Source organism: Micromonospora sp. WMMD730 (genome assembly GCF_049178955.1).
GTDB lineage: Bacteria > Actinomycetota > Actinomycetes > Mycobacteriales > Micromonosporaceae > Micromonospora > Micromonospora wenchangensis.
The window spans coordinates 5,038,337-5,153,679 of sequence record NZ_JBMHML010000002.1; the positions used below are offsets into that span (position 1 = coordinate 5,038,337).

A 115,343-nucleotide genomic window follows, 5' to 3' on the forward strand; every position below is an offset into this window, starting at 1 on the left:
CGACCGATGACCGAGACGGCCGCGGCCGGGGTGGTCGGCCGGATGCGAGCCTCCAGGTCGGTGCCGGCCGGGCCGCCGGGCCCACGACCGGGGACCGCTGGCGCGTGACCTGCGGCCGGTGGCCCGGCCACGGCCGGGGGCGGCGACGGCGGGGCTGGTAGCTTGCGCCGATGACTCTGCGGCGTCGACGCCTGGCGGTGGCCTTCCGGCTGGCGATCGTGATCGGTGTGCTGGCCGGGATCGTGCTCACCGCCCTGGGCCCGGCCACCGTCACCGGACTGCTGCCGTACTTCACCATCCAGAGCAACCTGGCGGTCGGGCTCTTCGCCGGCTACGCCGCCTGGCAGGCCGCGCGACGTCGACCCGAACCGCCGTCGGCGCTCAAGGGCGCGGTGACCCTCTACGTCACCATCACCGGCGTGGTCTACCACCTGGTGCTGGCGAACCCGGCCAGCCCGTTCGCGATGACCCAGCCCGACCGGGCGCTCGGCGAGGCGGTGGGCAACCAACTCCTGCACACCGTCGTTCCGCTGCTCGCCGTCGCCGACTGGACGCTGTTCGACCCGCGCGGCCGGCTACGCCCCCGGTACGCCCTCTGGTGGCTGGCGTTCCCGCTGGCATACCTGGGGTTCGCCCTGGTACGTGGGCTGATCGTGCACCGCTACCCGTACCCGTTCATCGACGCCGGGCAGCTCGGCTACGACGGCGTCGCGGTCAGCGCGGTCTTCTTCGCCGTCGCCTTCTGGCTGCTCGGCCTGCTCTTCGTGGGCGTCGACCGGGCCCTGTCCCGGTGGGTCACCCACCCGCCCGCCGACCCGGACGCCCCGGTGCAACCGGCACCGCCGGCCGGGCGGTCAGCGTAGCCGGGGACGACGCCCCGGGCGGACGGCCGACCGGTCCCGGCCGTACGCGTCGGCCCGGCCCCACCGGCCGGGCACGTCCAGCAGTTCGATCCGGCCGAAACCGTCGGGCAGGGCCGGGTTCACCAGCAGGTTGTCCCCGCAGGGCCGTAGCCCGAGGAGGGTGCCGAGCAGCATCAGCAGGGCACCCGCGGACCACGACTGCGGTCGCCCGGCCATCGGCAGCTGCACCGGGTAGCCGGTGACCGCACGGGGATACCCGGCGATCACCTCCGGCACCGAACCCCCGACCAGGTCCGCCATCGCGAAGATGCCGTCGGCGACCCGGGCGGCCTCCTCGTCGTGGTGGTACCGCCGCAACCCGGCCGCGACGAGCGCGTTGTCCGACGGCCACACGGCGCCCAGGTGCGCGCCCACCGGGTTGTACGCCAACTGCCCGTCGGCGAACGTGCGGACCCCGAAGCCGGAGAAGAGCTGCGGCCCCACCAGGTGGGCGGCGAGGGCGGCGGACCGGTCCTCGGCGACGATCCCGCTCCACAGCAGGTGCCCGAGCTGGGACGTCAACGCCACCACCGGGGTGCCGTCCGGCTCCAGTGCCGACGCGTAGTGCTCCTGGCGGGGCAACCAGAAGTCCCGGTTGAACCGTTCCTTCAGCGCGGCGGCCTGGCGCTCCAGCAGGTCGGCGTACTCGGGCTCGCCCCAGAACTCCCGGGCCAGGCGGGCTCCGCGCCGCTTCGCGTCGTAGGCGTAGCCCTGGAGTTCGCAGGTGGCCCTGGGCCCGGCGGGAGCCCGGCCGTCGGCGTCCACGATCGCGTCCGGCGAGTTGCGCCAGCCCTGGTTCACCAGCCCGTTGCGGGTGTTGCGTCGCTGGTAGCGCAGGTAGCCGTCGCCGGTCAGGTCCCCGTACCCGTCGATCCAGTCCAGCGCCATCCGGGCCGGGTGGCGCAGCTGCCGCACCAACGCGGCGTCGCCGGACCAGCGCTCGTACTCGTCGAGCAGGATCACGAACAGCGGGGTGGTGTCGGCCGCGCCGTAGTAGAGCCCGGTCGGCTGCTCGTCGAAGGCGGCCGACTCGCCGTACCGCAGTTCGCCGAGGATCTTGCCGGGTTCCTCCTCGTGCTGGTCGTCGAGCCGGCCGCCCTGGAGCAGGGCGAGCATGCGCAGCGTGTTCGGGGCCAGTTCGGGGGTGAACGGCAGGGTCATCAGGCAGGTGACCAGGGCGTCGCGGCCGTAGAGCGCCATCGCCCAGGGCAGACCCCCCACCGGCACCCGCCCCGAGTACGCCAGCGGGACGTAGCGCAGCGCGGCCAGGTCGGTCAGCGCCTGCTCGTACGTCGCCGGCAGCCGTTCCCGCTCGCTGATCAGCTGCGGCGCCCGGTCGAGCCAGTCGACCAGGTCGTGCCGCATGTCGTGGCGTACCCGCAGCCGGTGCGACTCCAGACTCTCCCGCAGGTCGTGCCCGCCCTCGCCCCGGATGGACATCCCGACGTGCAGGTCGGTGACCCACGTCCCGTGCGCCGGCACGGTGATCCGGTAGGTGAAGCCCCCCTCGTCGACGTCGGCCGGGGCGGTGCTGGAGACCGTCGCCTCCCGGGCGAACCGCTCCCGTTCGTAGCGCAGCCGCAGCACCGCCTCGGACGGGGAGGCGACCGTGGTGACCCGCCGGGGCGTCGGGCTGCGGATCTCCGAGGTGTCGGCGAAGTCCGCGCCGACCTCCATCCGCACCACGAAGTCGGCGGGCTCGGCGGCGTGGTTGAGCACGGTGAGCTGCTCGGTGAAGCTGTCGTCGATGGACCGGTGCCGGATCACCGACACGTCCGCGTCGACGTAGTGGCTGGCCGTGCCGGGGACCAGGAAGAACCGGGTCTCGAAGTAGGTCATGTCGTCGCGGGACAGGGCGTGCAGCCGCTGCCCGTCGATGGTGAGCACCCAGCGGCACAGGAAACGGGTGTCGAAGGAGAACAACCCCACCGGCGCCCTCGGGTCCACCTCCATGTCGCCGTGCGCGTCGCTGACGGCGAAGGCGTTACCGGCGATGATGTGGACCCGTTCCTCCCTCACCGGTGGCCGTCCCGTTCCCGGGCGGCCTCCCGGGGGTGCCGGGCGTCGGGCGGGCCGGGGAAGATCCGCCGCAGCATCATCAGCAGCCGCATGTTGCCCCGTATCGACAGGTCGTTACGCAGCAGCGCGGTGGCGAGGTGGGTCCGACCCGACGCCAACCGGTCGAAGACCGCCCGGTCGGCGCGGACGACCAGGTCGGCATCGTCGGCGGAGCGGGTGACCTCGACGCGTTGGTCGCGGATGGTCAGCCGCCAGTGCGCGGTGTGCCCGTCCTCGGCGGCGTCCAGGCGCAGCGTCCCGCTCGTCGTCTCCGGGAGGTCGGGCCGCCGACTCCCGTCCCACCGCTCCAGGAACTCCGCCACCGACGTCCCCACGGCTGCCCTCCCCCACGGCGTGTCACGTGCCCGGTCAGCGTGCCGGTCGAGGGGGTGAGGCCGGCTCACCCGGACCGGATGAGATCGGCGACGGGAGCGGGCGGGACCGGGCGCGGACGGTCAGGACCGCAGCAGGCCCCGCAGGTAGGCGGCCTGGCCGACGTGTTGGAGATCGTCGGCGGCGATGCTGACCAGCCGGACCCCGAGGGTCACCGGCGGGTCCCAGCTCTCGTCGACCACCCGGTCCAGGTCCGCCGGACGCAACCCGGCGAGGAACGTCCGGGTCCGCTCGGCCACCGCCCGGTGGTAGTCGACGAGCGCCTGCGCGCTGTCCGGCCGGACCGTGGCGACCTGCTCCGGGGTGTGGCCGTAGCCGGTGTCGGCCGGGTCGGCGGGCAGCCCGAACCGGGCCGCCCGGTCACCGGTGACCCACACCTGGTCGACCCCGAGCAGCTCGGCGACCTGCTGGTCCTGGATCCGGGTGAGGTGCCAGACCAGCCAGCCGACCGGGTTGGCACCCGGACCGGGCCGCCGGCACAGCTCCTCGGGGCTGAGCCCCTCCACCGCCGCGTCCACCAGGTCGGGCAGGTGGTCGTAGATTCCGGTCAGCAGGGCGTCGACGTTCACCGGGGCCTCCTCGTAGCGGCGTACCCGATCGGGATACCGCAACCGGAGCCCGACAAACCGCCGCGCCGGACGATCCGGTGGCCCGCGCGGGCGTACCCCGGGGTCAGCGCGGCGGTTCGGGGCGGGTGATGGCCCAGCTGCCGCCGTGCCGGTCGTGCAGCAGCACCTCGCGCGGCGTGCCGTTGGCGGCGCTGACCTGCGCGCCGGCCGCGCGGGCGCGGCGCAGCACCGCGTCGGCGTCGGCGGCGGTGACGGTCAGCACCGGCAGCCCGCCGGTGGCCCCGGGCGGGTCGGTCCACTCGCTGACCGTGAACCGGTGACCGTCGACGACGAGGTCGGCGGCGAGCACCCGCCCATCGGGGAGGCACTCCTGGCGGTACGGGACCGCACCGAAGACCCGGGTGTAGAACGCGATGGCGTCGGACGCGTCGGTGACCGTGAGATGCGGCACGGCTGGTGGGTGCTCGGATGTCATGACGTCGGTGCCACCTTCCCGGTCGACCGGTGACGGAACCGTCGCATGTGACGGTAGGCGGGCCGGCCGCCGCACCGGCACCCTTAACCGACCCCTGAACCGTCCCGACGGCAGGTCGTGGCCGGCGCGCCGGGACCCCGGTGGCGGAGCGTGGTGGGGGGTGGTGACGGGCCGGTCGTCGCACTAGCGTCGGCGGCACGGGGCCGCACCGTGCCCCGTACGAATCCGGAGGGGCGTGGACCGTGTCGCTGCTGGCCGCGATGTCATCGTCGGTGGACGACCGTCCGGATCTTCTCCGGGTGGGTGACGTGTGCCTGTCCCGGTCCCGGCTGCTCGCCCTGGCCACCGCCGTCGCCGACGACCTGCGCGGCCTGGACCGGGTCGCGGTCGTGACCACCCCGACGATCGAGACCGTGGTGGGGGTGGTGGGCGCGTTGCTGGCGGGTACGGCGGTGGTGCCCGTGCCGCCGGACGCCGGGCCCCGGGAGCGGGAACACATCCTGCGCGACTCGGCGGTCGGGGCCCTGCTCGCGCCGGCGGGCACGGCCCCGCAGGACGCTCCGGCGGCGGACGGGTTGCCTGTCGTCCCGGTCGACCTGCGCCGGGTGTCGGCGACCACCCATCCGGAGCCCGGACCGGAGCGGACCGCCCTGATCCTTTACACCAGCGGCACCACCGGCGCGCCCAAGGGGGCGCTGCTGTCCCGGGGGGCGATCGCCACCTGCCTGGACGGGTTGGCCGAGGCGTGGGCGTGGACGCCGGACGACCTGCTGGTGCACGGCCTGCCGCTGTTCCACGTGCACGGGCTGGTGCTCGGGGTGCTCGGCCCGTTGCGGGTCGGTGGCCGGCTGCACCACGTCGGCCGGCCGCAGCCCGAGCGGTACGCGGCGGCCGGCGGGACGCTCTACTTCGGCGTACCGACGATCTGGTCGCGGATCGCCGCCGCGCCGGCCTCCGCGCGGGCCCTGCGCGGCGCGCGGCTGCTGGTGTCGGGCAGCGCGGCGCTGCCCACGACGGTCTTCGACGACCTCACCGGGTTGACCGGGCACCGGGTCGTCGAGCGGTACGGCATGACGGAGACCCTGATCACGGTGAGCGCCCGCGCCGACGGCCCGCGCCGTCCGGGCGCGGCCGGGGTGCCGCTGCCCGGGGTACGCACCCGGATCGTCGACGAGCAGGGCCGGGACCTGCCCACCGACGGTACGGCGATGGGCGAGCTGCTGGTCACCGGCCCGACCCTGTTCGACGGCTACCTGAACCGGCCGGACGCCGACGCGGCGAGCCGTACCGCCGACGGCTGGTTCCGCACCGGGGACGTCGCCACGGTCGGCCCGGACGGTTGGCACCGCATCGTCGGCCGGGCGAGCACCGATCTGATCAAGAGCGGCGGGTACCGGATCGGGGCGGGTGAGGTGGAGGAGGCGCTGCTGGCCCACCCGGCGGTGCGCGAGGCGGCCGTGGTGGGCCTGCCGCACCCGGACCTGGGGCAGCAGGTCACCGCGTACGTGGTCGGCGACGGGGTGACCGGGCCGGAGCTGGTGGACTTCGTCGCCCGGCACCTGTCGGTGCACAAGCGGCCCCGGGAGGTCCGGCTGGTCGACGCCCTGCCCCGCAACGCGCTGGGCAAGGTGCAGAAGAAGCGCCTCGTCGAGGGGTGAGCCGTCAGACCTGCACGGGGGTCGACTGCACCCGCCGCAGCCACGAGTCGGGGCGGGGGCGGGTACGCCACTCCCGGGGGTAGCCGACGGAGACCTCCTCGAACCGCACCCCGTCGTGCCAGGTCACCCGGGGGATGTGCAGGTGCCCGTAGATCACCGCGCTGGCGTGGAAGCGGCGGTGCCAGTCGGCGGTGAGTTCGGTGCCGCACCACTGGGCGAACTCGGGGTAGCGCAGGATGTCGGTGGGCATCCGGACCAGCGGGTAGTGGTTGACCAGGATCTTCGGCACCGCCGGGTCGCTGCCGGCGAGCCGGGTCTCGGTCAGCGCCACCCGGGCCCGGCACCAGGCGTCCCGGCTCGGGTGCGGGTCGGGGTGCAGGAAGACCTCGTCGGCGCAGACCACCCCGGCGGCGTGGGCGCGGGCCAGTGCCTGTTCCTTGCTGGTGACGCCCGGCTCGCGGAACGAGTAGTCGTAGCCGACGAACAGCGGCGCGACCAGCAGGGGGCCGCCGGGCCCGGTCCAGACCGGGTAGTCGTCCTCGGGGGTGGCCACCCCCAGGTCCCGGCACTGCCGCACGATGGCCTGGTAGCGGGCCTCGCCCCGCAGCCGGACCGGATCCTGCGAGTGGGTCCACAGCTCGTGGTTGCCGGGTGCCCAGATCACCTTGGCGAACCGTTCGGCGAGCAGCGTCAGCGCCCAGGTGACGTCGGCGAAGAGTTCGGCGACGTCCCCGGCGACGATCAGCCAGTCGCCGGCCGCGCGGGGCCACAGGCTCTCCACGATCTTCCGGTTCTCCGGGTACGCCACGTGCAGGTCGCTGACGGCGTAGATGCCGGCGTTCATCGGGTGTGGTCCCCTCGTTCGTCCGGTGCGCACGGCGGGGCGCGGCTCCGGGTCGGCTGGTGCGGTCCGGCTCGGGTTCAGTGCGGTACGGCGACGACGGTCAGGGTCAGCCCGGCGTCGTGCAGGTAGCGACCGTCGAAGTCCCGACCGCGGCCGGGGACGAGGACGTGGCCGGTGAAGGTACGTCCGGCCGGGTGCAGGACGATCCGCGCCTCGTCGAAGCCGAGGAAGATCCCGGTGATCGGGAACCACGCCTTGTAGAGGGACTCCTTGGCGCTGAACAGCAGCCGGTCCCAGTGCGGCCCGGGGGCGTCGGTGGTCAGCCGGTCCACCATGGCGCGTTCCTCGGGCAGGGCGATCGCGTCGAGCACCCCGTCGGGCAGTGCCTCGTCGGGTTCGGCGTCGATGCCGATGGAGCGGACGTCCGCGCAGCGGGCGACCACGGCGGCCCGGTAGCCGGCGCAGTGGGTGAGGCTGCCGACCACACCGGACGGCCAGACGGGTGCCCCCCGGTCGCCGGTGAGCACCGGGGCGGGCGGTACGCCGAGGGCGCGCAGGGCCCGCCGGGCGCAGGTACGGGCGGTGGTGAACTCCCGCAGCCGCTTCTCGACGGCGCGGGCCACCAGCGCGGCCTCCTCGGGGTACAGCGGCTCGGTGTCGGTGTCGTCGAACGCCTCGACGGCGACGACGCCCGGTGGCGTGATCCGGTCGATCATGCGTCGGCCAACGGCCGGATGGTCCAGGTGTCGCCTGTGTGGAGGAGGGTGGTGAGTTGTTGTTCGGGGGTGTCGGTGGTGGTGTTTCGGGCGGTGGTGATTTGGTGTTGGACGAGGGTGTCGTAGGTGGGGCGTTGGGTTTGGCGGAGGACGCCGATGGGGGTGTTGCGGAGGTCGTGTTGGGGGAGGCGGGTCAGGGCGAAGGCGTAGGCGGGGTCGGTGATGGTGGTGTCGTGGATGACGATGTCTTCGGGTGGGGTGGTGGCGGTGTCGCGGATTTCGAGGCCGAAGCCGTGGGGTGGGTGTACGACGCAGTGTTGTTGGTTGTGGCCGAAGGTGATGGGTTGGCCGTGTTCGAGGCGGATCAAATAGTCGTCGCGGGTGTCGGGTTGTTTGAGTTGGTCGAAGGCGCCGTCGTTGAAGATGTTGCAGTTTTGGTAGATCTCGACGAAGGCGGTGCCGTGGTGTTCGGCGGCGGCGCGGAGGACGGTTTGGAGGTGTTTGCGGTCGGAGTCGATGGTGCGGGCGACGAAGGTGGCTTCGGCTCCGAGGGCGAGGGAGAGGGGGTTGAAGGGGGAGTCGGCGGATCCGGCGGGGGTGGATTTGGTGATTTTGCCGGTTTCGCTGGTGGGGGAGTACTGGCCTTTGGTGAGGCCGTAGATGCGGTTGTTGAACAGCAGGATCTTGAGGTTGACGTTGCGGCGTAGGGCGTGGATGAGGTGGTTGCCGCCGATGGACAGGGCGTCGCCGTCGCCGGTGACGACCCAGACGGACAGGTCGGGGCGGGTGACGGACAGTCCGGTGGCGATGGCGGGGGCGCGGCCGTGGATGGAGTGCATCCCGTAGGTGTTCATGTAGTAGGGGAAGCGGGATGAGCAGCCGATGCCGGAGATGAAGACGGTGTTGGCGCGGGGGATGTTCAACTCGGGCATGAATTGTTGGACGGCGGCGAGGATGGCGTAGTCGCCGCAGCCGGGGCACCAGCGGACTTCCTGGTCGGATTTGAAGTCTTTGGTGGTGAGTTTCACGGCGACGGGTTCAGGCATTCTTCACAACCTCTTCCAGCATCGTCTCCAGTTCGGCGGCGGTGAAGGGTAGGCCGCGGACCTGGTTGTAGGTGATCGCGTCGATCAGGTATCGGGCGCGGATGACCTGGGCGAGTTGGCCGAGGTTCATCTCGGGGATGACGACCCGGTCGTAGGCGGCGAGGATGTCGCCGAGGTTGCCGGGGAGGGGGTTGAGGTGGCGTAGGTGGGCCTGGGCGATGGGTTGGCCGCGGTGGCGCAGGGTGCGGCAGGCGGCGCCGATCGGGCCGTAGGTGGAGCCCCAGCCGAGGACGAGGGTCCGGGCGGTGCCGTCGGGGTCGTCGACGTCGAGGTCGGGCACGTCGATGGCCTCGATGCGGGCGGCGCGGGTGCGGACCATGTAGTCGTGGTTGGCCGGGTCGTAGGAGATGTCGCCGGTCTTGTCGGCTTTCTCCAGGCCACCGATGCGGTGTTCCAGGCCGGGGGTGCCCGGGACGGCCCAGGGGCGGGCCAGGGTGGCCGGGTCACGTAGGTAGGGCAGGAACGTGACGCCGTCGTCGCCGTTGGGGGCGGTGGTGAACTCGACGCGTAGGTCGGGCAGGGCGTCGACGTCGGGTAGCAGCCAGGGTTCGGAGCCGTTGGCGACGTAGTTGTCCGACAGCAGGATCACCGGGGTGCGGTAGGTCAGGGCGATACGGGCGGCTTCGAGTGCGGCGTGGAAACAGTCCGACGGTGACTTCGCGGCGATCACCGCGACGGGGGCTTCACCGTGACGGCCGTGCAACGCCATGTTCAGGTCGGCCTGTTCGGTTTTCGTGGGCAGACCCGTCGACGGGCCGGCGCGTTGCACGTCCACCACGACCAGCGGCAACTCCAGGGCCACGGCCAGGGAGATCGTCTCGGACTTCAGGGCGACACCCGGGCCGCTGGTCGTGGTCACTCCCAGGGCACCGCCGTAGGACGCGCCGAGCGCGGCGCCGACCGCGGCGATCTCGTCTTCGGCCTGCATGGTGACCACACCGAGCCGTTTGTGTTTCGACAACTCGTGCAGGATGTCCGACGCCGGGGTGATCGGATACGCGCCGAGGAACACCGGCAGACCCGACCGCACCCCCGCCGCGACCAACCCCAACGACAGGGCGGCGTTACCGGTGATGTTGCGGTAGGTGCCCGGCACCATCTTCGCGGGTTTCACCTCGTACCGCACCGAGAACGAATCGGTGGTCTCGCCGTAGTTCCAACCCGCCTTGAACGCCGCGATGTTCGCCGCGACCAGATCCGGCCGCTTGGCGAACTTCCGCTCCAGGAACCGCAACGTCGACTCGTACGGACGCGAGTACATCCACGACAACAAACCCAACGCGAACATGTTCTTCGCCCGCTCGGCGTCCTTCTTCGACACCGACAACTCCGCCAACGCCCCCACGGTCATCGACGTCAACGCCACCGGATGCACCACGAACCCATCCAGCGTGTCATCCTCCAACGGCGACACCGCATAGCCGACCTTCACCAGGTTCCGGCGGGTGAACTCGTCGGTGTTCACGATGATGTCCGCACCCCGACGCAGATCACCCAGATTCGCCTTCAACGCCGCCGGATTCATCGCCACCAACACATTCGGCGCGTCCCCCGGCGTCAGAATGTCATAATCGGCGAAATGCACCTGGAAACTCGACACCCCCGGCAAAGTTCCCGCAGGCGCCCGAATCTCCGCCGGGAAATTCGGCAACGTCGAAATATCATTACCCAACTGCGCCGTCTCCGAGGTGAACCTGTCCCCCGTCAACTGCATCCCGTCACCCGAGTCACCAGCAAACCGGATCACCACCCGGTCCAACTGACGCACCTCGGTCCTGCCGGGCGTCCCGCCGTCCGCCGCCGGCGCATCGTCGTACCGGGTGGTGGAGGTCATGGGCGATCACGTCCCTCTCTGCTGCGCGACCCGCACCACGACGGTGCGTTGCCGGCGAACGGCGGGCCGACACCCGGCCCCGGCGGTACCAGCGCAGCCATCGGCCGGCGCGGTACGGCGGCGCAGGTCCGTACCGCCGGGGTCGGCGACCCCGGCGTCAACCTGCGGGGTCGCCGACCGCATCAAGCGCCGGCGAGCGCGTGCGACCACACGCTAGGTTCCGGCCCCGGCCGTGCCAACCCTTAGCGATCCCCTACCCCCACCCGGCTGTGAACGGCCCGATGGCGGGCTCTGCGGGGCGTCCACGGGGGACGGCGCAGGGGGCGCGTGCCTCGACCCGACATGGGACACTTGTCTACATGGGCGAGCTGACCAGCGGCGCAGTGGCCGAGCCGGGGTCACCGCTGCGGCCGGGCGATCCGGAGCACGTCGGGCCCTACCGGCTGCGTCGCCTGCTCGGCTCGGGCGGCATGGGGGTGGTCTTCCTGGCCGAGGCCCCGGGCGGGGGCCGGGTGGCGGTCAAGGTCGTCCACGACGAGCTGCGCTCCCGGCCGGAGTTCCGGCGACGGTTCGCCCGCGAGGTCGCCGCCGCCGGCCGGGTGGCCGACTTCTGCACCGCCCGGGTGCTCGACGCCGACCCGCAGGGGCCGGTCCCCTACCTCGTCACCGAGTACGTGACCGGCTCGTCCCTGCACGAGCACGTGACCCGGCACGGCTCGCTCTCCGGCCCGCAGGCCGAGGCGCTCGCCGTCGGCGTCGCCGCCGGGCTCACCGCGATCCACGCCGCCGGACTGGCCCACGGCGACCTGACCCCCCGCAACGTCCTGCTGTCCCCGTTCGGCCCGAAGGTCATCGACTTCGGGTTGGCGAGCCTGATCGAGGCGCTCGACCCGACCACCGGCCCCTCGTACGGCACCCCGGGCTGGTTGGCCCCGGAACGTCTCGCCGGTTTCCCGCCGGCCCAGCCCGCCGACGTCTACGCCTGGGGCATCCTCGTCGGCTGGGCCGCCACCGGCCGGCTGCCGGTGGACCCCCGGGTGCACCCGGCCGGCCCGCCCGACCTGAGCGGGCTGCCCGCCGGCCTGGCGGCGGTGGTCGCGCGGGCGCTGCGCACCGAGCCCGGCCAGCGCCCCACCGCGCGGGAGGCGATGCTGATCCTGGTCGGCAGCGCCGACACGGCCAGCATCCGCTCGGCGGTGGAACCGGTGGCGGCCACCACCGAGCAGCTCGACGGCACCCGGTGGTACCCGGCGGTCGGCCAGCCGGCCACCCTGGTCGCCCCGACACCACCGCCGCGTCGCCCGCCGCCGTCCTGGCCGGCGGTGCTGACCGGGGTGGTGGCGGTGGTGGCCCTCGTCGTGCTGGGCGTGGTCGCGCTGCGGCAGGCCGACCAGCGGGGCGCGCCGTCGGGCGGGGCGGGCCCGTCCGCGCCGCCCGGCGTCGTCACGCCGAGCCCCACCCCGAGCCCGTCACCCACCCCGAGCCCCACCCCCGCCACCGCGACCGGGCAGGACGGGTCGTTGGAGTTCACCGTGACGGGAGTGCACTGCGGGTCGCGCGAGATCGGGTTCTGGCCGTTGACCCAGAAGGCGGACGGCGTGTTCTGCATGGTCGACGTCGACGTGGTCAACAAGGGGTCCAAGGGCACCATCGTCTGGCCGCTGAGCCAACGGCTGGTCGACGCCGACGGGCGCGGGTACACCCCCGACACCCGTTCCCTGCTCTACTATCCGGACACGCAACGGTTGACGAAGAAGATCGAGCCCGGCGCGGCGGTCAGCGGATCACTGGTCTACGACACGCCGGTCGGCACCGAGCTGCGCCAACTGGTCGTCCACGACACGCCACTGAGTGCGGGCACCACCATCGATCTGCCGTGACCGGGGAGCCGGAGGACATGGACGTCGCCAACGCCGCGGAACTCACCGGGCGGGCCCTGTCGCGGGCGCTGTACGCCACCGGACGCGGTGTGCTGCTCATCGCCAGCGCCGCCCTCAGTCTGGCCCTGCTCGTCGCCACCGTGCTCGCCACGGCGTTCATCTCGCTCGGCGTCGGGGTGCTGCTGCTGCCCCTGGTCACCCCGCTGGTCCGCCGGGTCACCGGGCTGTGCCGGGACCTCGCCGGCCGGGCCGGGGTGCCGATCGCCACGCCCTACCTCCCGGCGCCGCCCACCGAGCGGGGCGTGGTCGGCTGGGTGCAACGCTGCCGGTCCATCCTCACCGACCCGGCGACCTGGCGGGACCTGCTGTTCCTCCTGCTCAACGTGCTGGTCGGCTTCGTGCTCGGCCTGCTGCCGGTCACCCTGCTGGTCTACTCGGTGGAGGGGCTGGTGCTCTCCGCCGGGTTCTGGATGCTGATGCGGGAGTCCGGGGTGGACTTCTGGTACGGCTTCACCCCGATGGACACCTGGCCGCACGCGGTGCTCGGCGCACTGGTCAGCCTGGTGGTGTTCGCGATCTGGGTGGCCGCCGCCCCCGGGCTGGTGGCCGGGCACGCCTACTTCGCCCGGACGCTGCTGGGCCCGAGCGAACGGGCGGAGATCGCCTCCCGGATGCGGCACCTCTCCGAGACCCGCTCGGACGTGATCAACATCCAGGCCACCGAGCTGCGCCGGATCGAACGGGACCTGCACGACGGCGCGCAGGCCCGGCTCGTCGCGATCGGCATGAAGCTCGGCGCGGCCACCCGCCAGCTACGCACCAATCCGGACGTCGCGGAGACCCTGCTGGTCGACGCCCGCAACGCGACCGCCAGCGCGCTGGAGGAGTTGCGCTGCCTGATCCGGGGCATCCATCCGCCGGTGCTGGCCGAGCGGGGGCTGGAGGACGCCATCCGGGCGATCGCGTTGGAGAGCCCGATCGAGGTCGACGTCACCGCCGACGTCCCCGGCCGGCTGGCCGCCCCGGCGGAGTCCGCCGTCTACTTCGCCCTGTCCGAACTGTTGAACAACGTGGTCAAGCACTCCAACGCCGACCGGGCCAGCATCGACCTGCGGCACGAGGACGGTTCACTGCGGGCCGTCGTGATCGACAACGGTCAGGGCGGGGCCGACGCCAGCCTCGGCACCGGACTCCGGGGCATCGAGCGGCGCTGTGCTACGTTCGACGGGACGCTCGACCTCAGCAGTCCCGAAGGTGGGCCGACCGTCGCGATCCTGGAGCTGCCGTGCGCGTTGTACTCGCCGAGGACCTCTTCCTTCTGAGGCAGGGAATGGTCCAGCTCCTCGAGTCCTACGACTTCGAGATCGTCGCGGCGGTCGACAACGGACCGGCTCTGCTCGACGCCCTGGTGACCCTCCGCCCGGAGGTCGCGGTGGTCGACGTGCGACTGCCGCCCACGTTCACCGACGAGGGCCTGCAGGCTGCCCTGGAGGCGCGTCGCCGCTGCCCCGGCCTGCCGATCCTGGTGCTCTCCCAGCACGTCGAGCAGCTGTACGCCAAGGAACTGCTCGCCGACGCCAGCGGGGGGATCGGCTACCTGTTGAAGGACCGGGTGCTCAACAGCGACCAGTTCGTCGACGCCATCCGCCGGGTCGCCGACGGGGGCACCGCGATGGACCCGCAGGTGATCTCCCAACTGCTGGCCGGCAGGTCCCGTCGGGAGCCGCTGTCGACCCTCACCCCCCGCGAGCGGGAGGTGCTGAAGCTGATGGCCGAGGGATGTTCAAATACGGCCATCGCCCAGCGCCTCATCGTCAGCCAGGGTGCCGTCGCCAAGTACACCACCAGCATCTTCACCAAGCTCGACCTCACCCCGGCGGACGACAGCAACCGGCGGGTGCTGGCCGTGCTGGCGTACCTCAACGGCACCCGGGCCGACGTCGGCTGACCCGGACGCCACACGCGACGGTGCCCCCGGTCGGTCGACCGGGGGCACCGTCGTGTGTGCGGGTTGCCGTCACTCGACGGCGACGGCGGCCTCCGCCGGCCGGGAGAGCATCACCCGGCGGCCCGGCAGCACGGTGGCGGCGAAGGCGAGCACGGTCGCGCCCGCCACCACGGCCAGGTAGATCCAGATCGGTCCGGAGGGCACCGGTCGGCCCAGCACCACGATGCTGAACGGCATCAGCGTGGCGATGGAGGCGATGGTGCCGAGCACCACCCCGATGACCGCGACCATGCCCGCCTCCACGCTGAGCATCTGGAGGGCCTGCTTGCGGGTGGCGCCGATGAGCCGCTGCATGCCCAACTCCCGGCGTCGGCCGGCGGTCGCCACGATCAGGGTGTTCGCCACCGAGATCATCGTGTAGCCGGCGACCAGGGCGACGAGCAGGTAGTTGACCCAGGCCTGCGTCTTGGTCCGTTCGGCGAACGTGGTGATCGCGTCCCGTCCCTCGATCATGGTGCCCGGCTGGTTGGCGACCTTCTCCCGCAGGCTGGCCGTCAGCGCGTCCCGACTGGTGCCGGGCTCGGCGGTGACCAGGATCTGCCGGGACAGGCCGGTCGTGCTGTGCGCGGCGAGCAGGTCGGCGGGGAGCAGGATCGTCTCGAACCCCTTCTTCGCCGGGTAGAGCGCCACCACCCGCAGGTCCACCGCCGAGCGGTCACCGAGCCGCAGGGTGATCTGGTCACCGACGCCGACGTTGAGGTTCTTGCCGGCCACCTCGGGCAGCGCCACCGTGTCGCCCCGCAGGTCCCCCAGGTTGCCGTCGCTGGTGCGCACCCCGGTGATGCCGGCGGCGCTGGCCCCGCTGACCCCCTGCAACGGCCAGGGCGACTCGACGTGCGACCCGTCGTACGGCTTGTTGATCCAGCCGGCGCTGGTCACGTACGCCGACGCCTCCTCGACGCCCGGCGCGGACCGGATCGCCTCCACCGTGTCGGCGGGGAAGCCGCCGGTGGTGGAGCTGAGCACCAGGTCGGCCCGGAGGTTGTCCGAGTAGTAGCGCTCGGCGGCCTCGTTCTGGGTGGTCTGGAGGTAGAAGTTGGCCACCGCCAGCGCCACGGCCAGCATGATCGGGGTGACCGCGGAGGCCACCCGGACGGCGCGGGTGCGGACGTTGACCGTGCCGAGGTAGCCGGCGAGGCCGAAGAACGCCCGCACCGGCAGGCTGAGCACACCGGCCAGCAGCCGGGTCAACCCCGGGCTGATCAACGCGATCGAGATCGCCCAGCACATCACCGCCGGCCCGGCGGTCGCGGACGCCACCGCGCCCTGCATCACGATCGCCGTCACCAGGATCAGCGCGAACCCGGCGGCGAAGAACAGGATGGAGAACACCACCCGGGGCCAGCTCACCCACTTGCGCTGCAGGGCGGCCTCGGCGATGCCGGCGGTGGGCTTGGTCTTGGAGGGGCGACGACCGGCGACGTAGGCGGCCACCATGGCGGCGAAGATGCCGATCGCGGGCGCGGCCAGGTAGGGGATGAAACCCTGGTGGAACTGCACCACCGGCGAGATGACCCCGGCGTCGGAGACGATGTCGTAGAGCAGCGGCCCGAGGAACACCCCGGGCGCGCAGCCGAGGATCGCCGCACCGACCGCGACGACGAGCGCCTCACGGCGCACCATCGCACGGATCTGCCGGGGCGTCGCGCCGATCGAACGCAGCAGCGCGATCTCCTTCTGCCGCTGCTGCACCGACAGGCCCAGCGTGCTGGCGACCACGAAGATCGCCACGAAGACCGTCATGCCGGCGAACACCCCGGAGAGCGGGATGAGCTGCGCCTGGCCGCCGACCGCCTCGGGGAACTCCGCCGCGCCCCGGTCGTCGCCGGTGAGCACGACGAGCTTGCGGTCGGCGAGGGTCCGCTCGATCCGGTCGCGCAGCGCGTCCAGATCGGTGCCGGGCTTGGCCAGCACACCGATCGCGTCCGCGGTGCCGGTGTGCGGGTTGAGCCGCCGCTCGTCGTCGTCGGAGAAGAACAGCGCCGACTGGCTCAGCTCACCGGGCGGCGCGGCGATGCCGGTCACCTGGAAGGACGACTGGACCCCACTGACCACGACGTCGACCCGGTCGCCGACCTTGATCCGGGCCAGCTTGGCCACCGTCCGGTCCAGCACCACCTGGCCGGCCTGGGCCGGCGGCTGCCCGTCGAGCCGGTACGGCCCGAGCTGCGCCGACTCCCACCGGTGGCCCAGCGACTGCGTCCCGACGATCACGGGTGCGCCGTTGCGGACGACGGTGGCGGCGAACGACGCCTCGGCGACCGCCCGTTCGACCCCGGGCACGCCCTGGATCTTGCCGACCAGCCCCGGGTCGATCCAGTACCGCTCGGCCAGCGGCACCGACTTGATGTTCTTGGTGTCCTGCGGGTCCTTCTTGGGCACACCGTAGGTCTGCTTGCCGCTCACCACCACGTCGGCCGCCGCCAGCCGCTGCGGCGGGACGGCCATCCGGATGCCGGTCTCCATCAGCCCGCCACAGGCGACGATCAGCGCCACCCCGAAGAAGACCGCGATGAACGTCGCGATGAAGGCGAGCTTGCGGTAGCGCAGGGTGCGCCACGCGAGGTACGTCATCAGAAGCCACCCCTGCCGGTGGCCTGCGGCGCGCGGTTCTGCTGCCATGCGGTCAGGTGGGTCATCCGCTCGGCCACCACGTCGGCGGTCGGCGCCTCCAGCTCACCGATGAACTGCCCGTCGGCGAGGAACAGCACCCGGTGCGCGGCGGCGGCGGCGACCGGGTCGTGGGTCACCATGATGATGGTCTGGCCGCCGCTGGAGACCGTCTCGCGGAGCAGTTGCAGCACCTCGATGGTGGTCTGGGTGTCCAGCGCGCCGGTCGGCTCGTCGGCGAAGATGACCGCCGGTCGCATGATCAGCGCCCGCGCGATCGCGACCCGCTGCTGCTGACCGCCGGACAGCTCGCTCGGCAGGTGCTTGCGCCGCTCGGCCAGGCCCACCCGGCCCAGCACCTCCACCACGGAGTGCCGGTCGGGCCGGCGGCCGGACAGCCGGAACGGCAGGCCCACGTTCTGCTCGACGTTGAGCGCCGGCATCAGGTTGAACGCCTGGAAGATGAAGCCGACCCGCTCCCGGCGCAACCGGGTCAGCTGGTTCTCGTTCATGCCGCTGAGTTCCTTGCCGTCCAGCACCACCGAGCCGGACGAGGGCACGTCGAGCCCCGCCGCGCAGTGCAGGAAGGTGCTCTTGCCGGAGCCGGACGGCCCCATCACGGCAGTGAAGCTGCCCCGGGGGAAGCTCATTGTGACGCCCCGTAGCGCGTCGACGCGGTTGTCGCCGCGTCCGTACGTCTTGCGCACGTCGTCGAGCCGCACCGCGTCGGCGCCACTGGTCGGCGTCCGCCGGTCCTTGTTTCTGTCCACCTCATGCTCCCCGCAAAAGAACGTCGCCGAACGGCGGTGGGTACATGTTTCACGGTATGGATCGGGCCGTTTGCGCTCAATGGAGCTAATGACCCGAAGGGGTGGGCCTAGGCCCACCCCGGAATCGCCACCTCTGACGAGCTCAGCTCGCCTGGACCGCCGACTCCCACTGCGGCCAGGAGCGCTCGGCACCGCCCGGCGCCACGGCGAGCAGCCCGGCCCCGGCGGCGTCCATCGGCAGGCCCAGCGACAGCTCGGTACGCCGCCGGACGTTCAGCTTCCGGTAGACCCGGGTCAGGTGCTGCTCGACCGTGCTCACCGTGATGTAGAGCTTCTTGCCGATCTCCCGGTTGGTGTGGCCGAGCGCGGCGAGCGTCGCCACCCGCTGCTCGGCGTCACTGAGCCGGGACATCTCCTCGTGCTCCGGCGGGGTGTCCGGGTCGTCGGCACCGGCAGCGTCGCCCCCGGGCAGCAGCCGGCGGCACAGCGCCTGCGCCTGGATGTCCTTGGCGAGCTGCATCGCGCTGCGGGCCACCACCCGCGAGGTGTTGAACTCGCCCCGCCCGTAGTGCGCGCTGCTGAGCGCGGCCAGGGCCAGGAAGAGCTGGTAGCGGTCGCCGGACTCCTGGAGCAGGTTGGCCGCCTGCCGCAGGGTGTTGACCCGCTGCTTCACGTCCAGCGCGGACCCGAGCAGCCGCAGCGAGATGCCCCGGGTACGGGCATTGTCGGCACCGGGCCGGGAGAGCTGCTCGGTCACCATGCCCCGGGCCCGGTCGGGCCGGCCGGAACGCAGGTAGACCTGGGCCAGGTCGCCACGCCAGGGCAGCAGGGTCGGCAGGTCCATGCCCCACTGGGTGGCCAGCTGCCCGCAGGTCTCGAAGTCGGCCAGTGCCGCGTGCACCCGCCCGCCGGCCAGGTGCAGGTGACCCCGGGCCCGCAGGTACATCGGCCAGAACCAGGTGTCGCGCATCGCGTCCGGGATGACGTGCTTGAGCTGCGCCTCGGCCTCGTCGAGCTTGTCCATGCCGATCTTGGCGAGCAGCATGTTGGACAGCGGTGAGCCGATCGCCACGCCCCAGTTGTGCGGGGACATCGCGTCCAGCGCCTCCCGGGCGAACCGCTCGCTGAGCGGCAGGTCGCCCTGGCGCAGCGCGATGTGCGAACGGACGTCGGACAGGATGGCGTGCCAGGTGGTGGCGCCCCGGGCGCCGGCCTCGGTGCCGAGCACGTCGCACCAGTGCACGGCGCGGTCCATCCGGTCGGCGTAGACAAGCGTCTGGAGGGCGCACAGCGCCGACTCCAGCCCGACGTCGACCAGCAGGTGGCTGCCGAGCACCTGCTCGGCGCGGGCGATCACCTCGTCGGTCACCCCGTCGGTGAGCACGGCGGTCAGCGACGGGGTGGCCGAGCCGAGGGAGCCGTCGGAGCGGACCGGGGCGCCGGCCGGCGTGGCCGTCGGGCCGACGTCGGTGCTGGCGTCCAGCTCGGCGAAGGCGACCGGGAAGTGCAGCCGCAGCCACTCCGCGCACCCCTCCAGCTCGGCGGCGGTGGTGGCGTCGAGCTGCTGCCGGGTGTCGCGCAGGTGCCGCAGGGTCTCCTGGGCGTCCGCCCGGTGGCCGTGCCAGAGTTGGTAGCGCAGCAGGGCGGCGGCGTGCCGTTCGGAGAGGTGACCGGCCCGCAGCGCCTCGCGCTGCGACTGGAGGTGCTGGCTCACCGCCGCCGGGTTGACCCGCCACTGGCAGGCGGCCAGCATCGCGGTCAGCGCCGCCCGGCGCGGCTCGTCGTCGCACATCTCGTGCGCCAGCTTGAGCGACTCCACCGCGTCGTCGACGCGGTCCTCGGCCAGCGCGTGGGTGGCCGAGTCCTGGAGCACCGTGATCGCCCACGGTTCGGCCAGGCCACCCGCGGCGAGCAGGTGCCCACCGATCGCCGGCGCCGGGGCGCCCTCGGCGTGCAGCAGTTCCGCCGCCCGGGCGTGCATGTCGGACAGCGCGTCCGGGGTCAGGTCGTGCAGGACGGCCGCCCGCGCCGCCGGGTGCCGGAACCGGCCGCCGTGCAGCAGACCGGACATGGTCAGCGCGTTGAGCACCCACTGGACCCGGGCCGGCTTGGTGTCCAGCAGCCGCGCCAGCAACGCCGGGGTGGCGAAGTCACCGAGCAGGGCCAACCCGTGGGCGGTCTCCAGGATGGTCGGGTCCCAGCGGCGCAGGCAGGACAGGACGGCCTGGCGGAACTGGTCGCCGACGGCCACCCCGGTGGGCTCCGTCGACCCGGCGACCCGCCGGTCCTGGCCGAGCGCGTGCAGCAGCAACGGGTTGCCGCCGCTGACCTCGTGGTACGCCGGAGCGAGCGCCGTGGCCGTCTCGTCGTCGGTCCAGCCGCGCAGCAGATCGGCGACCCCCGCCTCGGACAGCGGTGACAGCTGGATGTTGCAGAAGCTCGCCTGCCGGCTGATCTCGGCCCGGAACTCCGGGTGGAACGGCTGCGGTTGCGGCGACTCGGTGAGCACCACCAGGATCTGCGCGGCGGTGAGCCGGCGCTGGAGGTAGAGCAGGGTGTGCAGGGTCTGCTCGTCGGCGAACTCGACGTCGTCGACGAGCAGCACGAGCGGCCGGTTACGGGCGATGTCGAGCAGTTCGACACACATCGCGTGCACGGCCCTGATGTCGGCGTCGCCCTCCGTGGCGACGCCCTCGATGTCGACGAACGCGCCGATGCGCCGCATCACCTCGGCCGGCAGCGTCACGCTGTGGAACAGCTGCCCCATCACGGCCGCGGGCAGCAGGCGTTCGGCCCGGGAGCAGGCGGCGCGCAGCACCAGCCCGCCCGCCGCGCCGACGTGGTCGGCGAAGGCCCGCAACAGCTCGGTCTTGCCCGTGGCACCGGGGCCGCTGATCAGTGCGACCCGCCCCCTGCCCGTGGCACTGTCGGAGTAAAGGCCCCGCAAGATGTCAAGCTCGCGGCTTCTCTCCACAAAATCCACCCGTCTCCCCCCAGGTCAGCGATGAGGCATCGAACGGGCGCTGCCGACTCCGGGCCAGGCCCCCCGACGAAACCGTTCGGCTCGATGCCACGCGGCCACCGGGACCCACCCGGTCACCGGCCACGTCGGCCGGCAAACCGGGCCTTGCAATGATGACTGCCAATTGATTGATGACTTTCACCGCGTCCCGACGGCGAGCACAGCATACATAGACACCCGTACAAGAGGGTAGTGGGGTGGTGATACTTCGTCACCGATATTACGAGCGGGGATGGCGTTTTGTCGGTTTGTTGTCCCGGGTCGAGAAATTACCACTCGGTAGCAATTACATGATCGAAGAGTCATCGCGACCCCTCCCACCTGCAGGGATGGCCGCAGATTCACCCCTCGGCACAGGGCCCTGACCTGGGAAATGACTCCGGCAGAGGTCTCCTACCGGAATTTTTCGGGTCAACTCCCCCGGCTCGCACGGTTACCCCCGACGTCGGCACACCACCACCCACCGGACGAGAGGCAGCGAATCGGGCAATCTACTCTTGAGCAAAAATTGAGTTTCGGGGAGAAGACGACCCTATTACAGAAGCAATTCATAAGCCACGGTCAATGCTGTCACCCATGCGACAAGCCGAGGGCCGCACAAATGCGACTCACCGGGCCACAAAGTAACCGCAGGTTGGCCGGCCGTTGAAATCTGGTCACCGGCCGGGAGTTAGGGGTCGCTTCCGGGTATGCGCCGGCCGGCGCTGCCGCCACGCTGGAGGCATCCGAGGGCAGTGACGCGAAACACGGTTTCCCAGCGTCGCCGCCCCCAGCCGAGGAGGAAAGCGTGGACGATCTCACACGGGTGAGCAGCGCGCGGCGGTTCAGCGGCGTTCGCGGCGACGACCACTTCGACGTCGTGCTCGAGGGTGGCCCGGTCGGGCTGACCGCCATCGAGCGGGCCCACAGCGCGCCGGCCGGCACCGGCCGGATCAAGGTTCCCTACCTGGGCGGCTACGAGCACTTCGAGCGTTCCAGCGACCACGACGGCCTCAACGACGACGCCTCGCGGGTGGTGGTCTTCCACTGGACCATGCGGACGAAGATCGCCGAATGACGGATACGACGGGCGGGGCGCCGGTGGTCGGCGCCCCGCCCGTCGTGGTGTCCGTACCCGGTACGACCGGCGACCCGTCCGACGCCTGCGGCGGCGTCGGACGGCTACCCGCCGGTCCCCGTCGGAGGAGTGCCCCGTCCCGGGAGGGCCGACATCCCGGCCGGGGCACCGATCCGGTCAGGCCGCCGGGTCGCCGGGGACCGCGCGGCGCAGCTCCGCCCCGATCAGCTTGATCACGTCGGCGGCGTGGTCGTTGAGGTAGAAGTGTCCGCCCGGGTAGACCCGCACGTCACACTCGCCGGTGGTGTGCCGGGCCCAGTCGTGCGCCTCGTCCACCGTGGTCATCGGGTCCGCGTCCCCGGTCAGCACGGTGATCGGGGCGTCCAGGCGCTGGTCCGGGTCGGTCCGGTAGGTCTCCACCGCCTTGTAGTCGCCGCGCACCGCGGGCAGGATCATCGGCAGCAGCTCCGGGTCACCCAACACCCTCGGGTCCGAGCCGCTGAGCCGGGCCAACTCCCGCAGCACCCCGGCGTCGTCGCGGGTGTGCACGTAACGCTCGTCGCGGACCCTCGACGGCGCCCGGCGACCGGAGGCGAACAGGCGCACCGGCGGCTGACCCGTCCGCGTCTGCAACCGCAGCCCCACCTCGTAGGCGAGCACGGCACCCATGCTGTGCCCGAAGAGCGCCACCGGCCGGTCCAGCCACGGCCGCAGCGCCTCGAACACCCCGTCGGCCAGGTCGGCGACGGAATCCAACACCGGCTCGTGCCGGCGGTCCTGCCGACCCGGGTACTGGATCGCCAGCACCTCCACCGTGGGCGAGAGGGCCCGGGAGACCGGGAACAGGTAGCTGGCCGAGCCGCCGGCGTGTGGCAGCGCCACCAGCCGGATCGCGCTGGTCGGCGACGGATGGAACCGCCGTACCCAGAGGTCGTTCTCGAGCGTTGCCGTCATCACTGGTCCCCTACCGGATCGGCGCTGCGGGTGCGCCCCACAGCAGGACGTTCTCCAGCGGGCCACCCCCGTGCCGACGCCCCGGCCGGCCCGCCGGATGCGGTGTCGCGCCGGCGCCCTCGGGTGGGTCCGGTGCCCGCAGTCGATGCGAGCGTAGGAACGCTCGAAACGCCGGAACAACCCCTAAGCAGTGCTCGTCCCCCCTAGGCCCGGCACCGCCACGGACGACGGTGGCGTCCCCGCCCACCGCGGGAACGCCACCGTCAGGACCGTACGGTCAGGCCACCGGATGTGCCGGCCGGGCCGGCGGGGTGGTCGACTCAGGCCCGATCCGGACCACCGGTGAACCAGTGTCGAGGTGTCCGCCCGACGCGGCCTGCGCCGCGTGGGTCGCCGGGTCGCCGCCCGCGCCCGCCCCGTCCGGGGCGGCGGCGTCCGGGTCGACCGCCGGGGTGTCGTCGGCACCGGCGGGGCCACCTGACGGAACCTGGCCGGGCACCGAGGCCCCGACGTTACGCAGCAGCACGGCGGCCAGGACCGCCGTCACCACCAGGATGCCGGCCGCGGCGAGCGCGGCGACCCGCAGCTCGTCGGCGAAGGCGGCCCGGGCCAGCGTGACCAGCGTGTCCGCCGCGGTGGCGGAGAGCGTACGGCTCTCCTCGACCGCGCCGCCCAGGGTCTCCCGGGCGGTCGCCCACGAGTCGGCCGGGACGCCCTCGGGGGCCCCACCGGAGAGCTGCTGCCGGTAGACGTACGTGCCGATGCTGCCGAGGATCGCCACACCGAGCGCCGCGCCGAACTGACTGCCGGTCTCGGAGAGCCCGGCCGCCGCGCCGGCCCGCTCCGGCGGCGCGGTGGAGACGATCAGCTCGGCGCTGAGCGTCAGCACCATCGCGATGCCGCCCGTCATCAGCGCCTGGCCCACCACCACCATGGCCAGCCCCGAGTCGTCGCCGACCTGGGCGAGCACCAGGCAGCCGGCGGCACCCACCAGCAGGCCCCCGGCGGCGACGTAGGCCCGCCGGAAGCGCTGCGCCAGCATCGGCGCGAGCACCGCCGCGCCGACGCCCGCCGCACCGGCGGCCGGCAGCGACCACAGGCCGGCGGTGAACGGCCGCAGCCCGAGCACCAACTGGAGGTACTGGCTGATGAAGAACATGAAGCCGACCAGCGCGAAGTTGGCGAGCACGTTCATCACCACGGCCGCGCTGAACGCGGGGGCGCGGAACAGCCGGACGTCGATCACCGGATCGGCGAGCCGGCGCTGACGCAGGACGAACACGGTCAGGAAGAGCAACCCGGCGAGCACACCGGCCACCGGCGGCCAGGTCATGCCGTCCTCGGCGAACTGCTTGATGCCCCAGATCATCGGTAGCACGGCGACGAACGCCAGCACCGTGCTGAGCAGGTCGAGCCGGCCGGCGGCGGGGTTGCGGAACTCGGGCAGCAGCAACGGGGCCAGGATCAGCAGGAGCAGCATGATCGGCACGTTGATCTCGAAGACGGTGCCCCAGGAGAAGTACTGCAACAGCGCCCCGCCGGCCACCAGGCCGATGACGCCACCGGCGGAGAAGCCGGCCGCCCACATGCCGATCGCGGCCCGGCGTTCGTTCTCGTCGTGGAACATGTTGCGGATCAACGACATGGTCGACGGCATGAGGGTCGCACCGGCGGCACCCATCACCGCCCGGGTCCCGATCAGCATGCCGGGACTGGTGGAGAGGGCCGTGGCCACGGATGCGGCACCGAACACCGCCGCGCCGATCATCAGCAGCCGGCGGCGCCCGATCCGGTCCCCCAGGGTCCCCATCGGAATCAGCAGGCCGGCCAGCACGAAGGCGTAGACGTCCGTGATCCAGAGGAGCTGACTGCTGGTCGGCTCAAGGTCCGCCGTGATGAACGGCAGAGCGTACGACAGCACGGTCATGTCCATGCTGATGATCAGTGTCACCATGACGAGTACCGCGAGGCCGATCCACTCGCGACGGCCGGCCTTTGCCTGCGCTGTAGCCATGGCCGAAAGCTACCACCGGATTTAGACGCTCGTATACATCCGGTGGATGAATTAGGGGGTGGTTCCGAGTAGGGTGGCGCCGTGGGTCATCGGGAACGCCTGCTGGCAGGGGCCAGGGTCTGCCTCTACGAGCGCGGCTACACACGCACCACCGCCCGTGACATCGTCGCCGCGTCGGACACGAATCTGGCGTCGATCGGGTACCACTTCGGCTCCAAGGAGGCGCTGCTGACCGCCGCCCTGGTGCAGGCGTTCGAGGAGTGGGGTGTCGAGATCGACCGGGTGCTGCGCGACGGCACCCAACCCGACCTGATGGACCGGCTGGAGACCATGTGGACCGGCCTGGTCGAGTCGTTCGGCACGCACCGGCCGCTCTGGGTCGCCGGGATCGAGGCGTTCGCGCTGGCCGAGCACCTACCGGTGCTGCGGGAGCAGCTCGCCGAGACGTACACCCGGGCCCGCCCGGCGCTGGCCACCTTCGTGATCCGCAACGGTGGTGAGCACGTCCCCGAGGAGACCCGCAAGGCCGTCGGCTCGTTCCTGCTGGCGCTGATGACCGGCCTGACGGTGCAGCGGCTGCTCGACCCCGAGGCCGCCCCCTCCGGCAGGGACCTCGCCGAGGCGCTGCGGGTGATCGTCGGTGCGGTCAACGAGTCCGGGGACCCCGGACGCCCGTCCACCGACGCCTGACCGCCGCCCGCCGGGCCGCGTCCCGGCCGACCCGACAGGGGTACGACCCGACGCGGCCCGCGTACAGGGGGTCGGGATAGGGGTCGGGGCGACACCGCCGCCGGCCGGACCCACCGGGCCGGTCACTCCACCCGGACCAGACCGGCACGGAGCATGTCCTCCAGCCAGACGTCGAAGTCGCGCCGGGTGACCGCCGGATCGGCCGACCACTGCCGGGCCAGCACACCGGCCGCCCGCTCCAACGAGCCGCCCTGCTGCTGCAACGCGATCCACATCGCGGCGGCGGTCGCCCCGAACCGGTATCGCAGCCCGCTCCGTTCGGAGATCAGCTCAAGCTGCCCGTTCCGGGTGACCTTGGCGACGATGCCCTGTTCGAGTCGCACCCGCATCCTCCCTGCCTCTCCCCGTGTCCACCCTGGTGGCACCCTGCGGCGAACCGTGACGTCCACCAGGCCCGGTCACTACCGTATGAGGTCGGACGGTGACACGGTACGGCCATGGACCCACGTCGAAGGTGGACAAAAGCCCACCCGTACGCGGGAGGAAGCCCGAGGTCCGCCGGTCACCCGTGGGGGGCGACGGACCTCGGGCCTCCTCGGAAGAGGGTCAGTCGGACGCCTCCAACTCGTCGTCGAGGATGTCGAACAACTCGTCCGCGGTGACCGACGTCAGGTCCCGGGCGTCCGACGTCACCTCGGCCGCCCCGTACGCCGCGTTCCACCGGGACATCAGCGCCTGGAGCCGGACGGTGATCCGACCCCGCTCCGCCTCGTCCGGCACGGTGCCGTCCAGCAGCGTCTCCCACCGGGCCAGCTCCGCCTCCAGCGACGGTGCGCCCGGCAGGTCACCGGCCAGCTCAGACCGGACGAACCGGGCCACCGCCGCCGGGCTGGGGTGGTCGTAGATGAGCGTCGCCGGCAACCGCAGCCCGGTCGCCGCACCGAGGCTGTTGCGGAACTCCACGGCCGCGAGGGAGTCGAAGCCCAACTCCAGGAAGCCCTTGTCCACGTCCAGCAGGTGCGGGCGGTCGTGCCCCAGCACCTCGGCCGCGCGGGCCCGGACCAGCTCGGTCACCGTCCGGTCGGCGTCGTCCGGCGACAGCCCCGCCAGCCGGTCGGCCAGCGGCTTCTCCCCCGCCACCGGGCCGGCCGCCCCGGCCGCCGCCCGCCGGGCCGGCGCCCGGACCAGGCCGCGCCACAGCGGCGGCACCCCGTCGGCCCGGGACCGGATCGCGGCCAGGTCCAGCCGGACCGGCAGGGCCACCGCCGGCACCGGCCCGAGGGTCGCGTCGAACAGCGCCAACGCGTCGGGCGTGGACAGCGCGCCCACCCCGGAACGGGCCATCCGGCGCAGGTCCGCCGCACCGAGGTGACCGGTCATCCCGCTGCCCGCCTCGGCCCACAGGCCCCACGCCAGCGCGGTGCCGGCGAGACCGTGCGCCCGCCGGTGCTGGGCGAGGGCGTCCAGGTAGGCGTTCGCCGCGGTGTAGCTGGCCTGGCCGGCACCACCCAGGGTGGCCGCCGCCGAGGAGAACAGCACGAACCAGCGCAGTGGCCGGTGCAGGGTGAGTTCGTGCAGGTGACGGGCGGCCTCCGCCTTGGGGCCGAGCACCGCCGCCGCCCGCTGCGGGGTCAACGTCGGCAGCAACCCGTCGTCGACCACCCCGGCCGCGTGGACCACCCCGGTCAGCGGGTGCTCGGCGGGCACCCCGTCGAGCAGGGCCGCCACCGCCGCCCGGTCAGCCAGGTCGCAGGAGGCCACTGTCACCTCCGCGCCGGCCGCCGTCAGGCGGGCGGTCAGCTCGTCCACCCCCGGGGCCGCCGGGCCGCGTCGGCTGGCCAGCAGCAGCCGCCGTACGCCGTGCCGGGTCACCAGGTGCTCGGCGAGCAGCCGGCCCAGGCCGCCGGTGCCGCCGGTGACCAGTACCGTGCCCGTCGGGTCGATGCCGGCGGGCAGCTCACCGTCGGGCACCGGCAGTGCCGCCAGCCGGGGCGCGAGCAGGCCGCCCCGACGGACCGCCAGTTGCGGTTCGCCGTCGACGGCCAGCGCCGCCCGCACCCCCGCCGGGTCCGGCCCGTCGACGTCGATCAGGACCAGCCGGCCCGGGTTCTCCTCCTGCGCGGCCCGGACCAGCCCCCAGACGGTGGCGTCCACCGGCCGGGGCACGTCCTCGCCGTCGGCGGCGGCGACCGCCCGGGTCGTCACCAGCGCCAGCCGGGCACCGGCGAACCGGTCGTCGGCGAGCCACTCCTGCACCAGGGACAGCGCCCCGGTGGCCACCGCCGAGGGTGAATCCGACGGGGAACGCCAGGCCACCACGACGGTGTCCGGCGTGCCGTCCCGCGCCGCGAGCGCGGCGAGGTCGGCGTGCCGGGGCACCCCGAGGCCGAGGTCGTCGTCGCCGAGGACCACGGTGGTGCCGTCGCCGGTGCCCTGCGGCGTCTCCACCGCGGTCCAGGTGACCTGGTACAGCGACGAGCGGTGCCCGGCCCGTGCCCCGCCCAGCTGGTTGGCGGCGAGCGGTCGGACCACCAGCGAGGCCACCGAGGCGACCGGTGCGCCGGTGGTGTCGGCCAGGTCGAACGCCACCTCCTGCGGGCCGGTCGGGCGCAGCCGCACCCGCAGCGCCGTCGCGCCGGTGGCGTGCAGGGTGACCCCACGCCAGGCGAACGGCAGCCGGAGCTGGTCGTCGTCCGGCTCGTCCCCGGTCAGGTCGAGGGTGTGCAGCACCGCGTCGAACAGCGCCGGGTGCAGGCCGAACCGGCCGGCCGTGGACGTCGCCTCGTCGGGGAGCGCCACCTCGGCGTACACCTCGTCGCCGTTGCGCCAGGCGGCCCGCAGGCCCTGGAACAGCGGGCCGTAGTGGTAGCCGGCGTCGGCCAGCCGGTCGTAGCGGCCGGCCAGGTCGACCGGGGTGGACCCGACGGGCGGCCAGGCGTCGCCGGCCGGACCGGCCGGCGCGGCCGACGCCGCCGGGGCCAGCACGCCGGTGGCGTGCCGGGTCCATCCGTCGACGCCGTCCTCCGGCCGGGAGTGCACGGTGACCGGGCAGCGTCCCGTCCCGTCGGACGCCCCCACCACCACCTGCAGGTCGACACCGCCCCGGGGCGGGACGACCAGCGGGGCCTCCAGCGTCAACTCCTCCACCTGGGCGCAGCCGACCTGGTCACCGGCGCGGAAGGCCAGCTCGACGAAGGCCGTGCCGGGCAGCAGCACCGTGCCGGCGAGGTCGTGTTCGGCCAGCCACGGGTGGGTCCGCAGCGACAACCGGCCGGTCAGCACGGTGCCGTCGGCACCGGCCAGCCCGACGACCGCGCCGAGCAGCGGGTGGGCGGCCGGACGCTGACCCAGACCCGGCACGTCACCGCCGCCCGCCGGGGCGTCCAGCCAGAGCCGACGCCGCTGGAACGGGTACGTCGGCAGGTCGGTGACCCGGGCGCCGGTGGGCGCGAACCAGGCCCGCCAGTCGACCGGGACACCCCGGGTGTGCAGGGTGGCGAGGGCGGTCAGTAGGGTCGCCGCCTCGTCCCGGCCGCCGCGCAGCACCGGCACCAGGGTGACACCCCCGGTGTCGGTGACGCACTCCCGGCCCATCGCGGTGAGCACCGCGTCCGGGCCGACCTCCAGGAACGTGGTGACGCCGGCCGCCTCCAGGGTGGCGATCCCGTCGTGGAACCGGACCGCCTCCCGGACGTGCCGCACCCAGTAGCCGGGGGTGGTGATCTCGTCGGGGTCGGCGAGCCGACCGGTCAGGTTGGACACCACCGGCACCCGTGGCGGCGCGAAGGTCAACCCGGCGGCGACCTGGTGGAACTCGGCCAGCATCGGCTCCATGTGCGGGGAGTGGAACGCGTGGCTGACCCGCAGCCGCTTGATCCGGCGTCCCCGGGCCCGCCAGTCGTCGGCGAGCGCGCCGACGGCGTCGTGGTCACCGGAGAGCACCACCGCGCGCGGCCCGTTGACCGCCGCGATGCCCAGCTCGGTTTCCCGGCCGGCCAGTTCCCGGCGTACCTCCTCCTCGGACGCCTCGACGGCGACCATCGCGCCGTCCTCCCGCATCGCCTGCATCAGCCGGCCACGCGCGGTGACCAGGGTCGCGGCGTCGGGCAGCGACAGCACCCCGGCGACGTGCGCGGCGCTGATCTCGCCGATGGAGTGCCCGGCGACCAGATCGGGCCGGACGCCCCACGATTCGAGCAGCCGGTACAGCGCCACCTCGATGGCGAACAGCGCGCTCTGGCTGTAGACCGTCTGGTCGAGCAGCGCGGCGTCGGCGACGTCGGGTTCGGTGTAGAGCACCTCCCGCAGCGGCCGGTCGAGCTGCGCGTCCAGGTGGGCGCACACCTCGGCGAACGCCGCCGCGAAGGCCGGGTACGCCGCGGCCAGCTCACGGCCCATGCCGAGGCGTTGCGCGCCCTGGCCGGTGAAGAGCATGGCGAGCTTGCCGGCCGACGGCGTCCCCTGCACCCACTCGGCGGGGTCGGTGCCCCCGGCGGCGGCGCGCAGGGCGCGGACCGCGTCGTCCCCGGCCGGGGCGACCACCACGGCCCGACGTTCCAGCACCGCCCGGGTGGTGGCCAGCGAGTACGCCACGTCCAGGGTGGCCCCGGTGTCGGCGACCAGCCCGGCCTGGGCGCGCAGCGCCTCCGCCGAGCGGGCGGAGAGCAGCCAGGGCAGCACCGGCGGGGTGGCCGGGGCGTCCCCGTCGGCCGGCGTCGCCTCGACCGCCGGCGCCTGCTCGATGATGACGTGCGCGTTGGTGCCGCTGATGCCGAACGAGGAGACACCGGCGCGGCGGGGCCGCTCCAGTGCCGGCCACTGCTGCGCCTCGGTGAGCAGCCGGACCGCCCCGGCCGACCAGTCCACCTGCGGCGACGGCTGGTCGGCGTGCAGGGTGCGGGGCAGCAGCCCGTTGCGCATCGCCAGCACCATCTTGATCACGCCCGCGACGCCGGCCGCGCCCTGGGTGTGGCCGATGTTCGACTTGATCGAGCCGAGCCACAGCGGCCGGTCCTGCGGACGGTCCTGACCGTAGGTGGCGAGGACCGCCTGCGCCTCGATCGGGTCGCCGAGGGTGGTGCCGGTGCCGTGCGCCTCGACCAGGTCGACCTCGTCGGGGCGGACGTCGGCGGCGGCCAGCGCCTGCCGGATGACCCGCTGCTGAGCGGGGCCGTTGGGGGCGGTCAGCCCGTTGGACGCGCCGTCCTGGTTGATCGCCGAACCGCGCACCACCGCGAGGACGTGGTGGCCGTGGCGTTCGGCGTCGGAGAGCCGCTCCAGCAGCAGCATGCCGGCGCCCTCGGACATGCCGGTGCCGTCGGCGTCGGCGGAGAAGGACTTGCACCGGCCGTCGGAGGCCAGCCCCCGCTGGAGGCTGAAGTCCAGGAAGGTGTCCGGCTTGGACATCACCGTGACCCCGCCGGCCAGCGCGAGCGAACACTCACCGGAGCGCAGCGCCTGCACGGCCAGGTGGATCGCCACCAGCGACGACGAGCACGCGGTGTCGACGCTGACCGCCGGCCCCTCCAGGCCCAGGGTGTACGAGATCCGCCCGGACGCGACGCTGGCCATGCTGCCGTTACCCAGGTAACCCGCCAACTCCTCGGGCACCTCGGACAGCCGGCTGCCGTAGTCGTGGTACATCACGCCGGTGAACACCCCGGTCGGGCTGCCCTTGAGCGAGGTCGGGTCGATCCCGGCCCGCTCCAGCACCTCCCACGACGTCTCCAGCAGCAGCCGCTGCTGCGGGTCCATCGCGACCGCCTCACGCGGGCCGATGCCGAAGAAGTCCGGGTCGAAGTCGGCCGCGTCGTAGAGGAAACCACCCTCCAGCGAGTACGTCCGGCCGGGCTTGCCGGGCTCCGGGTCGTAGAGGTGGTCGAGGTCCCAGCCCCGGTCGGTGGGGAACGGCGAGATGGCGTCCGCGCCGTCGACCAGGAGTTGCCACAAGTCCTCGGGGGTGCGGACCCCGCCGGGGAAGCGGCAGCTCATCGCGACGATGGCGACGGGTTCGTCGACCACCGGCCGGACCACCGTGGTCGGCTGCGCCGGCGCCGGTCCGCCGAGGATCGCGCCGTGCAGGTACCCGGCCAGCGCGGTCGGGTTCGGGTAGTCGAACACCAGGGTCGCCGGCAGCCGCAGCCCGGTGGCCGTGTTGAGCCTGTTGCGCAGCTCGACGGCGGCCAGCGAGTCGAAACCGAGTTCCTTGAACGCCCGCGCCGGCTCGACGGCGGTGCCGCTGTCGTGGCCGAGGACGGCCGCGACGTTGGCCCGGACCAGGTCGAGCAGCAGCCGGTGCTGGTCGTCCGCGTCGAGGGTGACGAGCTGCCGGTGCAGGCCGGAGCCGGTGACCGGGGTGGCCGGACCACCCGCCGCCCGCCGGGCCGGGAGCCGGACCAGGCCCCGGAACAGGGCCGGGAGCTGCTGGCCCTGCGCGCGCAGCGCGGCGGTGTCCAACCGGACCGGCACCAGCAGCGGCTCGTCGTCGGCGACCGCCGCGTCCAGCAGGGCCAGACCCCGATCGGAGTCCAGTGGCAGCACGCCGGAGCGGGCCATCCGGGCCACGTCGGCCTCGCCCAGGTGCGCGGTCATCCCACTGCGCTGCTCCCAGAAACCCCACGCCAGCGACGTGGCCGGCAGGCCCAGCGCCCGCCGGTGCGCGGCCAGGGCGTCGACGAAGACGTTCGCGGCGGCGTAGTTGGCCTGCCCCGCCCCGTCGAGGACCCCGGCGGCGGAGGAGAACAGCACGAACGCCGACAGCTCACGGTCGCGGGTCAGCTCGTGCAGGTGCCAGGCCGGGTCGGCCTTGGCCCGCCACACGGTGTCGAGCTGTTCCTGGGTCAGGGCGGTCAGCAGGCCGTCGTCGAGAACCCCGGTGGTGTGCACGACGGCGGTCAACGCCGGGATGCCGTCGAGCAGGGTGGCGACGGCGTCCCGGTCGGCCAGGTCGGCCGCCACCACCTCGACGGTGGCCCCGAGGCCGGTCAACTCGTCCCGCAGCTCCGCCGCGCCCGGCGCGGTCAGCCCGCGCCGCGAGGTCAGGACCAGGTCCCGCACCCCGTGCACCTCCACCAGGTGCCGGGCGACGAGCGCACCCAGCACACCGGTGCCGCCGGTGACCAGGACGGTGCCGTCGGCCCGCCACGCTCCACCGGTGGTGGTCGCGCGGGCCAGGCGCGGCACCCGCACCTGACCGTCGCGCAGCGACAACTCCGGCTCACCGGTGCCCACCGCCGCCAGGATCTCCTCCACCGGAGTCTCCGGATCGGCGTCCACCAGCACGAACTGGCCGGGATTCTCCGCCTGCGCGGCCCGGACCAGGCCCCAGATCGGGGCGTGGGCCAGGTCGGTGCCGCCGTCGACGGCACCGTTGGTGATCACGACCAGCCGGGCGGCGGCCTGGGTCGGGTCGGCCAGCCAGGACTGGAGCAGGGTGAGGGTCTCCCCCACCGCCGTCCGGGCGGCGGTGGCCGGGTCGAGGTCGGCGGCGGGCGGGGTGAGCGGGGCGAGCACGACGTCGGGCACGCCGAGGCCGAGACCCTCCAGGTAGCCCCACGACTCGGCCGCGGTGCCGGTGGGCACGCTCACCCAGTCGACGCGGTAGAGGTCCCCGTCGGTCGGGGCGGCGGCGGTGAGCTGCACCGGGCGGGACACCAGCGCGCCGACCACGGCGACCGGTTCGCCGTCCGGGTCGGCCAGGTGCAGGGTGGCGGACTCCGGCCCGCTGGCGGTGACCTTCACCCGCAGGGCGGTCGCGCCCGTGGCGTGCAGCGTCACATCCGTCCAGGCGAACGGCAGATACGGCGGACGACCCACCGGCACCGGCTCACCGATCCCCACCACCTGCAACGCCGCATCCAACAACGCCGGATGCACCCCGAACCGCGACGCCTCCCCATGCGCCTCCTCCGGAAGCGCAACCTCAGCAAACACCACCTCACCAACCCGCCAGGCAGCCTGCACCCCCTGGAACACCGGACCATACTCGTACCCCTGCACCACCAACTCGTCATACAACCCCGCCGTCGGCACCGGCACCGCACCCGACGGCGGCCAGACCCGCAGGTCGAAGCCGGGGTCGGTGACGTCGGCGGAGAGCACGCCGGTGGCGTGCCGGACCCAACTGCCGGTGTGTTCCGGCCGGGAGTGCACGGTGACCGTCCGGCGGCCGGTGTCGTCGGCGGCGGCGAGCAGCAACTGCACCTGTACGGCACCCTGCTCGGGCAGGATCAGCGGGGCGTGCAGGGTCAGCTCGTCGAGGTGACCGAGGCCGACGTCGTCCCCGGCGTGCAGGACGAGTTCGACGAATCCCGTGCCGGGCAGCAGGACGGTGCCGTTGACGGCGTGGTCGGCCAGCCAGGGGTGGTTGTCCAGCGAGATCCGGCCGGTGAACAGCACCTCACCGGATTCGGCCATGGTGACGGCGGCCCCCCACAGCGGGTGCCCGGCGGAGCCGAGACCGGCGGAGGTGAGGTCGGCGCTGCCACCGGTGGCGTTCAGCCAGTAGCGGCGGCGCTGGAACGGGTACGTCGGCAGCGGCACCTCGCCCCGGGGCCGGGCCGGCAGCACCGGCGACCAGTCGACGGTGACGCCCCGGGCGAACGCCTCACCGAGCGAGGTGAGCCAGCGGTGCAGCCCGCCCTCGCCCCGGCGCAGCGACCCGACGGCGGCCACCTCGACCCCCGCGTCGGCGGCGGTCTCCTCCACGCCCATGGTCAGCACCGGGTGCGCGCTGCACTCCAGGAACACCCGCATCCCGGCGTCGAGCAGGGCGCGGGTGGTCTCCTCGAAGCGGACGGTCTGCCGCAGGTTGGTGTACCAGTAGCCGGCGTCCAGGCCGGTGGTGTCGAGCACCCGGCCGGTGACGGTCGAGTAGAACGGGACCGTGGCGGCGCGCGGGCTGACCTCGGCGAGGTCGGCCCGTAGCCGCTGCTCGATCAGCTCCACCTGGGCCGAGTGCGACGCGTAGTCCACGTTCACCCGCTTGGCCCGCAGCCCCTCGGCGGTCAGCGTCGCGACCAGGTCGTCGACGGCGTCCGGGTCACCGGAGACGACGACGGAGGAGGTGCCGTTGACGGTGGCGATCGAGATGCGGTCGGCGTAGCCGGTCAGCCGTTCGGCCGCCGCCCGCTCGGGCAGGCCGATGGAGGCCATCGCACCCCGACCCGCCAACACCTCCGCAATCGCCAAACTCCGCAACGCCACCACCAACGCCCCATCCCGCAACGACAAACCACCCGCCACCACCGCCGCCGCAATCTCACCCTGCGAATGCCCAATCACCGCATCCGGCACCACCCCAAACGACCGCCACAACCCCGCCAACGACACCATCACCGCCCACAACACCGGCTGCACCACATCAACCCGCTCCAACGACGGAGCACCCTCCACACCCCGCAAAACCTCAACCAACCGCCAATCCACAAACTCCGACAACGCCACCCCACACTCACCAACCCGCTCCGCAAACACCGGAGACGAATCCAACAACTCCACCGCCATCCCCACCCACTGCGAACCCTGCCCCGGGAACACGAAGACCGTGCCGCCCTGGAGCACACCGGGGGCGGTGCCGTTCCCGGCGAACGCCCGCGCCCCGGCGACGAAGTCGCTCCGGTCGCCGACGATCACCGTGCGCCGGTCGAGCAGCGCCCGACCGGTCGCCAGGGCGTACGCGAGGTCACCGGCCCTGACGGACCCGTCGCCCGCGACGTCGGCCACCCGGGCGGCCTGCTCCCGCAGGGCCTGGTCGGTGCGGGCCGACAGCACCCAGGGCAGCAGCTCCGGCTCGGGGACGTCGACCGGCGGTTCCTCGGCCGGGGGCGCCTGTTCGAGGATGACGTGCGCGTTGGTGCCGCTGATGCCGAACGAGGAGACACCGGCGCGGCGGGGCCGCTCCAGTGCCGGCCACGGCTGCGTCTCGGTGAGCAGCCGCACCGCCCCGGCCGACCAGTCCACCTGCGGGGTGGGCTCGTCCACGTGCAGGGTGCGGGGCAGCAGCCCGTTGCGCATCGCCAACACCATCTTGATCACACCCGCGACACCTGCCGCACCCTGGGTGTGCCCGATGTTCGACTTCACCGAGCCGAGCCACAGCGGCCGGTCCCCGGGCCGTTCCTGCCCGTAGGTGGCCAGCAGTGCCTGCGCCTCGATCGGGTCGCCGAGGGTGGTGCCGGTGCCGTGCGCCTCGACGGCGTCCACCTCGGTGGCCGGGATGCCACCGGCCGCCGCCAGGGCCTGCCGGATCACCCGCTGCTGCGAGGGACCGTTCGGGGCGGTCAGGCCGTTGGACGCGCCGTCCTGGTTGATCGCCGAACCGCGCACCACCGCGAGGACGTGGTGGCCGTGGCGTTCGGCGTCGGAGAGCCGCTCCAGCAGCAGCATGCCGACGCCCTCGGACATCGCCGTGCCGTCCGCGCCGGCCGCGAAGGACTTGCACCGGTGGTCGGCGGCCAGGCCCCGCTGGAGGCTGAACTCGATGAACGTGTCCGGGGTGGACATCACGGTGACACCACCGGCCAGGGCGAGCGAGCACTCGCCGGAGCGCAGCGCCTGCACGGCCAGGTGGATCGCCACCAGCGACGACGAGCAGGCGGTGTCGATCGACACCGCCGGCCCCTCCAGGCCGAGGGTGTAGGCGATCCGCCCGGACGCGACGCTGGCCATGCTGCCGTTACCCAGGTAGCCCGCCAACTCCTCGGGCACCTCGGGCAGCCGGCTGGCGTAGTCGTGGTACATGACCCCGGCGAAGACACCGGTGAGGCTGCCGCGCAGCGAGTTCGGGTCGATGCCGGCCCGCTCCAGGGCCTCCCACGAGGTTTCCAGCAGCAACCGCTGCTGCGGGTCCATCGCGACCGCCTCACGCGGGCTGATCCCGAAGAAGTCGGGGTCGAAGTCGGCCGCGTCGTAGAGGAAACCACCCTCCATGGCGTACGTCTTGCCGGTCCGGCCGGGCTCCGGGTCGTACATGCCGGCGAGGTCCCAGCCCCGGTCGGTGGGGAACGGGGTGATCGCGTCGGTGCCGTCGGCGAGCAGTCGCCACAGGTCCTCGGGGGTGCGGACCCCGCCGGGGAAGCGGCAGCTCATCGCCACGATGGCGACGGGTTCGTCGTCGGCGACGGGGGTGGCCACGGTCGGGGCCTGCGGGGTGGCCGCACCGAGGATCCTGGTGTGCAGGTAGTCGGCGAGCGCGGTCGGGTTGGGGTAGTCGAAGACCAGGGTCGCCGGCAGCCGCAGCCCGGTGGCGGTGTTGAGCTTGTTGCGCAGCTCGACGGCGGCCAGCGAGTCGAAGCCGAGTTCCCGGAACGCCCGGGACGGCTCGACGGTGGCCGGGCTCTCGTGGCCGAGCACCCCGGCGACGTTGCCCCGGACCAGGTCGAGCAGCAGTCGCCGCTGGTCGGCGTCGGCGAGGCCGAGCAGTTGCCGGTGCAGTGCCGACCCGCCGACCGGGGTCGCGGTCGCACCGGCGGCCCGCCGGGCCGGGAGCCGGACCAGGCCCCGGAACAGGGCCGGGAGCTGCTGGCCCTGCGCGCGCAGCGCGGCGGTGTCCAGCCGGACCGGGACCAGCAGCGGCTCGTCGGTGGCCACGGCCGCGTCGAGCAGGGCGAGGCCCTGGTCGGTGCCGATGCCGAGCACGCCGGAGCGGGCCATCCGGGCCACGTCGGCCTCGCCGAGGTGCGCGGTCATCCCACTGCGCTGCTCCCAGAAACCCCACGCCAGCGACGTGGCCGGCAGGCCCAGCGCCCGCCGGTGCGCGGCCAGGGCGTCGACGAAGACGTTCGCGGCGGCGTAGTTGCCCTGCCCGGAGCCGTCGACCACGCCGGCGGCCGAGGAGAACAGCACGAACGCGGACAGCTCACGGTCGCGGGTGAGGTCGTGCAGGTGCCAGGCCGGGGTGGCCTTGGCCCGCCACACGGTGTCGAGCTGCGCGTCGGTGAACGCGGCGACGGTGCCGTCGTCCAACGCGCCGGTGGTGTGCACGACGGCGGTCAACGCCGGGATGCCGTCCAGCAGGGTGGCGACCGCGTCCCGGTCGGCCAGGTCGGCCGCCACCACCTCCACGGAGGCACCCAACGCCGTCAACTCGTCCCGCAACTCCACCGCACCCGGCGCGGTCAACCCACGCCGCGAGGTCAACACCAGATCCCGCACCCCGTGCACCTCCACCAGGTGCCGGGCCACCAACCCGCCCAGCACACCGGTGCCGCCGGTCACCAGCACCGCACCGTCGGCCCGCCACACCGGCTCCCCGGCGGCGGCGCGGGCCAGGCGCGGCACCCGCACCTGACCGTCGCGCACCGACAACTCCGGCTCACCGGTGCCCACCGCCGCCAGGATCTCCTCCACCGGAGTCTCCGGATCGGCGTCCACCAGCACGAACTGGCCCGGGTTCTCGACCTGGGCGGCCCGGACCAGGCCCCACACCGGGGCGTGCACCAGGTCGGTCACCTGGTCGGCCGCGCCGCTGGTGAGCACCACCAGCCGGGACTCGGCCAACCGGGGGTCGGCCAGCCAGCGCTGCAGCAGCGCGAGCGCCGCACCCACCGCGGCCCGCGCGGCCACCTCGACGTCGGCGACCGGTTCGTCGCCCGTGAGACGGGCGAGGACCAGCTCCGGCACGTCGTCGGCGAGATCCGCCAGGTGGGCCCAGGAGGGCGTCGTCGGGGTGGCGGGCACCGCGACGGTGGTCCAGTCGACCCGGTAGAGGTTGCCCTCGGTGGTGGCGGTGGCGAGCTGCACCGGCCGGGACACCAGGGAACCGATCTCGGCGACCGGCGCACCGGTCGGGTCGGCCAGGTGCAGGGTGACCGCCTCCGGGCCGGTCGGGGTGACCCGCACCCGCAGGGCGGTCGCGCCCGTGGCGTGCAGCGTCACATCCGTCCAGGCGAACGGCAGATACGGCGGACGACCCACCGGCACCGGCTCACCGATCCCCACCACCTGCAACGCCGCATCCAACAACGCCGGATGCACCCCGAACCGCGACGCCTCCCCATGCGCCTCCTCCGGAAGCGCAACCTCAGCAAACACCACCTCACCAACCCGCCAAGCAGCCTGCACCCCCTGGAACACCGGACCATACTCGTACCCCTGCACCACCAACTCGTCATACAACCCCGCCGTCGCCACCGGCACCGCACCCGACGGCGGCCACGCCGACAGGTCGAAGCCGGCGGCGGCCGGGGTGTCGGTGAGCACGGCGGTGGCGTGCCGGGTCCACGGCTGTTCCGCCTCGGCGTGCTCGGCCCGGGAGTGGACGCTGACGGTCCGCCGGGTCGACTCGTCGGCGGCGGTCATCAGCAGCTGCACCTGCACGGCCGCGCGCTCGGCGAGCAGCAGCGGGGCGTGCAGGGTCAGCTCCTCCAGGTGGCCGAGGCCGACGTGGTCACCGGCGTGCAGCACCATCTCGACGAAGGCCGCACCGGGCAGCAGGACGGTGCCGTTGACGGCGTGGTCGGCCAGCCACGGGTGGGTGTCCAGCGAGATCCGGGCGGTGAACAGCACCTCGCCCGACTCGGCCATCGCCACCGACGCCCCCCACAGCGGGTGGCCGGCCGCGCCGAGGCCCACCGACGCCACGTCGGTCGTGCCGCTGGTCGCGTCGATCCAGTAGCGGCGGCGCTGGAACGGGTACGTCGGCAGCGGCACCTCCCCGCGCGGACGCGCCGGCAACGCCGACGACCAGTCCACCGGCACCCCACGGACGAACGCCTCACCCAGCGAGGTGAGCCAGCGGTGCAGCCCGCCCTCGCCCCGGCGCAGCGACCCGACGGCGGCCACCTCGACCCCCGCGTCGGCGGCGGTCTCCTCGACACCCATGGTCAGCACCGGGTGCGCGCTGCACTCCAGGAACACCCGCATCCCCGCCCGGAGCAGCACCCGGGTGGTCTCCTCGAACCGGACGGTCTGCCGCAGGTTGGTGTACCAGTAGCCGGCGTCCAGGCCGGTGGTGTCCAGCACCCCGGCGGTCACCGTGGAGTAGAACGGCACGGTCGACGACCGGGGCGACACCTCGGCGAGGTCGGCGCGCAGCCGCTGCTCGATCAGCTCCACCTGCGCCGAGTGCGACGCGTAGTCCACGTTCACCCGCTTGGCCCGCACCTCCTCGGCGCTGAGGGCGGCGACGAGGTCGTCGACGGCGTCCGGGTCACCGGAGACCACCACCGACGACACCCCGTTGACCGTGGCGATGGACACCCGGCCGTCGTAGGCGTCGAGGCGCTCGCGGACCCGCTCGGCGGGCAGGCCGATGGAGGCCATCGCACCCCGACCCGCCAACACCTCCGCAATCGCCAAACTCCGCAACGCCACCACCAACGCCCCATCCCGCAACGACAAACCACCCGCCACCACCGCCGCCGCAATCTCACCCTGCGAATGCCCAATCACCGCATCCGGCACCACCCCAAACGACCGCCACAACCCCGCCAACGACACCATCACCGCCCACAACACCGGCTGCACCACATCAACCCGCTCCAACGACGGAGCACCCTCCACACCCCGCAAAACCTCAACCAACCGCCAATCCACAAACTCCGACAACGCCACCCCACACTCACCGACCCGCTCCGCAAACACCGGAGACGAATCCAACAACTCCACCGCCATCCCCACCCACTGCGAACCCTGCCCCGGGAACACGAACACCACCCCGGAGCCGCCCTGCAACGGCGTCGGCACCGCGGCCCCGGCGACCAGGGCGTCCGCGCCGGTCAGGAAGTCGCTGACGTCACCGACGACGACGGCCCGCCGGTCCAGCGCCGCCCGCCCCTTGGCCAGCGCGTACGCGAGGTCACCCGGGTCGGTGGTGGCGGCGGCGACGGCGGCCCGCAGCTGGGCGGCCTGGGCGCGCAGCGCCTCCTCGGTCTTGGCCGACAGCACCCACGGCAGTACGGCCGGCGGCGGGACGATCTCGCCCTCCAGCTCGACCGGCGGGGCCTCCTCGACGATGACGTGGGCGTTGGTGCCGCTGATGCCGAACGACGACACGCCCGCCCGGCGCGGCCGGTCCAGCGCCGGCCACGGCTGCGCCTCGGTGAGCAGCCGCACCTCGCCGGCCGACCAGTCGATCTGCGGGGACGGCTCGTCGGCGTGCAGGGTGCGGGGCAGCAGCCCGTTGCGCATCGCCAGCACCATCTTGATCACGCCCGCGACACCGGCCGCACCCTGGGTGTGCCCGATGTTCGACTTGATCGAGCCGAGCCAGAGCGGACGCTCACCCGGGCGGCCCTGCCCGTACGTGGCCAGCAGCGCCTGCGCCTCGATCGGGTCGCCGAGGGCGGTGCCGGTGCCGTGCGCCTCGACGGCGTCCACCTCGGTCGCCGGGATGCCACCGGCCGAGGCCAGCGCCTGCCGGATCACCCGCTGCTGCGAGGGACCGTTCGGGGCGGTCAGGCCGTTGGACGCACCGTCCTGGTTGGTGGCCGAGCCCCGGATCACCGCGAGCACCTGGTGGCCGTTGGCCCGCGCGTCGGAGAGCCGCTCCAGCAGCAGCATGCCGGCGCCCTCACCCCAGCCGGTGCCGTCGGCCCCGGCGGCGAACGACTTGGACCGGCCGTCCTTGGCCAGGCCCCGCTGGCGGCTGAAGTCGATGAACGTGTCCGGGGTGGACATCACGGTGACACCACCGGCCAACGCGAGCGAGCACTCCCCCGCCCGCAGCGCCTGCACCGCCAGGTGGATCGCCACCAGCGACGACGAGCAGGCGGTGTCGATCGACACCGCCGGCCCCTCCAGGCCGAGGGTGTAGGCGACCCGGCCGGAGACGATGCTGGCCAGGCTGCCGTTGCCCAGGTAGCCGGCCAGCTCGTCGGGCACCTGGTGCAGGCGCAGCGCGTAGTCGTGGTACATGACGCCGGCGAAGACACCGGTCGGGCTGCCCTTGAGCGAGGTCGGGTCGATCCCGGCCCGCTCCAGCACCTCCCACGAGGTTTCCAGCAGCAACCGCTGCTGCGGGTCCATCGCGACCGCCTCACGCGGGCTGATCCCGAAGAAGTCCGCGTCGAAGTCGGCCGCGTCGTAGAGGAAACCACCCTCCATCGAGTACGTCTTGCCGGGCTTGCCGGGCTCCGGGTCGTACATGCCGGCCAGGTCCCAGCCCCGGTCGGTGGGGAACGGGGAGACCGCGTCGACGCCGCCCTCCAGCAGCTCCCACAGCTGCTCCGGGGTGCTCACCCCGCCGGGGAAGCGGCAGCTCATCGACACGATCGCGATCGGCTCCTGGGTGAACGAGGCCGACGCCAGCTCCGGCACCACCGGGTCCACGTCGGTGCCGAGCACGGTGGAGACCACGAACTCGGCGAGCGCCACCGGCGTCGGGTAGTCGAAGACCAGGGTCGCCGGCAGCCGCAGCCCGGTGGCGGCGTTGAGCCGGTTACGCAGCTCCACCGCGGCCAGCGAGTCGAAGCCCAGCTCGTTGAAGGCGCGGCGGGGCTCGATCGCCTCCGCGCCGTCGTGGCCGAGCACGGCGGCGACGTGCGCGCGGACCAGGTCGAGGGTGACCCGGTCCCGTTCGGCCGGGGTGAGGCCGGCGAACTGCCGGGCCAGCCCCTGCGCGGCGTCCGTCGGGCCGGCGGCCTGCGCGGCCCGCCGGGCCGGCAGCGGCACCAGGCCGCGCAGCAGCGCCGGCACCCCGTCGGGCCGGTTGCGCAGCGCGGTCAGGTCGACCCGGATCGGGGCGAGCACCGGCTCGTCGACGCCGAGCGCCGCGTCGAGCAGGGCCAGGTTCTCGGCCGGGCTGAGGCCGGGCATGCCGGAACGCTCGATGCGCTGCAACGCGGCGGCGTCCAACTGGCCGCCCATGCCGCTGTCACCGGTCCACAGACCCCAGGTGAGGGCGACGGCGGGCCGGCCCTGCGCCCGGCGGGTGGCGGCCAGCGCGTTCAGGGTGGCGTTCGCGGCGGCGTAGTTGCCCTGCCCGGCGCAGTCGAGCAGGCTCGCCAGGGAGGAGAAGAGCACGAACGCGCTCAGTTCGGCGTCGCGGGTCAACCGGTCGAGGTTGACCGCGCCGTCCAGCTTCGCCTGCAGCACCGCGTCGAGCCGCTGCGGGGTGAGCGAGCCGATCGTGCCGTCGTCGACGATGCCGGCGGCGTGCACCACCGCCCGCAACGGCCGGTCGGCCGGGACGGCGGCGAGCAGCGCGGCCAGGGCGTCGGCGTCGGCCGCGTCGCAGGCGGCCACCTCGACGCTCGCGCCCGCCGCTTCCAGTTCCGCGCGCAGCTCCGCCACACCGGCCGCCGCCGGGCCACGACGACTGGTCAACAGCAGGTGGCGTACGCCGTGCCGGCCGGCCAGGTGCCGGGCGACGTGCGCGCCGAGCCCGCCGGTGCCGCCGGTGACCAGCACCGTGCCGTCGGTCGGCCAACCGGCGTCGTCGCTGCCGTCGGGGGTGGTGGCGACCCGGGCCAGCCGGGGCACACTGATCTCCCCGTCACGTACCCGCAGCTCCGGTTCGCCGGTGGCCAGGGCGGCGGCCAGCAGCGACGTGGGGGCGTCGGCCAGCCGGACGGTGACGAACCGGTCCGGGTTCTCCGTCTGCGCGGCGCGCAGCAGACCCCAGACCGCCTCGGTGGCGAGATCGTCGACTCGGCTGACGAAGACCAGCCGGGTGCCGGCCAGCCGCGCGTCGACCAGCCACTGCTGCAGCAGCGTCAACGCGTCGGCGGTGGCGGCCCGGACGTCACCGACGCCGACGCCGACGAACGCGAACTCGGGGGCGGTCGCGCCGGCGTCGATCGCGGCGCCCAGCGCGGCCGGGTCGGCGTGCCGGGCGGCCGTGCCGATCCGCTCGTCGCCGAGCACCACCCAGCGAAGGGTGCCCGCCGGGGCGGGCCGGTGGCCCAGCTTCGTCCACTCCAGCCGGAACAGCCGCTCGTGGTAGCCGCCCCGGGCGGCGGTGAGCTGGGCGGTGGAGACCGGCCGGGAGACGAACGAGCGCACCGTGGCCACCGGCGCGCCGGTGGCGTCGGCGAGGGTCACCGACACGCTGTCCCCGGCGGCCGGGGCGATCCGCACCCGCACCTCGGCCGCACCGGCGGCGTGCAGGGTGACGTCGTTCCAGGCGAACGGGATGCGCACCTCGTCGTCGGTGGGCTCGCCCCGACGGGCCGCGTCGATGGCGTGCAGGGCGGCGTCCAGCACCGCCGGGTGCAGGCCGAAGCGGGCCGCCTCGGCCCGGCTGTCGGCGGGGAGCGCGACCTCGGCGTACACCTCCTGGCCGCGTCGCCATACGGCCTTGAGGCCCTGGAAGACCGGGCCGTAGCCGTAGCCCTGGTCGGCCAGCTCGGCGTAGATGCCGGCCAGGTCGACCGGCCGGGCGTCGCGCGGCGGCCACTGGGTGAGCGGCTGACCGGCGTCGGCGACCTCCGGGGTGAGGAAGCCGCTGACGTGCCGGGTCCAGAGCTGGTCGTCCGGGTCGGACCCGTCGGGCCGCGAGTAGACGGCCACCGGGCAGCGGCCGGCCGGGTCGGCGGCGCCGACGACCACCTGGAGGGCGACGCCGCGCTCGTCGAGCGCCAGCGGGGCCTCCAGCGTCAGCTCCTCGACGGTGGGGCAGCCGACCTGGTCGCCGGCCCGCACGGCCAGCTCGACGAAGGCGGTGCCGGGCAGCAGCGCCACCCCGGAGATGGTGTGGTCGGCCAGCCACGGGTGGCTGCGCAGCGACACCCGACCGGTGAGCACCACGCCGTCGCCGCCGGCCAGGCCGACGACCGCACCGACCAGCGGGTGCCCGGCGGCGAGCTGACCGAAGCCGGTCGCGTCGGCGCTGCCGCCGCCGGATTCCATCCAGAACCGGCGACGCTGGAACGGGTACGTGGGCAGCGCGACCCGACGGGCCCCACGGGCGGCGAAGAACGCCGTCCAGTCCACCGGCACCCCCCGCACGTGGGCGCGGGCGACGGCGGCGACGACGTCGGACTCCTCGTCGTGGTCGGCGCGCAGCAGCGGGGCGAAGACCGCGTCGGCGTCGTCGTCGAGGCAGGCCGGACCCATCGCGGAGAGCACACCGGCCGGGCCGAGTTCGAGGAAGGTGGTGACCCCCTCGTCGGCCATCGCCCGGACGGCGTCGGCGAACCGGACGCTGTCGCGTACGTGCCGCACCCAGTAGTCGGGGTCGCACAGTTCACCGGAGAGCACCGGCCGGCCGGTGACCGTGGAGACGACCGGGATGGTCGGCGGACGGTAGGTGAGCACGTGCGCCAGCCGGCCGAACTCGGCGAGCATCGGCGTCATCAGCGGCGAGTGGAAGGCGTGGCTGACCTTCAGCCGCTTCGTCTTGTGCCCGGCGGCGGCGAGGGCGGCGACCACCTCCAGCACGGCGTCCTCGTCGCCGGAGACCACCACCGAGGCGGGGCCGTTCACCGCGGCCAGGCCCACCTGCGCCTCGCGGCCGGCCAGCAGCGGACGGACCTGCTCCTCGGTGGCCTGCACCGAGATCATCGCGCCCTCGGCGGGAAGCTGCTGCATGAGCCGGCCCCGGGCGGCGACCAGCAGGGCGGCGTCCTCCAGGGAGAGCACCCCGGCGACGTGGGCGGCGGCCAGCTCACCGATCGAGTGCCCGGCGAGCAGGTCCGGCCGGATCCCCCACGACTCCAGCAGCCGGAACTGGGCGACCTCCACCGCGAACAGCGCACACTGGGTGTAGGCGGTCTGGTCGAGCAGGGCCGCCTCGGCGGTGCCGGGCTCGGCGAACAGCACGTCGGCCAGCGGCACGTCCAGTTGCAGGTCGAGCCAGCCGCAGGCGTCGTCGAACGCGGCGGCGTAGACCGGGTAGCTGCGGTGCAGCTGCCGGCCGGCGTCCAGCCGCTGGCTGCCCTGCCCGGTGAACAGGAAGCCGAGCCCACCACCGGTGGCCTGGCCCAGGTGCACGCCGGGCACGTCCCCACCGGCGGCGAGGGCGGCCAGGTCCCCGACCGCAGCGGCCCGGTCCCGGGCCACCAGCACCGCCCGGTGCTCCAGCGCGGTCCGGGTGGTGGCCAGCGAGTACGCGACGTCGAGCAGTTCCGGGGCGTCCCCGTCGGTGTCCACGACGGCGAGCAACGCGGCGGCCTGGTCGCGCAGCGCGGCCTCGCTCCGGGCGGAGAGCACCACCGGTAGCACCTCGCTGGGCAGCTGCGGCACGGCGGGCACGGCCTCGTCGTCGACGGCCGGCGGCTCCTCGACGATGACGTGTGCGTTGGTGCCGCTGACCCCGAACGAGGAGACCCCGGCCCGGCGCGGGTGGCCCGCGTCGTCCCACGGGCGGGCCTCGGTGAGCAGCGCGACGGTGCCGGCGGACCAGTCCACGTTGGGGGTGGGCGCGTCGACGTGCAGGGTCTGCGGCAGCACCCGGTGCCGCATCGCCATCAGCACCTTGATCACCCCGGCGACGCCGGCGGCGGCCTGCGAGTGGCCGATGTTGGACTTGAGCGAACCGAGCCACAGCGGCCGGTCGGCGGGGCGTTCCCGGCCGTAGGTGGCGATGATCGCCTGCGCCTCGATGGGGTCGCCGAGGCGGGTGCCGGTGCCGTGCGCCTCGACCAGGTCGACGTCGGCGGGGGCCAGGCCGGCCGAGGCCAGCGCGGACATGATCACCCGCTGCTGGGACGGCCCGTTCGGGGCGGTCAACCCGTTGGACGCGCCGTCCTGGTTGATCGCCGAGCCCCGGATCACCCCGAGCACCCGGTGGCCGTTGCGGCGGGCGTCGGAGAGCCGCTCCAGCACCAGGATGCCGACCCCCTCGGCCCAGCCGGTGCCGTCGGCCGCCGCCGCGAACGGCTTGCACAGCCCGTCCGGGGCGAGGCCGCGCTGCCGGCTGAACGCGGTGAACGCGCCCGGGTGCACCATCACCGCGACGCCACCGGCCAACGCGGTGGTGCACTCGCCACGCTGCACCGCCTGGCAGGCCAGGTGCAGGGCGACCAGCGAACCCGAGCAGGCGGTGTCCACGGTCAGCGTCGGGCCCTCGAAGCCGAAGGTGTAGGCGAGCCGGCCGGACACCACGCTCGGCGCGTTGCCGGTGAGCAGGTAGCCGTCCAGGCCCTCCGGGGCCTCGTGCAGGCGGGGGCCGTACTCCTGCGGTTCGGCGCCGATGAAGACACCGGTCTGGCTGCCGCGCAGCGACGCCGAGTCGATGCCGGCGTCCTCCAGCGCCTCCCAGGCGGTCTCCAGCACCAGCCGCTGCTGCGGGTCCATCGTCATCGCCTCGCGCGGGCTGATGCCAAAGAAGTCCGCGTCGAACTCGGCCGCGCCCTCCAGGAAACCGCCCTGGCGCACGTAGGTCTTGCCCGGCTTGCCCGGGTCGGGGTCGTAGAGCCCGTCGGTGTCCCAGCCCCGGTCGGTCGGGAAGTCGCTGATCACGTGCCGGCCCTCGAAGACCAGCCGCCACAGGTCGTCGGCGGAGGTGCTGTGCCCCGGGTAGCGGCAGCCGATGCCGACCACGGCGATCGGCTCGTCGTCGGCGGCGGGCCGGCGCAGCGGCGCGGCGACCGGCGCGGGTGCCGCGTCCCCACCGAGCAGGGTCCGCAGCAGCCGCCCGACCGCCTGCGGCGTCGGGTGGTCGAAGACCAGGGTGACCGGCAGGTCCAGGCCGGTCACGGCGGTGAGCCGGCGGTGCAGCTCGACCGCGGCGAGCGAGTCGAAGCCCAGGTCGCGGAAGGGCCGGCCGGGCTCGACGGCGTCCGGGCCGTCCGGCAGTACGGTCCGCAGCACGTCGCGGGCCTGCTCCCGGACCAGCGCGGTGAGCGCCCGGTCCTGCTCGTCGGCCGTGCGGCCCTCCAGCCGCCGCCGCAGTGCCGACAAGGCGTCGGGCTCGGCACCGGTGGGGTTCACGGACTCGCTCATGGCACGCTCCACTAGGTCTCCGGGTTCGACGCCCGGCTCGGTGTGTCGGCTTTCGGCGCCCGATCACGGCAAGGCCGCCGCGACCGGTAGGGGGGACCGGTCGCGGCGGCCTCGCGGCGACCGGTGGGTTCACCGGTCGGGGCGGTGTTACTCCTCGGGCGCGAGCAGCGCGCCGGAGGCGGCGTCGCGGACCGTGATCGCGGACATCGGGCACATGTCGGCGGCGTCGATGACCGCCTCGTCGGGTGCGGTCTCCGGGGCCAGGGCGGACGCCTTGCCGGCCCGGATCTCGATCTGGCGGGGGGCCGCGCCGGCACAGACCCCGGTACCGATGCAGGCGTCCCGGTCGACGGTGACCGTCCACCGGGTGTCCACAGCGGTCACCAGGCCACCAGCAGCTTGTTCGGGCCCCGGACCAGCAGGCCGGACTTCCACGACACGCCCGCGTCGCCGTCGGCCAGGCTCAGCTCGGGGAACCGGTCCAGGATGGTGTGCAGGGCCACCTGCAGCTCCATCCGGGCGAGCTGCGCGCCGAGGCAGTGGTGCGGGCCGTGGCCGAACGCGACGTGCGGGTTCTGCTCGCGGGTGAAGTCGAAGGTCTCCGGGTTGTCGAAGATCTCCGGGTCCCGGTTGGCCCCGGGCAGCGAGACCAGCACCGGCTCGCCGGCGCGCACGGTGATGCCGCTCAGCTCCACGTCCTCCACCGCGTACCGGGGGAACATGGCGGCCGGGTTCAGCGGGATCATCCGCAGCAGTTCCTCCACGGCCGCCGGCACCAGGCTCCGGTCGGCGCGCAGCTGCGCCATCAGCTCCGGGTGGGTGAGCAGCGCGTAGACGAAGTTGGGGATGTGCGTGGAGACCGTCTCGACGCCGGTGAGCAGCAGCCCGACCCCGGCGATGGAGAGCAGTTCCTGCTCGGTCAGCCGGTCGCCCTCGTCGCGGGCCTTGACCAGCGCGCCGAGCAGGTCGTCGGTGGGCTGCTCGCGGCGCTGGGCGACCAGCTTGCCCATGTAGCCGAAGAGCTGCTCGGCGTAGACCATCAGCTGCTCGCTGGTGCTGGTCAGCCCCTCGGTCCAGATCCGGAACTGGGCCCGGTCCTCGAACGGCACCCCGAGCAGCTCGCAGATGACGGTGATCGGGTACGGCAGGGCGAACAGCTCGACCAGGTCACCCGGGGAGCCCTTGGCGATCATCTCGTCGACGTACTCGTTGGCGATGCGCTGGGCGCCCTCGCGCATCTCGTTGACCCGGCGGGCGGTCAGCGCCTTGCCGGCGAGCTTGCGCAGCCGGGTGTGGTCCGGCGGGTCGAGGCCGATGATGCCCTCGTAGGTCATCTCCTCGCGGGTGCGGGGCTGGTCCTTGCCCTGCGCCGCGGCCCGGCTGAACCGCGGGTCGGTCAGCACGGTCTTGACGTCCTCGTACCGGGTGGCGAGCCAGGACACCTCGCCGTACGGCAGTTGCACCCGGGCCAGCGGCTCGGTGCTGCGCAGCAGCCCGTAGACGGGGTCGATGTCGATCCCGGGCGCCTCGCTGAACGGATATTTACGGATCTCCTGATCGATCGTCACGGAGCACTCCCTCGGGTCGCACCGGGCGCACGTGATCCGGCGCTGGCATCGGTGTCTGCACGGCCGCTCGGTGCGGTACGGCGTATCCGGGCGACACGCCGGGCGCCGGCCGGACCAGGCGAGGGATACGTAATCAGGAAAGGAAATCCACCTACACCCCCGCGACGCCCCTAGCCTCCCCCTACCGGCTGCGCTAAGGGGCGGCTCTGGGGTTCCGCTAGGGGTCCGGGCGGACGGGCCGCCACTAGCGTGTGGGCGAGGCAACGCGCTGTTGACCGTCGAGCGATTCTCGCGGGCGCGCACCGGTGATTGAGTCACGCCACGTCGGTGGGCGCAACCCCCCATGGAGGATGGTTGATGTCCCTGCTCGTTTCCACGACCGCCGATCCGGGGCGGTTCCACTCCTTCGGGCCGCACCACATCGAAGAGCTGGGCGGCCGGTACGGATTGTCGGCCGACAATCTGCACGCGATCCGCACCATTTCCCAGGTGCTGCCCTTCCGGGTCAACGAGTACGTCCTGTCGCACCTGATCGACTGGGACCGCATCCCGGACGACCCGATCTTCCGGCTGGTGTTCCCGCAGCGCGGCATGCTCGCCGCCGACGACGAGCGGATCGTCGGCGACCTGCTGCGCGCCGGTGACCGTAAGGGGCTGCGCGGGGAGGTGGCCCGGATCAGGGCGGGGCTCAACCCGCACCCGTCCGGGCAGCAGCAGCACAACGTGCCCAGCCTGGACGGTCAGGAACTGCCGGGCATGCAGCACAAGTACCGGGAGACGGTGCTGTACTTCCCGCAGCAGGGGCAGACCTGCCACGCGTACTGCACCTACTGCTTCCGGTGGGCACAGTTCGTCGGGGACGCCGACCTGCGGTTCGCCGCGCCCGGCCCGGAGCAGTTGGTGAACTACCTGCACCGGCACCCGGCGGTGACCGACGTGCTGGTCACCGGCGGCGACCCGATGATCATGTCGACGGAGCGGCTGCGCAGCCACGTGGAGCCGCTGCTGGCGGTGGACACGGTGCGCACCATCCGGTTCGGCACCAAGGCGGTCGCCTACTGGCCGTACCGGTTCGTCTCCGACAGCGACGCCGACGACCTGCTGCGGCTGTTCGAGCAGGTGGTCGCGTCGGGGCGCAGTGTCGCGGTGATGGCGCACTTCAGTCACCCCCGGGAGCTGGCCACCGAGGTCGCCACCCGGGCCATCGCCCGGATCAGGTCGACCGGGGCGGTGGTCTACTGCCAGGCCCCGCTGATCCGCTACGTCAACGACGACGCCCGCGCCTGGAGCGAGATGTGGCGGGCGGAGCTGGCCGTCGGCGCGGTGCCCTACTACATGTTCGTCGAACGGGACACCGGTCCCCGGGACTACTTCCAGGTGCCGCTGACCCGGGCCGCCGACATCTTCCGTACCGCGTACCAGGATCTGCCCGGGCTGGCCCGGACGGTGCGCGGACCGGTCATGTCGGCCACCCCCGGCAAGGTCCTCGTCGACGGCGTCGAGCGGACCCCGGACGGCGACTTCTTCCAGCTCCGGCTGATCCAGGCCCGCGACCGGCGGCTGGTCGGCCGGCCGTTCCGGGCCCGCTGGTCGCCCGACGCGGCCTGGCTGAGCGACCTGGAGATCGACCCGAGCGCCCCGGCGGACATCCTCGCCGCGGTCAGCCCCAGCGCGGCCCGCCCCGGCGCGGCCGTCACCGCCTGAACGACCCACCGACCCGAAGGGAGCTGGCGATGGCCGGCCGGAAGATTTCGCCCAACCTCGCGCTCGACCAGCTGGTCGCGCAGCGCATCGCCGCGGGCGAGTCCATCGTGCACCTGGGCTTCGGCGAGTCCCGCCTGCCGGTGTTCCCGCCGCTGCTGCGGGCGCTGACCGAGGGCGGCGACCGTAACGCCTACGGGCCGGTGGTCGGCGATCCCGCCACCCTGGACGCGGTGGCCGGGTACTTCTCCCGCCGCCGGCTGCCCACCGAGGCCGACCAGGTGATCATCGCGCCGGGCAGCAAGCCGCTGCTTATGGCCCTGCAACTGGTCGTCGGCGGGGACACCCTGCTCGCCGCGCCGAGCTGGGTCACCTACGCCCCGCAGGCCCGGCTCGCCGGCCGGACCGCGCTGGGGGTGCCGGTCCCCGAGTCGTGCGGCGGGGTGCCCGACCCGGCGGCGCTGCGGGAGACGGTCCGCGCCGCCCGGGTGCTCGGTCACGACCCGCGCATCCTGGTGCTCACCTCGCCGGACAACCCGACCGGCACGCACGCCCCGGACGACCTGGTCCGCGAGCTGTGCGCGATCGCCGAGGAGGAGGACCTGCTGATCGTCTCGGACGAGATCTACCGGGACATCCTGCACACCCCGGGCACGGACCTGCTCTCCCCCGCCGAGGTCGCACCCCGGCGGACCGTGGTGCTCACCGGGCTCAGCAAGAACCTGGCGCTCGGCGGCTGGCGGATCGGCGCGGCCCGGTTCCCGGCCGGCGGGTGGGGCGAACGCCTCCGCGCCGACGTCGCCTCGGTGGCCAGCGAGATCTGGTCCACCCTGGCCGGGCCGATGCAGTCGGTCGCCCGGTACGCCTTCGCCGAGCCGCCGGAGATCCGTGAGCGGCTCACCGAGGACGCCGCGCTGCACGGCGCGGTGGCCGGCGCGGTGCACCGGATCATGGTGGAGGCGGGTGCCACCTGCCGGCCGCCGACCGGCGCGTTCTACGTCTACCCGGACTTCGCGCCGCTGCGCGAGCCGTTGGCCGAGCAGGGCATCACCGACGGCGCCACCCTGCAGCACTACCTGCTGGAGGAGCTGGGCGTGGCGGTGCTGTCCGGCCACCACTTCGGCGACCGGCCGGAGGCGCTGCGGTTCCGGGCCGCCACCAGCATGCTCTACGGCGACACCCCGGAGCAGCAGCGGCAGACCCAGACCGCCGCCGACCCGCTGACGGTGCCGCACGTCGCCGACGCGTTGGTCCGCATCGAGCAGGCCCTGGCCAAGCTCCCCCGGTGACCCGCCCCGACTCCCCCGCCGACCGCGCCGGTGCCGGTCTGCCCCGACGACAAGGACGCCCCAGATGACCAGCGCGATCGTCTTTCCCGGGATGGGTCCGTGCGACTTCGCCGACGTCGCGAAGTTCATGCTCATCGACCGGGACGCCCGCGAGCTGCTCGCCACCGCCAGCGACGCCCTCGACTACGACCTGTTCGCCCGCTACCGCGACAGCGACAGCGACTATTCCGAGTACGCCCAGGTGGCCTTCCTGGTCAACTGCGTGGCGTTGGCCCGGTGGGCGGAACGGACCATGGACCTGCGGCCGGACCTGATCGCCGGGCCCAGCTTCGGTGGCAAGGCCGCCGCCGTGTTCAGCGGTGCGCTGGACTTCGCCGAGGCGGTCCGGATGACGGCGCGGCTGTCCCGGATCGAGACGGAGTACTTCACCGCCGAGCAGCGGGGCGTGGTGACGATGTCGTTCGTCCGGACCCCGGCCGAGCGGCTGCGGGAGATCCTGGCCGAGCTGGACGAGGCCGGCGAGTGGTACGAGATCTCCTGCTACGTGGACACCGACTTCTGGATGGTGACCCTGCACGAGGGGCGCACCGACTGGTTGGCGCAGCGGCTGCGGGCCGGCGGCGGGCTGCCGCTGTACGTGATGGATCCGCCGCTGCACGCCGCCGCGTTCGGGCCGCTGCGCGACCGGGTGGAGGCGGAGCTGTTCGGGTCGCTGCGCTTCACCGACCCGCAGATCCCGGTCGTCGCCGACCAGGACGGCACGGTACGCACCACCGCCGACGGTGTCCGGACGATGCTGCTCGACGGGATCGTCACCCCGGTGCGCTGGCCGGAGGTGGTCGCCACGTTCCAGCGGTCCGGGGTGCAGACGGTGCACGTCTGCGGGCCGGACCGGTTGTGGGGCCGGGTCGGCGCCACCGTCCGCAACTTCCGGACCACCATCGTGGACCCGCGACGGGCGATGCGGCCGATCCGTCGCGCCGTGGCCGCCTGAGCGCCGGTAGAGCACGGAGGACGAGATGACCCAGCACACCGACTACGCCCTGCACGGCCGGTTCCTCCAGGGGCTGGCCGCGGCACCCCGGGCCACCGCCCTGCACCTGCCGTCCGGGCCGGTCAGCTACGAGGAGCTGCACGCCACCGCGCTGCGCTGGGCGGGGGCGCTGGCCGCCGGGCCGGACGGTCCGCCCCGGGTGGTCGGCATCCTGGCCGGCAAGACCCTGGAGTCGTACGCGGGGCTGCTGGCCACCCTGTACGTCGGCGCGACCGCCGTACCGCTGCACCCGGAGTTCCCGGCTACCCGGACGGCGGGGATGCTCACCGCGTGCGGGGTCTCCACCCTGCTGCTCGACGAGGCCGGGTTGGCGGTCCGGGCGGAGATGGGCGACGCGGTCGCCGGGGTGCCGGTGTTCGCGCCGGTGGTGGACCCGCGCGGCAGCGGCACCGGCCCACGGCTGCCGGTGGTCGGGGCGACGCCGCTGGCCGCACCCCGTCCCGCCGGCCCGGACGACGTGGCCTACGTGCTGTTCACCTCCGGGTCGACGGGGCGGCCCAAGGGGGTGCCGATCACCCACGGGAACCTGCGGCACTACTTCTCGGTCCTGGACGACCGGTACGACTTCGGCCCGGACGACCGGTTCTCCCAGTCGTTCGACCTGAACTTCGACTGCGCGATGTTCGACCTGTTCTGCGCCTGGGGTGCGGGGGCGAGCGTGCACCCGGTGCCGCCGGCGGCGTACCGGGACGTGCCGGCGTTCGTGGCCGAGCGGGGTCTGACCGTGTGGTTCTCCACCCCGAGTGCGATCACCCTGGTCCGGCGGACCGGCCGGTTGGCTGCGGCGGCGATGCCGTCGCTGCGGTGGAGCTTCTTCGCCGGGGAGGCGCTGCACGCGGCCGACGCGGTGGACTGGCAGGCTTCGGCCCCCGGGTCGACGTTGGAGAACATCTACGGCCCGACCGAGCTGACCGTGACCATCACCGGGCACCGCTGGTCGCCGCAGACCTCGCCGGGGTTGTGCGTCAACGGGCTGGTTCCGATCGGGACGCTGCACGACGGGCACGACGGGGTGCTGCTCGACGCCGACGGCGCGGCCAGCGAGGTGGAGGGGGAACTCTGCATCACCGGCCCGCAGCTCACCCCCGGCTACCTCGACCCGGCCGACGACGAGGGCCGGTTCCTGCTGCGCGACGGCCGGCGCTGGTACCGCACCGGGGACCGGGTCCGGCGGTTGGACAACAAGGAACTGATCTACCTGGGCCGGCTCGACTCGCAGGTGCAGGTGCACGGCTGGCGGGTGGAGCTGGCCGAGATCGAGCACGCCCTGCGGGGCTGCCCCGGCATCGAGGACGCGGTGACCGTGGCCCGTGCCGGGGCCGGCGGCACCGAGCTGGTGGTCTTCTACACGGGTGCGCCGACGGCCCCGGCGGAACTGTCCCGGCAGTTGCGGCAGATCCTGCCCAAGGGGATGCTGCCGCGCTCGTACCGGCACGTGCCGGAGTTCCCGTTGAACTCCAACCGCAAGGTGGACCGGGCCCGGTTGGCCCGCGAGGCCGCCGAGGGCTGACCCGGACGATCGACGCTGTTACGCCGACATGGCGGCATCCGAGGACTCGGATGCCGCCATGTCGCTGTCCTGGCGGTGACGCAGAGAAAAACCCCTGGCCGGTCCCCCTCCTGAAGGGACCGGCCAGGGGCCGTCAGGGGCCGGGTCAGCGCTGCGCGGGCTGTCCGGCGCGCTCGGCGAGGGCCCGCCTGTCGATCTTGCCGTTGGCGTTGACCGGCAGCTCGTCGATCACCCGGACCTGCTGCGGCACCATGTAGTCGGGCAGCGCCTCCAGGCAGAACGCGCCCAGCTCCATCTCCTCGACGCCGGTGACGCCCTCGTCGAGCACCACGAACGCGGCCAGCACCGGGTCCCTGCCCTCCTGGGGCAGCATCAGCGCGGCGGCCCCGGCGATGCCCGGGAACTCCCGGACCCGGCGCTCCACCTCGCCCAGCTCGACGCGGTTGCCGCGCACCTTGACCAGGGAGTCGGCCCGGCCGGTGAAGTACAGCTCCCCACCCTCGCCCCGGTAGGCCAGGTCGCCGGTGCGGAAGACGACCTGCCCGGTGGCCGGGTTGAGCGGGTCGGGAACCAGCGCGGCGGCGGTGGCCTCCGGGTCGTTCCAGTAGCCGTGGAACAGGGCGGCGCTGCGCAGGTGGATCTGCCCGACGACACCCGGGGAGTCGACCGGCCGCCCGTCCTCGTCGATCAGCAGCATCTCCGCGCCCGGGTGGGCGTGGCCGATGGAGATCCGGTCGACGTCGTCGGGCAGCGGGTTGGGCACGTCGGTGAAGGACGCGGCGATGGACTCGCTGCTGCCGAAGCAGTTGACCACCCGGGCGTGCGGCAGGGCGCGTTGCAGCTCGCGCATCTCGGGCAGGGGGAAGTTCTCGCCGGAGTAGAGCACCCCACGGATCTGCTCACCGAGCGCGGCCAGCCCGGCGAACTCGTGCCGCAGCACCCCCCGCCAGATCGACGGCACGCCGTTGACCTGGGTGGCGCCGCTGTCGGCGAGGAACTGCACGAAGCGGCGCGGCCAGCGCAGCAGCGACCGGGGCACCGGCACCACGGCCGCGCCGCTGCCCAGCGCCAGGCCGATGTCGAGCAGCGAGAAGTCGAACTGCAACGGCGAGGTGGTGGCGACCCGGTCCTCGGCGGAGACGATGCCGTGCCGCAGCATCCCCCGGAAGAAGGCGAGCACGCCCCGGTGGCTCATCACCACGCCCTTGGGTCGTCCGGTGGTGCCCGACGTGAAGATCATGTAGGCCGGGTCGGTGGGCACCAGTTCCCGGCGGTGCCGGGTGCGCGGCGCGGGCGCCCGCTCGACCTGGATGCCGTCCGGGCCGAACCGGGCGGTGCCCAGCGGCGCGGGCACGCCCTCGCGGCGGCCGTCGACGGGTTGCAGGTGCAGCGCGGCGGTGGTGCTCTCGGCGATCAGCGCGAGCCGCTGGGCCGGGGTCTCCGGGCTGACCGGGATGAAGGTCAGGCCCAGCGACGAGCAGGCCAGGAAGACCGCGATGGCGGTCGGGGAGGTGTCCGACTCCAGGATCACCCGGTCGCCGATGTCGAGGCCGAGTTCGTCGAGGGCGGCGGCGTAGCCGTCGACCCGCTGGGCGAGCTGACGGTACGAGATGGAGCCGACCTCGCCGCCGACGGCCTGGATGACGGCCGGCTTGTCGGGCGTCAGCCGGGCGCCCGCCAACAGGAACTCGTGCAGCGTCTCCACGGAGGCGTGCGTGCGCGCGAAGTTCTCTCGACTCATGGCCGGAGCGTATCGGCGGCCCCGCCGGCCCCCACCCGCATCGACCCCCCTAACGACCCCTTACCCGGGCGGGCCGGCGGCCGGGAGATTGTCGGGTCGTCAGCCCCCGTGGGGCGTTGTTAGCGTCTTCTCACCCTGCACCGGAAGGAATCGCGGACATGTGGGATCAACGGTTCGAGGCCATCCTGCGCCAGCACCTGCCCTTCCTCGACCCCGAGGAGACGCTGCTGGCCGGCACCAGCCTGCGCGACTCCGGCCTGGACTCCCTCGCCATGGTCGAACTGCTGGCCACCCTGGAGAGCGAGTACGACGTGCGCTTCGTCGACGAGGCGATGTCGATGGAGACGTTCGCCACCCCGCAGACGTTGTGGAGCGTGCTGACCGACATGCGTGGCGTGCCCGCTCCCGTGTGAGCGGCACCCGTTCCGAAAAGTGCCCGTGACCGCATCTGGTCACGGGCACTTTTCGCGGTCCTGCCCTCAGCGTCCGATCGCGTCCAACGCGGCGAGGTCGTCGGCGGTGAGCGTCAGCCCCGCCCCGGCGACGTTCTCCCGCAGGTGCGCCACCGACGAGGTGCCGGGGATGAGCAGGATGTTGGGTGAGCGCTGCAGCAGCCAGGCCAGGGCGACGGCCATCGGCGTGGCGTCCCGGCGGGCGGCCACGGCCGACAGCGCCGCGGACTGCAACGGGCTGAACCCGCCCAGCGGGAAGTACGGCACGTAGGCCACCCCCTGCCCGGCGAGCCGGTCGATCAGCGCGTCGTCCTGCCGGTACGCCAGGTTGTAGAGGTTCTGCACGCACACGATCGGGGCGATCGACTGTGCCTCGGTGACCTGCTCGGGCGTCACGTTGCTCAACCCGAGGTGCCGGATCAGGCCCTTGCGCCGGAGTGCGACGAGCGCCTCGAGCGGTTCGGCGAGGGAGCCGGCCCGGGGCCCCGTGGCGTCACCGAGCCGGAGGTTGACCAGGTCCAGGGCCTCGACGCCGAGGTTCTCCAGGTTCTCCTCGACGGCCCGGCGCAGTTGTTCCGGCTCCCGCGCGGTGGGCCAGCCACCCTGCGCGTCCCGGGTCGCACCGACCTTGGTCACCAGGTGCAGCCCCTCGGGGTACGGGTGCAGGGCCTGGCGGATCAGCCGGTTGGTCACGTGCGGCCCGTAGGCGTCACTGGTGTCGATGTGCGTGATGCCGAGGGCGACGACCTCCCGCAGGACGGCCAGCGCCGCGTCGGGGTCGGCGGGCGGTCCCATCACCCCGGGGCCGGCGAGTTGCATGGCACCGTAGCCGAACCGGGTGACGGTCAGGTCGCCCAGCGTCCAGGTGCCGCCGGGCAGAGAGCGGGTGAGCATGTGTGTTACCTCGGCCTTTCGTGGTGGACAGAGTGGTACCCGACCACTATCGGTGAGGTAGCTTTCTGCCGGGAAGTAGGCACCTGGAAGTGCGTAGCGCACCGACTGCGGGAGGAACGGCGATGACCACGAGGACGGCGGCCGAGCGCCGGGCGGAGGCGGCGGTGGCGTACGACGCGTTCGTGGCGCAGTGTCCCAGTCGCGAACTGCTCGCCCGGATCTCCGACAAGTGGGTCGCGCTGGTGCTGGCCGCGCTGCGCACCGACGGCTCGCACCGGTTCGGCGCGGACTGCGCCGGCACCCCCCGGCCGATGCGCTACTCGGAGCTGTCCCGCCTGCTCGCCGGGGTCAGCCAGAAGATGCTCACCCAGACGCTGCGCACCCTGGAACGCGACGGCCTGGTCAGCCGTACCGCGACGGCGACCGTGCCGGTCACGGTCACCTACGAGCTGACCGACCTCGGCTTCTCCCTGCACGAGACGATGCGTGCCCTCAAGGCGTGGGCCGAAACGCACCTGGACGACGTACACGCCCACCGGGCGGCCTACGACGCCCGCCACCCCGCCCCGGCGGCCCGCCCCGCCTGAGCGGGCCGGCCGGACGGTCGGGGTTCAGAGCTTGTCGAGGAACTGGGTGAGGAGCTCGGTGAACCGCTCCGGGGTCTCCAGGTGGGGCAGGTGGCTGGCCCCCTCGATGATCTCCCAGCGGGCGCCGGGGACGAGATCGTGGAAGGGGCGCACGGCGGCGGGGGTGACCTCGTCGTACTCGCCGCTGATCACCAGGGTCGGCGTGTCGATCTGCGGCAGCCGGTCGAGCAGCGAGTAGTCGCGCAGCGTACCGGTGATGTGGAACTCGCTCGGCCCGTTCATCGCGTGGTAGACGGTCGGGTCGCCGTTGATCTCCATGAAGGTGGCCATCAGCTCCGGCGGCAACGGCTTACGCCGACACACGTGCCGCTGGTAGAAGACCATCATCGCGGCCGTGTACGCCGGGCTGCCGGTGGTGCCGGCGGCCTCGTGCCGGCGCAGCGTCGCGTCCACGCCGGGCGGCAGCGCGGCCCGCAGCACGTCCAGCTCCGGCAGCCACAGCGGGTACGACGCGGGCGCGTTGGCGATCACCAGGCCACGCAACCCGGCCGGCCGGTCGGCCGCGTGGGCCGCCGCCAGCACCCCGCCCCAGGACTGCCCGAACAGCACGTACTCCTCGGCGATGCCGAGGCGGCGCAGCAGGTTGTCGAGTTCCGCGAGGAACAGCTCGACGGTCCAGAAGTCGGCGCCCCGGCCCCGCAGGTGGGTGGAGCCGCCGTTGCCGAGCTGGTCGTAGTGCACCACCGGCCAGCCGGACCGGCTCAACCCGGCCATGTTGAGCAGGTAGTCGTGGGTGCTGCCGGGCCCGCCGTGCAGCACCACCAGCGGTGGCTTGCCGTCGTGCAGCTCGCCCGTCACCCGGTACCAGGTCCGGTGGTCACCGAACTCGACGGTGCCCTTCGCGGTCGGTGCCAGTGTCATGTCGTCCACTCCCGGTGTCGTCACTGCGCGATCCAGTCCCGTACCACCCCGGCGGTCGTGGCGACCTGGCCCTCCATCATGGTGAAGTGGTCGCCGGGCACCTCCCGGAGCGTGTGCGGGGTCTCCCAGGTGGCCCGCCACCCGTCGTCGTCCCCGCCGGCCACGATGGACTCCTGCGGCCGGACGAAGAGCACCGGCGTGTCGATCTCCTCCACCGGGCAGCTCTGCAACAGCCGGACGTAGCGGCCCATCGCCGACAGCCGGGCGCTGCTGAACTCGCCGAAGGTGGCCTCCCGGTCCAGCAGCGAGTCGAGCATGTGGGTGAAGAACGTCGCCGTGGTGCTGCCGGTGGTGAGGTAGGTGTCCAGCAGCACGACCCCGGCCGGGCCGCGCCCCTGCCGCTCCAGCTCACCGGCGGTGGCGTGGGCGAACAGCCCGCCGGAGGAGTAGCCGACGATGACGTACGGACCCTGCTCGGCGATCGGGCGGACCATCTCGGCGAAGACCCGTACCGCCGCGTCGGCGGAGGCGGGCAGGCTCTCGTCCCGGCCGAAACCGGGCACCGGCAGGGTCCACACGTCCCGGGTGCCGCCGAACTCGGCGGTGAACCGGGCGTACTGCTGGTCGCCGCCGAGTGCCATCGGCGACGGGAAGCAGATGATCGCCGGCCCCTGGTCGCCCCGGGCGAGCCGGCGCGGGGCGGGGACCTGCGGCAGGTCGGCGGGCCCGTCGAAGGTGGGCCGGATGTCGGCCACCGCGTACAGCAGGGACAGGCCCTGCTGCACCCGGCCGCTCTTGACGGCGGTGCGGAACAGCGCGCTCATCGTGTCGGCGGCGGCGTCGGGCGTGCCGGCCCGCTCCTCGGCCGGTGGCGCGGCCAGCTCGGTGCGCAGCAGCGCGGCGAGTTCGTCGACGCTGCCGTGGTCGAAGACCACCCCGGTGGCCAGTCGCAGCCCGGTCGCCTCGTTGAGCGCGGTGCGCAGCTCCATCGCGGTGAGCGAGTCGAAGCCCAGCTCGACGAAGCGCAGCGCCGGGTCGAGGTCGTCGGCACCGCCGTGGCCGAGCACGGCCGCGGCGCGCGAGCGGACCAGGTCGGCCAGCAGCGCCTGCTGGCCGTCGGCGTCGAGCCCGCCGAGGGTACGCCGCAGCGCCGCCGGGTCGGGCCGGTTCGTTGCCGACGCGGCCCGCCGGGTCGGGGTGACCAGGGCCCGCAGGATCGCCGGCACCTCGCCGCCCGCCGGGGTGCCCAGGTCGGCCTTGACCGGGACGAGCACCGCCTCGGTACGGGCCAGCGCCGCGTCCAGCAGGGCCAGCCCCTCCGCGGTGGACATCGGCAGCACCCCGCCCCGCGACATCCGGGCCCGGTCGGTGCCGCCGAGGTCGTCGGCCATCCCGCCGCCTGCCCACGGCCCCCAGGCCAGGGACTGGGCGGGCAGCCCGGCGGCCTGCCGCGCGCCCGCCAGCGCGTCGAGGAAGGCGTTCGCCGCCGCGTAGTTGCCCTGCCCCGGGCCACCGAGCACGCCGGCCGCCGAGGAGAACAGCACGAACGCGGTGAGGTCCGCGTCGCGGGTCAACTCGTGCAGGTGGGTGGCGGCGTCGACCTTGGGGCGCAGCACCGCGTCGAGGCGGTCCCGGGTCAGCGACGGGATGATCCCGTCGTCGAGCACCCCGGCGGCGTGCACCACCCCGGTCAGCGGGTGCCCGGCGGGCACCCCGGCGAGCAGCGCGGCTACCGCGTCCCGGTCGGCCAGGTCGCAGGCGGCCACGGTGACCTCCGCTCCCCGGGCGGTGAGGTCGTCGCGCAACGCGGCCATTCCGTGGGCGTCCGGCCCGCGCCGGCTGGCCAGCAGCAGGTGCCGCACCCCGTACGTGTCGACCAGGTGCCGGGCGACGAGCCCGCCGAGGGTGCCGGCGGCCCCGGTGAGCAGGACGGTCCCACCCTCGGTGAAGGCGCTGCCGGGGGTGTCGTCGGGCGCGGTGGCGGGCACCAGCCGGGCGGCGTGGGCGACGCCCTCGCGGACGACGAGCTGCGGTTCGCCGCCGGCCAGCACCGCCGGGAGCGCCTGGGCCGACCCGTCGTGGTCGTCGAGGTCGACCAGGACGATCCGCCCCGGGTTCTCCGACTGGGCGGACCGGACCAGACCCCAGACCGCCGCGGCGGCCGGTTCGGTGACCCGGGTGCCCTGCGCGCCGTGGGTGAGCACCAGCAGCCGGGACGACGCCAGTCGCTCGTCGGCGAGCCAGCCCTGCAGCAGGGTGAGCAGCTGACCGGTGGTGTGCCGGGCACCGGCGGCGAGGTCCCGGGAGTCGGGCTGGACGCTGGCGACCAGCACCACGTCCGGCGCGGCCCCGCCCGTGTCCAGGGCGGCGGTGAGGGCGTCCAGGTCGGGGTGGGTCTCGGCGAGCAGGCCGACGGTGTCGAGCGCGGCGGCCACCTTGAACTCGTCGACGCCGACCAGCGCCCACCGGCCGGTGGCCGGGGTGGCGGGCAGCGGCACCGGGGTCCAGTCGACCCGGTAGAGGTGGTCCTGCCGACCGGTGCGGGCGGCGGCGAGCTGGGACGTGTCGATCTCCCGCAGCACCAGCGAGTCGACCCGGGCGACGGGTGCGCCGCTGTGGTCGGTGAGGGTGAGGGCGACCTCGTCGGGGCCGGCGGGGGTGACGGTGACCCGCAGCGCGTCCGCCCCGGTGGCGTGGACGGTGACCCCGGTCCAGGAGAACGGGACGCCGGGCCGGCCCTCGCCCCGGCTCAGCCCGACGGCGTGCAGGGCCGCGTCGAACAGGGCGGGGTGCAGGTGGAACCGGTCGGCGTCGAGCACGTCGGCCGGGAGCGCCACCTCGGCGTACACCTCGTCGCCGTGCCGCCAGGCGGTCCGCAGGCCCTGGAAGACCGGGCCGTAGACCAGTCCGGCGTCGGCCATCCGCTCGTAGATCCCGTCGACGTCGACGGGGGTGGCGGCGGCCGGCGGCCAGGCGCTCGCCGGGTCGGCCGGTGCAGCGGCCGGGGGCAGGGTGAGCAGGCCGGTAGCGTGCCGGGTCCACGGCGCGTCCCGGTGCCGGGAGTAGACGGTGACCGGCCGGCCGCCGTCCTCGCCGGGTGCGCCGACGGCCACCTGCACCTGGACGCCGTCGTCGTCGGGGACGACCAGTGGCGCCTGGAGGGTGAGTTCGGCCAGCCGGCCGCAGCCGACCTGGTCCCCGGCCCGGACGGCGAGTTCGACGAGTCCGGTGCCGGGCAGCACGATCGTGTCGCCCAGCGTGTGCTCGGCCAGCCACGGGTGGGTACGCCGGGACAGCAGGCCGGTGGCGATCAGCCCGTCGGTGTCGGGCAGGGTGGTGACTGCCGACAGCAGCGGGTGCCCGGCGTCGAGCAGCCCGGCGGCGGTGACGTCCCGGTCCGCGCCGGTGTCCTGCATCCAGTAGTGCTGGTGCTGGAAGGCGTAGGTGGGCAGGTCGACGGGCCGGCCACCGGGGTTGACGGCCGTCCAGTCGAGGTCGACGCCGCTGATCCACGCCTGCGCCATCCCGGTGGCGTACGCGGCCACCTGCTCCCGGTCGCGACGCTGCAACGCAATCGCCACCGCGTCGTCGACGCAGTCGGCGACCATCGCGGTGAGCACACTGTCCGGCCCGATCTCCACGAACCGGGTCACCCCACGCGCCGCGAGAGCAGCCACCGCGTCAGCGAACCGGACCGTGCCCCGCACCTGACCCTGCCAGTAACCGACCGAACCGAGTTCGTCGTCGCTGGCCAGGTCACCGGTCGCGGTCGACACCAGCGCGATGCCCGCCGGGCTGGCGGTGACCCCGTCGACGACCTGCCCGTACTGGTCGAGCATCGGGTCCATCAGGTGCGAGTGGAACGCGTGCGACACCCGCAACCGACGCGTCTTCACCTCCAGGGACGCTTCCAGGGCGGCGATCTGCTCCTCCGTCCCCGACACGACGACCGCGCGGGGGCCGTTGACGGCCGCGACGTCGATGTCACCGAGGTCCAGCTCGGCAAGCGGCGCGGCGATGGCCAGCATCGCGCCACCGGCGGGAAGGGCCTGCATCAGACCACCCCGGGCTGCGACGACCCGGCAGGCGTCCTCCAGGGACCAGACACCCGCGACGTGTGCGGCGGCCAGCTCACCGATCGAGTGCCCGGCGACGAAATCGGGCTTGAGGCCCCACGACTCCGCCAGGCGGAACAGGGCCACCTCGACCGCGAACAGAGCCGGCTGCGTCCACCCCGTCTGGTCCAGTACACCGTCCGAATCGGTGAACATCACCTCCCGCAGGTCACCGTCGAGCAACGGCGCGAACGCGGCACACACCTCATCCAATGCCTGCGCGAACACCGGGAAGGCTTCCGCCAGCTCACGACCCATCCCGACGCGCTGCGCGCCCTGACCGGTGAACAACACCGCCGTACGACCGCTGGTGATCCGACCCGACAGACCGCTGCCCGAGGTCAGGGCCTCCAGGGAAGCGGCCAGGTCGGCGGCCGTACCACCGACGGCGACCGCCCGGTGGTCCAGGGCCGCCCGACCGACGGCCAGCGAGTGCCCGACGTCGACCGGCCGTTCGTCGGTCAGGAAGTCACGCAGGCGGCCGGCCTGGGCGGTGAGGCCGGTGGTGGAGCGGCTGGCGAGCGGCCAGAGCACCACGGCCGGCGCCGGCGTCGGTTCGGGTGCCGCGACGGGCTGCGGGTACTCCTCGACGATGACGTGGGCGTTGGTGCCGCTGATGCCGAACGACGACACCGCCGCCCGGCGGGGGTGGCCGTTGGCGGGCCAGTCGACGGCCTCGGTGGCGAGCCGTACGTCACCGGAAGACCAGTCCACGTGCGGGCTCGGCGCGTCCACGTGCAACGTACGGGGAACCACCCCGTGCCGCATCGCCAACACCATCTTCATCACACCCGCCACACCGGCTGCGGCCTGCGTGTGACCCAGGTTCGACTTCACCGAACCCAACCAGAGCGGCTGCTCCCGATCCCGACCGTACGTCGCCAGAATCGCCTGCGCCTCGATCGGATCACCCAACGTCGTGCCCGTGCCGTGCGCCTCCACCACATCGACCTCGGCGGCCGACACCCGGGCGTTGGCGAGGGCCTGCCGGATCACCCGCTGCTGCGCCGGCCCGTTGGGGGCGGTGAGGCCGTTCGACGCGCCGTCCTGGTTGACCGCCGAGCCCCGGACGAGACCGAGGATCGTGTGTCCGTGCCGACGGGCGTCGGAGAGGCGTTCGAGCACCAGCACGCCGACACCCTCGGACCAACCCGTCCCGTCGGCCGCCGCCGCGAACGGCTTGCACCGACCATCCGGCGCCAACCCCCGCTGCCGCGAGAACTCCACAAACGTCTCCGGCGTCGCCATCACCGTCACCCCACCGGCCAACGCCAGATCACACTCACCCGACCGCAACGCCTGACCCGCCAGATGCATCGCCACCAACGACGACGAACATGCGGTGTCCACGGTGACGGCGGGGCCTTCGAGGCCGAGGGTGTAGGCGATCCGCCCGGAGACGACGCTGCCGGCGCTGTGCCCGGTCACGTAGTCGTGGTACATGAGACCGGCGAAGACACCGGTGGCGGAGCCGCGTACCGAGGAGGGGTCGATGCCAGCCCGCTCGAACGCCTCCCAGGAGACCTCCAGCAGCTGCCGCTGCTGCGGGTCCATCAGCACGGCCTCGCGGGGCGAGATGCCGAAGAAGGCCGGATCGAAGCCGGCCGCGCCGGGCAGGAACCCGCCCTGGTCGGCGTAGCTGGTGTCGGGGCGGGTGCTGGTCGGGTCGTACAGCCGGGCCAGGTCCCAGCCCCGGTCGGTGGGGAAACCGTCGATGGCGTCGACGCCGTCGGCGACGAGCCGCCACAGGTCCTCCGGGGAGGACACCCCGCCGGGGTAGCGGCAGGCCATCCCGACGATCGCCACCGGCTCGTCACCGAACACCGTGGTGGCGCTCTGTCGCTCCTGCGGCACGTCGAGCGCGCCGCTCAGCTCGCCGTACAGGAACCCGGCGAGGGCCACCGGCGTCGGGTAGTCGAAGATCAGGGTGGCCGGGAGCCGCAGGCCGGCCGCCGTGGAGAGCGCGTTGCGCAGCTCGACGGCGGTGAGCGAGTCGAAGCCGAGGCTCTGGAAGGTGCGGTCCGCCTCGACCGCGTCCGGGCCGGCGAGGCCGAGCACGGCGGCGACGTGGGTGTGCACCAGGTGCCGGACGGCACCGGCCCGCTCCTGCTCCGGCAGGCCGGCCAGCCAGTCGCTGCCCGCCCGGTCGACGGCGCTGGCGGCGGTGGCCGTGCGCCGGGTCGGCCCGGTCAGGGCCCGGAACACCGGGGGCAGCCGGTCGCCGAGCGTACGCAGCGTCGGCACGTCGAGCCGGGCCGGAACGAGGGTGGCCGGCCCACCGGCGACGGCGGTGTCGAGCAGCGCCAGCCCGTCGGCGGTGGTCAGCGGCAGCACCCCGCCCCGGGACATCCGCTCCCGGTCGGCGTCGGCGAGCCGGTCGGTCATCGCCGAGCCCCCGCCCCACAGGCCCCACGCCAACGACACCGCCGGCAACCCGGCGGCCCGACGGGTGGCGGCGAGCGCGTCGAGGAACGCGTTCGCCGCCGCGTAGTTGCCCTGCCCCGGCGCGCCCAGCACCCCGGACAGCGACGAGAACAGCACGAATGCCGACAGGTCCCGGTCCCGGGTCAGCTCGTCGAGCAGCCACGCCGCGTCCACCTTGGGCCGCAGCACCGCCGAGACCCGCTCCGGGGTCAGCGACGACACCACGCCGTCGTCGAGCACGCCTGCGGTGTGCACCACGGCCGACAGGTCCGGAACGTCGGCCAGGACGGCGGTCAGCTGGTCCCGGTCGGCCACGTCGCAGGCGACCAGGTCGACCCGCGCGCCGGCGGCGGTCAGCTCGGCGACGAGGTCGTCGGCACCGGCGGCGGCCGTGCCGCTGCGCGACAGCAGCAGCAGCCTCGGCACGGCGTGCGCCGTCACCAGGTGCCGGGCCACGGCCGCGCCGAGGGCACCGGTCGCGCCGGTGACCAGCACCGTGCCGCTGCCGTAGAGCGGGGCGTCCGACGGGGTCGCCGGGAGGGTCCGGCGGACGATCCGGGGCACCCGGACGACGCCGTCGCGGATCGACACCTGCGGGTCGCCGGCCGCCAGGGCCGCCGGCAGGACGTCGTCGGGCCGGTCGGCGTCGGCGTCGACGAGCAGGATGCGGTCGGGGTTCTCCGCCTGCGCGGAGCGCAGCAGCCCCCAGACCGCCGCGCCGGCCAGGTCGGTCACGTCGTCGCCGACGGCGTGGCGGGTGAGGACGACAAGCGGCGCGGGGTCGTCCCCGGCCAGCCAGCGCTGGGTGACCGCGAGCACCCGGTGCACCTCGGCGTGCACGTCGGCGGTGCCGCCGGCCCGCAGCACCACCGCGTCGGCGGAGCCGCCGTCGGTCGAGCCGGTCGGGGTGGCACCGACGGTGTCGGGGTGCCAGATCCAGGTGGTGGCGGTCGGGGTGACGGTGACCGGTTGCCAGTCCAGGCCGAAGAGCGCGTCGGCGACGCCGGCGCCGGCGGTGACCTGCACCGGGCGGAGCACCAGCGACCGTACGGTGGCCACGGGCGCGCCGACCGCGTCGGCGACGGCGATCCGGACCCCGCTGCCGGCCGGGGTGAGCCGGACCCGCAGGCTGGTCGCGCCGGTGGCGTGCAGCGTCACCCCCGACCAGGCGAACGGCAGGCCCCGGGGGGTGTCGCCGTCGGCGCGGGTGAGGACGTGCAGGCCGGCGTCGAACAGGGCCGGGTGCAGGCCGTAGCCGTCGCTCTCCGTACCGTCGGGGAGGTCGACCTCGGCGAAGAGTTCGTCACCGGCCCGCCAGGCACGGCGTAGGCCCTGGAAGACGGGACCGTAGTCGAGGCCGCCGGTGGCGAGGTCGTCGTAGAGACCGGCCAGCGGCAGCGGCTCGGCGTCGGCGGGGGGCCACGCGGTGAGGGCGACGCCGGGGGTGTCCCCGGCGGTGAGGACGCCGGTGGCGTGCCGGGTCCACGGGACGTCGTCGCGTTCCCGGGAGTGCACCAGGACGGCCCGGCGGCCGGTCGGGTCGGGCGTCTCCACGGCGACCTGCACCTCGACGCTGCCGGCGGCGGGGACGACGAGCGGCGCGTGCAGGGTCAACTCGTCGAGCAGGCCGACGCCGACCTGGTCACCGGCGTGGATGGCGAGTTCGACGAGGCCGGTGCCGGGGAACACGACGGTTCCGCCGACGGCGTGGTCGGCGAGCCACGGGTGGGTGTGCAGCGACCACCGGCCGGTGAAGACGACGCCGTCGGTGTTGGCCAGCGGCACGGCGGCGTCGAGCAGCGGGTGGGTGGCGGCGAGCAGGCCGGCGCCGACGAGGGCCGGGTCGTAGAGCCAGTAGTGCTGGCGTTGGAAGGCGTAGGTGGGCAGGTCGACCTGCCGGGCGGCGGGGTGGATGGCCGTCCAGTCGAGGTCGACGCCGGTGGTCCACGCCTGCGCCATCCCGGTGGCGTACGCGGCCACCTGCTCCCGGTCGCGACGCTGCAACGCAATCGCCACCGCGTCGTCGACGCAGTCGGCGACCATCGCGGTGAGCACACTGTCCGGCCCGATCTCCACGAACCGGGTGACCCCACGGGCCGCGAGGGCGGCGACCGCGTCGGCGAACCGCACGGTCCCCCGCACCTGACCCTGCCAGTAACCGGCGCTACCCAACTCGGCATCGGTGGCGAGGTCACCGGTCGCGGTCGACACCAGCGCAATGCCCGCCGGGTTCGCGGTCACCCCGTCGACGACCTGCCCGTACTGGTCGAGCATCGGATCCATCAGGTGCGAATGGAACGCATGCGACACCCGCAACCGACGCGTCTTCACCTCCAGGGACGCTTCCAGGGCGGCGATCTGCTCCTCCGTCCCCGACACGACGACCGCGCGGGGGCCGTTCACCGCCGCGACGTCGATGTCACCCAGGTCCAACTCGGCAAGCGGCGCGGCGATCGCCAACATCGCCCCACCCGCCGGAAGGGCCTGCATCAGACCACCACGGGCCGCCACCACCCGACACGCGTCCTCCAGCGACCACACCCCGGCCACGTGCGCGGCGGCCAGCTCACCGATCGAGTGACCCGCAACGAAGTCGGGCTTCAACCCCCACGACTCCGCGAGACGGAACAGGGCCACCTCGACCGCGAACAACGCCGGCTGCGTCCACCCCGTCTGGTCGAGAACACCATCCGGATCGGCGAACATCACCTCCCGCAGGTCACCATCCAACAACGGACCGAACGCGGCACACACCTCGTCGAGGGCAGCCGCGAACACCGGGAACGCTTCCGCCAGGTCACGCCCCATGCCGACGCGCTGCGCACCCTGACCGGTGAAAATCACCGCCGTACGACCGGTGGTCAGGTGGCCGTGCACACCCTGGCCGGCGGCGAGGGCACGGAGACCGGCGACGCCGTCACCGACGGCCACCCCCCGGTGTTCCAGGGCCGCCCGGCCGGTGCCGAGGGTCAGCGCCACGTCGGCGGGGTTCAGATCGGCGTCGGCGAGGAAGTCGGCGAGGCGGGCGGCCTGGGCGGCGAGGCCGTTGGCCGACCGGCCGGACACCGGCCACAGCGGCACCGGCGTCGGGGCCGGCGGGGCGGGCGGCGCGCTTTCGGGGGCCTGTTCCAGGATCAGGTGGGCGTTCGTGCCGCTGATGCCGAACGACGACACCGCCGCCCGACGGGGCCGGTCCAGCGCCGGCCAGCTCACCTCGTCGGTGGCGAGCCGCACCTCGCCGGAAGACCAGTCCACGTGCGGGCTCGGCGCGTCCACGTGCAACGTACGCGGCACCACCCCGTGCCGCATCGCCAACACCATCTTCATCACACCCGCCACACCGGCCGCCGCCTGCGTGTGACCCAGGTTCGACTTCACCGAACCCAACCAGAGCGGCTGCTCCCGATCCCGACCGTACGTCGCCAGAATCGCCTGCGCCTCGATCGGATCACCCAACGTCGTGCCCGTACCGTGCGCCTCCACCACATCCACCTCGGCCGCCGACACCCCGGCGTTCGCCAGGGCCTGCCGGATCACCCGCTGCTGGGAGGGACCGTTCGGGGCGGTCAGCCCGTTCGACGCGCCGTCCTGGTTCACCGCCGAACCGCGAACCACGCCCAGCACCCGGTGCCCGTTGCGCACCGCGTCGGACAACCGCTCCAACACCAGCACGCCGACACCCTCGGACCAACCCGTCCCGTCGGCCGCCGCCGCGAACGGCTTGCACCGACCATCAGGCGCCAACCCCCGCTGCCGCGAGAACTCCACAAACGTCTCCGGCGTCGCCATCACCGTCACCCCACCGGCCAACGCCAGATCACACTCACCCGACCGCAACGCCTGACCCGCCAGATGCATCGCCACCAACGACGACGAACACGCCGTGTCGACCGACACCGCCGGCCCCTCCAGCCCGAGCGTGTACGCCACCCGGCCGGTGACGACACTGCCGGCGCTGTGCCCGGAGACGTAGTCGTGGTACATCACCCCGGCGAACACGCCGGTGGACGAGCCGCGCAGGGTGCCCGGGTCGATGCCGGCCCGCTCGAACGCCTCCCACGACACCTCCAGCAGCAGCCGCTGCTGCGGGTCCATGATCACCGCTTCGCGGGGGGAGATGCCGAAGAAGACCGGGTCGAACTCGGCGGCGTCGGTGAGGAACCCACCCCTGTCCACGTACGTGGTGTCGGGGCGGGTGCTGGTCGGGTCGTACAGCCGGGCCAGGTCCCAGCCCCGGTCGGTGGGGAAACCGTCGATGGCGTCCGCGCCGTCGGCGATCAGCCGCCACAGGTCCTCCGGCGAGGTGACGCCGCCGGGGTAGCGGCAGGCCATCCCGACGATCGCCAGCGGCTCGTCGTCGGCGACGGTCGTGGCGACCTTCCGGACGGCGTCGACGCCGTCCGGGCCGGCGATCTCGCTGAGCAGGTGCCGGGCCAGGTCACGCGGCGACGGGTAGTCGAAGATCAGGGTGGCGGGCAGCCGCAGGCCGGTGGCGGCGGAGAGCCCGTTGCGCAGTTCGACGGCGGTGAGCGAGTCGAAACCCAGCTCCTGGAACGCCCGACCGGCGTCGATCCGTTCGGCAGAGGCGTGCCCGAGCACCGCCGCCACCTGGCTGAGGACCAGGGCGGTCGCGGCACGCTCGCGTTCCTCGGTGGACAGTGCGGCGAGGTCCGCCGCCCACCCGGTGGTGACGCCGGCGGCGGCCCGGGCGGCCGTCCGCCGGGCCGGGCGGACCAGGCCGTGGAACGGCAACGGCAGGTCCTCGCCGAGGGTACGCAGGGCGGCCAGGTCGAGCCGGGCCGGCACCGCGGTCGGGTACGGGTTGGCCACGGCGGCGTCGAGCAGGGCCAGCCCGTCGGCGGTGGCCAGCGGCAGCACCCCGCCCCGGGACATCCGCTCCCGGTCGGCGTCGCCGAGCCGGTCGGTCATCGCCGAACCCTCGCCCCACAGGCCCCACGCCAACGACACCGCCGGCAACCCGGCGGCCCGACGGGACACCGCCAACGCGTCGAGGAACGCGTTCGCCGCCGCGTAGTTGCCCTGCCCCGGCGCACCCAGCACCCCGGACAGCGACGAGAACAGCACGAACGCCGACAGCTCCCGGTCGCGGCTGACCTCGTCGAGCAGCCACGCCGCGTCCACCTTGGGCCGCAGCACCGCCGACAGCCGGGCGGCGGACAGCGACGACACCACGCCGTCGTCGAGCACGCCTGCGGTGTGCACCACCGCCGACAGGTCGGGGCGGGCGTCGAGGAGCGCCGTCACCTGCGCCCGGTCGGCCACGTCGGCGGCGACCAACTCGACCTGCGCGCCGGCTGCGGTCAGCTCGGCGACCAGGTCGTCGGCCCCCTGCGCGGCGGGGCCCCGGCGGGACACCAGCAGCAGCCGGGTGACCCCGTGCGTCGTCACCAGGTGCCGGGCCACCGCCGTGCCGAGGGCACCGGTCGCGCCGGTGACCAGCACCATGCCGGTGCCGTAGAGCGGGGTGTCCGGGGTGGCCGGCTCGACGACCTGACGGGTGAGCCGGGGCACCGAGACCACACCGTCGCGGACCCGTACCTGCGGCTCGCCGGTGGCCAGGGCCAGCGCGAGCGTCCCGGCCACGTCGGCGGCCGGGTCGGTGTCGACCAGCAGCAGCCGGTCGGGGTTCTCGGCCTGCGCCGAGCGGAGCAGACCCCAGACGGCCGCCCCGGTCAGGTCGGTCCCGTCGTCGCCGACGGCAAGCCGGGTGAGCACCACGAGCCGGTGGGTGTCGGGGCCGGCCAGCCACTCCTGCACCAGGCCAAGGACCCGGTTCACCTCGTCGTGCACGGCTTGCGGGCCGGCGACGTCCCCGGCGCTGCCGGCGGTCAGCACCAGCAGGTCCACGGCGGGGGTGGCCGGCGCGGTGCCGGTGGCCGGGTGGTGGGCCCAGGCGGGGACGACCGTGCCGGTGGGGGTGCCGATCTCCTGCCAGGTCAGGTCGAACAGCGCGTCGGCGACCCCGCCGGGGCGGGTCACCTGGACGGGCCGCAGCACCAGCGAGTCGACGGTGGCGACGGGTGCGCCGACCGCGTCGGCGACCGCCACCCGTACCCCGGAGCCGACCGGGGTGAGCCGGACCCGGACGCCGGCCGCGCCGGTGGCGTGCAGGGTCAGGCCGGTCCAGGCGAACGGCAGGCCCCGGAAGGTGTCCCCGTCGGCGAGGCCGAGGGCGTGCAGGCCGGCGTCGAGCACGGCGGGGTGCAGGCCGAACCCGTCGGCGTCCACCCCCTCGGGCAGGGTGACCTCGGCGAAGAACTCGTCGCCGCGCCGCCAGACCCGGCGCAGGCCCCGGAACACCGGGCCGTAGACGAGGCCGCCGGTCGCCAGGTGCTGGTAGAGGTCGTCGGTGGGCACCGGCTCGGCGTCGGCCGGCGGCCACTGGGTGAGTGCGGTCCCGGTGGTACGGGGGCCGGGGGCGAGCACCCCGCTGGCGTGCCGGGTCCACGGGGCGTCGGTGTCGGCGCTGCGGGCGTACACCTGGAGGGTGCGGGTGTGGTCGGTGCCGGCGGGGCCGACGACGACCTGGAGCTGGACGCCCCCGTGTTCGGGCAGGACCAGCGGGGCTTCGATGGTCAACTCGTCGACGGTCTCGACGCCGACCTGCGCTCCGGCGTGCAGGGCGAGGTCGACGTAGCCGGTGCCGGGGAAGACCACCGCGCCGTCGACGGCGTGGTCGGCGAGCCACGGGTGCCGGTCGAGGGAGAGCCGGCCGGTGAGGACGGCCCCGTCGGCGTTGGCGAGGGTGACGGCCGCGCCGAGCAGCGGGTGGTCGGCGGAGTCCAGGCCCATGGCGGTGGCGTCACCGGGGTCGGCCGTGGCGTCCAGCCAGAACCGCTGGTGTTGGAAGGCGTAGGTGGGCAGGTCGACGGTCCGGCCGCCGGGGTTGACGGCCGTCCAGTCGAGGTCGACGCCGCTGATCCACGCCTGCGCCATCCCGGTGGCGTACGCCTCGACCTGCTCGCGCTTGCGGCGCTGGAGCGCGATGGCGGTGGCGTCCTGCACGCAGTCGGCGACCATCGCGGTGAGCACACTGTCCGGCCCGATCTCCACGAACCGGGTCACCCCACGGGCCGCCAGAGCGGCCACCGCGTCGGCGAACCGCACCGTGCCGCGCACCTGCCCCTGCCAGTAACCGATGCTGCCCAACTCGGCATCGGTGGCGAGATCACCGGTCGCGGTCGACACCAGCGCAATGCCCGCCGGGTTCGCAGTCGCGCTCTCCACGACCTGCCCGTACTCGGCCAGCATCGGGTCCATCAGGTGCGAGTGGAACGCGTGCGACACCCGCAACCGACGCGTCTTCACCTCCAGGGAGGCTTCCAGGGCGGCGATCTGCTCCTCCGTGCCGGACACGACCACCGCGCGGGGGCCGTTCACGGCCGCCACGTCGATGTCGCCCAGGTCCAGCTCATCGAGCGGCGCGGCAATGGCCAGCATCGCCCCACCCGCCGGGAGGGCCTGCATCAGACCGCCCCGGGCCGCGACGACCCGACAGGCGTCGTCGAGAGACCAGACACCGGCGACGTGCGCGGCGGCCAGCTCACCGATCGAGTGCCCGGCGACGAAGTCAGGCTTCAATCCCCAGGATTCGGCCAGGCGGAACAGGGCCACCTCGACCGCGAACAACGCCGGCTGCGTCCACCCCGTCTGGTCGAGAACACCGTCCGGGTCGGTGAACATCACCTCCCGCAGGTCACCGTCCAACAACGGCCCGAACGCCGCACACACCTCGTCCAACGCCTGCGCGAACACCGGGAAAGCTTCCGCCAGGTCACGACCCATCCCGACCCGCTGCGCACCCTGACCGGTGAACAACACCGCCGTACGGCCGGCGACGGTCCGACCCGACAGGCCACCGCCGGCCGCCAGGGTCTCCAGGCCGGCCACGTCGTCACCGAGCACGACACCCCGGTACGCGCCGGCGGCCCGGGTGGTGCCCAGCGAGAACCCGACGTCGACCGGACGCTCGTCGGTGAGGAACTCCCGCAGCCGGGCGGCCTGCCCGGCGAGCGCCGCCGCCGACCGGCCGGACAGCGGCCAGAGCACCACCGGCGGCTCGGCGGTCTCGTCCGGCGCGACGGTCTCCACCGGGGGTGCCTGCTCCAGGATCACGTGCCCGTTGGTGCCGCTCACCCCGAACGACGACACCCCGCACCGGCGCGGCTGGCCGTGGTCGGGCCACTGCCGCGCCTCGGTCAGCAGCTGCACGGTGCCGGCGGACCAGTCGACGTGGGTGGACGGCTCCCCCACGTGCAGGCTCTTGGGCAGGACGCCGTTGTGCAGCGCCATCACCATCTTGATCACGCCGCTGACGGCGGCGGCGGCCTGGGCGTGGCCGATGTTCGACTTGACCGAGCCGAGCCAGAGCGGCCGGTCCGCCGGCCGGTCGCGCCCGTACGTGGCGATCAGCGCCTCCGCCTCGATGGGGTCACCGAGGGTGGTGCCGGTGCCGTGCGCCTCGATCAGGTCGACGTCGCCGGAGGTGAGGCCGGCGTTGGCGAGCGCCTGGAGGATGACCCGCTGCTGGGCCACCCCGTTGGGGGCGGTGAGCCCGTTGGACGCGCCGTCCTGGTTGATCGCGGAGCCCCGGATGACGGCGAGTACCCGGTGGCCGTTGCGCTGGGCGTCGGAGAGGCGTTCCAGCAGCAGCATGCCGACGCCCTCACCCCAGCCGGTGCCGTCGGCGTCGTCGGAGAAGGGCTTGCAGCGGCCGTCGGAGGCGAGCCCCCGCTGCCGGCTGAACGCGACGAACGCGCCGGGCGTCGACATGACGGTGACGCCACCGGCCAGGGCCAGCCCGCACTCCCGTTGCCGCAGCGCGTGCGCGGCGAGGTGCAGCGCGACGAGCGACGACGAGCAGGCGGTGTTGACGGTGACGGCCGGCCCCTCCAACCCGAGGCTGTACGCGACCCGGCCGGAGATGACCGCTCCGGAGCTGCCGGTGCTCATGTACGCCTCGACCGGCTCGGGCAGCACGGTGAGCCGGTCCCAGTAGTCCTGGCCGCCGCAGCCGACGAAGACACCGACCGGGCCGCCCCGCAGCGTGTCGGGGTTGATGCCGGCCCGCTCACACGCCTCCCAGCTGGCCTCCAGCACCAGCCGCTGCTGCGGGTCCATCGCCAGCGCCTCGCGGGGCGAGATGCCGAAGAACTCGGCGTCGAACTCGTCGGCGTCGTGGACGAACCCGCCCTGTTGGACGTAGCTGCTGCCGGCGGTGTCCGGGTCGGCGTCGTAGAGGGCGGCGGTGTCCCAGCCCCGGTCGGTGGGGAACTCGCCGATGGCGTCGACGCCGTCGGCAACCAGCCGCCACAGGTCCTCGGGTGAGTTGACCCCACCCGGGTAGCGGCAGGCCATGCCGACGATCGCGATCGGGTCCTGCTCCTGCGACTCGACCTCGCGCAGCCGCTCCCGGGTGCGGTGCAGATCGGCGGTGACCCGCTTCAGGTACTCGAGGAGCTTCTCTTCGTTCGCCATCCGAACCTCACCAAACTCGTTGCCAGCGGGACACGTTGCTCCGGGAGCGCGGTGGCGGCTCAGGTCATGCCGAGTTCCTTGTCGATCAGGTCGAACACGTCGTCGGCGGAGGCCGTTTCGAGCCGGTCGACGAGGGTGGCGCCGGTGGTGGTGCTGAGCGTCTCGTTGAGCTTCGCCAGCAGCGACTGGAGCCGGGCGGTGACCCGGTTGCGTTCGATCTCCTCCGGCGTCAGGCCGGCCACGGTGACCTCCAACCGGTCCAGCTCGGCGAGCAGGCCGCCGGCGGTGTCGCCGGTGTAGCCGAGTTCGGCCCGGAGCTGGTCGGCCAGGGCGGTCGGGTTGGGGTGGTCGAACACCAGGGTGGCGGAGAGCCGTACGCCGGTGGCGGCGCTGAGCCGGTTACGCAGCTCGACGGCGGTCACCGAGTCCATGCCGAGTTCCTTGAACGCGCGCTGCGGCTCGACCAGGTCGGCGTCGCCGTAGCCGAGGACGGCGGCCACGTTGGTGCGGACGGTCTCCAGCAGCAGGGCGCGCTGCTCGGCCTCGGACAGCGTGCCGAGCCGGTCGGCGAGCGCCGACGACGACCCCGCCTCGGTGGCCTCGGCGGCCTCCGGTGCGGCGTCGGGCAGTTCGGCCAGCAGCGGCCGGGGCCGGGCCAGGGTGTAGATGGGGCCGAACCGGGCCCAGTCGATGTCGGCGACGACGAGGTGACTCTCGTCGTGGTCGAGGGCCTGTCCGAGCGCGTCGACGGCGAGCCGCGGGTCCATCACGCCGACACCGAGCCGGTCGAGGTGCGCCCCGACCTCGCCGCCGGCCATGCCACCGCCGCCGCCCCAGCTGCCCCAGGCGACCGAGGTGGCGACCGCACCCCGACTGCGCCGGCGGTGCGCCAACGCGTCCAGGTACGCGTTCGCCGTCGCGTAACCCGCCTGACCGGCGCTGCCCCACACCGCCGCACCGGAGGAGAACACCACGAACGCGTCCAACGGCCGGTCGGCGGTCAACTCGTCGAGGTGCACCGCACCGAGCACCTTCGCCCGGCACACGTCGGCGAAGTTGTCGAGGGCGGTCTGCCCCAACGGCACCTCGGGGTGCAGCACCCCGGCGGCGTGGAAGACGGCGGTCAGCTCGTCACCGAGGTCGGCCAGCAGCGCGGCGACGGAATCCCGGTCGGCCACGTCACACGCCACCACCTCGACACCCGGATGCCGGGCCATCAGCTCCGCCGCGCCCGGGGCGTCCGGGCCGCGTCGGCTCGCCAGCACCACCCGCTGCGCGCCGTTGCCGACCAGCCATTCGGTGACGTGCCCGCCGACCCCGCCGGTGCCGCCGGTGACCAGGACGGTGCCGGCGGGTCGCCAGCGCCGTTCGGGTGCCCCGGTCACCGGACGGCGGACCATCCGGCGGGCCAGCGTGCCGGCCGCCCGCAGCGCCACCTGGTCCTCGCCGCCGCCGGTCAGCACGTCGGCCAGCCGGTCGACGGTCTGCGGCGTCCACTCGGCGGGCAGGTCGACCAGGCCGCCCCACCAGCCGGGGTAGTCGAGGGAGAGCACCGTGCCCAGGCCCCACAGGGCACCCTGGGCCGGGTCGGTGACCGGCTCGAACCGGTCCACCCCGACCCCGCCGGCGGTGACGCACCAGAGCCGGCCGCTGAAGTCGGACGCGGCCAGCGCGTGCACCAGCGACACGGTGGCGGTGATCCCGGCGGACAGGCCGACGCCCAGCGGGTCGGGGCCGTCGTCCAGGGCGAGCAGGGAGAGCACCCCGGCGGGGGCCTCCCGGCCGGCGTGGTCGGTGCCGGTGACGGTGACCACCTCGGCGCCCCGGGCGGCCAACCCGTCGGCGAGCGTACGCAGCCGCTCGTCGCCGGCCAGCGCCGCCGGGGCGACCACCCACCACACGCCGCTGAGCTGCCCACCGGTGGGCACCTCGGTCGGCCGCCACACCACCCGGTACCGCCAGCCGTCCACGGTGGCGACGTCGCGCTGCCGGGACCGCCACGACGTCAGGCCGGGCAGCACCTCCCCGACCAGTGCGGTGTCCACGCCGAGGCCGTCGGCGAGCAGGTCGACGTCGGCGCGTTCCACGGCGTCCCAGAACCCGGCGTCGGTGCCGCCGCCGGTCGGGGCGGCGACGGTCGGCGCGATCCAGTAACGCTCGTGCTGGAAGGCGTAGGTGGGCAGGTCCGCCCGGCGGCTGCCGGGCAGGGCGACGGCCCAGTCCACGTCGACGCCCCGCACGTGCAGCTCGGCCAGGGAGGTGAGCAGCCGGTCCAGGCCGCCGTCGTCGCGGCGCAGGGTGCCGGTGACCACCGTCGGGCGGTCCGCCGACTCCAGCGTCTCCTGCATCCCCATGCCGAGCACCGGGTGCGGGCTGACCTCCACGAACCCGGTCCAGCCCTGCCCGGCGAGAGAGCGGATCGCCGGGTCGAACCGGACCGTATTGCGGAGGTTGTCGTACCAGTAGCGGGCGTCGAGGGTGGCGGTGTCCACCCAGTCGCCGGTGACGGTGGAGAGCATCCGGATCGTCCCGGTCTTCGGGTTGATCGGGGCCAGGTCCTCCAGCAGCCGGTGTTCCAGCAGCTCCACCTGCGCGGAGTGCGAGGCGTAGTCGACGGCGACCTGCTTGGCCCGGATCCCCTCCCCGGTGAGCTCGGCGACGAGTTCCCGCAGCGCCTCCGGGGTGCCGGAGACCACCACCGAACCCGCGCCGTTGACCACGGCGAGGGAGATGTCGCCCGCCCACCGGGCGATCCGCTCCTGCGCCCGGTCGGCGGGCAGCCCGACCGAGACCATGCCGCCCCGGCCGGCCAGCTTCTCGCCGATGGCCCGGCTGCGCAGGGTCACCACCCGTGCCCCGTCGGCCAGGGAGAGTCCGCCGGCCACGCAGGCGGCGGCGATCTCACCCTGCGAGTGGCCGACCACCGCGTCGGGTTCGACGCCGTAGCTGCGCCAGGTGGCGGCGAGGGAGACCATCATCGCCCACAGGGCGGGCTGGACCACGTCCACCCACTCCAGGGAGGGTGCGCCGGGCACCCCCCGGACCACGTCCAGCAGGTCCCAGTCGACGTACGCGCGCAGTTCGGCGGCGCAGCGGCCCATCTGCTCGGCGAAGACCGGCGAGGAGTCCAGCAGCGCGGCGGCCATGCCGACCCACTGGGCGCCCTGGCCGGGGAAGACGAAGACGACCCGACCGGCGGCGTCGGCGGTGCCGGTGACCGCGGTGGGGGCGGGCAGCCCGTCGACGACCGCGTCGAGTGCCGTCCGCAGCTGCGGCAGGTCACCGCCGAGCACCACGGCCCGGTGGTCGAGCCGGGCCCGACCGGCCAGCGTCCGCCCCACGGCGGCCGGGTCGGCCGGTACGGCGTCCAGGTGCGACAGCAGCCGCCGCGCCTGGGCCCGCAGTGCCCGGTCGGTGTGCCCGGAGAGCACCCACGGCAGCACCGCCGGGGTGGCCGGCTGCTCGTCCTCCTCGGCCGGGGCCACCTCTTCGAGCACGACGTGGGCGTTGGTGCCGCTGATGCCGAAGGAGGAGACCGCGCAGCGGCGGGCGTGGCCGGTCTGCGGCCAGTCCACCGGCTCGGTGAGCAGTTTGACCGTCCCGGGCGACCAGTCGATCTCGCCGCTGGGCTCGTCGACGTGCAGGGTGCGGGGCAGTACCCCGTGCCGCATCGCCTGCACCATCTTGATCACGCCACCGACACCGGCGGCGGCCTGCGAGTGGCCGATGTTGGACTTGAGCGAACCGAGCCACAGCGGCCGGTCGGCGGGCCGGTCCCGGCCGTACGTGGCGAACAGCGCCTGCGCCTCGATCGGGTCGCCGAGCCGGGTGCCGGTGCCGTGCGCCTCGACGGCGTCGATCTCCTGGCCGGCGAGCCGGGCGTTGGCCAGCGCGGCCCGGATGACCCGACGCTGGGAGGGGCCGTTGGGGGCGGTGAGGCCGTTGGACGCGCCGTCCTGGTTGATCGCGGAGCCCCGGATGACGGCGAGCACCGGGTGCCCGTTGCGGCGGGCGTCGGAGAGCCGTTCCAGCACCAGCGACCCGGCGCCCTCGGCCCAGCCGGTGCCGTCGGCGGCGGCGGCGAACGACTTGCACCGGCCGTCGAAGGACAGCGCCCGCTGCCGGGAGAACTCGACGAACGCGTCGGGGGTGCCGATCACGGTGACCCCGCCGGCGACGGCGAGCGACGACTCCCCGGAGCGCAGCGACTGGCAGGCCCAGTGCAGGGCGACCAGCGACGACGAGCAGCCGGTGTCGACGGTGACCGCCGGCCCCTCCAACCCGAGGGTGTACGACAGCCGGCCGGACACGATGCTGCCGGCGCCCCAGCTGTTCGGGTAGTCGTGGTAGACGACGCCGGTGAACACGGCGGTGGGGCTGCCCTTGAGCGACAACGGGTCGATGCCGGCCCGCTCCAACGCCTCCCAGGACGTCTCCAGGAACAGCCGCTGCTGCGGGTCCATCTCGGCGGCCTCGCGGGGCGAGATGCCGAAGAAGGTCGGGTCGAAGGCGGCGGCGTCGTAGAGGAAGCCGCCGTCGCGGGTGTAGCTGGTGCCGGGGTGGTCCGGGTCCGGGTCGTAGAGCCGGTCGAGGTCCCAGCCCCGGTCGGTGGGCATGCCGGAGATCGCGTCGGTGCCGGCCGCGACGAGGTCCCACAGGGCCTCGGGCGAGTCGACGCCGCCGGGGTAGCGGCAGCCCATGCCGACGATGGCGATCGGTTCGGCGGCGCGCTCCTCGATGTCGCGGAGCCGCTCGCTGGTCTCGTGCAGGTCGGCCGTGACCCGCCGCAGGTAGTCACGAAGCTTCTGTTCGTTGGACATCAGGAACCCATTCCCGGACGGCGCCGACGGAGCGGACGGATCATGAGGTGCCGAACTTGCTGTCGATGAAGTCGAAGAGGTCGTCGTCGGAGGCGGTGTCGAGATCCTCGGTGACGCTGGCGACCTCGGCCGGGCGTTGACCGGCGGTCCACGCGGCGAGCATGGTGCGCAGCCGCTCCCCCACCCCGGCCCGGGTGCTCTCGTCGAGCGCGGCGACCGCGTCGGCGTCCAGGGTGGACAGCGCCGCCTGGAGCCGGTCGAGGTCGTCGAGCAGGGTGACGCCCCCGGCGTCGGCGGGCACCAGCTCGGTGAGCAGTTGCTGGGCCAGCTCGGTCGGGGTCGGGTAGTCGAAGACCAGCGTGGCGGGCAGCCGCAGCGCGGTCTCGGTGGTGAGCCGGTTGCGCAGCTCGACGGCGGTCAGCGAGTCGAAGCCGGCCTCCTTGAACGCCCGCTCCGGGTCGACGTCCGCGCCGGAGGCGTACCCGAGGACGGCGGCGACCTGGTCGCGGACCAGCGCCAGGACGGCGTCCAGGCGGTCCGGTGACGGCATCGCGGCGAGCCGACCGGCGAGGTCGGCGGTCACGGTGACCGGGGTGGCCGGTTCGGCCTCGGGTTGGGCGTCGGGCAGCGCCGCCAGCAGCGGCCGGGGCCGGGCCAGGGTGTAGATGGGGGTGAACCGGGTCCAGTCGATGTCGGCGACGACGAGGTGGCTCTCGTCGTGGTCGAGGGCCTCCCGCAGCGCCCGGACGGCGAGCCGGGGTTCCATCGGCGGGGTGCCCTGCCGGCGCAGGTGCGCGGTGGCCTCCCCGTCGGCCATCCCGCCACCCGCCCAGCTACCCCAGGCGACCGAGGTGGCGACCGCACCCCGGCCACGCCGCCGGTGCGCCAACGCGTCCAGGTACGCGTTCGCCGTCGCGTAACCCGCCTGACCGGCGCTGCCCCACACCGCCGCACCGGAGGAGAACACCACGAACGCGTCCAACGGCCGGTCGGCCAGCAACGCGTCCAGGTGCACCGCGCCGAGCACCTTCGCCCGGCACACCTCGGCGAACTCGGCCAGGCTGGTCTCCGGGAGCGACTTCTCCTGGTGCAGCACCCCGGCGGCGTGGAAGACGGCGGTCAACTCGTCACCGAGGTCGGCCAGCAGCGCGGCGACCGACTCCCGGTCGGCCACGTCACACGCCACCACCTCGACACCCGGATGCCGGGCCGTCAACTCCGCCGCACCCGGGGCCGCCGCGCCCCGCCGGCTCGCCAGCACCACCCGCCGCGCGCCCTGACCGACAAGCCATTCGGTCAGGTGCCCGCCGATGCCGCCGGTGCCGCCGGTGACCAGCACCGTGCCGGTGGGGGTGTAGCGCCGCTCGGGGTTGCCGGCGGCCGGCCAGCGGACCAGCCGCCGGGCCAGCACGCCGGCGGTACGGACGGCCACCTGGTCCTCCGCACCGGCGGCGAGGACGTCGGCGAGCCGCGCGACGTGCTCGGCGGTCCAGTCGGTGGGCAGGTCGGCCAGGCCACCCCAGGAGTGCGGGTACTCCAGGGACAGCACGGTGCCGAGCCCCCACAGCGCGCCCTGCGCGGGGTGCGGCAGCTCCTCGAACCGGTCGACGGCGACACCACCCGCGGTGAGGCACCACACCCGGCCGGCGAATTCGGTGGCGGTGAGGGCCTGGATCAGCGCGACGGTGTCGGTGACGCCGACGGACAGCCCCGCGTCGGTGGGGTCGGGGGTGTCGTCGAGGGCGAGCAGGGAAACTACCCCGGCGGGGGTGTCCCCGGCGGGCAGCTCGGTGCCGGTGACGGTGACGACGTCGGCGCCCCGGGCGGCCAGTCCGGCGGCGAGGGTGGACACCCGGGTGTCGCCCGTCGACGCGGCCGGTACGACGAGCCACCAAGTGCCGGTGAGTTCGCCGCCGTCGGGCAGTTCGGTGGAGCGCCACACCACCCGGTACCGCCAGTCGTCCACGGTGGCCGCGTCCCGCTGCCGGGCCCGCCAGGCGGCGAGGCCGGGCAGCACCTCGGTGACGACGCCCGGGGCGACGCCGAGACCGTCGGCGAGCACGTCGGTGTCGCCCCGGTCGACGGCGTCCCAGAACCCGCAGTCGGCCTCGTCGGTGCCGGTGCCGGTGGTGGTCTCGGGCTCGATCCAGTACCGCTGGTGCTGGAAGGCGTAGGTGGGCAGTTCCACCTGCCGTGCCCCCGGGTGCACGGCCGTCCAGTCGAGGTCGACGCCGCTGATCCACGCCTGCGCTATCCCGGTGGCGTACGCCTCGACCTGCTCGCGCTTGCGGCGCTGCAGCGCGATGGCGGTGGCGTCCTCGACGCAGTCCGCGACCATCGCGGTGAGCACACTGTCCGGCCCGATCTCCACGAACCGGGTCACCCCACGCGCCGCCAGAGCGGCCACCGCGTCAGCGAACCGCACGGTCCCCCGCACCTGACCCTGCCAGTAACCGGCGCTACCCAACTCGGCATCGGTGGCGAGATCACCGGTCGCGGTCGACACCAACGGGATACCCGCCGGGTTCGCAGTCGCGCTCTCCACGACCTGCCCGTACTCGGCCAGCATCGGATCCATCAGGTGCGAATGGAACGCATGCGACACCCGCAACCGACGCGTCTTCACCTCCAGGGACGCTTCCAGCGCGGCGATCTGCTCCTCCGTCCCCGACACGACCACCGCACGGGGACCGTTCACCGCCGCCACGTCGATGTCACCCAGGTCCAGCTCATCCAGCGGCGCGGCGATGGCCAGCATCGCCCCACCCGCCGGGAGGGCCTGCATCAGACCACCACGGGCCGCGACGACTCGACACGCGTCGTCGAGGGACCAGACACCCGCGACGTGTGCGGCAGCCAGCTCACCGATCGAATGACCCGCAACGAAATCGGGCTTCAACCCCCACGACTCCGCGAGACGGAACAGGGCCACCTCGACCGCGAACAACGCCGGCTGCGTCCACCCCGTCTGATCCAGGACACCGTTCGGGTCGGTGAACATCACCTCCCGCAGGTCACCGTCGAGCAGCGGCCCGAACGCGGCACACACCTCGTCCAATGCCTGCGCGAACACCGGGAAGGCTTCCGCCAGCTCACGACCCATGCCGACCCGCTGCGCACCCTGACCGGTGAACAGCACCGCCGTACGACCGGTGGTGATCCGACCCGACAGACCGGTGCCCGAGGTCAGGGCCTCCAGGGAAGCGGCCAGGTCGGCGGCCGTACCACCGACGGCGACCGCCCGGTGGTCCAGGGCCGCCCGACCGACGGCCAGCGAGTGCCCGACGTCGACCGGCCGTTCGTCGGTCAGGAAGTCACGCAGGCGGCCGGCCTGGGCGGCCAGCGCACCGGCCGACCGGGCGGACAGCGGCCAGAGCGCCACCGGCGGCTCGGGGGCCGTGTCCTGGCCGGCGGGCTCGACCGGCGGGGCCTCCTCCACGATCACGTGGGCGTTGGTGCCGCTGATCCCGAACGACGACACCCCCGCCCGGCGCGGGCGGTCCCCGGCCGGCCAGTCGACCGGTTCGGTGAGCAGCCGCACGTCGCCGGCAGCCCAGTCGACCTGCCGCGACGGCGTCCCGGCGTGCAGGGTGCGCGGCAGCGTGTCGTGCCGCATCGCCATCACCATCTTGATCACCCCGGCCATGCCGGCGGCGGCCTGGGCGTGACCCATGTTGGACTTGATCGAGCCGAGCCACAGGGGGCGGTCCCGGTCCCGGCCGTAGGTGGCGAGCAGCGCCTGTGCCTCGATCGGGTCACCGAGGGTGGTGCCGGTGCCGTGTGCCTCGACGGCGTCGACCGCGTCGGGGGTGATCCGGGCGTTGGCCAGCGCCGCCCGGATCACCCGCTGCTGGGCCGGCCCGTTCGGCGCGGTCAGCCCGTTCGACGCGCCGTCCTGGTTGACGGCGGAACCCCGGATCAGCCCGTAGACGCGGTGCCCGTTGCGCTGCGCGTCGGAGAGCCTCTCCAGCACCAGCACCCCGACGCCCTCGGACCAGCCGGTGCCGTCGGCGTCGTCGGAGAACGACTTGCACCGGCCGTCCGGGGCGAGCCCCCGCTGCCGGCTGAACGCCACGAACGGGGTCGGGTTCGACATCACCAGCACCCCACCGGCGATGGCGGTGGTGCACTCCCCGGCCCGCAGCGCCTGACCGGCGAGGTGCAGTGCGACAAGCGACGAGGAACACGCCGTGTCGACGGTCATCGACGGCCCCTCGAACCCGAACGCGTACGACACCCGGCCGGAGATCACCGACGCGGAGCTGCCGGTGCTCAGGTACGCCTCCGACTCGGCGGGGGCGAGGCCGAGCAGGTCGCCGTAGTCCTGGGCGCCGGAGCCGACGAACACCCCGACGGGGCTGCCGCGCAGCGCCTCCGGGTCCATCCCGGCCCGCTCGCACGCCTCCCAGGTGACCTCCAGCATCAGCCGCTGCTGCGGGTCCATGGCGATCGCCTCACGGGGCGAGATGCCGAAGAACTCGGCGTCGAACGCACCCGCCTCGTAGACGAAGCCACCGGAGCGGACGTAGCTGGTGCCCGGCTGGTCCGGGTCGGCGTCGAAGAGGGCGTCGGAGTTCCAGCCCCGGTCGACGGGGAACGCGCTGATCGCGTCGGTGCCATTGTCGACGAGCCGCCACAGGTCCTCCGGGGACCGGACGCCGCCGGGGTAGCGGCAGCTCATCCCGATGATGGCGATCGGCTCGTCGGGGTCGGTGCCGCCGACGCCGGACGCGACGGTGGTCGGGGCGGCGGTGCCGACGAGTTCGTCGTACAGGTGGCGGGCCAGCACGGCCGGGGTCGGGTGGTCGTAGACCATGGTGGCCGGCAGGCGCAGCCCGACGGCCGCGCCGAGGGCGTTGCGCAGCTCCACGGCGGTCAGCGAGTCGAACCCGAGTTCCCGGAACGGCCGCTGGACGTCCACGGTGGCCGACGCGTCGTACCCGAGGACGGTGGCGACCTGGGCGCGGACGGTGTCCAGCAGGTACGGCAGCCGCTCGGCGTCGGGCAGCCCGGCCAGCACGGAGGTGTCGGTGGGCGTGGCCGGGGCGGCGGCGGCCGGGGTCTGCTGGGCCTCGGCGAGCGCAGCGAGCAGCGGCCGGGGCCGGGCCAGGGTGTAGATCGGGGTGAACCGGGCCCAGTCGATGTCGGTGACCACGAGGTGGCTCTCGTCGTGGTCGAGGACCTGCTGCAACGCGCCGAGGGCGAGTCGCGGCTCCATCGGCGGGGTGCCCTGCCGCAGGAGCTGCTCGGTGGCCTGCTCGTCGACCATGCCGCCGCCGCCCCAGGTGCCCCAGGCCACCGAGGTGGCGGTCAGGCCCCGGCGACGGCGCTGGTGGGCCAGCGCGTCGAGCCAGGCGTTGCCGGTGCCGTAGGCGGCCTGCCCGGCGCTGCCCCAGACGGCCGCGCCGGAGGCGAACAGCACGAACGCGTCGAGCGACCGGTCGCCGAGCAGCGCGTCGAGGTGGGTCGCGCCGAGCACCTTGGCCCGGCACACGGCGGCGAAGTCGTCGAGGTCGGTCTCGCCCAGCGGGGCCGGGTCGTAGAGCACCCCGGCGGCGTGGAAGACGGCGGTCAGGTCGTCGCCGATCCCGTCGAGCAGCGCGCCGACCGCGTTCCGGTCGGCCACGTCGCAGGCGACGACCTGAACGCCGGGCAGGCGGGCGGCCAGGTCGGCGGCCCCGGGGGCGGCGGGGCCGCGCCGGCTGGCCAACACCACCCGCTCGGCGCCCCGGTCGAGGAGCCATTCGGTGAGGTGTGCGCCGATGCCGCCGGTGCCGCCGGTGACGAGCACGGTGCCGGTGGGGGTGTAGCGCCGGTCGGGGCTGCCGGCGACGGGCCAGCGCACCATCCGCCGGGCCAGCGCCCCGGCGGTACGCAGGGCCACCTGGTCCTCGCCGCCGTCGGCGAGCACGTCGACGAGCCGGTCGAGGGTGTCGGGCGTCCAGTCGGCGGGCAGGTCGACCAGGCCACCCCACCAGCCGGGGTAGTCGAGGGAGAGCACCGTGCCCAGCCCCCAGAGGCCGGCCTGTGCGGCGTGCGGCAGATCCTCGTACCGGTCGACGGCGACGCCGCCGGTGGTGAGGCACCAGAGCCGGCCGGTGACGTCGGCGGCGGCGAGGGTCTGCACCAGCCGTACGGTGCCGGTGACCCCGGCGGACAGCCCGACGTCGTACGGGTCCTGGGTGTCGTCGAGGCCGAGCAGGGAGAGGACACCGGTGGGGGTGCCCCGGCCGGCGAGCGGGTCGGTGCCGGTGAGTCGGGTGACGGTGGCCCCCCGGGCGGCGAGCGCGTCGGCCACGGCGGTGACCCGGGGGTCGTCGGTGAGGGTGTCCGGGGTGACGAGCCACCAGTCGCCGGTGAGTTCCGCGCCGGTGGGCAGGTCGGCGGCCCGCCACACGACCCGGTAGCGCCAGTCGTCGGTGACGGTGGCCGGTGCGGCGGTAGGGGCGGCCAGCCAGTACCGCTGGCGGGCGAAGGCGTAGCCGGGCAGCTCGACCTGCCGTGCCCCCGGGTGCACGGCCGTCCAGTCGAGGTCGACGCCGGTGGTCCACGCCTGCGCCATCCCGGTGGCGTACGCGGCCACCTGCTCCCGGTCGCGACGCTGCAACGCAATCGCCACCGCGTCGTCGACGCAGTCGGCGACCATCGCGGTGAGCACACTGTCCGGCCCGATCTCCACGAACCGGGTCACACCACGCGCCGCCAGAGCGGCCACCGCGTCAGCGAACCGCACGGTCCCCCGCACCTGACCCTGCCAGTAACCGACGCTACCCAACTCGGCATCGGTGGCGAGATCGCCGGTCGCGGTCGACACCAGCGCAATGCCCGCCGGGCTGGCGGTCACCCCGTCGACGACCTGCCCGTACTGGTCGAGCATCGGATCCATCAGGTGCGAATGGAAAGCATGCGACACCCGCAACCGACGCGTCTTCACCTCCAGGGACGCTTCCAGCGCGGCGATCTGCTCCTCGGTCCCCGATACCACCACCGCACGGGGACCGTTCACCGCCGCCACGTCGATGTCACCCAGGTCCAACTCGGCAAGCGGCGCGGCGATCGCCAACATCGCCCCACCCGCCGGAAGGGCCTGCATCAGACCACCACGGGCCGCCACCACCCGACACGCGTCCTCCAGCGACCACACCCCGGCGACATGCGCGGCGGCCAACTCACCGATCGAATGCCCCGCCACGAAGTCCGGCTTCAACCCCCACGACTCGGCCAGGCGGAACAGGGCCACCTCGACCGCGAACAACGCCGGCTGCGTCCACCCCGTCTGGTCGAGAACACCATCCGGATCGGCGAACATCACCTCCCGCAGGTCACCATCCAACAACGGACCGAACGCCGCACACACCTCGTCGAGGGCCTGCGCGAACACCGGGAAGGCTTCCGCCAGGTCACGGCCCATGCCGACCCGCTGCGCACCCTGACCGGTGAACAACACCGCCGTACGACCGCTGGTGATCCGACCCGACAGACCGCTGCCCGAGGCCAGGGCCTCCAGGGAAGCGGACAGCTCGGCGGCCCCACGGCCCACCGCCACCCCCCGGAACTCCAACCCGGCCCGACCCGCGCCCAGCGAGAACCCGACGTCCACCGGACGCTCGTCGGAGTCGGCGGCGAACCCGGCGATCCCGGCGGCCTGGCGGGCCATCCCCTCGGGGGAACGCCCCGACACCGGCCAGAGGACGACCGGCGGGGTCGGCCCCGGCGTGCCGGCCTCGACGGGCGGGGCCTGCTCGACGATGAGGTGCACGTTGGTGCCGCTGATGCCGAACGACGACACGCCCGCCCGGCGGGGCCGGTCCACCGCCGGCCAGTCGACCGGCTCGGTGAGCAGCCGCACGTCCCCGGCGTCCCAGTCGACCTGCCGCGACGGCGTCTCGGCGTGCAGCGTGCGCGGCAGGGTGCCGTGCCGCATCGCCATCACCATCTTGATCACCCCGGCGACACCGGCGGCGGCCTGGGCGTGCCCGATGTTGGACTTGATCGAGCCGAGGAAGAGCGGCGTCTCCCGGTCCCGGCCGTAGGTGGCCAGCACGGCCTGCGCCTCGATCGGGTCACCGAGGGTGGTGCCGGTGCCATGCGCCTCGACCACGTCCACGTCGGCGACGGAGAGCCGGGCGTTGGCCAGCGCCGCCCGGATCACCCGCTGCTGGGCCGGCCCGTTCGGCGCGGTCAACCCGTTGCTCGCGCCGTCCTGGTTGACGGCGGAACCCCGGATCAGCCCGTAGACGCGGTGCCCGTTGCGCTGCGCGTCGGAAAGCCGCTCCAGCACCAGCACCCCGACGCCCTCGGACCAGGCCGCGCCGTCCGCGCCGTCCCCGAAGGACCGGCACCGGCCGTCCGGGGACAGCGCGCGCTGCTTGCTGAACTCGACGAAGAGCTGCGGGGTGGCCATCACGGCGACCCCGCCGGCCAGGGCCAGCCCGCATTCCTCCTTGCGCAGCGACTGGCAGGCCAGGTGCATCGCCACCGACGACGACGAGCAGGCGGTGTCGACGGTGATCGCCGGCCCCTCCAGCCCCAGGTTGTAGGCGACCCGGCCGGAGACGAGGCTGCCGGAGGTGGTGCTGTCGACGTAGTCGTGGTGCATCACGCCGACGAACACGCCGGTGGCGGTGCCCTTGAGGGCGACCGGGTCGATGCCGCCGTGCTCGAACGCCTCCCAGGACGCCTCCAGCAGCAGCCGCTGCTGCGGGTCCGTCTCCACCGCCTCGCGGGGGCTCATCCCGAAGAACCCCGGGTCGAAGTCGGCGGCGTCGTAGAGGAAACCACCGTGCCGGGTGTAGCTCTTGCCGGGCTTGCCGGGTTCCGGGTCGTAGACGCCGTCGACGTCCCAGCCCCGGTCGGTGGGGAAGCCGGAGATGGCGTCGGTGCCGTCGGCGACGAGCCGCCACAGGTCCTCCGGCGACCGGACCCCGCCGGGGTAGCGGCAGCCCATGCCGACGATCGCGATCGGCTCCTGGTCCCGGCCCTCCACCTCACGCAGCCGCCGGTTGGCCTGTTGCAGTTCGGCGGTGGCGCGCTTGAGGAAGGTCCGGAGCTTGTCGTCGTTCGCCATCGTTCACACCAATCTTTCCCGCGCCGGAAGGTTCGTCGGAGGCTGCCGTCAGGAGAGGCCGAGCTCGTTCTCCAGCACGTCGAACAGTTCCTCGTCGGTGGCGGACTCGTAGTCGTGCGGGGTGTCGTCGTCGGGGCGGCCGGTGCGGTCCTGCCAGCCGCGCAGCACCGCCTCGAGCCGGGCGGTCAGCCGGGCGTGTTCCGCACCCGGCACCTCGGTCAGGGCCTTCTCCAGCCGGTCGAGGTCGGCGAGCACCGCACCGGCCGGGTCGGCGTCGGGCACCACCAGGTCGGCCTTGAGGGCGCGGGCCAGGGCGGTGGGTTCCGGGTGGTCGAAGACGAGCGTCGCCGGCAGCCGCAGCCCGGTGACGGTGCTGAGCACGTTGCGGAACTCGACGGCGGCGAGGGAGTCGAAGCCGAGGTCCTTGAACGCGCGGCCGGGTTCCACCGACGCCGGGCCGGGGAACCCCAGCACGGCGGCGGCGTGCGTACGGACCAGGTCGAGCAGCAGGGTGTCCCGGTCGGCGTCGGAGAGGCCGGCGAGGCGCTGGGCCAGCGGCGGGCCGTCGGCCGCCGCACCCGCACCGGCGGCGGTCGGCCGGGCGGGGGTACGGACCAGGCCGCGCAGCACGGCGGGCAGCGCGTCGGTGCGTCGTCGCAACGCGTCCAGGTCGAGCCGCACCGGTACGGTGGTGGGCCGCCCGGCGGCGACGGCCGCGTCGAACAACGCCAGCCCCTCGTCGGTGCTCATCGCGGGCATCCCGAGCCGGCGCATGCGGTGCAGGTCGGCGTCGTCGAGGTGACCGCCCATGCCGGTGCCGGTGGCCCACAGGCCGTAGGCCAGCGAGGTGGCGGGCAGCCCGTCGGCGCGGCGGCGTTGGGCGAGGGCGTCGAGGAAGAGGTTCGCGGCGGCGTAGTTGCCCTGCCCGGCCCCGGCCACCCAGCCCGCCGACGAGGAGAACAGCACGAAGGCGGTCAGGTCGTGGTCGCGGGTGAGCTCGTGCAGGTGCCAGGCGGCGTCCACCTTGGGCCGTAGCACCCGGTGCAGTTGCTCGGGGGTGAGGGCGTCGACCAGCGCGTTCTCGGCGGTACCGGCGGCGTGCACCACCGCGCCGACCGGGTGTTCGGCGAGCAGGGCGGCGACCGCGTCCCGGTCGGCGACGTCGCAGGCGGCGACCGTCACGTCCGCACCGGCGGCGGTGAGGTCCGCGACCAGGTCAGCCGCGCCGGGCGTGGCCGCGCCGCTGCGCCCGGTCAGCAACAGCCGGCGTACGCCGTGCCGGGTGACCAGGTGCCGGGCGACGAGGCTGCCCAGCCCGCCGAGCCCACCGGTGATCAGGACGGTGCGGTCGGTGGCCCAGCCACCGTCGGCGGGCGCGTCGACGCCCACCCGGGTCAACCGGGGCACCAGCAGTCCGCCGTCGCGGACGGCCACCTCGGGTTCACCGGTGGCCAGGGCCGCCGCCAGGTGGTCGGTGCCGCTGTCGTCGGTGTCGACCAGGACGAACCGGCCCGGGTGTTCGGCCTCGGCCGCCCGGACCAGCCCCCACAGGGCCGCCGCGGCGGGGTCGACGGGGGTGTCGCCGGCACCGACGGCGTCCCGGGTGAGCAGGGCGAGCGTGCTGTGGGCGTACGCCGGATGGGTGAGCCAGCGGCGCAGCAGCCCCAGCAGGCGTTCGGTGGCCCCGTGCACGGCGGCCGGCGGGGTGCCGGACGGGTCGAGAGTGACCACGACGGTGTCGGGAGCGGTTTCGGGCAGCTCCGCGTCGACGTCGAGCGCGGTCCAGGTGCCGGTGGCGGCGGCCGGGGTGGGGACGGGCTGCCAGCTCACCTCGTACAGGTGGCGGTGCCGGTTGCCGGCGGCGCCGAGCGCGTCGGCGGCGACCGGCCGGGCCACCACCTGGTCGATCGTGGCGACCGGGTGGCCGTGCCCGTCGGCGACGGTGACGGCCAGCTTGTCGCCGGTGGCCGGGGAGATCCGGATGCGCAGGGTGGCGGCGTGCGCGGCGTGCAGGGTGACGCCGCGCCAGGAGAACGGCAGCGGGGTGTCGCCCGCGCCCTCGTCGACCAGGTTGGCGTGCAGGGCGGCGTCGAGCAGCGCCGGGTGCAGCAGGAACCGGGTCGCGTCGGCGGCGGCCACCTCGGGCAGCGCCGCCTCGGCCCACACCTCGGCGGCGTCGCCGTCGCCGCGCCGCCACACCGCGCGCAGCCCCTGGAAGACCGGCCCGTAGCCGTAGCCGTGGTCGCGCAGCCGGTCGTAGAGGCCATCGAGGTCGACGGGTTCGGCGCCGGGGGGCGGCCACTCGGTGAGGTCGGCGGCGGCCGGGTCGGCTCCGGCCTGCCGGACCAGGACCCCTTCGGCGTGCCGGGTCCAGTCGGTGTCGTCGGCCGCGTCGTCGGCCCGGGTCCAGATCCCGAGGGTACGCGCGCCGCTGTCGTCGGCGGCGTCGACGGTGACCCGCAGGGCCAGGCCACCGTCGGCGGGCAGCACCAGCGGCGCGTTGATGGTCAGCTCGTCGAGGACCGGGGAGCCGACCTGGTCACCGGCGCGCAGGGCGAGTTCGACCAGCCCGGTGCCGGGGACGAGGACGGTGTCGAACACGGCGTGGTCGGCGAGCCACGGCTGGGTGCTGCGGGAGAGCCGGCCGGTGAGCACCATGCCACCGGTGTCGGGCAGGTCGACGACCGCGCCGAGCATCGGGTGGTCGGCGGGGAGCTGGCCGAGGCCGGTGGTGTCGCCGCTGCCGGGCGGCACGTCGAGCCAGTACCGCTGGTGCTGGAAGGCGTAGGTGGGCAGGTCGACCTGCCGGCCGCCCGGGTTCACCGCCGCCCAGTCCAGGGCGGTCCCGCTGGCCCACGCCTGGGCCATGCCGACCGTGTACGCCTGCACCTGGCCGTCGTCGGGCGTGTTCTCGTCCTGCCCGCGCCTGCGGCGCTGGAGCGCGATGGCGGTGGCGTCGTCGACGCAGTCCGCGACCATCGCGGTGAGCACACTGTCCGGCCCGATCTCCACGAACCGGGTGACTCCGCGTGCGGCAAGAGCAGTTACCGCGTCGGCGAACCGCACGGTCCCCCGCACCTGCCCCTGCCAGTAACCGACGCTACCCAACTCGGCATCGGTGGCGAGATCACCGGTCGCGGTCGACACCAGCGCAATGCCCGCCGGGTTCGCAGTCGCGCTCTCCACGACCTGCCCGTACACGGTGAGCATCGGATCCATCAGGTGCGAATGGAAAGCATGCGACACCCGCAACCGACGCGTCTTCACCTCCAAGGAGGCTTCCAGCGCGGCGATCTGCTCCTCGGTCCCCGATACCACCACCGCACGGGGACCGTTCACCGCCGCCACGTCGATGTCACCCAGGTCCAGCTCATCCAGCGGCGCGGCGATCGCCAGCATCGCCCCACCCGCCGGGAGGGCCTGCATCAGACCACCCCGGGCGGCGACGACCCGACAGGCGTCCTCCAACGACCACACACCGGCCACGTGCGCGGCAGCAAGCTCACCGATCGAGTGCCCGGCGACGAAGTCAGGCTTCAAACCCCACGACTCCGCCAGCCGGAACAGGGCCACCTCGACCGCGAACAGAGCCGGCTGCGTCCACCCCGTCTGATCCAGGACACCATCCGGGTCGGTGAACATCACCTCCCGCAGATCACCACCCAACAACGGCCCGAACGCCGCACACACCTCATCGAGGGCCTGCGCGAACACCGGGAACGCTTCGGCCAGCTCACGACCCATCCCGACCCGCTGCGCACCCTGACCCGTGAACAACACCGCCGTACGACCACCGGTCACCCGACCCGACACACCGGTGCCGGCGGACAGGGCGTCGAGACCGGCGGACAGCTCGGCGGCCCCACGGCCCACCGCCACCCCCCGGAACTCCAACCCGGCCCGACCCGCGCCCAGCGAGAACCCGACGTCCACCGGACGCTCGTCGGTGAGGAAACCGCGCAGCCGGGCGGCCTGCCCGGCCAGGGCCGCCGCCGACCGGCCGGACAGCGGCCAGAGCAGCACCGGCGGCTCGGCGGCCGGCGTCGGTGCGGCGGTGTCGTCCGGGTCGGCGGCCTCGGCCGTCGGGGCCTGTTCCAGCACCACGTGGGCGTTGGTGCCGCTGAGCCCGAACGACGACACGGCAGCCCGCCGGGGCCGCCCGGTGGCCGGCCAGTCGACGGCGTCGGTGAGCAGCCGGACGTCGCCCGCCGTCCAGTCGACGTGCGGGGTGGGCCGGTCGACGTGCAGGGTGCGGGGCAGCACACCGTGCCGCATCGCCAACACCATCTTGATCACCCCGGCGACACCGGCGGCGGCCTGGGTGTGCCCCAGGTTCGACTTCACCGAGCCGAGCCAGAGCGGCTGTTCCCGGTCCCGCCCGTACGTGGCGAGCAGTGCCTGCGCCTCGATCGGGTCGCCGAGCCGGGTGCCGGTGCCGTGCGCCTCGACGGCGTCGACCTGGTCGGCGGTGAGCCGGGCGTTGGCGAGGGCGTCGGCGATGACCCGCCGCTGCGAGGGGCCGTTGGGGGCGGTGAGGCCGCTGCTCGCGCCGTCCTGGTTGACCGCGGTGCCCCGGACGACGGCCAGCACCCGGTGCCCGTGCCGCTGGGCGTCGGAGAGCCGCTCGACCAGCAGCATCCCGACACCCTCGGCCCAGCCGGTGCCGTCGGCGGCGGCGGCGAACGGCTTGCACCGGCCGTCGGCGGCCAGCCCCCGCTGGCGGCTGAAGTCGACGAACGTCTCCGGGGTGGCCATCACGGTCACCCCACCGGCCAGCGCCAGGGTGCACTCCTCGCGGCGCAGCGACTGGATGGCCAGGTGCAGCGCGACCAGCGACGACGAGCAGGCGGTGTCGACGGTGAGGGCCGGGCCCTCCAGACCCAGCACGTAGGCGACCCGGCCGGAGAGGATGCTGCCGGTGTTGCCGTTGCCGATGAAGCCCTCCAGCTCGGCGGGCACCTGCGGCAGCCGGCTGGAGTAGTCGTGGTACATCAGCCCGGCGAACACCCCGGTGCGGCTGCCGCGTACCGAGGTCGGGTCGATGCCGGCCGATTCGAACGCCTCCCAGGACGCCTCCAGCAGCAGCCGCTGCTGTGGGTCCATGGCGATCGCCTCACGCGGGGAAATGCCGAAGAATTCGGGGTCGAATAGCGCGGCGTCGGAAAGGAAACCGCCGCTCCTCGCGTACGTCTTACCGGGCTTGGAATCGTCGGGGTCGTAGATGTCCTCGACGTTCCAGCCCCGGTCGTCGGGAAAGTCGCCGACCGCGTCGGTCCCGTCGGCCAGCAGTTGCCACAGCGCGGCCGGACCGTCCACACCGCCCGGGAAGCGGCAGCTCATACCCACGATCGCGATCGGGTCGTACTCGCGGCGCTCGGCCTGACGCAACTGCCGACGGGCCTCACGCAGATCGGTGGTGGCCCGCTTCAGGTACCCGAGAAGCTTCTCCTCGTTCTCCATCTACGTCTCCCGCCACTAGCCCCAGCCGGGCAGACCCGGGCCAATATCGGCACACGGGTCGGCGCGGCGGCAATTGTCGAAACAGAGAGCTTCTTCAGGCATTCTTGGTTGTTCGCGATGACCCTACGGCCGCCCGGCGCAGCACTAACCCCCTACCGCCCCCAGAGCGCCCCCTAGCCCTCGACGCCGCTACCTCGACCGTGGCAGCCACTCTCCGGGTCACCCCGGCGGCGGCTGGGGTGTCCCGAAACCGTTCCGACTGCCCGCCAGCACGCCGGGCACGGGGGGCGAGGGCTCAACCTCGTGCTCTTGCCCAGGACAGGAAGCGCTCGGTCATCCGGGTCGGCGGATGATCCGGATGGAGTCGAGTGAGCTGGTTCGTTGCCTCGATCATCAGGGCGCCGAGGTACACGAGCAGGCCCGTGCGGTTGTCCCGGTACTCCAGCAGCAGGGATAGCTTGGCCGGCTGGCAGGGCCAAGCGCTGCCGCAACTACGGCACCGCCACGCCGGGCGCATGGCAACGTGCGGGACAGGGGGCCGTACCACCACGACATCGACCTCCTTCTCGACTGGAGAGGGCCGCTCCACCCAGGATGCGGAGCGGCCCCGGCAGGACCCGCTACCGCCTTCCGGCCACCAGCGAGCCCGCCATGAATGACAGTCTGTTGAGCAGGCCACTACTCTCGGAAGGCGAAGAGCCCGGCCGTGTCGCAGCCTCGAAGCCGTTCGCTCGTGCGGCGATACCGAGTGATTCTCGCGTAAAGATTGTGGAGGAATCGTGGAGGAACCGACCGCCGGTCTGATCCGGGCCCAGCTGCGCCGGATGCGCCTCGCCGCCGGACTCAACCAGGAGGAGTTCGGCAAGCAGGTGCACTATTCGGCGTCGATGGTGTCCAGCGTGGAAACGGGCACCCGCCCATTCGACAGGCAGTTCCTCTCCCGGGCTGACGAGGTGCTCCACTCCGGCGGCCTCTTGGTCTCCCTGCTTCGGATAATGGAGAAGGAGGGCCAGCCCAGCTGGTTCCGGCCGTGGCTCGAAGCCGAACGCGCCGCCCGGCAGCTTCGTTGCTTCCACCCTGGTCTCGTTCCCGCGTTGCTCCAGACGGAGAACTACGCCCGCGCGGTGATCCGCTGCGATGACCTGCTCACCGACGACTAGGTGGAGAGGAAGGTGGCAGCCCGGATGGACCGCCAGGCAGTTCTCCACCAGCCGGACCCACCCCAGCTCATCGCTGTCATCGACGAGGCCATACTGCACCGCACCGACGAGGGCTACCGGGGCCTGATGACCCGCCAGATCGACCACTTGGTGGCCATGACCGAACGCCCCCAGATCAGCGTGCACGTCATTCCGCGCCTGACCGGCTTCCATGTGGGCATGTCCGGGCCGTTCGCACTGGCCAGGGGCCTGGACGGCAGCTGGGTGGGCACCCTGGAGAGCCAACTCGCCGGTACGACGATCGACAGCGAGGGTGACCTGGCTAGCCTCTTGGCGAGGTGGGAGTCGGTCCGCAACGACGCCCTGCCCCGCCACCAGTCGATGGAACTCCTGAAGGAGGCAGTGACGTCATGGACCTGAGCAACGCCCAGTGGCGCAAGGCAAGCCGCAGCGGAAACACCGACTGCGTCGAGGTAGCCGCCAACATGCCCGGTCTGGTTGCCGTCCGCGACAGCAAGGACCTCGCAGGGCCGGTCCTGACCTTCGACCCGCAGAACTGGAAGTCTTTCGTGGAACACGCCGCACGGCACTGACCCGGGACGCGGCGGATGGCCCCCAGCGTGCGCTGGGGGCCATCCGTCATCTCAGGCCGTGCCCGCTATCGCGGTAGACGACTTCACGCGGCACAGGTACCCGCCGCAGTGGGCCGTCCGCGGTAGCCGCCAGTCAGAAGCGGGACCACTTCTGGCTGGCGACGCCGAGGCAGTCCCACAGGTGCAGCTTGCCGCCGTTGTTGGGGTTCTGGTCGCGCACGTCGACGCACCTGTTGGCGCTGAGGTTTACCAGGTCCCCGGCGCCGTTGAGGGTGAACCGTTGGGCCGGGTTGCCGTTGCAGGTGACCAGGTTGACCTCGGTGCCGTTGGCGGTGCCGGCCCAGGCCGGGTCCATGCACTTGCCCATCGCGCGGACGGTGCCGTCGGCGGCGAAGGTCCAGGCCTGCGCGGCGGTGGTGTTGCAGTCCCAGATCTGGAGTTTCGCGCCGTCGACCGGGTTGGCGCTCGGGATGTCGATGCACCTGCCGCTCTGCGAGCCGCGTAGCCGGGTGGTGCCGGGCTGCGGGTTGCCGCCGCCGGGAACGTAGCTGGAGACCCGGACGTAGTCCACGAGCATCTGCTGGGGGAACTGGGTGGAGCCGTCGGGGTAGCCGGGCCAGTTCCCGCCCACCGCCACGTTGAGGATCATGAAGAAGGGGTGGTCGTAGACCCAGCGGTTGCCGCCGAGCCGGGACGGGTCGACGCGGTGGTACTCGACGCCGTCGAGGTACCAGACGATCAGGTTCGGCTCCCAGTCCACCCGGTAGGTGTGGAAGGTGTCGGCGAGGGGCTGGCCGATGGTGCGGCTGCCGGTGATGCCACCCCCGCCTGAGTAGCCGGGGCCGTGCACGGTGCCGTAGACGGTGTTCGGTTCCCGGCCGATGTTCTCCATGATGTCGATCTCACCGGCGGCGGGCCAGCCGGCGCTGCCCATGTCGTTGCCGAGCATCCAGAACGCCGGCCAGATGCCCTGGCCCCGGGGGATCTTGATCCGGGCCTCGAACCGGCCGTACGCCTGGGTGAAGGTGGCGGCGGTGAGCAGCCGCGCCGAGGTGTATTCGCACCGGCCGTAGTGGCACTGGTAGTTGGCCGGGTTCTCCCGGCGGGCGGTGATGACCAGGTTGCCCTGTCCGTCGTGGACGGCGTTGCTGGTGCTGTTGGTGTAGTACTGCCGTTCGTTGTTGCCCCAGCCACCACCGCCGATGTCGAAGCGCCACCGGTTCTGGTCGACGGGGGTGCCGGCGGCGGCGTTGAACTCGTCCTGCCAGGTGATGCCGCCGATGGCGGCCGAGGCGGGCTCGGCCTGGGCGGGCAGGACGAGGGCGGCGGCGAGGGTGACGAGGGCGACCGCCGCGCGGGCGAGGGATCGGGGCCGGGGGACGGCTCGGGCTCCTGGCACGGGAGGCTCCTTGGGGCGACATCGGGGGCGGGGAGCACGCCGGGGAGAGCGCTCTCCTCGAAGGATGTCGATACCAGGTCCTTCTGTCAAGAAGGTTGCCAGTTAGCTCGCCCTGCTCAGGGTCCCGCCGACCGGGCAGTGAGAGGAAAGTTACGCTGTGTGATCAGGGCCATTGCGCGCCAGCCAGCTCGGAGGTCTCCTGCGGGGCGCCCGACCGGGACCGGCCGGAGGCGGGGCGGGCGGGACGCGGTGCGGACCGCCCGCCTGCGCCCGGACCGATCAGCGGTGCAGCCCGCGCCAGGAAGGATTGCTGCCGCGCCAGGCGTCGGCCAGGATGACCGCTGCCGCCCGGCTCGGGCACTGCTGCACGCGGGAGCGACCCGACGCCCCGCCGATCTGCGCCTGGACCTCCCAGGCTTCCCCGTCGGTACGGATGTAGACGTCCCGCCGCCCGCGTGGGCTCGGGTCACCGTTCCACCAGTGCTCCTCGACCATCATTCACCGACCGTATAGCAACTCGGCCGTGGAACGTGAGTCACGAATTCGTCGAGGCCCGCCGCCGACCCCGCCCGGTCACCCCTGCCGGGGCGTGAGCAGGTAGTCGTCGGCCTCCGCACTCCAGGCCAAGGTGACCTCACCGGCAGTGGCGGCGGCCTTACCGAACTGGAGGAAACTGCGGTATCCGAGCTTCTTCTCGCTGAATTCGGGGCGGGCCCGGCGGAGCTGGTTCTTGAGTCCGGAGAGCGCCACCGGGCCACCGGCCGCGGCCAGCTCCGCCACCACCGTACGCAGCAGCGCGAAGGCCACCTCCTGGTCACCGTGCTCGGGCAGGGACACCTCCGGGTCGCCCTTGGCCGGCCCTTCGGCCAACTCGACGACGTTGTGCCCGGCGAGGTGGCGCAGCAGCTCACCGAAGGTGCGGAACCCGTAGTCGGACTCGCTGAACGTGGGGTCCTTGCGCAGCAGGGTGCGCTTGAGCCGGGAGGCGGTCACCTCCCCTTCCGAGCTGCCCTGGAGGCCGGCGACGGTCTGGGCGACCAGCACCGCGAGCGCCTCGGCGTCGCGTACCGGCTCCTCGGCGGCGGGCGTGGATTCCGGCTGCTCCGGCTGCTCCGGTGCCGGCTCCACCGCCGTCGGCTCCGGCTGCTGCGGTTCGGCCGGGCGGGACGCGCGACCCCGCCGGCCCCGTACGGGCGGCAGGTCGACGCCCTCCAGCCGGTCGTAGTAGAGGAACTCGTCGCAGGCGGGCGGGAGCAGCGCCGAGGTCGACTTCTCCACCCCGACCCCGATCACCCGTTTGTTGAGTTCACGCAGCTTGTGCACCAGCGGGGTGAAGTCGCTGTCCCCGGTGCAGATGACGAAGGTGGAGATGTAGCCGCGCTCGAAGGCCAACTCCACCGCGTCGACGGCCATCTTGATGTCGGCGGCGTTCTTGCGGGACGCCCCCATCCGCTGCGGGATCTCGATCAGCTCGACGTGCGAGCGGGTGAGCATCCGGCGGTCCTCGTCGAAGTACGACCAGTCCGCGTACGCCCGGCGGACCACCACCCGTCCCCGCTCGGCGAGGGCGTCGGCGATCGGACGGAAGTCGAACGCCCGCCCACCATGGTGTTCCCGGGCACCCAGGGCAAGGTTCTCGTAGTCGAGAAAGAGCGCGATTCGATCCTCGTGATCCACCGCAACACCCTAATCCCGCACCCCTGCCCCACCGCCCCGCCACGTCGCACACACTCCGCCGAAGCCCGGTGATCAAGAGGAAAAGGTCAGCCGCCGGGCAACTTCCTGACGCATTTCTCTTGATCACCGGGGGCCAGGGCCGGTGGGGGCCGGGCGGGAGGGGTGGGTCAGCGGGGTGGGGTGGCGGCGGGTGGGGTGGCCATCTTGTGGTTCTGGCCCGGGATGGTGAAGTGGTGGAAGCTGACCGTGGCGCTGACCTCCAACGCCTGCACCCAGTGCCACCAACCCACCGGCACGAACAGCAGCTGACCCGGCTCCAGCACGACGTCGAGCACCGTCGCCTCGGCGTAGCGCGGGTGCCGGGTGAGGTCCGGGTTCGCCGCGTCGACCGCGCTGAACGTGCCGCCGCGCGGATAGACCAGGTGCCGCTCGTACGACGGGACCAGCCGGACGTGCTTGCGGCCGAGCACCTGACCGAGCAGCACCGAACTGTTGTCCACGTGCAGCGGGGTCACCGTCCCGGCCGGTCCGAGCAGCAGGTGACCGAGCCCGGACGGGTCCACGATCCCCTCCGGGGCACGGATGTCCGCGACGAGCGGACGCAGCGCGCCTGACCAGTTCTCGTTGCGCGGCACCATGTAGTAGTCGTTGGTGTGCCGGCCCGAGGCCAGCAGCGCCAGGTACTCGCGGAACGGCATGCTGGTGCGGTGCCGGTCGTACTGCCAGGCGTGGTCGGGGTTGGCCTCCCGGCCGGTCATCACCTCGACCACGGCGTCACCGCAGGCCGCCGCGAGGCCGGGAAGCGTCCAGCCGAGGGCGGGCCAGTCGGCCATCAGGCCGTCCAGCACGACCGGCCGGTTGCCGAAGTAGTAGCGGGAGAAGAACTCCCCGGGGTCGAGGTCCGCGCGCCGCTCCAGCGTCCGCCCGCCGTCGCTGTCGCGCAGCGTCCGGTACGTGTCGAGCACCGACTCCAGCCAGTCGTAGCGCAGCGCGAGCCGCCGGCACACCGCGAAGTACGGGTGGTCGGTCAGTTCCCGCAGCTCGGCGTCGACGGCCTGCGGGTCGGCGGACCCGGCGACGGCCACCGCCCTCGCCTGCGCCACCGACGCGCCCATGGCCAGGTTCTCGACCAGCCACTCCCGCCAGGCGGGGTCGAGCCGGGGCGGGACGACGGTGGTCATGCCCCGGCCGTCGGCACGAGGGTGAGCCGGGGCGGGCGGACCGCCTCCTGGCAGGTCGGGTACGAGTTCTTCACGTGCTCGGGGAAGTGCTCGGCGGCCGGCGGCGGGGTGAGCCGCAGCTCCCGGGTGTACTCCTGGCAGTTGACGTAGGAGTTCTTCACGTGGGCCGGGATGTGGTCCGGGGGCGGGGTGAGCCGCGCCTCGCGGGCGTACTGGTCGCAGTTGACGTAGGAGCCCTTGACGTGGGCGGGGAAGTGGTCCGGCAGCTCGGTCATGGGGCCAGTCAACGGGCCCCGGCGTCCCGGCCACCAGGGGTCGGTGTCCCGGCCACCCGGGACGTTCCCGCAGGTCATGGGTAGACTGCCGGCCGGAAACGATCATCGGAAGGGCCATGACGAAGAGCTACGAGGTGCCGCTGCTGGTGCTGACCGCGGCGACCGGCGCGGTCGACGGCGTCAGCTATCTCGCCCTGGACCGGGTCTTCACCGGCAACATGACGGGCAACGTGCTCTTCATCGGGTTCGGGCTGGCCGGGGTGTCCGGCCTGCCGGTGCTCAACAACCTGGTGGCGTTGCTGACGTTCATGCTCGGCGCGGTGCTCGCCGCGCGGCTGACCCGGGGCGCGCCGGGCCCGGCGGCGTTGCCCGCCGCCGGGCTGGCCATCCTGGTCGGCGGCAGTGTGCTCTCGCTCGCCCTGGCCGGGTTCTGGCTCGTCACCGGCCCACCGGCGCACGGGGTGATGCTGGTCGTCACCGGTCTGCTCGCCCTGGTGCTCGGCGCGCAGGCCGCGGCGGTCAAGCACATCGGCATCCGGGACCTCTCCACGGTGGTGGTGACCATGACCATGGTGAACCTCTCCGCCGACAGCCGGGCCGCCGGCGGTCCGGGCACGGCCTGGCTCCGCCGGTTCGGGGCGATCACCACGATGGGCCTGGGCGCGTTCGTCTCCGCCGTGCTGACGTTGCGGGTGAACGGGGCGGTGGCGCTGGTCGTGGCCGGCGCGCTGTTGACTCTCGGCACGGCGCTGGTCGCGGTGGTCCGCCGCCGGGAGGTCGCCGCGGCGGCGTCGACGCACGGCTGACCCCGGCGACCTGCGGCGGGTGCCGCAGACCCTCCGGCGCGGGCGGGGAAGACCAAAAACTTTTGTGGGGTTCCTACAACGGTCACCGCTCAGGGTTCGGTGATTACGACATGGCGCTACCGGCCGGCACGCGGAAGGGTGATCGCTGTCGGGGGTCGATGCCTTGCGGCGCGTACTCGTGGATCTACCGGAGGAGTCGGTCGGGTGTTCAGCCGTGTCGCCATCGTCAACCGGGGTGAGGCCGCGATGCGCCTCATTCACGCGGTCCGAGAGCTGGCCGCGCAGACCGACACTCCCATCGAGACGGTGGCCCTCTATACCGATGTCGACCGCACCGCGACCTTCGTCCGCGAGGCCGACATCGCCTACGACCTGGGGCCGGCGTCCGCCCGGCCGTACCTCGACCTGAAGAAGCTCGAACAGGCCCTGGTCGAGACCGGGGCCGACGCGGTGTGGGTCGGGTGGGGTTTCGTCGCCGAGGACCCGGCCTTCGCGGAGCTGTGCGAGAAGATCGGCATCACCTTCGTCGGGCCGAGCCCGGACGCGATGCGCAAGCTCGGTGACAAGATCGGCGCGAAGCTGATCGCCGAGGAGGTCGGCGTGCCGGTCGCGCCGTGGAGCCGGGGCGCGGTGGAGACCCTGGAGGCCGCGATCGCCGCCGCCGCCGAGATCGGCTACCCGCTGATGCTCAAGGCGACCGCCGGTGGTGGCGGGCGGGGCATCCGCGTGGTCACCAGCGACGCCGAGCTGGCCGACGCCTACCAGCGCACCAGCCAGGAGGCGGCCCGCGCCTTCGGCAGCGGGATCGTGTTCCTGGAGCGCCTGGTCACCGGCGCCCGGCACGTCGAGGTGCAGGTGATCGCGGACGGTCAGGGCACCGCCTGGGCGCTCGGCGTACGGGACTGCTCGGTGCAGCGGCGCAACCAGAAGGTCATCGAGGAGTCGGCCTCGCCGGTCCTCGGCCCGGAGCAGACGGCCGAACTCAAGTCCTCGGCCGAGCGGCTGGCCGTCGCGGTCGGCTACCGGGGTGCCGCGACCGTCGAGTTCCTCTACCACCCGGGTGACCGGCTGTTCGCCTTCCTGGAGGTCAACACCCGCCTCCAGGTGGAGCACCCGATCACCGAGCTGACCACCGGGTTCGACCTGGTCAAGGCGCAGTTGCACGTCGCGGCGGGCGGCCGGCTCGACGGGGTGCCGCCGGTGGAGCGCGGGCACGCCATCGAGGCCCGGCTCAACGCCGAGGACCCGGACCGCGACTTCGCCCCCGCCCCGGGCCGGATCGCCCGGCTGGACCTGCCCGCCGGCCCCGGCATCCGGGTCGACACCGGGGTCAGCGAGGGCGACACCATCCCGGCCGACTTCGACTCGATGATCGCGAAGATCATCGCGTACGGGCGGGACCGGGACGAGGCGCTCGGCCGGCTGCGCCGGGCGATGGCCGAGACCACGGTGATCATCGAGGGTGGCGCGACGAACAAGAGCTTCGTGCTCGACCTGCTCGACCAGCCCGAGGTGATCGACGCCAGCGCCGACACCGGCTGGATCGACCGGGTACGCGCCGAGGGCCGGCTCGTGTCGCACCGGCACTCCGCCGTCGCGCTCGCCGCCGCCGCGATCGAGGCGTACGAGGAGCAGGAGCAGGCCGAGCAGCAGCGGCTGCTGTCGACGGCGTTCGGCGGGCGGCCCCAGGTGCAGCACGCCAGCGGCCGGCCGTTGGACCTCAAGCTGCGCGGCGTCGGCTACCGGATGCGGGTGGCCCGGGTCGGCGCGCACCGGTTCCGGGTCGGCATCGAGGCCGGTGGCGACGTGCACACCGCCGACGTCGAGCTGGACCGGTTCGACAGGCACACCGGGCAGATCGCCGTCAACGGCGCCCGGTACCGGCTGCTCACCGGCACCCACGGCGCGATCCACCTGGTCGAGGTGGACGGCGTGACCCACCGGGTCGGCCGCGACGAGGGCGGCGTGGTCCGCTCGCCCATGCCGGCGCTGGTCGTCGCCACCCCGGTGGAGGTGGGCGCCGAGGTCGAGGCGGGCGCACCGGTGCTGGTGCTGGAGGCGATGAAGATGGAGACGGTGCTGCGGGCACCGTTCCGGGCCCGGCTCAGGGAGTGCGGCGTCTCCGTCGGCAGCCAGGTGGAGGCCGGCGCGGCGCTGCTGCGGCTGGAGCCGCTCGCCGACGACACCGACGACGCCCCGGTCGCCGAGGCCGCCGCGCCGGTCGCCCTGGACCTGCCCGCCGCGCCCGACCAGGCCCCGGCGGTCGAACGGTCCCGACGCGGCCAGGAGGACCTCCGTGGGCTGCTGCTGGGCTTCGACGTGGATCCGCACGACGACGGCCGGGTGCTCGACGAGTACCTCGCGGCGCGGCGGGCCGCCATCGAGGACGGCCACCGCCCGCTGGCCGAGGAGATCGACCTCGTCGACGTCTTCGCCGACCTCGCCGAACTCAGCCGCAACAGGCTGACCGGGGAGGACGGCAGCGGCGACAACCACGTCCCCAGCGCCCGCGAGCACTTCCACACCTACCTGCAGAGCCTCGACGTCGAGCGGGCCGGTCTGCCGGCGCACTTCCAGGCCAAGCTGGCCAAGGCGCTCGGCCACTACGGCGTCACCGAGCTGGACCGCTCCCCCGCCCTCGAGGCCGCCGTGTTCCGGATCTTCCTGGCCCAGCAGCGGGCGGCCACCGACGCCACGGTCATCGCGACGTTGCTGCGCGCCTGGCTGCGTGAGCCGCCGCCGGACGCGGTGCTGCGCGAGCCCGCCGGCCTCGCGTTGGAGCGGCTGGTGGCGGCGACGCAGGTGCGTTTCCCGGTCGTCGCCGACCTGGCCCGGGGGGTGGTGTTCGCCTGGTTCGCCCAGCCGCTGCTGCTGCGCAACCGCGCCCGGTTGTACGCCTCGGTCCGCCGGCACCTGCGTCACCTGGACGCGAACCCGGACGCGGCGGACCGCGCCGAGCGGGTCGCGGAGATGGTCCGCAGCACCGAACCCCTGGTGCGGGTGCTCGGCCAGCGGCTCGTGCGGGACCACCTCGACAACGCGGTGATGCTGGAGGTGCTGACCCGGCGGTACTACGGCAACAAGGGCCTGGCCGACGTGCGGACCCGGCGGGTGGCGGACTGCACGTTCGTGGTCGCCGAGCGGGCCGACTCCAGCCTGCTGTCCGCCGCCGTCCGGTTCGACGCGCTGGGCGACGCGCTACGTGGGCTCGCCGAGCTGGCCGGGGACGGCTCCGCCGTCGACGCCGACATCTACCTCGGCTGGGAGAACCAGCCGGAGGACTTCGACGCGATGGCCGCCGCGCTGCTGGAGGTCGTCAACGCGCACCCGCTGCCGGCCCAGGTCCGCCGGCTCACCACCACCGTCGCGGGGCGCGGCGGCGCGGTGATGCACCACCACTTCACGTTCCGCCCGTCGAGCACGGGGATGAGCGAGGAGCGGCTGATCCGGGGCCTGCACCCGTACATCGCGCAGCGGATGCAGTTGGAGCGGCTGCGCAAGTTCGACCTGACCCGGCTGCCGTCGTCGGACGAGGAGGTCTACCTCTTCCAGGCCGTCGCGCGGGAGAACCCGTCCGACGAGCGGCTCGTCGCGTTCGCCCAGGTGCGTGACCTGACCGCGCTGCGGGAGCACGACGGTCGGCTGGTCGCCCTGCCCACGGCCGAGGACATCGTCGCCACCTGCCTGGACTCGATCCGCCGGGCGCAGACCCGCCGCCCGTCCAAGACCCGCTTCAACACCAACCGGATCGTCATCTACGTCTGGCCGCCGAGCGACCTGACCCGCGAGGAGATGGAGATGATCGCCGGGCGGGTCCGCCCGACGACCGTCGGCGCGGGGCTGGAGGAGATCCTGTTCATCGCCCGGCAGCGCGACCGCCGGACCGGCGAGCTGAACAAGATCGCGGTACGGATCGCGTTCGACGCCACCGGCGGGGCCGAGCTGACGATGGGTGAGCCGCCGGTCGACCCGGTCGAGCCGCTCGACGACTACCGGCTGAAGGTGCTGCGGGCCAGCAGCCGCAACACGGTCTACCCGTACGAGCTGACCGGGCTGCTCGGCCAGTTCGTCGAGCACGACCTCGACGACGACCACGCGCTGGTGCCGGTGGACCGGCCCCGGGGGCGCAACACGGCGGCGATCGTCGCGGGCGTGGTCACCACGCCGACCCCGAGGCACCCGCAGGGCGTCACCCGGGTGGTGCTGCTGGGCGACCCGACCAAGTCGCTCGGCGCGCTCTCCGAGGCCGAGTGCCGTCGGGTGATCGCCGCCCTGGACCTCGCCGAGCGGTTGCAGGTGCCGCTGGAGTGGTACGCCCTGTCGGCCGGCGCGCGGATCTCGATGACGTCGGGCACCGAGAACATGGACTGGGTGGCGGCGGCGCTCAAGCGGATCGTCGAGTTCACCCAGGACGGCGGCGAGATCAACATCGTGGTCGCGGGGATCAACGTGGGCGCCCAGCCGTACTGGAACGCCGAGGCGACGATGCTCATGCACACCCGGGGCATCCTGGTGATGACGCCGGAGGCCGCGATGGTGCTCACCGGCAAGCAGTCGCTGGACTTCTCCGGCGGGGTGTCCGCCGAGGACAACTTCGGCATCGGCGGCTACGACCGGGTGATGGGCCCCAACGGGCAGGCGCAGTACTGGGCGCCGAACCTGACGGCGGCCCGGGACGTGCTGATGGCGTACTACGACCACACGTACGTCGCGCCCGGGGAGAGCGAGCCGCGCCGGGCGACCACCGTCGACCCGGTGGACCGGGACATCTCCGCCTTCCCGCACACCGTGGCGGGCAGCGACTTCACCACCGTCGGCGAGATCTTCTCCGCCACCGCCAACCCGGACCGCAAGAAGCCGTTCGACATCCGTACGGTGATGCGGGCGCTGTCCGACCAGGACCACCCGGTGCTGGAGCGGTGGGCGGGCATGGCCGACGCGGAGACCGCCGTGGTGCAGGACGTCCACCTCGGTGGCATCCCGGTCTGCCTGCTCGGCATCGAGTCGCGGTCGGTGCCCCGGCGGGGCTTCCCGCCCACCGACGGCCCGGACACCTACACTGCGGGCACCCTGTTCCCCCGCTCGTCCAAGAAGGCCGCGCGGGCGATCAACGCGGCCAGCGGCAACCGGCCGCTGGTGGTGCTGGCCAACCTGTCGGGCTTCGACGGCTCACCCGAGTCGATGCGCAAGCTGCAACTGGAGTACGGGGCCGAGATCGGCCGGGCGATCGTCAACTTCCGCGGGCCGATCGTGTTCTGCGTGATCTCCCGGTACCACGGTGGGGCGTTCGTGGTCTTCTCCAAGGCGCTGAACCCGAACATGACGGTGCTGGCGCTGGAGGGCTCGTTCGCTTCGGTGCTCGGCGGCGCCCCGGCCGCGGCGGTGGTGTTCTCCGGCGACGTCAACGCCCGTACGGCGGCCGACCTGCGGGTACGCGACCTGGAGGCGCGGGTCGCGGCGGCCACCGGCACCGAGCGTGCCGCGCTCACCGCCGAACTCGACGAGACCCGCGCGGCGGTCCGGGCGGAAAAGCTCGGCGAGGTCGCGGCGGAGTTCGACCGGGTGCACAACATCGGGCGGGCGGTGGAGGTCGGCTCGGTCGACGCGGTGATCCGGGCCGCCGAGCTGCGTCCCCGCGTCATCGAGGCGATCGAGTCCCGACTGGGCTGACGCCGGGGTGGGGCCGGCGGAACCCGCCGGCCCCGGCTACCCGCCCGGGGAGTGTCGTCGTGAACGGCCTTGTGCCCCACCCGCATGAACATGCCGGTGGGGCACAAGGCCGTTCGGACGTGTGCCCGGCCCGGCCACGGCGGGCGCAGCGGGCGACGGGTCAGCCGGTGCTGGCCGCCCCGGCGTCGGCCAGCAGCCGCTGGCGCATCAGGAACTTGCGGACCTTGCCCGTCGGCCCCATCACCACACCGTCGGCGGGCACCGTGACCACCCGCCGCAGCGTCGCGGCGACCACCGGGCCGAGCGCGGCGCGGACCTGGTCGGAGCGGTCGAGTTCCGGGTCGGCGTCCTCGGCGAGCACGAGCAGCACCTCGGTGACGGTCCGGTCGTCGGCCTCCCGGGCCGCGATGACCGTGCAGTCGCGGACGTCGGGGCAGTGCTTGAGGATGCGTTCCTCGGACAGCGCCGTGTAGAGCCAGTTGCCGTCGCCCAGGTCGACCGCGTCGCTGGCCCGGTCGACGTGGTGGTAGTTGCCGTCCGGGTCGCGGTACATCAGGTCACCGGTGAGGTAGTAGCCGCCCAGCCGGGTGCGGAACGTGTTGACCGAGTCGTTCCAGTACCCGAGCGCCAGGGTCGGCGACTTGAGCCCGACGTGCCCCACCTGCCCCTCGGGAACCTCCTCGCCGGTGGTGACGTCGAGCAGGGCGATCTGCGCGAACGGGTACGGCTTGCCGACGCATCGGTCGTAGTGGTCGCTGCCGAGGCGGTGGCTGATCCGGAACGCGCCGTGGCCCATCTCGGTGGAGCCGAGCATGTCGACGAACTTGGACCCGGGCACGTCCACCATGCCCTGCCGGGTGTACGCGGGGTGGCTGCCCACGGCGACCAACCGCCGCACGTGCGACTCGTGGGCGCAGTCCCCGGTGTTGAACCAGTTGCGCACGGAGCTCAGGTCGCGGGTGGTCAGGTCGTGGCGGGCCAGCTCGGACCAGGTCACCGCGAAACCGAAGACACCCGTCGGCCGCCAGCGTTCGATGGCGTCGAGGATCGTCTCGGCGCTGCTGGCGAACGGGCCACCCTGCGCCGACAGGTAGAGCAACTGGTAACTGTTGCACAGCGCCTGGTTGACCGTGATGATGCCGGCGGCGTGCGCGGCCGGCAGCACGGACAGCTCACGCACCTCGCCGTACGGGCGGGACTCGGTGAGCCGGACGGCCCGGATGGCGGCGAACAGGCCGTGGTGCGAGTGGGCGATCGCGGCCGGTACCCGGGTGGTGCCCGACGAGTGGGTGATGGCGACCGGGTCCTCGGGGTGGTGGCGGTAGTGCGGTGGAGCCTGGTCGGGGTCGCCGGTGCCGGTCTCGGCGGCGTCACCGAGGATCGGCACCCCGAGGTCGTGCCCGCGCAGCGCGGCGTGGTCGGCGTCGACGACGACCCCGACGCCGCGCAGCCGCCTGATGAACTCGGCCGCCAACTCGATCGGCATGTTGCCGTTCATCAGGGCCGGGATCGCGCCGAGCCGGTTGAGGGCGAAGAAGTTGAGGAACACGTCGGGCGCGGACGTCACGTAGATCGCGACCGGGTCACGCCAGCCGACGCCCCGCTGCCGGAACCAGTCGGCGCGGGCGGCGACCCGCTCGGTGAGGGTGGCCAGCGACAGCGGCGTCCAGGCGGGGATGCCGTCCACGTCGACGTCGAAGGTCACCCGGGGCAGGTCCGGGTCGGCGCCGTGTTCGGCGAGCCGGAGCAGCACGTTGCCGGCCCCCAGCTCCATGTCGGCCGCGAGCGTCGCCCGGAAGTTGTCGGCACCCAACGAGTTGTCTCCTCACCTGGCACGCTCACGGTCACCGCACCCCGGCGCAGCAGCCGATCTGGGACACGCTCAGGCTAGAGCGCCGATCACCTGCAGACAATGGCCAACATCAATCCTGGTCACACCGGTCCGGCCGACGGCGCTCCGGCTCAGGAGACCTCGCGGTTGAACAGGTGCGACGACCAGACCAGGCTGATCGCGGCCAGCACGATCATGATGAGGGCGCCCTGCCAGACCACGGGCTCGGTGATCTGCCCGTTGAACAACGCCCGCATGCCGTTGGTCGCCCACGAGAACGGGTTCCAGAACGCGACCTGTTGGATCCACAGTGGTGCCAGCACCAGGGGGATGAGCACCCCGGCGAGCAGCGAGATCGGCTGGCCGACGGTGTTGACCAGCACGCCGAGGCTGTTCTCGTTGCGCACCAGCAGCGCGATGTCGTACGAGATCGAGGTGCTCAGCAGCACCATCACCGACAGCAGCGCGTACGAGATGAGCAGGTTGCCCAGGTGCACCCGCAACCCGAACGGCAACGCCACGATCGTGATGATCACCGCCTGCACCACGTTCAGGCAGACGTGCATCAGGGCCCGGCCCAGCAGCAGACCGGTCCGGCTCACCGGGGTCACCCGGCACCTGTCGATGATGCCGGCGCGCAGGGCGCTGAGCAGCCCGTACCCGGCGAACAGGCCACCGAACAGGCCCATCGCCACGAACAGGCCGGGCACGTAGATGCGGTAGGCGTCGGCGTACGAGGAGGCACCCCGGTCGACCATCACCACCTTGAGGAACGGGGCGAACAGGATGAGGTAGGTGACCGGCTGGGCCAGGCTGAACGCCACCATCACCGGGTTGCGCACCATCAGGCCGACCTCCTGTTGGAAGATCAGCCAGGTGTCGCGGACCAGTTTCACTGCGGCTCCTCTCGTGCCGGCCGGTTCACTCCTCCAGAGAGCGGCCGGTCTTGGCCAGGAAGACGTCGTCGAGGCTCGGCCGGCGGGCCTCGATCGCCCCGGGCTCGATCCCCCGCGTCAACAGGGTGCGCATGATCTGCGGGATCGCCGTCGCGGCACTGTCCACATAGAGCCGCAGGGTGCCGTCGACCGCCTCCGACGAGTGCACGTACGGCTGCTCGGCCAGCAGCTTCGTGGCGATCGGCAGGTCGGCGTCGGCCGGGCCGTCGGTCACGTCGGCGCGGGTCAGGTCGATCGCGACCACGTCGCCGGAGATCTCCCGCTTGAGATCCGACGGGGTGCCCTCGGCGACGATCCGACCGCCGTCGATGATGGACAGCCGGTCGCACAGGGTGTCGGCCTCGTCGAGGTAGTGGGTGGTGAGGAAGACCGTCATGCCCTCCGCGCGCAGCCGCCGGACCTCCTGCCACATCCGTACCCGGCTGGGCGGGTCCAGCCCGGCGGTCGGTTCGTCGAGGAAGATGACCTGCGGAGAGTGGATCACCCCGAGCGCCACGTCGAGCCGCCGACGCTGCCCCCCGGAGTACGTCCTGATCCGCCGGTCGGCGAAGTCGTCGAGCTGGAACGCACCGATCGCCGCCTCGGCCCGGCGCTGCGCCTCGGCCTTGCCGAGGCCGTACAGCCGGGCCTGGAGCACCAGGTCCCGGCGGGCGGTCGAGTCGTCGTAGGTGCCGCTGGCCTGGGCCACGAAACCGATCTGCCGGCGCACCTGGGCCGGAGCCCGCAGCAGGTCGACGCCCGCGATCGACGCCCGGCCCCCGTCGGGGCGGATCAGCGTGGCCAGCATCCGCATGGTGGTGGACTTGCCCGCGCCGTTGGGGCCGAGGAACCCGACGATCTCGCCCCGCTCGACGGCGAAGTCCACCCCCCGCACCGCCTCGACGGTGCCGGCGTTGCGGCCACGGCCGACCCGGTAGGACTTGCGCAGGCCGGTGGCCTCGATCATCGAGCCTCCTCGGACGGGGACGACGCCGGGCCACGGGGTGTCGACCCACGGGGTGTCGACGGTGGACGGCGACACCCCTGCGGGTGCGTCAGGTCAGGCTAGTGTGGCCGTACCCGAAGGACAATGGTCGATGGGCCGGGCGGCCAGGGCGGCGAGGTGCCGGGCGGCGGCGGCCGCGCCACCGGCGGCGGCGAACGACTCGCCCACCCGGCGGGCCCCCGCCCGGTAGCCCGGATCGTCGAGTACGGCGGTGAGCGCGGCGGTGAGGTCCGCCGGGGTCGCCGAGGCGAACGCGACCTCGATTCCGGCGCCCGCATCGGTCACCTGGCGGGCCACCGTCGGGTGGTCGTGCCGGATCGGCGCGACGACCACCGGCACGCCGTGCGCCAACGCCTCGGTGACGGTGCCCAGCCCGCCGTGCGACACCACCGCGTCCAGCCGGGGCATCAACTCCAGCACCGGCACCCGGGGAGCGGCCAGCACGTGCGCGGGCGGATCGGGCAGCACGTCGGGCGAGGCGGTGACCACCACCTGCACCCGGTCGGCCAGGGCCGCCGTCGCCGCCATCATCCGCCGGTAGAAGTCCCGGGCCAGGTGCTCGGCCATCGTCCCGACGGTGACCAGCAGGTGCCGGCGGGTCGGGTCCCAGGCGGCCCAGTCGAAGGCCGGCGCGTCGGGGCGGTGACCCAGGGCCGGGCCGGTCAGCACGCACCGGGCCGGCAGCGGCGTCGCACCGGTCAGCGCCGTGCCGGTCAGCCCGAGCACCAGGTACGGCGAGAACCGCAGGTCGATCGCGTCGTCGACGGGCACGTCGGTCATCGCCCAGACCCGGGCCAGCTGCGCGCGCACGTAGTCGGTGAACCCGGGCAGGTCCGGCGGGGTGAGTTCCAGCGCGCCCACGCAGAAGGTCGCCCACGGCACCCCGTGCCGGTGCGCGGCCAGCGCGCCGGCCAGCGCGTACTGGTCGACGACGACGACGTCCGGCCGGTGGTCGGCGACCGCCCGGTCCACGGCGTCCCGGATGAACCGGTTGACCGGCAGCACGTGCCCCTCCCAGAGGCTGCGCACCGACGCCATGCCGGTCTCGCCGTCGAGGCGGAAGTACCGCTTACCGGTCGGGTAGAGCGTCGCGTCGGGGCCGATCAGCGGGCGCAGGTCGGTGCGGGGGCCGCACCACGCCACCTCGTGCCCGGCGGCCTGGAGCGCCTGGCCGATGGCGAGCGGGGCGTTGAGGTGCGACGCCACCGGCAGGACGACGAACAGGAAGCGGGCCACGTCGATATTCTGGCACGCGTTGACAGCGACGGACGCCGCTGATGGGATTCCTGCCGTGGCGGTCGACGAGCAACGCTCCCGGGTACGACCGTCCACTGTGCCATCCGACGGCAGGAGGGGTTCCGGCCCGGTCGCCGGCCACCTCCGGTCGACTCCGGTGCCGGCGGCATGACGGCGCTCGACGCGGTCGCGGTCCACCTGCCGCCGCACCGCGTCCCGATCGAGAGCCTGGCCGGCCCGCTGGAGCTGACCGAGATGCAGGTCCGGCTGTTCCGCCGGTTCCACGGTCTCGACCAGGTACGCCGCGATCCCGACCGGTCCCTGGCCGACCTGCTCCGGCACGCCGCCACCGGGCTCACCGCCCTGCGCGGGCAGGAACACCGGGTCCGGTTCGTGCTGTACGGGCGGGCGTTCCCCGTCGTCGTCCCGTACCCGGTCAACCCGTTGCACGACGTCTGCCGCGCGCTGGGGCTCGGCCACGCGGTCGCCTTCACCCTGACCCAGCAGTCCTGTGCCAGCGCGCTGCTCGCCATCGAGATGGCCGGTCGGCTGCTGGCCGCCGAGCCGGGGCCGCACCCGCCGGGCGGGGGACCGTTGGCGCTGGTGCTCACCGCCGAGAAGGCGTTCACCCGCGACGCCCAGTTCATCCCGGAGACCTCCGTGTTCAGCGAGGGGGCGTCGGCGTGCCTGGTCAGCCTCGACGGCCCCCGCGACCGGCTGCTCGGCTACGCGTGCCGGCAGCGGGGCGAGTTCGACGTCGCCGGTGGCGCGTCCGGCGCGCAGTTCCAGCGCGAGTACCGGCCGGCGCTGGCGGACGTCATCGGCCGGGCCCTCGCCGTGGCGGGGGTGGACCTCGACGACATCCGGCTGATCCTGCCGCACAACGTCAACGTGGTTACCTGGCAACGGTTGAGCCGGCTGATCGGGTTCCCCCGCGACCGGGTGCTGCTGGACAACGTCCGGGAGACCGGCCACGTGTTCTGCGCCGACGCGTTCACCAACTACCTGACCGCCCGCGACCGCGGCCTGCTGAACCCGGGTGACCGTTACCTGGTCGCGGCGGTCGGGGCCGGCGAGGGCGCGACCTTCGCCGCGATGGTCTTCGCCCATTGAGACCGCGACGGTCTTCGCCCGCCGAGACCGCGATGGTGTCGTCGCCCACTGACGCCGCGACGGTCTCCGCCCACCGGGACCGCGGGCCGGCCGGACACCGAGGAAGGAGCACCGCGATGGCGGTCCCGTCGACCGACCTGCACCTGATCCGGGCCGCCCGGCGGGTCTTCACCGGGCCGGCCACGCTGCTGGACGATCCGGACCAGCGGGCCCGGTCCGCCCGCTACCTGGCCGACCTGACCCACCCGTACGGGCTGGAACTGCCGGACGGCCCGGGGCAGGAGGCGCTGGGCCGGTCCCACGCGGAGATGGCCGAGGCGCTGATCGGGGCGCTCGTGCCGCCGGAGGAACCGGTCGACCTGCTCGTGCTGGCGTTCGCCCGGCACGACGTGCTGCCCGGCCGGGCCACCGCCACCTACCTGAGCCACCTCTGCCCGGGGACGCCGCTCTCCTTCGCCGTCTGCGACCAGGGCCCGGCGGCGGTCGTCAGCGGTCTCCGGCTCGCCCACGCGTACGCGTCCCCGGGCGACCGCACGACGGCCCTGCTGATCGCCGTCGACCAGGCCGTGCTTCCCTACCGCACGCCGACGCCCGCCCCGGCCCGGCAGCAGGCCGTCGCCATGCTCTACCGCACCGCCCCGGTGGCCGGGTCGGTGCCGGAGCACACCGGCGACGTGGTGCACGCCCCGGCCCGGATGACGGTGCTCCGCCAGCATCCGGACGTGGCGGCCGGCGACGTCGCGGCGCTGGCCGGGTCCGAACTGGCCGCGCTGTCGGCGGGCCGGCCCGACGCCCGGATGGTGCTCGGCGTCGACCTCGCGGCGGCCTGGCCGGCGCACCCGACCGACGGGGTGACCGTCGCCCCGCCGGGCCAACCGGTCACCGGACCGTGGTGGACCCTGCTCGACGTCCTCGCCGCCGACCCGGACCGGTCCCGGCCGGTGCTGACCGCCGACTACGACCCCGACCTGCGCTACCTCTGCCTGACCGGCTGGGAGACCACGCCGGCCGACACCCGGCCCCGCTGACCGGACCCCGCCGCCCGTCAGTCGCCGGCGGCCCGTCGATCACCGGCCCCTGCGATCACCGGGCCGTCGATCACCGGCGGCCCGTCAGTCGCCGGCGGCCAGGATGGTCCGGGCGACGGCGCACAGCCGCTCGTTCGCCTCGTCGGTGCCGACGGTGATCCGGACCCCCGCGCCGGGCAGCGCCATCACCAGGATGCCGGCGTCGCGGGCCCGCTCGGCGAACGGCACCGCCCGCTCCCCCAGCGGCAGCCAGACGAAGTTCGCCTCGCTGGGGGCCACGGTGAGGCCGATCCCGCGCAGCCCGTCGATCAGCCGGACCCGTGCGGACGCCAGGTCGGCGCAGCGCCGGGTCAGCTCGGGGGTGACCGCCTCGTCGAGGCTCGCCACCGCCGCCGCCTGGGCCAGGGTGTTCGGGAAGAACACCGCGCCCACCATGCCGGCCAGCGGCGTCACCCGGGGTGGCACCACCGCGTAGCCGACGCGCAGCGCGGCCAGCCCGTACGCCTTGGAGAAGGTGCGCAGGACGCAGACGTTGTCGTGGGCGCGGAACAGGTCCATCCCGTCGGGCACCTGCGGGTCGGTGACGAACTCCCGGTACGCCTCGTCGATGATCACCGGTACGTCGGCCGGGATCCGGGCCAGGAACGCCTCGATCTCGTCGCGGTGCAGCACCGCCCCGGTCGGGTTGTTCGGGTTGCACAGCAGCACGCACCGCGTCTGGTCGGTCACGGCGGCGGCCATCGCCGGCAGGTCGTGGCGGTAACCGTCCATCGGCACCGGTACACCCCGGGCCCCGACGTTGCGGATGATCAGCGGGTAGCCCTCGAAGGACAGCGCCGGGTGCACCACCTCCGGGCGCGGCCCGAGCGCCTGGACGAGGTGCTGGCACAGCCCGGCCGAACCGGGCCCGACGAGGATCGACTCCGGTCCCACGCCCAGCCGCGCGG

52 protein-coding genes and 2 pseudogenes (2 of these 54 running past the window's edge) are annotated in these 115,343 nt (G+C 73.5%); 20 read left to right on the plus strand and 34 right to left on the minus strand.

The annotated features are described in order from the left end of the window. Positions 1-10 carry the final stretch of a hypothetical protein gene (locus ACN265_RS21700; protein ID WP_421409184.1) on the plus strand. Its footprint begins 335 nt before the window's first position, so the window shows 10 of its 345 coding nt (coding positions 336-345); the start codon falls outside the window, past its left edge; the stop codon is at positions 8-10. 160 nt (positions 11-170) lie between these two features. Further along, the gene (locus ACN265_RS21705; RefSeq protein ID WP_420119431.1) at positions 171-863 is read left to right on the plus strand and encodes a Pr6Pr family membrane protein; all 693 of its coding nucleotides are present in this window, start codon (positions 171-173) and stop codon (positions 861-863) included. On the opposite strand, the gene ACN265_RS21710 is transcribed toward ACN265_RS21705, so the two are convergent. The 4 genes from ACN265_RS21710 to ACN265_RS21725 form a co-directional block, all read right to left on the minus strand. Then, entirely contained in the window at positions 855-2,921 is a 2,067-nt protein-coding gene (locus tag ACN265_RS21710; protein WP_421409185.1) for a glycogen debranching N-terminal domain-containing protein, read from the minus strand. The genes ACN265_RS21705 and ACN265_RS21710 overlap by 9 nt on opposite strands. Continuing rightward, positions 2,918-3,295 (minus strand): SCP2 sterol-binding domain-containing protein, encoded by a 378-nt coding sequence (locus ACN265_RS21715; RefSeq protein WP_204928011.1) that lies wholly within the window; start codon positions 3,293-3,295, stop codon positions 2,918-2,920. The genes ACN265_RS21710 and ACN265_RS21715 overlap by 4 nt, the downstream gene beginning before the upstream one ends. A gap of 120 nt (positions 3,296-3,415) precedes the next feature. Beyond that, the gene (locus ACN265_RS21720; protein ID WP_421409187.1) at positions 3,416-3,922 is read right to left on the minus strand and encodes a mycothiol transferase; all 507 of its coding nucleotides are present in this window, start codon (positions 3,920-3,922) and stop codon (positions 3,416-3,418) included. Positions 3,923-4,025: 103 nt separating this feature from the next. Further along, entirely contained in the window at positions 4,026-4,397 is a 372-nt protein-coding gene (locus ACN265_RS21725; RefSeq protein ID WP_420117927.1) for a VOC family protein, read from the minus strand. A 260-nt stretch (positions 4,398-4,657) separates the two neighbouring features. Here ACN265_RS21725 and ACN265_RS21730 point away from each other — a divergent pair, with 260 nt between their 5' ends. Further along, positions 4,658-6,055 carry an acyl-CoA synthetase gene (locus tag ACN265_RS21730; protein WP_421411577.1) on the plus strand — a complete coding sequence of 466 codons (1,398 nt, stop codon included), beginning with the start codon at positions 4,658-4,660 and terminating at the stop codon, positions 6,053-6,055. 4 nt (positions 6,056-6,059) lie between these two features. On the opposite strand, the gene ACN265_RS21735 is transcribed toward ACN265_RS21730, so the two are convergent. The 4 genes from ACN265_RS21735 to ACN265_RS21750 form a co-directional block, all read right to left on the minus strand. Next, positions 6,060-6,899 carry a metallophosphoesterase family protein gene (locus tag ACN265_RS21735; RefSeq protein WP_363656508.1) on the minus strand — a complete coding sequence of 280 codons (840 nt, stop codon included), beginning with the start codon at positions 6,897-6,899 and terminating at the stop codon, positions 6,060-6,062. Between the two features lie 77 nt (positions 6,900-6,976). Further along, positions 6,977-7,615, minus strand: a complete 639-nt coding sequence (locus ACN265_RS21740) for a 4'-phosphopantetheinyl transferase family protein (RefSeq protein ID WP_420117929.1) — start codon at positions 7,613-7,615, stop codon at positions 6,977-6,979. Further along, the gene (locus tag ACN265_RS21745) at positions 7,612-8,661 is read right to left on the minus strand and encodes a 2-oxoacid:ferredoxin oxidoreductase subunit beta (protein ID WP_421409190.1); all 1,050 of its coding nucleotides are present in this window, start codon (positions 8,659-8,661) and stop codon (positions 7,612-7,614) included. Before ACN265_RS21745 ends, ACN265_RS21740 begins: the two co-directional genes overlap by 4 nt. After that, a complete protein-coding gene (locus tag ACN265_RS21750) occupies positions 8,654-10,555 on the minus strand; it encodes a 2-oxoacid:acceptor oxidoreductase subunit alpha (protein ID WP_421409191.1) in 1,902 nt (633 codons plus the stop codon). Before ACN265_RS21750 ends, ACN265_RS21745 begins: the two co-directional genes overlap by 8 nt. A gap of 359 nt (positions 10,556-10,914) precedes the next feature. On the opposite strand from ACN265_RS21750, the gene ACN265_RS21755 reads away from it, so the two are divergent. Genes ACN265_RS21755 through ACN265_RS21765 form a run of 3 tightly spaced genes read left to right on the plus strand, consistent with a single transcriptional unit; the run spans position 10,915 to position 14,383 of the window. Next, a complete protein-coding gene (locus tag ACN265_RS21755) occupies positions 10,915-12,435 on the plus strand; it encodes a serine/threonine-protein kinase (protein ID WP_377687126.1) in 1,521 nt (506 codons plus the stop codon). 17 nt (positions 12,436-12,452) lie between these two features. Then, a complete protein-coding gene (locus tag ACN265_RS21760; protein WP_204928209.1) occupies positions 12,453-13,757 on the plus strand; it encodes a sensor histidine kinase in 1,305 nt (434 codons plus the stop codon). Then, complete coding sequence (locus tag ACN265_RS21765) at positions 13,721-14,383, plus strand: response regulator (protein WP_204928153.1); 663 nt, start codon at positions 13,721-13,723, stop codon at positions 14,381-14,383. The genes ACN265_RS21760 and ACN265_RS21765 overlap by 37 nt, the downstream gene beginning before the upstream one ends. A 69-nt stretch (positions 14,384-14,452) precedes the next feature. Here ACN265_RS21765 and ACN265_RS21770 read toward each other — a convergent pair whose 3' ends face one another. The 3 genes from ACN265_RS21770 to ACN265_RS21780 form a co-directional block, all read right to left on the minus strand. Next, positions 14,453-17,017, minus strand: a complete 2,565-nt coding sequence (locus tag ACN265_RS21770) for an FtsX-like permease family protein (RefSeq protein WP_204928154.1) — start codon at positions 17,015-17,017, stop codon at positions 14,453-14,455. After that, positions 17,017-17,823 carry an ABC transporter ATP-binding protein gene (locus ACN265_RS21775; RefSeq protein ID WP_357935698.1) on the minus strand — a complete coding sequence of 269 codons (807 nt, stop codon included), beginning with the start codon at positions 17,821-17,823 and terminating at the stop codon, positions 17,017-17,019. Before ACN265_RS21775 ends, ACN265_RS21770 begins: the two co-directional genes overlap by 1 nt. A 142-nt stretch (positions 17,824-17,965) precedes the next feature. Further along, positions 17,966-20,806 (minus strand): AAA family ATPase, encoded by a 2,841-nt coding sequence (locus tag ACN265_RS21780; RefSeq protein ID WP_420116910.1) that lies wholly within the window; start codon positions 20,804-20,806, stop codon positions 17,966-17,968. 826 nt (positions 20,807-21,632) lie between these two features. Here ACN265_RS21780 and ACN265_RS21785 point away from each other — a divergent pair. After that, positions 21,633-21,902 carry a DUF5988 family protein gene (locus ACN265_RS21785; protein WP_204928157.1) on the plus strand — a complete coding sequence of 90 codons (270 nt, stop codon included), beginning with the start codon at positions 21,633-21,635 and terminating at the stop codon, positions 21,900-21,902. A 177-nt stretch (positions 21,903-22,079) separates the two neighbouring features. On the opposite strand, the gene ACN265_RS21790 is transcribed toward ACN265_RS21785, so the two are convergent. Together ACN265_RS21790 and ACN265_RS21795 are read right to left on the minus strand one after the other, a co-directional pair. Next, positions 22,080-22,856, minus strand: a complete 777-nt coding sequence (locus ACN265_RS21790) for a thioesterase II family protein (RefSeq protein ID WP_421409194.1) — start codon at positions 22,854-22,856, stop codon at positions 22,080-22,082. Between the two features lie 277 nt (positions 22,857-23,133). Further along, on the minus strand, positions 23,134-24,870 hold the full coding sequence (locus tag ACN265_RS21795) for an MFS transporter (RefSeq protein WP_421409195.1): 1,737 nt from the start codon (positions 24,868-24,870) through the stop codon (positions 23,134-23,136). An 81-nt stretch (positions 24,871-24,951) separates the two neighbouring features. Between ACN265_RS21795 and ACN265_RS21800 the strand changes: the two genes are divergently transcribed. Next, positions 24,952-25,560, plus strand: a complete 609-nt coding sequence (locus tag ACN265_RS21800) for a TetR/AcrR family transcriptional regulator (RefSeq protein WP_204928160.1) — start codon at positions 24,952-24,954, stop codon at positions 25,558-25,560. A 122-nt stretch (positions 25,561-25,682) separates the two neighbouring features. On the opposite strand, the gene ACN265_RS21805 is transcribed toward ACN265_RS21800, so the two are convergent. From ACN265_RS21805 to ACN265_RS21820, 4 genes are all read right to left on the minus strand, one after another. Beyond that, positions 25,683-25,949 carry a PqqD family protein gene (locus ACN265_RS21805; protein ID WP_204928161.1) on the minus strand — a complete coding sequence of 89 codons (267 nt, stop codon included), beginning with the start codon at positions 25,947-25,949 and terminating at the stop codon, positions 25,683-25,685. 217 nt (positions 25,950-26,166) lie between these two features. Next, a complete protein-coding gene (locus ACN265_RS21810) occupies positions 26,167-47,397 on the minus strand; it encodes an SDR family NAD(P)-dependent oxidoreductase (protein ID WP_421409197.1) in 21,231 nt (7,076 codons plus the stop codon). Between the two features lie 135 nt (positions 47,398-47,532). Further along, complete coding sequence (locus ACN265_RS21815; RefSeq protein ID WP_088642118.1) at positions 47,533-47,769, minus strand: ferredoxin; 237 nt, start codon at positions 47,767-47,769, stop codon at positions 47,533-47,535. Beyond that, positions 47,766-48,953, minus strand: coding sequence for a cytochrome P450 (locus ACN265_RS21820; protein ID WP_204928163.1), 1,188 nt, complete (start codon positions 48,951-48,953; stop codon positions 47,766-47,768). Before ACN265_RS21820 ends, ACN265_RS21815 begins: the two co-directional genes overlap by 4 nt. Before the next feature lie 357 nt (positions 48,954-49,310). Here ACN265_RS21820 and ACN265_RS21825 point away from each other — a divergent pair, with 357 nt between their 5' ends. The 4 genes from ACN265_RS21825 to ACN265_RS21840 all read left to right on the plus strand — a co-directional run bounded on the left by ACN265_RS21825 (position 49,311) and on the right by ACN265_RS21840 (position 54,507). Further along, the gene (locus ACN265_RS21825; RefSeq protein ID WP_421409200.1) at positions 49,311-50,657 is read left to right on the plus strand and encodes a KamA family radical SAM protein; all 1,347 of its coding nucleotides are present in this window, start codon (positions 49,311-49,313) and stop codon (positions 50,655-50,657) included. Between the two features lie 29 nt (positions 50,658-50,686). After that, positions 50,687-51,943, plus strand: coding sequence for a pyridoxal phosphate-dependent aminotransferase (locus tag ACN265_RS21830; RefSeq protein WP_420119219.1), 1,257 nt, complete (start codon positions 50,687-50,689; stop codon positions 51,941-51,943). 64 nt (positions 51,944-52,007) lie between these two features. After that, a complete protein-coding gene (locus ACN265_RS21835; protein WP_420119218.1) occupies positions 52,008-52,937 on the plus strand; it encodes an ACP S-malonyltransferase in 930 nt (309 codons plus the stop codon). Positions 52,938-52,962: 25 nt separating this feature from the next. Further along, on the plus strand, positions 52,963-54,507 hold the full coding sequence (locus ACN265_RS21840) for an AMP-binding protein (protein WP_377686417.1): 1,545 nt from the start codon (positions 52,963-52,965) through the stop codon (positions 54,505-54,507). Positions 54,508-54,652: 145 nt separating this feature from the next. Here ACN265_RS21840 and ACN265_RS21845 read toward each other — a convergent pair whose 3' ends face one another. Next, positions 54,653-56,248 carry an AMP-binding protein gene (locus tag ACN265_RS21845; protein WP_421409202.1) on the minus strand — a complete coding sequence of 532 codons (1,596 nt, stop codon included), beginning with the start codon at positions 56,246-56,248 and terminating at the stop codon, positions 54,653-54,655. Between the two features lie 158 nt (positions 56,249-56,406). Here ACN265_RS21845 and ACN265_RS21850 point away from each other — a divergent pair, with 158 nt between their 5' ends. After that, positions 56,407-56,661, plus strand: a complete 255-nt coding sequence (locus tag ACN265_RS21850) for a phosphopantetheine-binding protein (protein ID WP_088642125.1) — start codon at positions 56,407-56,409, stop codon at positions 56,659-56,661. Between the two features lie 66 nt (positions 56,662-56,727). On the opposite strand, the gene ACN265_RS21855 is transcribed toward ACN265_RS21850, so the two are convergent. Further along, the gene (locus tag ACN265_RS21855) at positions 56,728-57,594 is read right to left on the minus strand and encodes an aldo/keto reductase family oxidoreductase (RefSeq protein ID WP_421409204.1); all 867 of its coding nucleotides are present in this window, start codon (positions 57,592-57,594) and stop codon (positions 56,728-56,730) included. A gap of 122 nt (positions 57,595-57,716) precedes the next feature. Here ACN265_RS21855 and ACN265_RS21860 point away from each other — a divergent pair, with 122 nt between their 5' ends. After that, positions 57,717-58,181, plus strand: a complete 465-nt coding sequence (locus ACN265_RS21860) for a winged helix-turn-helix transcriptional regulator (RefSeq protein WP_363658374.1) — start codon at positions 57,717-57,719, stop codon at positions 58,179-58,181. 24 nt (positions 58,182-58,205) lie between these two features. Here ACN265_RS21860 and ACN265_RS21865 read toward each other — a convergent pair whose 3' ends face one another. The 5 genes and pseudogenes from ACN265_RS21865 to ACN265_RS21885 all read right to left on the minus strand — a co-directional run. Beyond that, the gene (locus ACN265_RS21865; RefSeq protein ID WP_357933028.1) at positions 58,206-59,111 is read right to left on the minus strand and encodes a proline iminopeptidase-family hydrolase; all 906 of its coding nucleotides are present in this window, start codon (positions 59,109-59,111) and stop codon (positions 58,206-58,208) included. Positions 59,112-59,122: 11 nt separating this feature from the next. Beyond that, on the minus strand, positions 59,123-75,139 hold the full coding sequence (locus tag ACN265_RS21870) for an SDR family NAD(P)-dependent oxidoreductase (protein WP_421409206.1): 16,017 nt from the start codon (positions 75,137-75,139) through the stop codon (positions 59,123-59,125). Between the two features lie 59 nt (positions 75,140-75,198). After that, positions 75,199-79,962: a type I polyketide synthase gene (locus ACN265_RS21875; protein ID WP_421411579.1), complete on the minus strand. Its 4,764-nt coding sequence runs from the start codon at positions 79,960-79,962 to the stop codon at positions 75,199-75,201. 37 nt (positions 79,963-79,999) lie between these two features. Next, positions 80,000-89,026, minus strand: coding sequence for a type I polyketide synthase (locus ACN265_RS21880; protein ID WP_421409208.1), 9,027 nt, complete (start codon positions 89,024-89,026; stop codon positions 80,000-80,002). A 48-nt stretch (positions 89,027-89,074) separates the two neighbouring features. Then, positions 89,075-94,486: pseudogene (locus ACN265_RS21885) on the minus strand (SDR family NAD(P)-dependent oxidoreductase); the annotation flags it as partial. An 824-nt stretch (positions 94,487-95,310) separates the two neighbouring features. On the opposite strand from ACN265_RS21885, the pseudogene ACN265_RS21890 reads away from it, so the two are divergent. Both ACN265_RS21890 and ACN265_RS21895 read left to right on the plus strand, forming a co-directional pair. Next, positions 95,311-96,066, plus strand: a pseudogene (locus tag ACN265_RS21890) (helix-turn-helix domain-containing protein). Beyond that, positions 96,057-96,239, plus strand: a complete 183-nt coding sequence (locus ACN265_RS21895) for a DUF397 domain-containing protein (RefSeq protein WP_204957222.1) — start codon at positions 96,057-96,059, stop codon at positions 96,237-96,239. Before ACN265_RS21890 ends, ACN265_RS21895 begins: the two are co-directional and overlap by 10 nt. Before the next feature lie 133 nt (positions 96,240-96,372). Here ACN265_RS21895 and ACN265_RS21900 read toward each other — a convergent pair whose 3' ends face one another. From ACN265_RS21900 to ACN265_RS21920, 5 genes are all read right to left on the minus strand, one after another. After that, positions 96,373-97,638, minus strand: coding sequence for a family 16 glycosylhydrolase (locus ACN265_RS21900; protein WP_204928174.1), 1,266 nt, complete (start codon positions 97,636-97,638; stop codon positions 96,373-96,375). A 279-nt stretch (positions 97,639-97,917) separates the two neighbouring features. Then, the gene (locus ACN265_RS21905; protein WP_088642133.1) at positions 97,918-98,136 is read right to left on the minus strand and encodes a hypothetical protein; all 219 of its coding nucleotides are present in this window, start codon (positions 98,134-98,136) and stop codon (positions 97,918-97,920) included. 75 nt (positions 98,137-98,211) lie between these two features. Next, positions 98,212-99,315, minus strand: coding sequence for an NYN domain-containing protein (locus ACN265_RS21910; RefSeq protein WP_421409210.1), 1,104 nt, complete (start codon positions 99,313-99,315; stop codon positions 98,212-98,214). A 167-nt stretch (positions 99,316-99,482) separates the two neighbouring features. After that, entirely contained in the window at positions 99,483-100,496 is a 1,014-nt protein-coding gene (locus ACN265_RS21915) for a cupin-like domain-containing protein (RefSeq protein ID WP_421409211.1), read from the minus strand. Beyond that, positions 100,493-100,771: a hypothetical protein gene (locus ACN265_RS21920; protein WP_420119723.1), complete on the minus strand. Its 279-nt coding sequence runs from the start codon at positions 100,769-100,771 to the stop codon at positions 100,493-100,495. The genes ACN265_RS21915 and ACN265_RS21920 overlap by 4 nt, the downstream gene beginning before the upstream one ends. A 116-nt stretch (positions 100,772-100,887) precedes the next feature. Here ACN265_RS21920 and ACN265_RS21925 point away from each other — a divergent pair, with 116 nt between their 5' ends. Both ACN265_RS21925 and ACN265_RS21930 read left to right on the plus strand, forming a co-directional pair. Further along, positions 100,888-101,577, plus strand: a complete 690-nt coding sequence (locus ACN265_RS21925; RefSeq protein WP_204928177.1) for a YoaK family protein — start codon at positions 100,888-100,890, stop codon at positions 101,575-101,577. Positions 101,578-101,781: 204 nt separating this feature from the next. After that, on the plus strand, positions 101,782-107,247 hold the full coding sequence (locus ACN265_RS21930) for a carboxyl transferase domain-containing protein (protein ID WP_421409212.1): 5,466 nt from the start codon (positions 101,782-101,784) through the stop codon (positions 107,245-107,247). A 160-nt stretch (positions 107,248-107,407) separates the two neighbouring features. On the opposite strand, the gene ACN265_RS21935 is transcribed toward ACN265_RS21930, so the two are convergent. From ACN265_RS21935 to ACN265_RS21950, 4 genes are all read right to left on the minus strand, one after another. Next, positions 107,408-109,060 carry a class I adenylate-forming enzyme family protein gene (locus ACN265_RS21935; protein WP_421409214.1) on the minus strand — a complete coding sequence of 551 codons (1,653 nt, stop codon included), beginning with the start codon at positions 109,058-109,060 and terminating at the stop codon, positions 107,408-107,410. Between the two features lie 149 nt (positions 109,061-109,209). Continuing rightward, positions 109,210-109,974, minus strand: a complete 765-nt coding sequence (locus tag ACN265_RS21940; protein WP_204928179.1) for an ABC transporter permease — start codon at positions 109,972-109,974, stop codon at positions 109,210-109,212. A 25-nt stretch (positions 109,975-109,999) separates the two neighbouring features. Further along, on the minus strand, positions 110,000-110,980 hold the full coding sequence (locus ACN265_RS21945) for an ATP-binding cassette domain-containing protein (protein ID WP_421409216.1): 981 nt from the start codon (positions 110,978-110,980) through the stop codon (positions 110,000-110,002). A gap of 93 nt (positions 110,981-111,073) precedes the next feature. Continuing rightward, positions 111,074-112,255, minus strand: coding sequence for a glycosyltransferase (locus tag ACN265_RS21950; protein ID WP_421409218.1), 1,182 nt, complete (start codon positions 112,253-112,255; stop codon positions 111,074-111,076). Between the two features lie 168 nt (positions 112,256-112,423). On the opposite strand from ACN265_RS21950, the gene ACN265_RS21955 reads away from it, so the two are divergent. Together ACN265_RS21955 and ACN265_RS21960 are read left to right on the plus strand one after the other, a co-directional pair. Then, positions 112,424-113,368, plus strand: a complete 945-nt coding sequence (locus ACN265_RS21955) for a 3-oxoacyl-[acyl-carrier-protein] synthase III C-terminal domain-containing protein (RefSeq protein ID WP_421409220.1) — start codon at positions 112,424-112,426, stop codon at positions 113,366-113,368. A 116-nt stretch (positions 113,369-113,484) separates the two neighbouring features. Beyond that, a complete protein-coding gene (locus ACN265_RS21960; protein ID WP_421409222.1) occupies positions 113,485-114,396 on the plus strand; it encodes a 2-hydroxy-acid oxidase in 912 nt (303 codons plus the stop codon). Positions 114,397-114,480: 84 nt separating this feature from the next. On the opposite strand, the gene ACN265_RS21965 is transcribed toward ACN265_RS21960, so the two are convergent. Beyond that, a protein-coding gene (locus ACN265_RS21965) for an aminotransferase class I/II-fold pyridoxal phosphate-dependent enzyme (protein ID WP_421409224.1) crosses the window boundary here: on the minus strand, positions 114,481-115,343 show its 3' portion. 163 nt of this gene lie beyond the right edge of the window; 863 of the gene's 1,026 nt are visible here — the last part of the coding sequence; its start codon lies beyond the right edge, outside the window; its stop codon occupies positions 114,481-114,483.

Bases quoted from the DNA above. Each gene is read 5' to 3' on its own strand.
- ACN265_RS21705 (WP_420119431.1), top strand. From the start codon at position 171: ATGACTCTGCGGCGTCGACGCCTGGCGGTGGCCTTCCGGCTGGCGATC.
- ACN265_RS21725 (WP_420117927.1), bottom strand. From the start codon at position 4,397: ATGACATCCGAGCACCCACCAGCCGTGCCGCATCTCACGGTCACCGAC.
- ACN265_RS21730 (WP_421411577.1), top strand. From the start codon at position 4,658: ATGTCATCGTCGGTGGACGACCGTCCGGATCTTCTCCGGGTGGGTGAC.
- ACN265_RS21735 (WP_363656508.1), bottom strand. From the start codon at position 6,899: ATGAACGCCGGCATCTACGCCGTCAGCGACCTGCACGTGGCGTACCCG.
- ACN265_RS21740 (WP_420117929.1), bottom strand. From the start codon at position 7,615: ATGATCGACCGGATCACGCCACCGGGCGTCGTCGCCGTCGAGGCGTTC.
- ACN265_RS21745 (WP_421409190.1), bottom strand. From the start codon at position 8,661: ATGCCTGAACCCGTCGCCGTGAAACTCACCACCAAAGACTTCAAATCC.
- ACN265_RS21750 (WP_421409191.1), bottom strand. From the start codon at position 10,555: ATGACCTCCACCACCCGGTACGACGATGCGCCGGCGGCGGACGGCGGG.
- ACN265_RS21755 (WP_377687126.1), top strand. From the start codon at position 10,915: ATGGGCGAGCTGACCAGCGGCGCAGTGGCCGAGCCGGGGTCACCGCTG.
- ACN265_RS21760 (WP_204928209.1), top strand. From the start codon at position 12,453: ATGGACGTCGCCAACGCCGCGGAACTCACCGGGCGGGCCCTGTCGCGG.
- ACN265_RS21770 (WP_204928154.1), bottom strand. From the start codon at position 17,017: ATGACGTACCTCGCGTGGCGCACCCTGCGCTACCGCAAGCTCGCCTTC.
- ACN265_RS21790 (WP_421409194.1), bottom strand. From the start codon at position 22,856: ATGACGGCAACGCTCGAGAACGACCTCTGGGTACGGCGGTTCCATCCG.
- ACN265_RS21795 (WP_421409195.1), bottom strand. From the start codon at position 24,870: ATGGCTACAGCGCAGGCAAAGGCCGGCCGTCGCGAGTGGATCGGCCTC.
- ACN265_RS21805 (WP_204928161.1), bottom strand. From the start codon at position 25,949: ATGCGGGTGCGACTCGAACAGGGCATCGTCGCCAAGGTCACCCGGAAC.
- ACN265_RS21825 (WP_421409200.1), top strand. From the start codon at position 49,311: ATGTCCCTGCTCGTTTCCACGACCGCCGATCCGGGGCGGTTCCACTCC.
- ACN265_RS21830 (WP_420119219.1), top strand. From the start codon at position 50,687: ATGGCCGGCCGGAAGATTTCGCCCAACCTCGCGCTCGACCAGCTGGTC.
- ACN265_RS21835 (WP_420119218.1), top strand. From the start codon at position 52,008: ATGACCAGCGCGATCGTCTTTCCCGGGATGGGTCCGTGCGACTTCGCC.
- ACN265_RS21840 (WP_377686417.1), top strand. From the start codon at position 52,963: ATGACCCAGCACACCGACTACGCCCTGCACGGCCGGTTCCTCCAGGGG.
- ACN265_RS21845 (WP_421409202.1), bottom strand. From the start codon at position 56,248: ATGAGTCGAGAGAACTTCGCGCGCACGCACGCCTCCGTGGAGACGCTG.
- ACN265_RS21850 (WP_088642125.1), top strand. From the start codon at position 56,407: ATGTGGGATCAACGGTTCGAGGCCATCCTGCGCCAGCACCTGCCCTTC.
- ACN265_RS21855 (WP_421409204.1), bottom strand. From the start codon at position 57,594: ATGCTCACCCGCTCTCTGCCCGGCGGCACCTGGACGCTGGGCGACCTG.
- ACN265_RS21860 (WP_363658374.1), top strand. From the start codon at position 57,717: ATGACCACGAGGACGGCGGCCGAGCGCCGGGCGGAGGCGGCGGTGGCG.
- ACN265_RS21870 (WP_421409206.1), bottom strand. From the start codon at position 75,139: ATGGCGAACGAAGAGAAGCTCCTCGAGTACCTGAAGCGGGTCACCGCC.
- ACN265_RS21880 (WP_421409208.1), bottom strand. From the start codon at position 89,026: ATGGCGAACGACGACAAGCTCCGGACCTTCCTCAAGCGCGCCACCGCC.
- ACN265_RS21895 (WP_204957222.1), top strand. From the start codon at position 96,057: ATGGACCTGAGCAACGCCCAGTGGCGCAAGGCAAGCCGCAGCGGAAAC.
- ACN265_RS21905 (WP_088642133.1), bottom strand. From the start codon at position 98,136: ATGATGGTCGAGGAGCACTGGTGGAACGGTGACCCGAGCCCACGCGGG.
- ACN265_RS21915 (WP_421409211.1), bottom strand. From the start codon at position 100,496: ATGACCACCGTCGTCCCGCCCCGGCTCGACCCCGCCTGGCGGGAGTGG.
- ACN265_RS21920 (WP_420119723.1), bottom strand. From the start codon at position 100,771: ATGACCGAGCTGCCGGACCACTTCCCCGCCCACGTCAAGGGCTCCTAC.
- ACN265_RS21925 (WP_204928177.1), top strand. From the start codon at position 100,888: ATGACGAAGAGCTACGAGGTGCCGCTGCTGGTGCTGACCGCGGCGACC.
- ACN265_RS21945 (WP_421409216.1), bottom strand. From the start codon at position 110,980: ATGATCGAGGCCACCGGCCTGCGCAAGTCCTACCGGGTCGGCCGTGGC.
- ACN265_RS21955 (WP_421409220.1), top strand. From the start codon at position 112,424: ATGACGGCGCTCGACGCGGTCGCGGTCCACCTGCCGCCGCACCGCGTC.
- ACN265_RS21960 (WP_421409222.1), top strand. From the start codon at position 113,485: ATGGCGGTCCCGTCGACCGACCTGCACCTGATCCGGGCCGCCCGGCGG.